Annotated in this window: 97 protein-coding genes, 2 tRNA genes and 10 pseudogenes (2 of these 109 cut by a window edge); 63 read left to right on the forward strand and 46 right to left on the reverse strand. The window is 68.9% G+C overall.

Annotated elements, in window-relative coordinates; translation table 11 throughout:
• From FE633_RS09895 to FE633_RS09905, 3 genes are all read right to left on the reverse strand, one after another.
• Positions 1–185: the 5' portion of a DUF397 domain-containing protein gene (locus FE633_RS09895; protein WP_119102032.1), read on the reverse strand. It extends 16 nt beyond the left edge of the window; only the first 185 of its 201 coding nucleotides appear in the window; it begins with the start codon at positions 183–185; the stop codon falls past the left edge of the window.
• A 201-nt stretch (positions 186–386) separates the two neighbouring features.
• Positions 387–1,244 carry a helix-turn-helix domain-containing protein gene (locus FE633_RS09900; RefSeq protein WP_138044744.1) on the reverse strand — a complete coding sequence of 286 codons (858 nt, stop codon included), beginning with the start codon at positions 1,242–1,244 and terminating at the stop codon, positions 387–389.
• A 395-nt stretch (positions 1,245–1,639) separates the two neighbouring features.
• The gene (locus FE633_RS09905; protein WP_138044745.1) at positions 1,640–2,395 is read right to left on the reverse strand and encodes a GOLPH3/VPS74 family protein; all 756 of its coding nucleotides are present in this window, start codon (positions 2,393–2,395) and stop codon (positions 1,640–1,642) included.
• Positions 2,396–2,619: 224 nt separating this feature from the next.
• Here FE633_RS09905 and FE633_RS09910 point away from each other — a divergent pair, with 224 nt between their 5' ends.
• Together FE633_RS09910 and FE633_RS09915 are read left to right on the forward strand one after the other, a co-directional pair.
• Positions 2,620–5,346 (forward strand): D-alanyl-D-alanine carboxypeptidase, encoded by a 2,727-nt coding sequence (locus FE633_RS09910; protein WP_138044746.1) that lies wholly within the window; start codon positions 2,620–2,622, stop codon positions 5,344–5,346.
• Between the two features lie 225 nt (positions 5,347–5,571).
• Positions 5,572–7,563 carry an MFS transporter gene (locus FE633_RS09915; protein WP_138044747.1) on the forward strand — a complete coding sequence of 664 codons (1,992 nt, stop codon included), beginning with the start codon at positions 5,572–5,574 and terminating at the stop codon, positions 7,561–7,563.
• Positions 7,564–7,616: 53 nt separating this feature from the next.
• On the opposite strand, the gene FE633_RS09920 is transcribed toward FE633_RS09915, so the two are convergent.
• A complete protein-coding gene (locus FE633_RS09920) occupies positions 7,617–8,123 on the reverse strand; it encodes a glutathione peroxidase (RefSeq protein WP_138044748.1) in 507 nt (168 codons plus the stop codon).
• 36 nt (positions 8,124–8,159) lie between these two features.
• Between FE633_RS09920 and FE633_RS09925 the strand changes: the two genes are divergently transcribed.
• Complete coding sequence (locus FE633_RS09925) at positions 8,160–9,071, forward strand: SMP-30/gluconolactonase/LRE family protein (RefSeq protein WP_246113531.1); 912 nt, start codon at positions 8,160–8,162, stop codon at positions 9,069–9,071.
• On the opposite strand, the gene FE633_RS09930 is transcribed toward FE633_RS09925, so the two are convergent.
• Complete coding sequence (locus tag FE633_RS09930) at positions 9,010–10,044, reverse strand: ArsR/SmtB family transcription factor (protein ID WP_138044750.1); 1,035 nt, start codon at positions 10,042–10,044, stop codon at positions 9,010–9,012. The genes FE633_RS09925 and FE633_RS09930 overlap by 62 nt on opposite strands.
• Positions 10,045–10,127: 83 nt before the next feature.
• Here FE633_RS09930 and FE633_RS09935 point away from each other — a divergent pair, with 83 nt between their 5' ends.
• Positions 10,128–11,357, forward strand: a complete 1,230-nt coding sequence (locus FE633_RS09935; RefSeq protein ID WP_138044751.1) for an MFS transporter — start codon at positions 10,128–10,130, stop codon at positions 11,355–11,357.
• Here FE633_RS09935 and FE633_RS48210 read toward each other — a convergent pair.
• Positions 11,334–11,438: pseudogene (locus FE633_RS48210) on the reverse strand (DUF397 domain-containing protein); the annotation flags it as partial. The gene FE633_RS09935 and the pseudogene FE633_RS48210 overlap by 24 nt on opposite strands.
• Positions 11,435–12,259, reverse strand: coding sequence for a helix-turn-helix domain-containing protein (locus FE633_RS09945; RefSeq protein WP_212747194.1), 825 nt, complete (start codon positions 12,257–12,259; stop codon positions 11,435–11,437). The gene FE633_RS09945 and the pseudogene FE633_RS48210, both read right to left, overlap by 4 nt.
• A 111-nt stretch (positions 12,260–12,370) precedes the next feature.
• Here FE633_RS09945 and FE633_RS09950 point away from each other — a divergent pair, with 111 nt between their 5' ends.
• The gene (locus FE633_RS09950; RefSeq protein ID WP_246113532.1) at positions 12,371–12,799 is read left to right on the forward strand and encodes an ATP-binding protein; all 429 of its coding nucleotides are present in this window, start codon (positions 12,371–12,373) and stop codon (positions 12,797–12,799) included.
• A 61-nt stretch (positions 12,800–12,860) separates the two neighbouring features.
• On the opposite strand, the gene FE633_RS09955 is transcribed toward FE633_RS09950, so the two are convergent.
• Positions 12,861–13,226, reverse strand: coding sequence for a PH domain-containing protein (locus FE633_RS09955; protein ID WP_119102043.1), 366 nt, complete (start codon positions 13,224–13,226; stop codon positions 12,861–12,863).
• 198 nt (positions 13,227–13,424) lie between these two features.
• Here FE633_RS09955 and FE633_RS09960 point away from each other — a divergent pair, with 198 nt between their 5' ends.
• The 3 genes from FE633_RS09960 (at position 13,425) to FE633_RS09970 (ending at position 15,241) form a co-directional block, all read left to right on the forward strand.
• A complete protein-coding gene (locus FE633_RS09960; protein WP_138044754.1) occupies positions 13,425–14,069 on the forward strand; it encodes a hypothetical protein in 645 nt (214 codons plus the stop codon).
• A gap of 111 nt (positions 14,070–14,180) precedes the next feature.
• Positions 14,181–14,879 (forward strand): hypothetical protein, encoded by a 699-nt coding sequence (locus FE633_RS09965; protein ID WP_138044755.1) that lies wholly within the window; start codon positions 14,181–14,183, stop codon positions 14,877–14,879.
• Positions 14,876–15,241 carry a NucA/NucB deoxyribonuclease domain-containing protein gene (locus FE633_RS09970; RefSeq protein ID WP_138044756.1) on the forward strand — a complete coding sequence of 122 codons (366 nt, stop codon included), beginning with the start codon at positions 14,876–14,878 and terminating at the stop codon, positions 15,239–15,241. Before FE633_RS09965 ends, FE633_RS09970 begins: the two co-directional genes overlap by 4 nt.
• A gap of 377 nt (positions 15,242–15,618) precedes the next feature.
• Here FE633_RS09970 and FE633_RS09975 read toward each other — a convergent pair whose 3' ends face one another.
• On the reverse strand, positions 15,619–15,999 hold the full coding sequence (locus FE633_RS09975) for a hypothetical protein (RefSeq protein WP_138044757.1): 381 nt from the start codon (positions 15,997–15,999) through the stop codon (positions 15,619–15,621).
• A 276-nt stretch (positions 16,000–16,275) separates the two neighbouring features.
• Between FE633_RS09975 and FE633_RS09980 the strand changes: the two genes are divergently transcribed.
• The 5 genes from FE633_RS09980 to FE633_RS09995 all read left to right on the forward strand — a co-directional run bounded on the left by FE633_RS09980 (position 16,276) and on the right by FE633_RS09995 (position 23,797).
• The gene (locus FE633_RS09980; protein ID WP_138044758.1) at positions 16,276–20,778 is read left to right on the forward strand and encodes a cation-translocating P-type ATPase; all 4,503 of its coding nucleotides are present in this window, start codon (positions 16,276–16,278) and stop codon (positions 20,776–20,778) included.
• A gap of 103 nt (positions 20,779–20,881) precedes the next feature.
• Entirely contained in the window at positions 20,882–21,013 is a 132-nt protein-coding gene (locus FE633_RS49185; protein ID WP_281291154.1) for a hypothetical protein, read from the forward strand.
• 100 nt (positions 21,014–21,113) lie between these two features.
• Entirely contained in the window at positions 21,114–21,740 is a 627-nt protein-coding gene (locus tag FE633_RS09985) for a TMEM165/GDT1 family protein (protein ID WP_138044759.1), read from the forward strand.
• Between the two features lie 87 nt (positions 21,741–21,827).
• Positions 21,828–22,205, forward strand: coding sequence for a luciferase domain-containing protein (locus FE633_RS09990; RefSeq protein WP_138044760.1), 378 nt, complete (start codon positions 21,828–21,830; stop codon positions 22,203–22,205).
• A 119-nt stretch (positions 22,206–22,324) separates the two neighbouring features.
• Positions 22,325–23,797, forward strand: a complete 1,473-nt coding sequence (locus FE633_RS09995) for a M1 family metallopeptidase (protein ID WP_138044761.1) — start codon at positions 22,325–22,327, stop codon at positions 23,795–23,797.
• A 148-nt stretch (positions 23,798–23,945) separates the two neighbouring features.
• On the opposite strand, the gene FE633_RS10000 is transcribed toward FE633_RS09995, so the two are convergent.
• Positions 23,946–24,617, reverse strand: coding sequence for a nucleotidyl transferase AbiEii/AbiGii toxin family protein (locus FE633_RS10000; RefSeq protein ID WP_138044762.1), 672 nt, complete (start codon positions 24,615–24,617; stop codon positions 23,946–23,948).
• Between the two features lie 240 nt (positions 24,618–24,857).
• Positions 24,858–25,544 (reverse strand): TetR/AcrR family transcriptional regulator, encoded by a 687-nt coding sequence (locus FE633_RS10005; protein WP_138044763.1) that lies wholly within the window; start codon positions 25,542–25,544, stop codon positions 24,858–24,860.
• Positions 25,545–25,732: 188 nt separating this feature from the next.
• On the opposite strand from FE633_RS10005, the gene FE633_RS10010 reads away from it, so the two are divergent.
• From FE633_RS10010 to FE633_RS10025, 4 genes are all read left to right on the forward strand, one after another.
• The gene (locus FE633_RS10010; protein WP_246113533.1) at positions 25,733–27,040 is read left to right on the forward strand and encodes an MFS transporter; all 1,308 of its coding nucleotides are present in this window, start codon (positions 25,733–25,735) and stop codon (positions 27,038–27,040) included.
• A gap of 104 nt (positions 27,041–27,144) precedes the next feature.
• Positions 27,145–28,944 (forward strand): glycoside hydrolase family 35 protein, encoded by a 1,800-nt coding sequence (locus tag FE633_RS10015; RefSeq protein ID WP_138044765.1) that lies wholly within the window; start codon positions 27,145–27,147, stop codon positions 28,942–28,944.
• An 11-nt stretch (positions 28,945–28,955) separates the two neighbouring features.
• On the forward strand, positions 28,956–31,526 hold the full coding sequence (locus FE633_RS10020; RefSeq protein WP_138044766.1) for a beta-galactosidase: 2,571 nt from the start codon (positions 28,956–28,958) through the stop codon (positions 31,524–31,526).
• Positions 31,527–31,574: 48 nt separating this feature from the next.
• Positions 31,575–32,690 carry a LacI family DNA-binding transcriptional regulator gene (locus FE633_RS10025; RefSeq protein ID WP_138044767.1) on the forward strand — a complete coding sequence of 372 codons (1,116 nt, stop codon included), beginning with the start codon at positions 31,575–31,577 and terminating at the stop codon, positions 32,688–32,690.
• 31 nt (positions 32,691–32,721) lie between these two features.
• On the opposite strand, the gene FE633_RS10030 is transcribed toward FE633_RS10025, so the two are convergent.
• Positions 32,722–33,696, reverse strand: a complete 975-nt coding sequence (locus FE633_RS10030) for an alpha/beta fold hydrolase (protein WP_138044768.1) — start codon at positions 33,694–33,696, stop codon at positions 32,722–32,724.
• A gap of 241 nt (positions 33,697–33,937) precedes the next feature.
• Between FE633_RS10030 and FE633_RS10035 the strand changes: the two genes are divergently transcribed.
• The 7 genes from FE633_RS10035 to FE633_RS10065 all read left to right on the forward strand — a co-directional run bounded on the left by FE633_RS10035 (position 33,938) and on the right by FE633_RS10065 (position 40,629).
• Entirely contained in the window at positions 33,938–34,246 is a 309-nt protein-coding gene (locus FE633_RS10035) for a hypothetical protein (protein WP_138044769.1), read from the forward strand.
• Between the two features lie 179 nt (positions 34,247–34,425).
• Complete coding sequence (locus FE633_RS10040; RefSeq protein ID WP_138044770.1) at positions 34,426–34,722, forward strand: hypothetical protein; 297 nt, start codon at positions 34,426–34,428, stop codon at positions 34,720–34,722.
• Positions 34,719–36,131, forward strand: coding sequence for a hypothetical protein (locus FE633_RS10045; RefSeq protein ID WP_138044771.1), 1,413 nt, complete (start codon positions 34,719–34,721; stop codon positions 36,129–36,131). Before FE633_RS10040 ends, FE633_RS10045 begins: the two co-directional genes overlap by 4 nt.
• Before the next feature lie 109 nt (positions 36,132–36,240).
• Positions 36,241–37,065 (forward strand): hypothetical protein, encoded by an 825-nt coding sequence (locus tag FE633_RS10050; protein ID WP_138044772.1) that lies wholly within the window; start codon positions 36,241–36,243, stop codon positions 37,063–37,065.
• Positions 37,066–37,073: 8 nt separating this feature from the next.
• Positions 37,074–37,712 (forward strand): hypothetical protein, encoded by a 639-nt coding sequence (locus FE633_RS10055; RefSeq protein ID WP_138044773.1) that lies wholly within the window; start codon positions 37,074–37,076, stop codon positions 37,710–37,712.
• On the forward strand, positions 37,712–38,311 hold the full coding sequence (locus FE633_RS10060; RefSeq protein ID WP_138044774.1) for a hypothetical protein: 600 nt from the start codon (positions 37,712–37,714) through the stop codon (positions 38,309–38,311). Before FE633_RS10055 ends, FE633_RS10060 begins: the two co-directional genes overlap by 1 nt.
• Positions 38,312–38,511: 200 nt before the next feature.
• Entirely contained in the window at positions 38,512–40,629 is a 2,118-nt protein-coding gene (locus FE633_RS10065; RefSeq protein WP_138044775.1) for an RICIN domain-containing protein, read from the forward strand.
• 139 nt (positions 40,630–40,768) lie between these two features.
• Here FE633_RS10065 and FE633_RS10070 read toward each other — a convergent pair whose 3' ends face one another.
• Complete coding sequence (locus FE633_RS10070) at positions 40,769–41,455, reverse strand: HAD family hydrolase (protein ID WP_138044776.1); 687 nt, start codon at positions 41,453–41,455, stop codon at positions 40,769–40,771.
• 133 nt (positions 41,456–41,588) lie between these two features.
• On the opposite strand from FE633_RS10070, the gene FE633_RS10075 reads away from it, so the two are divergent.
• Positions 41,589–42,125, forward strand: coding sequence for a hypothetical protein (locus FE633_RS10075; RefSeq protein ID WP_138044777.1), 537 nt, complete (start codon positions 41,589–41,591; stop codon positions 42,123–42,125).
• Positions 42,126–42,394: 269 nt separating this feature from the next.
• Here the strand turns inward: FE633_RS10075 and FE633_RS10080 are convergent, their stop codons facing one another.
• Positions 42,395–42,802 (reverse strand): hypothetical protein, encoded by a 408-nt coding sequence (locus FE633_RS10080; protein WP_138044778.1) that lies wholly within the window; start codon positions 42,800–42,802, stop codon positions 42,395–42,397.
• Between the two features lie 134 nt (positions 42,803–42,936).
• On the opposite strand from FE633_RS10080, the gene FE633_RS10085 reads away from it, so the two are divergent.
• Positions 42,937–43,233: a GYD domain-containing protein gene (locus FE633_RS10085; protein ID WP_138044779.1), complete on the forward strand. Its 297-nt coding sequence runs from the start codon at positions 42,937–42,939 to the stop codon at positions 43,231–43,233.
• Positions 43,234–43,254: 21 nt separating this feature from the next.
• On the opposite strand, the gene FE633_RS10090 is transcribed toward FE633_RS10085, so the two are convergent.
• Together FE633_RS10090 and FE633_RS10095 are read right to left on the reverse strand one after the other, a co-directional pair.
• Complete coding sequence (locus tag FE633_RS10090; RefSeq protein WP_246113534.1) at positions 43,255–44,175, reverse strand: RNA polymerase sigma-70 factor; 921 nt, start codon at positions 44,173–44,175, stop codon at positions 43,255–43,257.
• The gene (locus FE633_RS10095) at positions 44,172–45,383 is read right to left on the reverse strand and encodes an NAD(P)/FAD-dependent oxidoreductase (protein WP_138044781.1); all 1,212 of its coding nucleotides are present in this window, start codon (positions 45,381–45,383) and stop codon (positions 44,172–44,174) included. Before FE633_RS10095 ends, FE633_RS10090 begins: the two co-directional genes overlap by 4 nt.
• Before the next feature lie 380 nt (positions 45,384–45,763).
• On the opposite strand from FE633_RS10095, the gene FE633_RS10100 reads away from it, so the two are divergent.
• Entirely contained in the window at positions 45,764–46,009 is a 246-nt protein-coding gene (locus tag FE633_RS10100; protein ID WP_138044782.1) for a hypothetical protein, read from the forward strand.
• Between the two features lie 213 nt (positions 46,010–46,222).
• Here FE633_RS10100 and FE633_RS48215 read toward each other — a convergent pair.
• Positions 46,223–46,420, reverse strand: a pseudogene (locus FE633_RS48215) (chaplin); the annotation flags it as partial.
• Positions 46,400–47,539: pseudogene (locus FE633_RS49455) on the reverse strand (DUF7933 domain-containing protein); the annotation flags it as partial. The pseudogenes FE633_RS48215 and FE633_RS49455, both read right to left, overlap by 21 nt.
• Positions 47,540–47,775: 236 nt before the next feature.
• Between FE633_RS49455 and FE633_RS10110 the strand changes: the two are divergent.
• Both FE633_RS10110 and FE633_RS47100 read left to right on the forward strand, forming a co-directional pair.
• On the forward strand, positions 47,776–48,357 hold the full coding sequence (locus tag FE633_RS10110; protein WP_138044783.1) for an HD domain-containing protein: 582 nt from the start codon (positions 47,776–47,778) through the stop codon (positions 48,355–48,357).
• 286 nt (positions 48,358–48,643) lie between these two features.
• Positions 48,644–48,781, forward strand: coding sequence for a hypothetical protein (locus FE633_RS47100; protein WP_171059882.1), 138 nt, complete (start codon positions 48,644–48,646; stop codon positions 48,779–48,781).
• Here the strand turns inward: FE633_RS47100 and FE633_RS10115 are convergent.
• Entirely contained in the window at positions 48,768–49,865 is a 1,098-nt protein-coding gene (locus tag FE633_RS10115) for a hypothetical protein (RefSeq protein WP_138044871.1), read from the reverse strand. The genes FE633_RS47100 and FE633_RS10115 overlap by 14 nt on opposite strands.
• Before the next feature lie 387 nt (positions 49,866–50,252).
• Between FE633_RS10115 and FE633_RS10120 the strand changes: the two genes are divergently transcribed.
• The 3 genes from FE633_RS10120 (at position 50,253) to FE633_RS10130 (ending at position 52,985) form a co-directional block, all read left to right on the forward strand.
• On the forward strand, positions 50,253–51,233 hold the full coding sequence (locus tag FE633_RS10120; RefSeq protein ID WP_138044784.1) for a hypothetical protein: 981 nt from the start codon (positions 50,253–50,255) through the stop codon (positions 51,231–51,233).
• A 384-nt stretch (positions 51,234–51,617) separates the two neighbouring features.
• On the forward strand, positions 51,618–52,145 hold the full coding sequence (locus tag FE633_RS10125) for a lamin tail domain-containing protein (RefSeq protein WP_138044785.1): 528 nt from the start codon (positions 51,618–51,620) through the stop codon (positions 52,143–52,145).
• Positions 52,146–52,367: 222 nt separating this feature from the next.
• On the forward strand, positions 52,368–52,985 hold the full coding sequence (locus FE633_RS10130) for a TOPRIM nucleotidyl transferase/hydrolase domain-containing protein (protein WP_138044786.1): 618 nt from the start codon (positions 52,368–52,370) through the stop codon (positions 52,983–52,985).
• 46 nt (positions 52,986–53,031) lie between these two features.
• On the opposite strand, the gene FE633_RS10135 is transcribed toward FE633_RS10130, so the two are convergent.
• From FE633_RS10135 to FE633_RS10165, 7 genes are all read right to left on the reverse strand, one after another.
• Complete coding sequence (locus tag FE633_RS10135; protein ID WP_138044872.1) at positions 53,032–53,358, reverse strand: GYD domain-containing protein; 327 nt, start codon at positions 53,356–53,358, stop codon at positions 53,032–53,034.
• Between the two features lie 149 nt (positions 53,359–53,507).
• The gene (locus tag FE633_RS10140) at positions 53,508–54,014 is read right to left on the reverse strand and encodes a MarR family winged helix-turn-helix transcriptional regulator (RefSeq protein ID WP_138044787.1); all 507 of its coding nucleotides are present in this window, start codon (positions 54,012–54,014) and stop codon (positions 53,508–53,510) included.
• A gap of 54 nt (positions 54,015–54,068) precedes the next feature.
• Positions 54,069–55,088 (reverse strand): branched-chain amino acid ABC transporter permease, encoded by a 1,020-nt coding sequence (locus tag FE633_RS10145; RefSeq protein WP_138044788.1) that lies wholly within the window; start codon positions 55,086–55,088, stop codon positions 54,069–54,071.
• Entirely contained in the window at positions 55,085–55,585 is a 501-nt protein-coding gene (locus tag FE633_RS10150; protein WP_246113536.1) for a branched-chain amino acid ABC transporter permease, read from the reverse strand. Before FE633_RS10150 ends, FE633_RS10145 begins: the two co-directional genes overlap by 4 nt.
• A gap of 405 nt (positions 55,586–55,990) precedes the next feature.
• Positions 55,991–56,581, reverse strand: a complete 591-nt coding sequence (locus FE633_RS10155) for a PadR family transcriptional regulator (RefSeq protein WP_138044789.1) — start codon at positions 56,579–56,581, stop codon at positions 55,991–55,993.
• Between the two features lie 28 nt (positions 56,582–56,609).
• Positions 56,610–57,488 (reverse strand): hypothetical protein, encoded by an 879-nt coding sequence (locus FE633_RS10160; protein WP_138044790.1) that lies wholly within the window; start codon positions 57,486–57,488, stop codon positions 56,610–56,612.
• 234 nt (positions 57,489–57,722) lie between these two features.
• The gene (locus tag FE633_RS10165) at positions 57,723–58,370 is read right to left on the reverse strand and encodes a TetR-like C-terminal domain-containing protein (RefSeq protein ID WP_171059883.1); all 648 of its coding nucleotides are present in this window, start codon (positions 58,368–58,370) and stop codon (positions 57,723–57,725) included.
• A gap of 187 nt (positions 58,371–58,557) precedes the next feature.
• Between FE633_RS10165 and FE633_RS10170 the strand changes: the two genes are divergently transcribed.
• Complete coding sequence (locus FE633_RS10170) at positions 58,558–59,898, forward strand: MFS transporter (RefSeq protein ID WP_246113537.1); 1,341 nt, start codon at positions 58,558–58,560, stop codon at positions 59,896–59,898.
• Between the two features lie 397 nt (positions 59,899–60,295).
• On the opposite strand, the gene FE633_RS48225 is transcribed toward FE633_RS10170, so the two are convergent.
• Positions 60,296–62,128, reverse strand: coding sequence for an endo alpha-1,4 polygalactosaminidase (locus FE633_RS48225; protein ID WP_246113538.1), 1,833 nt, complete (start codon positions 62,126–62,128; stop codon positions 60,296–60,298).
• Between the two features lie 840 nt (positions 62,129–62,968).
• Here FE633_RS48225 and FE633_RS10190 point away from each other — a divergent pair.
• Entirely contained in the window at positions 62,969–63,502 is a 534-nt protein-coding gene (locus FE633_RS10190; RefSeq protein ID WP_138044793.1) for a DinB family protein, read from the forward strand.
• 275 nt (positions 63,503–63,777) lie between these two features.
• Here the strand turns inward: FE633_RS10190 and FE633_RS49460 are convergent.
• From FE633_RS49460 to FE633_RS10215, 3 genes and pseudogenes are all read right to left on the reverse strand, one after another.
• A pseudogene (locus FE633_RS49460) lies at positions 63,778–64,266 on the reverse strand (DUF4265 domain-containing protein).
• Between the two features lie 1,099 nt (positions 64,267–65,365).
• Positions 65,366–66,313 (reverse strand): CU044_5270 family protein, encoded by a 948-nt coding sequence (locus FE633_RS10210; protein WP_246113539.1) that lies wholly within the window; start codon positions 66,311–66,313, stop codon positions 65,366–65,368.
• Position 66,314: 1 nt separating this feature from the next.
• Positions 66,315–66,908 carry an RNA polymerase sigma factor gene (locus tag FE633_RS10215; protein WP_138044797.1) on the reverse strand — a complete coding sequence of 198 codons (594 nt, stop codon included), beginning with the start codon at positions 66,906–66,908 and terminating at the stop codon, positions 66,315–66,317.
• Between the two features lie 498 nt (positions 66,909–67,406).
• Between FE633_RS10215 and FE633_RS10220 the strand changes: the two genes are divergently transcribed.
• Positions 67,407–67,493: transfer RNA gene (locus FE633_RS10220), tRNA-Ser, on the forward strand.
• A gap of 165 nt (positions 67,494–67,658) precedes the next feature.
• Positions 67,659–68,147 (forward strand): hypothetical protein, encoded by a 489-nt coding sequence (locus tag FE633_RS10225; RefSeq protein WP_138044798.1) that lies wholly within the window; start codon positions 67,659–67,661, stop codon positions 68,145–68,147.
• An 85-nt stretch (positions 68,148–68,232) separates the two neighbouring features.
• Here the strand turns inward: FE633_RS10225 and FE633_RS10230 are convergent.
• A pseudogene (locus tag FE633_RS10230) lies at positions 68,233–68,535 on the reverse strand (hypothetical protein); the annotation flags it as partial.
• A gap of 43 nt (positions 68,536–68,578) precedes the next feature.
• On the opposite strand from FE633_RS10230, the pseudogene FE633_RS10235 reads away from it, so the two are divergent.
• Together FE633_RS10235 and FE633_RS49720 are read left to right on the forward strand one after the other, a co-directional pair.
• Positions 68,579–68,872 (forward strand): annotated as a pseudogene (locus FE633_RS10235) (tyrosine-type recombinase/integrase); the annotation flags it as partial.
• A 57-nt stretch (positions 68,873–68,929) separates the two neighbouring features.
• Positions 68,930–69,121 (forward strand): annotated as a pseudogene (locus FE633_RS49720) (hypothetical protein); the annotation flags it as partial.
• A gap of 91 nt (positions 69,122–69,212) precedes the next feature.
• Here the strand turns inward: FE633_RS49720 and FE633_RS10245 are convergent.
• Both FE633_RS10245 and FE633_RS10250 read right to left on the reverse strand, forming a co-directional pair.
• Positions 69,213–69,285 (reverse strand) — tRNA-Arg (locus FE633_RS10245).
• Positions 69,286–70,208: 923 nt separating this feature from the next.
• Positions 70,209–70,892 (reverse strand): GntR family transcriptional regulator, encoded by a 684-nt coding sequence (locus FE633_RS10250; protein WP_138044799.1) that lies wholly within the window; start codon positions 70,890–70,892, stop codon positions 70,209–70,211.
• Positions 70,893–71,001: 109 nt separating this feature from the next.
• Here FE633_RS10250 and FE633_RS10255 point away from each other — a divergent pair, with 109 nt between their 5' ends.
• From FE633_RS10255 to FE633_RS10315, 12 genes are all read left to right on the forward strand, one after another.
• Positions 71,002–72,168, forward strand: a complete 1,167-nt coding sequence (locus FE633_RS10255; protein ID WP_138044800.1) for a mandelate racemase/muconate lactonizing enzyme family protein — start codon at positions 71,002–71,004, stop codon at positions 72,166–72,168.
• Between the two features lie 166 nt (positions 72,169–72,334).
• Positions 72,335–73,675: a cation:dicarboxylate symporter family transporter gene (locus FE633_RS10260; protein WP_138044801.1), complete on the forward strand. Its 1,341-nt coding sequence runs from the start codon at positions 72,335–72,337 to the stop codon at positions 73,673–73,675.
• Positions 73,676–74,135: 460 nt separating this feature from the next.
• Positions 74,136–74,654 carry a (2Fe-2S)-binding protein gene (locus tag FE633_RS10265; protein WP_138044802.1) on the forward strand — a complete coding sequence of 173 codons (519 nt, stop codon included), beginning with the start codon at positions 74,136–74,138 and terminating at the stop codon, positions 74,652–74,654.
• A 3-nt stretch (positions 74,655–74,657) separates the two neighbouring features.
• On the forward strand, positions 74,658–75,659 hold the full coding sequence (locus FE633_RS10270) for an FAD binding domain-containing protein (protein ID WP_138044803.1): 1,002 nt from the start codon (positions 74,658–74,660) through the stop codon (positions 75,657–75,659).
• Positions 75,656–77,830, forward strand: a complete 2,175-nt coding sequence (locus tag FE633_RS10275) for a xanthine dehydrogenase family protein molybdopterin-binding subunit (RefSeq protein ID WP_138044804.1) — start codon at positions 75,656–75,658, stop codon at positions 77,828–77,830. Before FE633_RS10270 ends, FE633_RS10275 begins: the two co-directional genes overlap by 4 nt.
• A gap of 236 nt (positions 77,831–78,066) precedes the next feature.
• Complete coding sequence (locus tag FE633_RS10280) at positions 78,067–79,227, forward strand: XdhC family protein (RefSeq protein ID WP_138044805.1); 1,161 nt, start codon at positions 78,067–78,069, stop codon at positions 79,225–79,227.
• Positions 79,228–79,556: 329 nt separating this feature from the next.
• Positions 79,557–81,200, forward strand: coding sequence for an MFS transporter (locus FE633_RS10285; protein WP_171059885.1), 1,644 nt, complete (start codon positions 79,557–79,559; stop codon positions 81,198–81,200).
• A 201-nt stretch (positions 81,201–81,401) separates the two neighbouring features.
• The gene (locus FE633_RS10290) at positions 81,402–82,376 is read left to right on the forward strand and encodes an Lrp/AsnC family transcriptional regulator (protein WP_138044806.1); all 975 of its coding nucleotides are present in this window, start codon (positions 81,402–81,404) and stop codon (positions 82,374–82,376) included.
• A gap of 271 nt (positions 82,377–82,647) precedes the next feature.
• Positions 82,648–83,397: an SDR family oxidoreductase gene (locus FE633_RS10295; protein ID WP_138044807.1), complete on the forward strand. Its 750-nt coding sequence runs from the start codon at positions 82,648–82,650 to the stop codon at positions 83,395–83,397.
• Positions 83,398–83,752: 355 nt separating this feature from the next.
• Positions 83,753–84,592: a helix-turn-helix transcriptional regulator gene (locus tag FE633_RS10300; RefSeq protein WP_138044808.1), complete on the forward strand. Its 840-nt coding sequence runs from the start codon at positions 83,753–83,755 to the stop codon at positions 84,590–84,592.
• A gap of 494 nt (positions 84,593–85,086) precedes the next feature.
• The gene (locus tag FE633_RS48235; RefSeq protein ID WP_246113540.1) at positions 85,087–85,242 is read left to right on the forward strand and encodes a hypothetical protein; all 156 of its coding nucleotides are present in this window, start codon (positions 85,087–85,089) and stop codon (positions 85,240–85,242) included.
• A gap of 228 nt (positions 85,243–85,470) precedes the next feature.
• Positions 85,471–86,214, forward strand: a complete 744-nt coding sequence (locus FE633_RS10315; RefSeq protein ID WP_138044809.1) for an NADPH-dependent F420 reductase — start codon at positions 85,471–85,473, stop codon at positions 86,212–86,214.
• 121 nt (positions 86,215–86,335) lie between these two features.
• Here the strand turns inward: FE633_RS10315 and FE633_RS49725 are convergent.
• The 4 genes and pseudogenes from FE633_RS49725 to FE633_RS48240 all read right to left on the reverse strand — a co-directional run.
• Positions 86,336–86,512, reverse strand: a pseudogene (locus tag FE633_RS49725) (DUF4158 domain-containing protein); the annotation flags it as partial.
• Between the two features lie 242 nt (positions 86,513–86,754).
• The gene (locus FE633_RS10325; RefSeq protein ID WP_138044810.1) at positions 86,755–87,147 is read right to left on the reverse strand and encodes a nuclear transport factor 2 family protein; all 393 of its coding nucleotides are present in this window, start codon (positions 87,145–87,147) and stop codon (positions 86,755–86,757) included.
• Positions 87,148–87,365: 218 nt separating this feature from the next.
• Positions 87,366–87,491 (reverse strand): annotated as a pseudogene (locus tag FE633_RS10330) (IS5/IS1182 family transposase); the annotation flags it as partial.
• Between the two features lie 45 nt (positions 87,492–87,536).
• Positions 87,537–87,743, reverse strand: a pseudogene (locus FE633_RS48240) (DUF6233 domain-containing protein); the annotation flags it as partial.
• A 123-nt stretch (positions 87,744–87,866) separates the two neighbouring features.
• Here FE633_RS48240 and FE633_RS10340 point away from each other — a divergent pair.
• The 6 genes from FE633_RS10340 to FE633_RS10365 all read left to right on the forward strand — a co-directional run bounded on the left by FE633_RS10340 (position 87,867) and on the right by FE633_RS10365 (position 95,012).
• Entirely contained in the window at positions 87,867–88,616 is a 750-nt protein-coding gene (locus FE633_RS10340; RefSeq protein WP_138044811.1) for an SDR family oxidoreductase, read from the forward strand.
• Positions 88,617–89,141: 525 nt separating this feature from the next.
• Positions 89,142–89,978, forward strand: coding sequence for a helix-turn-helix transcriptional regulator (locus FE633_RS10345; RefSeq protein ID WP_138044812.1), 837 nt, complete (start codon positions 89,142–89,144; stop codon positions 89,976–89,978).
• A gap of 240 nt (positions 89,979–90,218) precedes the next feature.
• A complete protein-coding gene (locus FE633_RS10350; RefSeq protein WP_138044813.1) occupies positions 90,219–90,812 on the forward strand; it encodes a TetR/AcrR family transcriptional regulator in 594 nt (197 codons plus the stop codon).
• Positions 90,813–90,917: 105 nt separating this feature from the next.
• Entirely contained in the window at positions 90,918–91,658 is a 741-nt protein-coding gene (locus tag FE633_RS10355; RefSeq protein ID WP_138044814.1) for an NADPH-dependent F420 reductase, read from the forward strand.
• A 461-nt stretch (positions 91,659–92,119) separates the two neighbouring features.
• The gene (locus tag FE633_RS10360) at positions 92,120–92,998 is read left to right on the forward strand and encodes a nucleotidyltransferase domain-containing protein (RefSeq protein ID WP_246113541.1); all 879 of its coding nucleotides are present in this window, start codon (positions 92,120–92,122) and stop codon (positions 92,996–92,998) included.
• Between the two features lie 64 nt (positions 92,999–93,062).
• Complete coding sequence (locus tag FE633_RS10365) at positions 93,063–95,012, forward strand: hypothetical protein (protein WP_138044815.1); 1,950 nt, start codon at positions 93,063–93,065, stop codon at positions 95,010–95,012.
• Positions 95,013–95,129: 117 nt separating this feature from the next.
• Here the strand turns inward: FE633_RS10365 and FE633_RS10370 are convergent, their stop codons facing one another.
• The 5 genes from FE633_RS10370 to FE633_RS10385 all read right to left on the reverse strand — a co-directional run bounded on the left by FE633_RS10370 (position 95,130) and on the right by FE633_RS10385 (position 101,626).
• Complete coding sequence (locus tag FE633_RS10370; RefSeq protein ID WP_138044816.1) at positions 95,130–95,531, reverse strand: XRE family transcriptional regulator; 402 nt, start codon at positions 95,529–95,531, stop codon at positions 95,130–95,132.
• A 222-nt stretch (positions 95,532–95,753) separates the two neighbouring features.
• Positions 95,754–95,945, reverse strand: coding sequence for a hypothetical protein (locus tag FE633_RS47105; protein ID WP_171059886.1), 192 nt, complete (start codon positions 95,943–95,945; stop codon positions 95,754–95,756).
• 262 nt (positions 95,946–96,207) lie between these two features.
• A complete protein-coding gene (locus FE633_RS10375; RefSeq protein WP_138044817.1) occupies positions 96,208–96,894 on the reverse strand; it encodes an RES family NAD+ phosphorylase in 687 nt (228 codons plus the stop codon).
• A 219-nt stretch (positions 96,895–97,113) separates the two neighbouring features.
• Positions 97,114–99,471: a WD40 repeat domain-containing protein gene (locus tag FE633_RS10380; RefSeq protein ID WP_138044818.1), complete on the reverse strand. Its 2,358-nt coding sequence runs from the start codon at positions 99,469–99,471 to the stop codon at positions 97,114–97,116.
• Complete coding sequence (locus FE633_RS10385) at positions 99,458–101,626, reverse strand: hypothetical protein (RefSeq protein WP_138044819.1); 2,169 nt, start codon at positions 101,624–101,626, stop codon at positions 99,458–99,460. Before FE633_RS10385 ends, FE633_RS10380 begins: the two co-directional genes overlap by 14 nt.
• Positions 101,627–101,694: 68 nt before the next feature.
• On the opposite strand from FE633_RS10385, the gene FE633_RS10390 reads away from it, so the two are divergent.
• Positions 101,695–103,122: an esterase/lipase family protein gene (locus FE633_RS10390; RefSeq protein ID WP_246113542.1), complete on the forward strand. Its 1,428-nt coding sequence runs from the start codon at positions 101,695–101,697 to the stop codon at positions 103,120–103,122.
• Positions 103,123–104,242: 1,120 nt separating this feature from the next.
• Here FE633_RS10390 and FE633_RS10395 read toward each other — a convergent pair.
• Both FE633_RS10395 and FE633_RS10400 read right to left on the reverse strand, forming a co-directional pair.
• Entirely contained in the window at positions 104,243–106,138 is a 1,896-nt protein-coding gene (locus tag FE633_RS10395; protein WP_138044820.1) for a propionyl-CoA synthetase, read from the reverse strand.
• Positions 106,139–106,326: 188 nt separating this feature from the next.
• Positions 106,327–107,238 (reverse strand): alpha/beta hydrolase, encoded by a 912-nt coding sequence (locus tag FE633_RS10400; RefSeq protein ID WP_138044821.1) that lies wholly within the window; start codon positions 107,236–107,238, stop codon positions 106,327–106,329.
• A 162-nt stretch (positions 107,239–107,400) separates the two neighbouring features.
• On the opposite strand from FE633_RS10400, the gene FE633_RS10405 reads away from it, so the two are divergent.
• Complete coding sequence (locus FE633_RS10405) at positions 107,401–107,559, forward strand: iron-containing alcohol dehydrogenase (protein ID WP_138044822.1); 159 nt, start codon at positions 107,401–107,403, stop codon at positions 107,557–107,559.
• Between the two features lie 66 nt (positions 107,560–107,625).
• Positions 107,626–108,636: an enoyl-CoA hydratase/isomerase family protein gene (locus FE633_RS10410; protein ID WP_138044823.1), complete on the forward strand. Its 1,011-nt coding sequence runs from the start codon at positions 107,626–107,628 to the stop codon at positions 108,634–108,636.
• A gap of 233 nt (positions 108,637–108,869) precedes the next feature.
• On the opposite strand, the gene FE633_RS10415 is transcribed toward FE633_RS10410, so the two are convergent.
• A complete protein-coding gene (locus FE633_RS10415; RefSeq protein ID WP_138044824.1) occupies positions 108,870–109,883 on the reverse strand; it encodes an NADP-dependent oxidoreductase in 1,014 nt (337 codons plus the stop codon).
• Between the two features lie 197 nt (positions 109,884–110,080).
• Here FE633_RS10415 and FE633_RS10420 point away from each other — a divergent pair, with 197 nt between their 5' ends.
• A complete protein-coding gene (locus FE633_RS10420) occupies positions 110,081–110,554 on the forward strand; it encodes a winged helix-turn-helix transcriptional regulator (protein ID WP_138044825.1) in 474 nt (157 codons plus the stop codon).
• 230 nt (positions 110,555–110,784) lie between these two features.
• Here the strand turns inward: FE633_RS10420 and FE633_RS10425 are convergent, their stop codons facing one another.
• Complete coding sequence (locus FE633_RS10425; RefSeq protein ID WP_138044826.1) at positions 110,785–111,351, reverse strand: TetR/AcrR family transcriptional regulator; 567 nt, start codon at positions 111,349–111,351, stop codon at positions 110,785–110,787.
• A 472-nt stretch (positions 111,352–111,823) separates the two neighbouring features.
• Between FE633_RS10425 and FE633_RS10430 the strand changes: the two genes are divergently transcribed.
• The 3 genes from FE633_RS10430 to FE633_RS10440 all read left to right on the forward strand — a co-directional run.
• Entirely contained in the window at positions 111,824–112,615 is a 792-nt protein-coding gene (locus tag FE633_RS10430; RefSeq protein WP_138044827.1) for an SDR family NAD(P)-dependent oxidoreductase, read from the forward strand.
• 336 nt (positions 112,616–112,951) lie between these two features.
• Positions 112,952–114,013: an alkene reductase gene (locus FE633_RS10435; protein ID WP_138044828.1), complete on the forward strand. Its 1,062-nt coding sequence runs from the start codon at positions 112,952–112,954 to the stop codon at positions 114,011–114,013.
• A 64-nt stretch (positions 114,014–114,077) separates the two neighbouring features.
• A protein-coding gene (locus tag FE633_RS10440) for an alpha/beta hydrolase (protein WP_138044829.1) crosses the window boundary here: on the forward strand, positions 114,078–114,923 show its 5' portion. It continues 72 nt past the right edge of the window; only the first 846 of its 918 coding nucleotides appear in the window; the start codon lies at positions 114,078–114,080; the stop codon falls past the right edge of the window.

The raw sequence follows: 114,923 nt of genomic DNA on the forward strand, positions 1-114,923 counted from the left end.
CGCACCTCTGCCACGAAGGCGTTCCAGGCGTCCGCGGGGAATGCCAGGGTGGGACCCTCAGGATCCTTGGAGTCCCGGACAGCCAGTGCGGACAGAAGGGGGGACTTGACCTCGACACATGCGCCGTTTCCTTGGGAGTACGAGGACTTCGTCCACGCAGTCGTAGCGCCCTGCTTGATTGCCATGTTCGCTCCGGTAGCCAGTTGCTGTGCTGAGTTGCTGGTGCGGTTTCCGCCAAGGTTGTTGCTGCTTGGCGTGATCGACGCTACTCGCCAACATCGCTGAACGAAGCGACTATTCACTCGACCGGGTGGCATATACCGGAAGAGTCTTCCGCTGTGACGCGCTGAAGGTGTACCGTGCGCCACCTTCTCGCGCCGACTACTTCACCGCGCATAGTCCTTCGCGACGTTTGCGATGAATTCGCGGGATTGGTCGGCATTCAGTGCCTGCGCCCGGAGATGTTCGTACATGACGCTGTATTTCTGAACGTCGTTTGCCTTCTCCAGATACAGATCGCTGGTGACGCCTTCGATGTAGACCACGCTCGAATCGGCGGCATCCGGGAACTCGAGGATCGCGTACTGCCCGCTCACCCCCGGATGGGCCCCCATCGTGAAGGGGATCACCTGCACCGTCACATGCGGCACCTGGGACATCTCGGTGAGGTGCTCCAACTGCTCGATCATCACCTGCTCGTTGCCGACGGCCCGACGCAGCGCGGCCTCGTCCAGGACGGCCCACAGGCGCAGAGGAGTCTCCTGGTCGGAGATACGTTCCTGTCGGCGCAGTCGTACCTGGACGCGCTTGTCGATGTCGCCGGGGGCCGCCTCGGGCAGTGCGCCCGTGATCAGAGCCTCCGCGTACGAACGGGTCTGCAGCAGTCCCGGGACGACGAGCGGGTCGTACACGCGCAAGCTCGCCGCGTCCGTCTCCAGGCCGATGTAGACGCTGTACGGGATGTCGCCGAAGGAGTGCCACCAGCCCTGCTGGCGGGAGTCCTTCGCCATCTGCATCAGGGACTCGACGATGCGGTGGTCCTCGACCTCGTAGACGCCGCACAGATCGCGTACGTCGCGCTGGCTGATGCTGCGACGGCCGTTCTCGAGGCGGCTGATCTTCGACTGCGAGACCAGCAGGCGCTCGGCGACCTCTTCGGCCGTCATGCCCTTGAGCTCTCGGAGCCGGCGCAGCTCCTGGCCCAGCCGGCGTCGCCTGACGGTGGGATTGACATTGGACGCCACGAGACGTGCACCTCCGGCTGCGCGCTGCCTGTACTTTGCGTATCTGCTGTTGAGCAGATTGCCACCAAGATGCTTGCTACCGCTGGGAAACGGCGGATATGCGCGGGTGCACGCGCCGAGTTCGGGATGCAGAGGGTATACGCGGCCGCGCGGGGCGGCGGGCCGTGTCGTCGTCCGGACGTACGGCCCGCTGCCCCGCGCGGTCCAGCGGCTCCCGAACCGGGTCTTGGGGACTTACGGTGCGGCGCTGACGGATGTGCGTGGTGCGTGGTGGTGCTGGTACCTGGTGCCTGGTCGTGTGCCTGGTGCCGAGCGGTGGTGTTGCGAGTTTCGTTCTGCGTGTGGTCGTTCTGCGTGTGGTCGTGCCGTGCCCGTGTGGTCCGAGGATCAGCGGCTCAGTGGGCCACGGCACGCGCCATGGAACCGTGGCGCTGGTGCAGCGGAACACCCCGAGCGGGTTCCGGTGCGGGCCTGGCTCCGGGGGCGGCCTGGCGGCCGGCCGGTGCCGGGCTGCGGCGCGGCTGGGCAGCCACACCGTTCTGGACGTCCATCACGGCGTGCGCCACGAGGCCGCCCATGGGGTCGTGCCGGATCAGATCCCGGAGGCGGGAGCGCGAGGAGCGCCCCTCGTTCCCCGGGTAGAGGTGCTTGCCCAGGCCCACGGCGTGCGCCAGTGCGGCGAGAGCGGCCGTCCGCGGGTCCGGTGGCACACCGGTCCTGATCGCGGAGTCCAGCCGGGACCTGATTTCCCGGCTGATGGCCGTTTCCGTCGCCTGATAGCGAGTCGTCGGCAGCACCCCGCACATCTGGCCCGCGACGGCATGGACCATGCCGCAGCGCTCCAAATGCGAGAGATACGTCTGGCGCAGCCCCAATCGGGGCCCGCCGATCCAGTGAACAGCACGCACGGGAGCGCCACGCCTTCGCAGCAACTCCAACGCGCAGTCCAATGTCGGATCTCCAGTCGGCCGTGGTACAACCACGGCGATACGATCCCCGTCTGGGGCTATCCGTCCGGCCAGCGCCAGCTCCACTAGCTGTGCTCCGGCCAGACCGAGGTCGAGCGACTGCGGCTGTGCGGTGGTACCCGTGGTCGGGTCCAGCGCCAGCAGCAGAAGCTCCTCCGGAATTGTTCTGCGGCTCCTGCCCATCCATGCCTCCCCGCGTGGATGAATGACAGGGTGACCCCTCTCACAATGGTCTGTCGAGAGTGCGTGACCGGTTCGTAGTGGAACCAGTAGGTATGTCGTTCTCGTCTACGCCAGGGGTTAAGCCCGCACACAGGACACTGGTACATGGTTCGGACAGTGCGTCCCGGCGCTGCTGGCGGCTCTTCAAGGGTTCATGGTTCGGTTGGGCGCACGGTGAGTGGCGCATGGAGGAGGCATCGGTGGCGGGCGAGTCCCCCGACAGGTCGAAGCAGCACGAGTCGTCGGTAGAACCGACGTCGGGGAGCCCGGCTCCGGTTCCGGGTGCCGGTTCCCGTTCCGTGACGGGTGCCGATCCGCGCCTCGCGGTCGCCCAGGAGGCCGTGGCGGCGGTCGCGCGGGTGGACACGGCTACGGCGGTGTTCTCCACGCGAGGAGTCGCGGAGCGGGCCGGGGTCGCGGATGCGGATGCGGATGCGGATGCTTCGGATACGACCCCTTCGGCGGGCGAGGGCAAGGGTGCTCCGGAGTCCGGGGCGGCCGAGGCTCAGGCCGGTGATGCACGGCTGAGGGACGCTGTGGCGGCTTGGGTCGCGGTGGCGGACACCGAGGAGTCCGAGTCCGAGGACGCGGACTCGGACGCGGTGGCTGACGGCTCGTCGGGTGACGCCGGCTCGGGCGGTGACGACGACCTCGACGGTGACGGTGAGTCGCGGGACGAGGTCGATGCCGATGCCGAGGTCGATGCCGAGAGCGACGCTGACGCTGAGGGCGAGGAAGACGCGGAGACGTCCGACGTATCGTCGTCGGCCGACGACGACGCCGATGCCGACGATGAGGATGACGTTCCCGCCGACGGCTCGGCGGAGGACATCACGGCGGAGGACATCGCAGACGACGCCTCCGGTGACGCCGGTGTCGCTGACGAGGACGACCAGGCGCCGGCCGCTGTCGATGCCGAGCCCAGCGACGAATCCTCGGGTGAAAGTCCCGCGTCCGATGGTCGTGGCGCCGACACGGATGCGGACGAGTCGGATGCGGACGAGCCGAAGGCGGACGCCGACTCTGACGGCGAAGCCGAGCTCGACTCCGACGGCGGAGATGCCTCGGACACCGAAACCGAAACCGAACCCGAGTCTGAGCCCGAGTCCGAGACCGAACCCGAGTCCAAGACCGAACCCGAGTCCGAGTCCGGACCCGAGTCCGAGAGCGAGCCCGAGCAGGAGGACTCCGAGGAGGACGCTGAGGAGGACTCCAAGGACCCGGTGGATCAGCCCACCACCACCTTCCGGGCTCGTCCGCCCGCCGTGGACCAGCCGACGACCATGCTCAAGGTGGGCGGCGACGCCAAGCAGGACGCGAAGGCGGACGAGAAGGCCGACAAAAAGGCCGACGAGAAGGCGGGCGACAAGCCCGAGGACAAGCCCGAGGACAAGCCCGAGGACAAGCCCGAGAGCAAGCCCGAGGACAAGCCCGAGAAGCCGGCGTCCGAGCGGGACGCCGAGCGCACGAGCAAATTCGTAGCCCTCAAGCCGCTCGACGAACCGGCGTCGCCGAAGCCGAAGCCGGCCGCTCTGCCCCCCGAGCGGCCCGCCGACCCGCCGTCCGCCGAGAAGACCACCGCCATCCCCCAGATCGGCCCCGAGCGGACGGCCCAGCAGCCGTTGCCGCCCAAGCCGCCGCTGGACCTGCTGGCGGAGCTGACGAACACGCCGCCGCCTCCGGAGACCCCGGTGCGGACGATCGTGCGCCGGGTCAAGATCTGGACGCCGTTGGTGCTGCTGCTGGCCGTGGTGTTTGCAGTCGCACAGGCCGTCCGCCCGTTGCCGGCCCCCGCCCTCACCCTGACGGCCGACGAGACGTACGCCTTCGAGGGCGACAAGGTCTCCCTGCCGTGGCCCGGCGAGGGCCAGGGCTGGATGGACGTCAACGGCATCGGCACGGTCGACGACTTCGGCGAGCAGAAGCCCGTCGCCATCGGCTCGGTCGCCAAGGCCATGACCGCGTACGTGATCCTCAAGGAGCACCCGCTGAAGTCCGGCGATGAGGGCAAGGACATCCCCGTCGACGCGAAGGCCGAGACGGAGGGCGGTTACGACAAGGACGGCGAGTCCACGCTGAACACCCTCAAGGAGGGTGACAGCCTCACCGAGAAGCAGGCCCTGGCGGCCATCATGATTCCGTCCGCGAACAACGTCGCGCGACTGCTGGCCCGTTGGGACGCCGGTTCCGAGGAGGCGTTCGTCAAGAAGATGAACGACGCCGCCAAGGACCTCGGGATGAAGAACACGACGTACACCGATCCGTCCGGTCTGAAGGAGACGACCGTCTCCAGTGCCGAGGACCAGGTGAAGCTCGGCAACGAGCTCGTCCGGATGAAGGCGCTGGTGGACATCACCAAGATGCCCACCTGGAAGGACCCCTCGGGCAAGACCTGGCAGAACTACAACCGCCTCGTCCCGTACAACAACGCCATCGGCATCAAGACCGGCTCCACCACGAAGGCGGGCGGAAACCTGCTGTTCGCCGCCACCCAGGATGTCGACGGCGAGGTCGTCACCGTCGTCGGTGCGATCCTCGGCCAGCACCAGCCGCCGATCATCGACACCGTCAACGCGGTCAGCAAGACCGCGATGGTCGCCGCCCAGGAGGCGCTGACCTCGCGGAAGATCCTGAAGAAGGGCGATGTCGTCGGGTACGTGGACGACGGGCTCGGCGGCCACACCCCGGTCGTCGCCACGAAGGACGTCTCCGCGGTGGGCTGGGCCGGACAGTCGGTCAAGCTGAAGCTGAGCGAGGACGGTACGACCATCCCGCACGAGGCGAAGGCGGGTACGAAGGTCGGCTCGCTCAGTGTCGGTGACGGCACGGGCGGCGCCGTCGAGGTTCCCGTCGCGCTCAAGTCGGACCTCACGGAACCGGACTACGGCTCCAAGCTGACCCGGGTGACCTGACCCGGGTGACCTGATCCGGGTGACCGGACCCGGGTCAACGGACCCGGGTCAACCGACCTGATCCCGGGTGAACCGACCGGGACGAGCTGAGACCGCACCCGGCGAGGGGCAGCCTTATCCGGGCGACCCTCGGCCGGGTGCGTGCTAGCGTCGCGAGGATCGAGGCAGGTCGTCGGCAGCGACCCGGCCGAGCGTGGAACAACGGGACATCGGGAGTGCCTTCACGTGGCGACAGCGGAGCCGACGCACGCCGACGACGCCGAGCCGAGCCGAGGAGCCGGCTCGCGAATAGGGGCGCATGCGCGTCAACAGGTCGACGACCGCGAGACGTACGAGACTCGTGGTCGGAGCCGCGAAACGACCACGCCCGAGACTTCCGAGACCTCCGAGAACCGCGAGACCCCCGAGAGCTCCGAGACCTCGGGCACCCCCGCCACCCCAGGCACCCGTTTCGCCCGTTTGGCCCGCTTCCTCCGTCACCCCATCACCCTCGCCACCGCGTTCTCCGGTGCCCTGCACGTCATCTGGTTCTTCACGTTCGCCAGCAGTGGCGGAGACCTCGCGGCGCAGGACGCGTGGGCGGAGTTCGTCGGACGGCACCCGGACTCGGCGTACAACCTCGCCTGGTACGGCGGTATGCACCCGGTGTCGTACAGCGTCGTGTCCCCGTACCTGATGTCGGTGCTCGGCGTGCGGACGACGATGATGATCTCGGGGACGGTCTCCGCGGGCCTGCTCACGATGATCCTCCTCCGCAGCCGGGCCGTACGGAATGTCCGGTGGACCGTGCTCGCCGGGGTGTTCGCGCTGTTGTGCAACGCCGTCTCCGGCCGCGTGACCTTCGGACTGGGCACGGTCTTCGCGCTGGGCGCGACCGCGGTCGTGTTCTGCTGGCCCCATCGGTGGCGTTACAAGCGCTGGGCCAAGGCCCTGTGCGCCGCCCCGCTGGCCGGGCTCGCGACCGCCGCGTCCCCGGTCGCCGGGCTCTTCGTGGGCCTGATCGCCGTGGCGTTGTTCCTGCAGAAGCGCCGGCCGGGCGCGTATGCCCTGGGCCTCGCGCCCGCCGTCGTCGTGGGCCTCTGCGCGTGGCTGTTCCCGTTCTCCGGTACGCAGCCGATGATCTTCGGTTCGACCGTGCTGCCCCTGCTGTTCTCGGGCTTCATCTACTTCCTCGTGCCCAAGGAGTGGAAGACGGTCCGCATCACGGCCGTCGTGTACGGCACCTCCGTCCTCCTCGTCTGGCTGGTCAGCTCGCAGATCGGTTCCAACATCACCCGCCTGGCGATGCTCTTCGCGGGCGTCATGCTGATCGCCGCGCTGCCGTTCACGGAGCCGCGCTCGCGCAAGTGGTACGCGGCCGTCGTCGCGTTCACCGGATTCGTCGTGTGGATCGGCTACAAGGCGGTGGACGACGTCGTGCACGGCACCCCCGCGGCGTCCTGGGCGCGCGAGCTGGCTCCGCTGGTCAACCAGCTCCAGGTGCAGGGCGCCGAGAAGGGCCGTGTGGAGGTCGTACCGGCCCGCTCCCACCGCGAGGCGTCCGCGCTCGCGCCGTACGTGAACCTCGCCCGCGGCTGGAACCGGCAGGCGGACATGGAGCGCAACCCGCTCTTCTACGACGACACCCTGAACTCCGCGAACTACCACGAGTGGCTCCAGCGCTGGGCCGTCCACTACGTCGTCCTGCCCAAGGACGATCCCGACGGGGACGGTGGCGAGCGCGAACGCGAGCTCGTGCAGCGCGGCCAGCCCTACCTCAAGCAGGTGTGGGGCGACGCCAACTGGCAGCTCTTCCAGGTCACCGACCCCACTCCGCTCGCCGACCCGCCCGCCACCGTCAAAAGCGCCGAACAGGACGAACTGACGATCAAGGTGAAGCGGGCGGGCACGGTCCTGATCCGCATCCCGTACTCGCCGTGGCTCGGCCTCGTCGACGCCGAGGGCAAGAGCGTCACCCCGCCCCAGGAGACCGAGGAGTCCAAGCGGCGGGAGAACGACGACCTGCCGAAGACGTACGACAACCTCAACGGCTGTCTGATGCAGGCGGAGAAGGACGCCAAGGGCGACCAGTGGACGGAGCTGCTGGCCCCGAAGCCCGGCACCTACCGCCTGGCGGCGCGCTACCAGCTGCCCCGGGGCACCGGGTGCCCCGAGGACCTCCGCGAGGCACACCAGGCACCCGGCTCACCGCCGGGTGACGTACGCACCACCGAGTGACGCACGCACGCACGCACCACCGAGTGAGGGCGCCTCCTACGGCCGGTACGGATTCAGCCGATCGCCTTCTCCACCGCGGCGACGACCTCGGCGGACTCCGGATCGGTCTGCGGGGAGAAGCGGGCGGCGACCTTGCCGTCCTGGCCGATCAGGAACTTCTCGAAGTTCCAGCGGATGTCGCCGCTGTGCCCCTCGGCGTCCTCGGTCGGCACGAGCCGCTCGTACAGCGCGTGCCGCCCCTCCCCGTTCACCTCGATCTTCTCGGTCATCGGGAAGGTCACGCCGTACGTCGCCGAGCAGAACTCCGCGATCTCCTCGGAGGTGCCGGGCTCCTGGCCCAGGAACTGGTTGCACGGCACTCCGAGCACGCTGAAGCCCTGCGCGGCGTACCGCTCGTGCAGCCGCTCCAGGCCCGCGTACTGCGGCGTGAGCCCGCACTTGGAGGCCACGTTCACAATGAGCACGGGCTTGCCCTGGTACTGCCCGAGGTCGGCGGAGCCGCCCTGGAGGGCATCGATGTCGATGTCGAACACGGATACAGATGATTCGTCAGTGGTCATGCCCGGATGCTAACCGCGCTGGGTAAAGTCACCCGCGTGACCACGGTGAATGGGATCTACGAGACACTCGACGACCGGTTCCGCACCGGACGCTGCACCCTCGGGGACCGGCACCTGGAGCGCCTGTACGAGGGCTGCCGCTGGGCCGAGGGCCCGCTGTACGTCCCCGCCTGGCGCCAGGTGATCTGGAGCGACATCCCCAACGACCGCCTCCTGCGCTGGGACGAGGAGACGGGCACGGTGGGCGTCTTCCGCACACCGGCCGGCAACAGCAACGGCAACACCGTGGACCACCAGGGGCGCCTGATCTCCTGCGAGCAGGGCAACCGCCGGGTGACGCGCACGGAGCACGACGGGCGGGTGACGGTGCTGGCCGACCGTTACGACGGCAAGCGGCTCAACAGCCCGAACGACGCCGTCGTACGCTCCGACGGCACGATCTGGTTCTCCGACCCCGACTTCGGGATCGTCAGCGACTACGAGGGGCACCGGGCGGAGAGCGAGATCGGGGCCTGCAACGTGTACCGGCTGGACCCGGTGACGGGGGAGGTCCGCCTCGCCGCGGGCGGCTTCGAGGGCCCGAACGGTGTCGTCCTCTCGCCCGACGAACGGCGTTTGTACGTCTCCGACTCCCGCGCCGCCCGCGTCTCCGTCCACGAGGTGCGCGACGACGGCACCCTGTCGCCCGGAGAGGTCTTCGCCGAGGGCAGGGAGGGCGTCCACTTCGACAACATCCGCTTCGACGACGAGGGCCGTCTGTGGGTGGCCGCCCTCGACGACGGCGTGCACTGTTACGCGCCCGACGGCACCCTCATCGGGCGTCTGCTGATCCCGGAGACGGTGTCCAACATCGCGTTCGGCGGCCCGAAGAACAACCGGATGTTCATCACGGCCACGACGTCGTTGTACTCGTTGGTGATGTCGGTGACGGGGGCGCCGCGGATTTGACGAGGACTTCGCCGGCGGGCGTCCGGGAGTAGAGCACCGACCGTCCCGCCCGCCGCCGCTGGACGAGCCCGGCGTCGAGCAGGACCTTCAAGTGACGGCCGACGGAACCGAGCCCCTGCCCGGTCACGGCCACCAACTGGCTCGTGCTCAAGGGGGAGCCGAGCAGCGCGAGTACGCCCGCGCGAGCGGGCCCGAGCAGCCGGTTGAGGCTCTCGGGCGCGGCGGTCGGCTCCGCCCCGGCCAGCACGCCCGAGCACGGGTACACGACCGCGTACCGGTGCGGCTCCTCCCAGGTGACCCAGCCGTGCCGCTGGGGCGTGACCGGCACGAAGAAGAGTTCGGCGCCGGAGATCTCGCGCGGCGGGTACTCGTGCAGGTTGACCTGGAGCCGGTTCTCGCCGAGCCAGCGCATGCCCGGCCGCAGGGCGTCGAGCGCGGCGGCCCAGCCGCCCTGGCTCAACTGGACGATGCGGGCGACGACATCGGCCTGGAGTACGCGTCGCCGCCGGGCCCAGTAGGGGCGTACGGCTTCGGTCCAGATGTAGTCGAGCAGGTCGGCGGCGCGGGCGGGCAGGTCCTCGCGGCCCTGGAGGATCGTCGGGAGGGGGCCGCGCAGGGCGACGGTGAGGTGGGCGCGGGCGGCTTCCGGGGACGCCTCCCGTATACGGGCGACCTCCGTCGCGAACTGGGTGCCGCTGTCCTCGGGTCCGACCGTCCGGCCGGTCGGGGTCGGGGTGAGGAAGTCGGCGATCCACTCCTTCCCGAGTCCGGCCGCCACGAGGGCGGCGGTGACCGGCTCGGCGGCCAACCGCCGTCTGTAGTCACCCAGATGGGCATCGAGCCAGGCCCGCTCGCCGGGGTGCGCGGCCGTCCCCGCGTGCAGCAGCTTGAGAGCGGCGAAGGTCTCGGCCAGCGGGGACAGCACGAAGCGGCTCCCGGCCAGGGTGTCGGCGTTGACCTGCCACCAGCCCATGTCCGCCCCCGCCCGCCGTTCCGTGGTTTCGCCTCCGTGCGAAACATTAACGGCCGGGGTGCGGACACTTCGAGACTCCGCTCATGCGCTCCTACCGATCACTGTTCCGCACACCGGAGTTCACGCCGTTGTTCCTGGCCTCCCTGGTCCAGGTGGCGGCTCAGACGATGGGCGGTCTGGCCCTGGGCACCTTGGTGTACGCGGCCACCGAATCGCCCCTGCTCTCGGCACTGAGTATGTTCGGACCGTCCCTGGCCCAGGTCCTGGGCGCGACCACGCTCCTGTCGGCGGCCGACCGGCTGCCGCCCCGGGCGACGATCACGGGCATCGCCCTGGCGTTCGCGGCGGGTACGGCGATCCTGGCGACGCCCGTGCCTCTGTGGGCGACCTTCGCCCTGATCCTGCTGCTGGGCCTGGTGGCCTCGCTGGGCGGGGGAGTCCGCTGGGGTCTGCTGAACGAGATCCTGCCCAAGAACGGCTATCTGCTCGGCCGTTCGGTCTTCAACATGGCGAACGGGCTCACGCAGATCACCGGATACGCGACGGGCGGCGTCCTCGTGACGGTCCTGTCCCCGCGCGGCACGCTGCTCACGGCCGCCGCGCTGTACCTCGCGGCGGCGATCGCGGCCCGCCTCGGCCTGACCCGCCGCGCGCCCCGCGCGTCCGGTCGCCCCTCCGTGGCCGAGACCTGGCGTACGAACGCGCGCCTGTGGTCGTACGCGCCTCGCCGGAACGTCTACCTGCTCCTCTGGATCCCGAACGGACTGATCGTCGGCTGCGAGTCGCTGTACGTCTCGTACGCCCCCGACCACGCGGGTCTGCTCTTCGCCTGCGCGGCGCTGGGGATGTTCGTCGGGGACGTGACGGTCGGCCGCGTCCTCCCGCCCGGGGTGCGGCCCCGGTTCGGCATCCCGCTGCTGCTGCTCCTGGCCGCGCCGTACCTGGTGTTCGCTCTGCGGCCGGGGGTGCCTGTGGCGGCGGTCGCCGTCGCTGTGGCCTCCGTCGGCTTCGGCGCGAGCCTGGTCCAGCAGGAGCGGTTGATCTCACTGACCCCCGCTGAACTCAGCGGCCACGCCCTGGGGTTGCACTCCGCCGGGATGCTCACGATGCAGGGGGTGAGTGCCGGGCTGGCGGGGGCGGTGGCCCAACTGACGTCGCCGGGGGTGGCGATGGTGGTGGCCGCAGCCGCGTCGATCGCGGTGACGCTGTCGCTGTCAGTCGCGGGTCAGCGTGAGAAACGACGTCCAGGTGGCGGGGGCGACGGTGAAGGTCGGGCCGTCGGGGTTCTTGGAGTCGCGGATGTGGATGGCTGAGGGGCGGGTGGCGATTTCGATGCAGTCGCCACCCTGCTCGCTGCTGTAGCTGGACTTGATCCACTGAAGTGCGGCGTTCATTGCTCTCCTAGCAAACGGTCCAACATGCGCTTCGTCTCTTCGGGGTTGAGCGCCTGAGTCCGCAGCATTGCATATTTACGCTCCAGGATGGACACCTCGTCAGGGTCGGCGATCAGCCAACCTCGACGCTGGCCCTCGACGTAGGCGATGCGCTGGTGGTCGGGCGTCTCGATGAGGATGAACGGACCAGCGAGCCCGGCATGGAAGTTGCGTCCGAGCGGCATGATCTGAAGGGTGACGCCCGGCAAGCCCGCCCACTTGCGCAGGCCGCGCAACTGCTCGACGTACACCTCGTCACTGCCGAGCCGGTCCATGAGGATCGACTCGGAGAAGATAAAGCTGGCGGTCGGTGGCTCCTTGCTATGGAGGATCTCCTGGCGAGCGATGCGTGCTGCGACACGCTGTTCGATCTCGTCCTCCGTGAGGGTTGGAACTTCGTTCTGGAAAACCGCACGGGCGTACGCGTCGGTCTGGAGGAGACCCGGCAGAACCTGATCCTGGTATGAGGACAGTGCAAGGGCTTCGCGCTCCAGATCGATGAACTCCTCAGCCCACCGAGGAAACAGATCCACCTCAGGCATGTGATCCAGTGCGGCAGACAACACCCCCTTGCTGTCGAGGACTTGATCCAGCAGCTCCGCGAAGTCCTCCTTCAGCGGGCGTCGACCCTGCTCGATGGAAGCGATGGTCTCCTCATCCACCAGCGCACGCTCGGCCAGCGTGCGCTGGGTGAAACCAGCTGCCCGTCTCAGCACACCCAACTGCGCACCGACCATCTTCATCGCTGACGCGTTCTTGCGCGAACGCTTCCTGGAGTTCATGTGCTCCAACCCCCACCACGGCACGTGTGTTCACACCGGCGAACCCGTACAAGGAATCCGTACGGGTCCACTCACTGCACCATCATGACCACAGAGCGTGACACTCGTCCTGTGAACAACGAAACCTCACCCGCTCCCCGCGAACGTTTCTACCGGCGGGAGCGCCAGTCGATCCCGGCGGCAAGGGAGTTCACGAGGGCGGCGCTGGAGGACTGGGGCGTACAGAAGGAAACGTACGACGACGTCCTGCTGTGCGTCAGCGAACTCACCACGAACGCCCTTCTTCACGGCGTACCCCCGGGCCGGGGCTTTCACCTCCGCCTGCTCCCGAACGGCGACGGAGTGCTCCGCGTGGAGGTCCACGACAGCGGCGACGGGGAGCCGCGCGTCGAATGGTCCGGGGGAGAGTCGGGGCGCGGACTGCTGCTCGTGTCGTCGGTGGCGGACAAGTGGGGCGTGGCCGAACGGGACCCGGGGAAGATCGTCTGGTGCGAGTTCGCCAGGACGCCGACCCCACGCAGGCACTCCGCGAAAGCGTGAACACTTACCCCCAAAGTGTTCACGCTTTTCGCGACTGGTGCCCCGCCAGGGGGGTGGCCTCCTACCGCGCCACGAACTGCGTGAGGATGGCCTGCACTTCGTAGATGTCGACGCCCTTGGTGAAGGTCTTCTCGATCGGCGTGGGTGTCCCCGAGATCCAGATCTTGAGCTCGGCGTCGAGATCGAAGTGGCCCGCCGTCTCGACCGAGAAGTGCGTGATGCTCCGGTACGGGACGGAGTGGTACTCCACCTTCTTGCCGGTGATCCCCTGCTTGTCGACCATGATGAGGCGACGGTCGGTGAACAGGATGGTGTCGCGTATCAGCAGGTACGCGGCATACACCTGCTCTCCCTGCCCCATCAACCGCGCGTAGTCCCGCTGCGCGTTCGCCGGGTCGACAGTGTGCGCGTTTCCGAACAGCGCCATGAGAGTCCCCTGATCCTTTGCTCCGGTATTGCGGAACCCGCCTCGGACACTCAGACGCCATGTGACCGCCCGACGTTGAACGCCAAGCTTAGAGGGTCTATGAGGGAGATCACAGGGGCGGCTTCATGGCCGGCGCAACCTGCTGTTGGGCCGGTGGGTCACTTAAGCGCCCAAGTTCAGCTCCTATGAAAGGGATCCATGAAGTTACGTCGTGCTCTGTCGGCCGCCGCTTCCGTCGCTGCCTTCGGCTCCCTGGTACTGCTCGCTTCTCCTGTCGCGCACGCGTGGGGAGAAACGCCCGCGGACAGCGGTGCTCCCTCCGTGTCGGCCACCACCGAGCCGTCCGCCACGCCGTCTCCCACATACACCCGCCCGGACTTCTGTTCCGGCATTCCCGATGAGGAACGGGGGAAGACGGGGCTGGTCGGCCTTCCGAGCGAGATCGTCGCCGGGTCCGGGTGGCACGAGTTCACCTATCGCGTGACCAACGTCTCCACGGTCACGGTGATGGAGACCGACCTCGATCTCTCCCTCGGCACCGCCGACCCGGAGATCGACGACGTCTCCGAACTCGCCGTCACGGTCGAGTGGTTCAACCCGCGGACCGGCGCATGGAAGCCCATCGAGGGCGAGGGCGCGGAGTGGGACGACAACTACGACTTCGCCACCTTGGGCACCCTCAAGCCGGGCGAGCACGCGGACGCCGCGATGCGCATCAAGATCGCCAAGAGTGCCAAGGCGGGCACGGGCTACTTCTTCACCATGGGGCACTCCTACGGTGAGGACGGCCAGTGCGGCTTCGACGAGATCAGCCAGTTCGACTTCACGGTCCTGCCGGGATAGTGCGGAGTTGCCGACCGCGGCCGCCATCGATGGCGGCCGCGGTCGGCGCGGCCACCGTTTTCCCATTTCGCCAATCCTGCGGTGACCGCCTCGAAAGGAATCGTGCGGCGCGTGGGAAGAACCGGATGGGGAACAGCAGCTGTTGCAGGTTTGCTCCTGCCGCTCACAGCTCCCTCACCGGCAACAGCCGACGACCTGAACGACCGGAAGACGGTTGATTCCGCCGGCTCTTCGGTGGCAGCACCTGATCCGGGTCCAGTGCCGGAAGAGCCTGAATACGAGTTCACGCGCCAGTGCGCGATGGACCCGGCGGCGCAGGACGAGGGGGGCAGGGTCTACAACCGCGGGGTGTGGTGTCAGAACTACGACCTCGAGGTGGAAACCAGCCGCGGGACAGGCACGATGAACATCACCGCGGTCGCCTATGCGGACTCCGCCGAGCGCCGCGTCCGGGTCTTCCTCCACGTGAACAAGTGGGAATCCGACCCGCTGGTCACCGGGCTGGACACGCTGCAGGTGGGGATCAACTGCAAGAACCAGTGCACGGTCCGTGGCGACGCGGACGGTGAGTACTCCGGGCCGGTGTTCACCTGGGTCGACGGAGGCTGGGTTTCCTGGGACCTGCTGTCGCCCAACTCAGGGGTTGGTGTGGAGAAGATGCTGCAGCATCAATGGCAGTTCACCGGAAGGCTCGCCGACGGCGACTTCGCGCTGGCCGAGCACCGTATCCGAACGCGGGCACTCCGAAGCAGATCCCCGGAAAGTACACCGGTTCCTCCAGTAGCCCCGGACTCCACAGGATCCCGGTGAGCACCGCCCGCGAGAGCGATTACATGAAGAACTTTCGCGAAAAGGAGCGCATTCGTCTGCGCCAGGAGATCTGGAAAGGCCCGGACGACCTGCCGCCGCCACCGGCTGATCCGCCGGTAGAAGGCGGGACGTGGCAAGCGGACGAGTTCCCCTTCGCCTCGACTCGGGAAGGAATGGCCGCCGCCCGGAGGAACTTGGATGCCGGCGGGACATTCAATGGCTCGGTTCAGTGGGTCAACCAAAACCAGAACAGGGACGCCGGAAACATGCTGAAGGAGTTCTACAAGAGGGACCGCATACTCTACCGTCCTGCTCGTCAGCGAAGCCGAATCGGTACTCCACTGTCCTGCCATCCGTCTTGAAGCATGGGACGGGGCAGCGCCGCCCCCACCTCCGAACGAGTGGGCTGACGTGGCACACACGCGGGTGTGGTTCGGTACAGGCGAATTGGGGGTCTTTCCCCTGACGGGCGGTCCACAACTCGGTGCCCCCCTGACCCTGGGCGGTCCAGGCGCGTACATGCTCCGCGCTCACAGGACCGGGGGTGCCGCCCTTGACCCACTTCCTGACAACTACCCGGATGAGATACCGCACGGCGTCGAGCGTTTCCTCATCCAGTTCTGGCCGGATCCCCGCCCGCCAGGCCCGTAGGCCCTGGTCAGGGGGCGTTGAATTCCGCAACCCCCACCATCAATAGCCCCCGACTCCCTGACGAGCGGGGGCGGTTGGATCTGCCTGGTTACTCCGCCTTGGATTCCTCCTGGGCGGTCGGACCGGGCGTGGCCGTCTGCTGCGCACCCGCCCTGGTGTCCCTCCGCTTCCTGCCGCGCAGGACGAAGGTGGCTCCGCCGATGGCGAGCGCGACCGGCCACTCGAGCGCACCGGCAACAGTCAGCGCCCCGAGACCGCCGTAGAAGATCACGTCCCTGCCCGGGAACGCGGGCACTCGTGAGGTCACCGCCTGGGCGCTGGCCTTGAGGTCTCCCGGAGTCATGTACGGCAGCGTCGGGTGTGCGCGGTGCATGCGCAGGACCTGGCCGCCCTGTTCCGTGGCCTGAGCCTCCTGGGGCTGGGCCTCAGTGGTCTGAGGTTCAGTGGTTTGAGGTGCTCTGGTCGTCATACGAATCACTCAAATCACATGAGTGGGTTCAAATACCTCTATGTCCATTGTTGCGGGTATCCGGTGCGAGCGGTACCGCGAACCCGCGGTAGCCCTTGATCCCTCAGGACAGTGCTGGTGGGGTGTGCACATACTTGTGGGGAGGACGTCGTCTTCTGAGGCGGCGCACGCTGCGCGGGCCGGCGATGATGGAGGCGCGGGATGATCTCCTCAGTCCTTTCCGGGACGGCCCGGACCGCAGCCGGGGCGAGGAACGCCGCTCCCGAGGTGCTTTCGATGCTGGGGCGCCTGGTGAAGCCGCGGACGCGCCGTGTCTGGCAGGTTGTCGACGGGGTGCAGATCGAGGCCCGGCACCTGGGAAGGCCCGGCACCACCGAGGCCGCACGGGCTCTGGAGAACCGGCTGGGCGACGTTCCCGGAGTGGTCCGTGCGGAGGTGAACGGGACGCTCGGCTGCGTGTTCGTCGCCTGTGCCCCTTCCCGAACCGACCTGGCCCCCGTCCTCCGCCTCATCGCGGAGGCCGAGGCGGAGACCGAGGCGGAGACCGGTGCCGCCGCCGGGCAGACGGCCCGCGAGAAGAGCCCGGGCAGGGCACGCGGCGGCGCCACCGCGGATCGTGTCCCCCGCGCCGTCGGCTACCGCGGCGGTCCCGAGGCGCAGGTCGTCGCGGCGCTGCAGGCGGCGGGGAGCGTCGCGGCCTTCGGGGTGGCCGTGGCGGGACGGATCGCCCGCGTCCGCCCTCTGTCACCGCTCGTACCGGCCCTGGTCCAGCTCACGGAGGCGACGCCGCGGCTGCGCGAGGCCGCCGCCCGTGCAGTCGGCCCCGCGGTCGCCGAGGTGGGCTGGGCGACGGCGAATCTGATCGTCTCCACGCTGACCTTCCGCCCGATCAGTCCGATCGTCTCCGGCGCCCTGGGCGCCGCCCGGTACGGGGAGGCCAAGGCGCGGCGCCAGGCCTGGCAGGACTGGTCGCGGCGGCTGGCCGGGAGCGAGGGGGCGTACCGTCATGACGCCACACCGGTGCGTGCGCGGCCGGTGCCGCTGCGACCGGGTCCGGCCGACCGGTACGCGAACGTGGCCGTCCCGGCGGCAGTGGCGGGCTACGGACTCGCCGGTGCGGTCACGCGCAGCCATGACCGGGCAGTGGCCCTGTTGATCGCGGGCATACCCCGGGGCCCGTGGGCCGGCCGCGAGGCCTTCGCCGCCACGGTGGGGAAGGCCGCTTCCCGCTGGGGAGGCCTGGTGCTGAGGCCGGAGGCGCTGCGCCGGCTCGACCGTATCGACACCGTCGTCCTCGACGGCCGCCTGCTGGCCACGGGTACGTGGACGGTCGGCACCCTGGTGCCCGTGGCACCGCCCGAGGAGCCCCCTGGAGGTCCGGCGGACGAGCGTACGCCCGAAACGACCTCCGCGGCCGGTCAGGACGTCGACCTCGACGAAATCCACGCGGTCGTCCACGAGTTGACCGACCTCATCGGCCGCGGCGACCCGTCGCTCCCCCGTGAACAGGGGGAATGGGAGCTGCGCCCGCTCGCCGACGGCCGTGACGCACAGGCGGAACTGCCCGGTCGGACCGCCGCCGTGGCCACGGAATGGGCCGAGCAGGGTGCGCGGGTCCTGCTCGTCGTCCGGCGCGGGCGGCCCGTCGCCGTAGCCGGCCTGGTCCCCCAACTGCGGCCGCTCGCCGAGCACTTGGTGCAGGCGGCCGACGCCTGCGGGAGAGTGGTGCTGGTCGGCGGCCCGCCCGGGCTGCACCGGCGCTTCGGACTGGACGAGGCAGAGCCCACCGGCGGGACCCGCACGGTGGCAGTGGTCCGCTCCCTGCAACGGGAGGGGCGCGGTGTGGCCGTCGTCGCGGCCGGTGCCCGCCGTGCCCTCGCCCAGGCCGACCTGGGCATCGGGGTGACCCACGGCGCCCGCCGGGTGCGGTGGGACGCCGATGTCACCGGCGCCCCCGACGTGGCGCATCTGCTGCTGACCGCTCTTCCCGAAGCCCGCGCGCTGGGCAGGCGGTGCGTTCGTATGGAGGCGGGCTGTGCTCTCCTGGGGGCGACGGTGGCACTGGCAGTTCGCCGACGTGGCGCCTGGGCACGCGCTCGCCTGGTGACCGACGGGGTGACCATCGCCGCGATCGGAGCGGGCCTTTGGGCGGGGCGGGCGCTGTATCAGCGTCCGCCGCCGGCCGCCGCCGACCGGACGCCCTGGCATGCCATGACGGTGCGTCAGGTCATGGCCCGGCTCAGCACGTCGCGCCGGGGACTCGACGAGACCGAGGCCGTCCGGCGCCGCCGGCTCGCGGGACACGACCGAGCGCCCGTCGCCGTCACCCTGATCGGCAGGGTCGCGGAAGAGCTGGCCAATCCGCTCACCCCCATCCTCGCCGTCGGCGGCGGCATCTCGGCGCTGCTCGGCTCCGTCCTGGACGCGGTGCTCATCGGCGGCGTGCTCGGCGTCAACGCGCTCGTCGGCGGAGCCCAGCGCGTGGGCGCCGACCGCGCCGCCGAGAACCTGGTCGAAGCGGCCTCGGCCCGCATCCGGCTGCGCAGGGCGGGCCGGCCCGGCACCGCCGAGACACCCGCCGAACGCCTGGTGACCGGAGACGTGATCGAACTGCGCGCCGGTGACACGGTCCCGGCCGACTGCCGCGTGATCGAGGCGACGGGCCTGGAAGCCGACGAAGCGAACCTCACCGGCGAGTCCCAGCTCGTGTCCAAGACCCCCGCCCCCACGGCGGCGGCAGCGGTGGCGGACCGCCACTCCATGCTCTACGAGGGCACGGCCGTGGCGGCGGGCAGCGCTCTCGCCGTGGTCGTCGCCACCGGCACCGCCACGGAGGCCGGCCGCGCCGCACAGGCGGCCCCCGCGGAAGCGGCCCCGGAGAGCGGCGTGGAGCACCGGCTCAACGCCCTGGGCCGCTGGTTCCTGCCCCTGTCCATCGCCTCGGGCGTCGTGCTGTTCCTCACCGAGGTCACCCGGCGGCGACCGCTCGGCGCGGCCCTGGGCTCCGCCGTCAGCCTGTGCGTGGCCGCCGTACCCGAAGGCCTGCCCTTCGTCGCCACCGTCGCCGAACTGGCCGCCGCCCGCAGGCTGTCCACCCGCAACACGCTCGTGCGCAGCGCCCCCACCATCGAGGCGCTCGGCCGCACCGATGTGCTGTGCTTCGACAAGACCGGCACCCTCACCGAGGGCAGGATCAGCCTCCAGCAGGTGTCCGACGGCATCGAGCGGCGCCCGCTCGACGCGCTCACCTCGCGGCTGCGCCGGGTCGTGGCCACGGCGGCCTTGGCGGGTCCGCCCGGCCCCGTGTCTACGCTCACCCACCCCACGGACCGGGCCATCGCCCTCGGGGCCGAGCAGGCCGGCGTGGTGCCGGAGGCGACGGACGGCTGGGAGCGGCTGGCGGAGCTGCCGTTCGAGCCGGGCCGCGGCTACCACGCGGTCCTCGGCCGGGCCGACGGACGCCGACGACTGGTCGTCAAGGGTGCGCCGGAGGTCGTCCTGGCCCGCTGCGTACGGGTCCGGCAGAACGACACCACCGCGCCGTTCACCGAAGGATTGCGGGAGGCGATCGACCGCGACATCGACTGGCACGCCCGGCGCGGCCTGCGTGTGCTGGCGATCGCCGAGCGCGACCGGAAGGACCGCGACGCGGGTCCCCCGTCCCTCGACGACGCCGATGTCGAGGGACTGTGCCTGCTGGGACTGATCGGCCTGGCGGACCCGATCCGGCCCACCGCCGCCGAGAGCGTCGCCCGGCTGGCCGCGGCAGGCGTACGGATCGTCATGCTCACCGGCGATCACCCGAGCACCGCCGCCGCCATCGCCGGTGAACTGCGGCCGGACCAGGAGCCGCGGCTGATGACCGGGCCGGAGCTGGACGCACTCGACGACGCCGAACTGGCCCGAAGGCTGCCGGAGATCTCGGTCTTCGCCCGGGTCACCCCCGCTCACAAGGTGCGCATCGTCACCGTGCTGCGCGCGGCCGGCCGGGTCGTCGCCGTCACCGGCGACGGCGCCAACGACGCGCCCGCCATCCGGATCGCCGACGTCGGCATCGCCATCGGCTCCAGGGCGACCCCCGCGGCCCGCACCGCAGCCGACGTGGTGGTCACCGACGACCGCATCGAGACCATCGTCGACGCCATCGTGGAAGGCCGCGCCATGTGGGCCTCGGTCCGCAAGGCGCTGGGCATCCTGCTCGGCGGCAACCTGGGGGAGATCGCCTTCGTCCTGGCGACCACGCTGCTCACCGGACGCAGCGCGCTCAATGCACGCCAGCTGCTGCTCGTCAATCTCCTCACGGACATGCTGCCTGCCATGGCCATCGCCGCCCGCCCCCCGGCCGGCCGTGCCGGGAAACTGCTCGCGGAGGGTCCGGAGGCGTCCCTCGGCACGGCCCTGACGCGGCACATGCGCCTGCGCGCCACCATCACCGCCCTCGCGGCGAGCGGCGCGTGGATCGCCGCCCGGGTCACCGGCACCCGTGCGCACGCCGACACCGTCGCCCTGGTCGCCCTTGTCGCCTCCCAGCTGCTGCAGACCCTCATGGACGCGGGCCGCGACCCGGTCGTCCTCGTCGCCGCGCTGGGTTCCCTCGCGGCCCTCGCCCTGGTCGTCGCCGTACCGTTCCTCAGCGTCTTCTTCGGCAGCCGGCCCCTCGGCCCGGCCGGGTGGGCGATCGGCCTGACAGCGGCGGCGGCATCCGTCCTGCTCTCGGCCGTATGGCAGAGCCTGACGGCTCACAGCGGCCCCGCGCAGCCGGGGCGGGCCCCGGAATGACACCCAACGTTCGACCGGGCTTCACCCGCACTCCGTCCGCGCGCGGCCGGAGCCCCCCAGAAAGGAGCGGTACGTCAGGCAAGCACAAGAAAGGCGGCTCACCGTGCCGCACCTGCTCTCCTCCCTCCTCGCCAAGATCGCCGTCGCCCTGCTCGAGGCGCTCGTCATGCGGCTGCTCGTCCAGCTCTGGAATTCCTTCCTCCGCAGCGGCCGCCCGGTCGCAGCCGCGGCCTGAGGCACCGGCCCCGCCGTCTCGCCGACGGAACGCGAGGACGCGCCGGCCCGTGATCATCGGTCTCCGGGAGGGACAGCCGACCCCTCGAGGAGCGCGGCCCGTGCTCGACTTCACCGTCCTGGCGATCACACTCGGTGTTGTCCTGCCCGCCGAGCTCCCTGACAAGACCGCCCTCGCGGTCCTGGTGCTCGGCGCCCGCTACCGCCCCTCGTACGTCTTCGCCGGGGCTGCCGCCGCCTTCGCTGTCCATGTCGCTCTCGCCCTCGTGGCGGGCGGCGTGCTGACCCTCCTGCCGCACCGGATCCTCCAAGCAGTGAGCGGCGTGCTGTTCCTCGCGGGGGCGCTTCTGCTGTTCTTCAACAGGGACAAGGGGGACGACGAGCGTGACGACGAGAGAGACGACGGGAAAGCGGACGACAAGGCAGGGGCCAAGGCCTCGGTGGGCAGGTCGTTCTGGCGGATCTCAGGGCTCGGCTTCACGCTCGTCCTGGTCGCCGAGTTCGGCGACCTCACCCAGATCCTGATCATCAACCTGGCGGCCCACTACGACAGTCCGCTCTCGGTGGGCCTCGGCTCGCTGCTCGGCCTGTGGACCGTGGCCGCGCTCGGCGTCCTGGGCGGCCACACCCTGATGAAGCACGTCCCGTTCGGCCTGCTCACGAGGATCGCCACCGCGGCGATGCTCGCGCTGGCCGCCACCAGCTGGTACGCCGCCATCGCGGGATGAGCCGCACCGGCAGCCGGAGGCGCGGCGGCCCGGTTACGGATTCCTCACCTTCTGGTGTCCGCGCGGTGAGCTGGTCATGATGAGCGCATGACGTTGGCCGCGCGTGCCCTCACTCAACTGGAGACCTGGCCCGACCTCACCGAGGTGGAGCCGAGCTGCGGCATGGGGCGGGCCCTTCGCTCGGCCCACGGCGAGATCGCCCACTTCCATTCCGACCGGAACGTCGACCTGCACCTCACAGCGCGGGCCATCCGGCGGTTCGAAGAGCACCTCACGGGAGCCGCCGCCGTCCGGCTGGTGCCGGGCTCGCATTGGGTGACGCTTCGCCTCGAAGGCAACGCGGACGTCGACCTCCTCATGACCCTGGTCAGCCTCGCCCTCCAGGCGCACCAGGCCTGGGCGGTTCCTGGCGACGGACCTCGACCGGGATGCAATGATCATCGACGTGAACCTCACAGCCCATGAGAGGGCGCTTCCCTCACGGGAAGCGCCCTCTTGCTTTTTCAGAGGCTGTGCACCCCGGGAGAGAAGGCCCAGGTCGAGGCGGGGCCAAATGTCAGGCCTGTGTGGCATGATCCGCTGCCATGTCGTCGTTACCCGCACACGCGTGGTGGTCAAAAGCCGGTCGCCGTCTGCTCGTTGTCCCGCTCGCGTTGCTCGTGGCCGCGGGCGCCGCCACCGGGGCCGATGCCGTCACGGCCCGGACATCGGCATCGATACCGGCATCGGCACCGGCATCGATACAGGCGTCGGTATCGGCATCGGCACTCAAGGCCAAGGCCAGTACGCCCGAGGCCGCGACGCCCGATCGGCTTCGCTACGACGTGTCCCTGCGCGGCGACGCCGACGGCTCCCACTGGACGGGTCGGCAGCGGGTGTCGTTCCGCAACGCCTCCGATCAACCTCTGCGTGAGGTGTACGTACGCCTGTGGGGCAACGGCGACGACAAGTGCGGCACGCCGGGCAAGCCGTCCCCCGTCAAGATGTCCAAGGTGCGCGGTGGCACTCCGGGCCACCTCACCGTGAACTGCACCGCGCTGCCCATCACCCTGCCGAAGCCGCTCGCGCGCGGCGAGCGGACGGCCGTCTCCTTCGACGTGTCCATCACCGTGCCCGAGCGCAACGACCGCTTCGGCCGCGAGGGCGCGTTCCGCTTCCTGGGCAACGCTCTGCCGGTGCTCGCCGTGCACGACGCGAAGGGATGGCACCTCGACCCGTATGTGTCGACCGGCGAGAGCTTCTACGCCCTGGCGAGCGACTTCCGGGTCCGCATCGACCACCCGTCGACCCTCAAGGTCCCGGCGACCGGCCGCACTTGGACCCGCGACGGCAAGTCCGGGCGCACGGTCACGCACAGCGTCGCGCGCCGGGTGCGGGACTTCGCGTGGGCGGCGGGCCCGTTCCGTACGGCGACCGAGACCTCGCCCGGCGGTGTGCGCGTGAAGTCGTACTGGGCGCCGAACACGCCCGCGGCGGGTGTGCGCCTCAACCGCGAGGACGGCGTCGCCGCCGTCGACCGGTTCGGCAAGGAGTTCGGCCGCTATCCGTACGGCGAGATCGACTTCGTGATGACCAAGGAGTTCGGCGGCGGTATGGAGTACCCCGGCCTGGTCGTCCTCGGCACCACCGAGGAGGGCAGCGCCGTCGTCCACGAGGTGGCCCACCAGTGGTGGTACGGCATCGTGGGCAACGACGAGTACGGCGCGCCCTGGCTGGACGAGAGCTTCGCCCAATACGCCAACGCGCGCTTCTACGGCTGGGACACACGCGACTGCTGGTCGGACGTCTACTGGCCGAGCGACCGCACCGCGCTCACCAACTCGATGGCCTACTGGGCCGAGCACCGGGACGAGTACCACCTCGTCTACACGGCCGGCTCCTGCGCCCTGGCACGCCTGGAGCGCACCATCGGGGCCGACACCATGGCGCGACTCCTCAAGCGGTACGCCCGCAACCACTGGTACGGCGTCTCCACCACCGCCGACTTCAAGAAGGCCGCACAGTCCGTGACGGACAAGGACCTGGACCCCTTCTGGAAGCAGCACCGCATCCGGTGAAACCGCCAACGGCCTCGGCCTTCCGCCCGCTCGCGGAAGGTCAGTCGGGTACCCCTCCGGCCACCCTCGCCTCCCCGATGCGAGGGTGATCCAACCACCTCACCGATCATTCCGACAGGAGCTCTCGGAGACGGGGGCGACGCTCACGTCAGGCGTCGTCCGGGACGTCCGTCTCCATCAGCCGTTCCGCGATGTCGTCCGCCCATTCCAGGGCCCACCGGCGCAGGTTCGAGACGGCCCGCTCGTCGAGGCCGTAGGCGGCGAAAGCGGCGTCGTCGATCCACTCCGCGCCGGTGAGGCGGGTCTGGAGGTCGGTGAGGTCGAAGGTCTCGGGGGCGTGGCGGCGGCCGAGCTCTTCGAGTTCCGGCGGGCTCCAGCGGTCCGCGGCGGCGCGGACGTCGACGAGGTCCCGGGCGAGGCCGCGGTCGGCCAGGGCGCGGACCTTGGTGCCGACGACGTCTTCGAGGGAGAGGACCGGCCCGTACTCGGTCAGCACGAGCGGACGCCAGAGGGCCTCCTTGTACAGGTCGACCTCGCACGCTTCGCCGCTCTCCGGGTCCGTCACGATCAGTTGGGCGGCGAGCGGTTCTGTTTCCGGCACGCGTACCCGCCAGCCCCGTTCCACCAGGCCGGCGCTCACGGTGGCGGCGATCTTCTCCATCGCCTCGGGGCTCTCGGTGGCGAACTCGAGGTCCTGGCTGAGGCGGTCGACCAGGCCGTGTGCCTGGACGGCATAGCCGCCGGTGAGCGCGAGGGGGAAGGGGGCACCCACGGCGAGTACGTCGGCGAGCAGGCGGCGGTGCAGCTCCGTCAGGTTCACGCGACGGCCTGGTGGCTCACGCCGGGCATGTGCCGGGGCGACCTGGCTCGGCGGAGCTCGGAAACGGAGGACGGTGAGGCCATGCGGCGATTATCGCCCGAGGGCTTCGGCCGGGCTCGTCGTGGCGAGTGAGCGGCGTGCCGAGCCGGTGTCCGGGCCGACGAGCTGACGGGCGGCCGGGGCGGCGGGAGTCAGGAGTCAGGGACCAGCGGTCAGGGACCGGCGGTCAGGGACCAGCAGTCAGGGATGCGAACGGTGCTTGAGTTGCTGCTCCAGGCCGTCCAGGACCGCCTGAAGGCCGAACTCGAAGCTCTTCTCGGGTGCCGCTCCGTAGTCGGTGTCGGCGTAGGCGTCGATGCGGGCCCGCAACCGCGGGAACTGCCCCGCGATCTCCATCGCCTGGGTCATGGCGTCCTGGATCAGGTTCTGCGCGTTCTTGCCCCCATGGCTGAGGCGTCTGTCCACGGAAGCCGAGGCCGCCATGCCCAGGGCGTTGCCGAGTACGAACATGAAGACCGTGGCCGTCGCCTGGTCGATCTCCGCGCCGACGAAGCCGGCCTTCTCGTAGACCGCGAGGCTGTGGTCGTCGTGGCGGGACTTGTTCACCCCGTAGAGAGGCTGGGACGCGAAGGCCATCACGACCCACGGGTGCCTGGTGATCATCGCGTAGAGGTCGTTGGCCATCGCCGTGGCCGCCGTACGCCAGTCGACGGTGTCGAGGTCGGGCAGCCGGACCTCGTTCCACACCTCGTCACTGGCCAGGATGACGAGATTGTCCTTGTTCTTGACGTGCCAGTAGACGGCAGTGGCGGCGGAGTCGAGCCGCTTGCCCAGACTGCGCATGTTCAGGCCCTCTAGACCCTCGGCGTCCAGCAGCTCGATCGCGGCCTGAACGATGTGTTCGCGGGTCAACGTCTCACGCGGCATGCGACCCAGGCTAGATCAGATTCTCGGATTGCACAAAGTTCAAGCGGGTCGGTCATGTCGACGGGACAGCGGGTGTGAAGTAGCCACTTCCTGCGGCTCGTTCGGTATCTCGGATCGCGCGCGGCGGTGTCCGGACGGAAGCCGCAGGGCTCTTGACGGTGTGAATGTTACCGGTAACATCGGACCACGTGACCGAACCTTCCACCGGACAACGGGTCGCGGACGCAGACGCGGACGCCCGGTCGGCCGGCTCCCCGGACGCCGCCCCCGTCTTCAGCGCGGCGGCGGTGGTCGCGTCCTGCGTGGGGTTCGTTCTCATCGGTGCGCTCCAGGCCCTGTACGGGCCCGCGATCCCGGCGTTCCGGGAGGAGTTCGCCCTGTCACCGTCGGCCGCCGGGCTGGGGCTGAGCGCCCACTTCATCGGCGGCGTCGCGGGCGTGCTGCTCTTCGACCGGCTCTACGGGCGGATCGGCAACCGCCGGATCCTCGGCGGCTCGTACCTGCTGATGGCGTTGGGCGCGGCGGGTTTCGCGCTCGCGCCGAACTGGCCCGTCGGCCTGGCCATGGCCCTGCTCGCCGGTCTCGGCTTCGGCGGCATCGACTACGGCCTCAACCAGCTGTTCGCCGTGGGCTTCGGCCGCCGCTCGACCGCGATGCTGAACATCCTCAACGCACACTTCGGAGTGGGCGCCATCCTCGGCCCCGCGCTGATCGCGGCGGTGGGTTCCGAGCACTACCCCGCCGTCTTCCTCGGCTTCGCGCTCGCCAACCTGCCGCTGCTGCTGTGCCTCAAGGGCGTACGAGACCGGGCACCGCAGCCGGCCGACGCACCCCAACCGGGCCACGCACCCCAACCGGGCCACGCACCCCAACCGGCCGACGCGGCGCGGTCGGCCGACGCATTGCGACCGGAGGCCGGCGGCGGGTCGGTGCTCGGCCGCAGCCTGGGCTCCGTGCTCGCCGTGTTCGTCGCGCTCTACGTCCTGCATGTGGGCGTCGAGGCGGGCGTCGGCGGCTGGGAGCCCACGCACCTGGAGACGGTCGGCTACGGCGCGGGTGTCGCCGCCACCGCCACCTCCGTCTACTGGCTGATGATGACCGTCGGCCGCTTCCTGGTCGCGCCGATCGCGCTGCGTTTCCCGGCCCAGGCCATCATCACGGTCTCTTGCGCCGGCATGACGGCCTGTCTGCTGCTGGCCGCGGTGCCGGGGCTCGCCCCGTACGCGTACGCCGGTGTCGGTCTGTTCATCGCGCCGATCTTCCCGACCGGGCTGCCCTGGCTCCACAGCGCCGCCCCCGGGGCCCGCAGGGCGGGCGCGACGGTCATCGCCGCGTCCATGGCCGGGGGCGTCGCGGCGGGACCGGCGCTGGGCAAGGCGATCGAGTGGTCCGGGATCCGTGCCGTCCCGCTCCTGCTCTGCGCCGTCTCCGCGCTGTGCCTGGCCGCCACCCTCTGGCTCCGCCGCGCCACGCGTCCCACCGCACCGCCCCGCTGACCCAGGTCGAACACGCCACTACACGCCACTACACGCAAGTGCACGCCCGTACAGGCAGTACACGCCCGCACACGCCAGTAACCGTACGAAGGGAAATCCTCCGCATGCCCGCTCTGACGACGACGTCCGACGGTTTCCTGCTCGACGGCGAGCCGTTCCGGATCATCTCCGGCGCGATGCACTACTTCCGTGTCCACCCCGACCAGTGGGCCGACAGGCTGCGCAAGGCACGCCTCATGGGCCTGAACACCGTTGAGACGTACGTGCCGTGGAACCTCCACCAGCCCGACCCCGACAGCGCCCTCGTCCTCGACGGCATCCTCGACCTGCCCCGCTATCTGAGCCTGGCCCACGCCGAGGGACTGCACGTCCTGCTGCGCCCCGGACCGTACATCTGCGCCGAGTGGGACGGCGGCGGACTGCCCTCGTGGCTCACCGCGGACTCCGGCATCCGGCTGCGCAGCAGCGACCCCCGGTTCACCGACGCCTTCGACCGCTACCTCGACCTGCTGCTGCCTCCGCTCCTGCCGCACATGGCCGCCTCGGGCGGACCCGTGATCGCCGTACAGGTGGAGAACGAGTACGGCGCCTACGGCGACGACACCGCGTACCTGAAGCACGTGGAGCAGGGTCTGCGCTCGCGCGGCGTCGAGGAACTGCTGTTCACATGCGACCAGGCCAACCCCGAGCACCTGGCCGCCGGAAGCCTGCCCGGCACGCTCGCCACCGGCACCTTCGGCAGCAAGGTCGCCCAGTCGCTGGAACGGCTGCGCGCCCACCAGTCCGAAGGGCCCCTGATGTGCATGGAGTTCTGGATCGGCTGGTTCGACCACTGGGGAGAGCCGCACCACGTGCGGGACGCGGCCGACGCCGCCGCCGACCTCGACCGGCTGCTCTCGGCCGGGGCGTCCGTCAACATCTACATGTTCCACGGCGGCACCAACTTCGCCTTCACCAACGGCGCCAACCACGACCATGCCTACTCGCCCACGGTCACGTCGTACGACTACGACGCGGCGCTCACCGAGTCCGGCGATCCCGGTCCCAAGTACCACGCCTTCCGCGAAGTCATCGCCCGCCACGCGCCGGTCCCCGAGGAGCCGGTCCCGGCGCCGGCCGCCAAACTTCCGCCCACCGCCGTCGTCCTGGACCGCAGGGCCCCGCTGCTGCCGCACGCGCACGCCCTGTCCGGTCCCGCACGAGGGACCGCACGACAGCCCGTACAACGGACCGAGGATCCGGCGACCATGGACGAACTCGGTCTGCGGTCCGGATACATGCTCTACCGCACCACCGTGCCCCGGGGCGGCGACGGCCTGCTGCACTTCACCGGAGGGGTGGGCGACCGCGCCCAGGTCTTCGTGGACGGCGCCCCCGTCGGCGTACTCGAACGCGAACGCCACGACGAGAGCCTGCCGGTCAGGGTGCCCGGCCCCGGCGCCACCCTAGAGGTGCTCGTGGAGAACATGGGCGGCGTCAACTACGGGCCGCGCATCGGCGCCCCCAAGGGCCTGCTCGGCCCGGTCACCTTCAACGGCACGGCCCTGCACGGCTGGTACTGCCACCCCCTGCCCCTCGACGGCCCGGACAGCCTGAACGCGGTCCCCTTCGCGTCGTCCGACGCCACCACCGACTCCGTGCCCGCCTTCCACCACGGCACCTTCGACGTCCGCACCCCCGCCGACACCTTCCTGTCGCTGCCCGGCTGGACCAAGGGCCAGGCCTGGGTCAACGGCTTCCACCTCGGCCGCTACTGGAACCGCGGCCCGCAACGCACCCTGTACGTCCCCGCACCCGTCCTGCGCCCCGGCACCAACGAGCTCGTCCTTCTGGAGCTGCACGCCACCACCGGCACCCGCGCGCTGCTCACCGACGTCCCCGACCTCGGACCGGTGCAGCCCTGATGACGTCCCCGATGACTCCTCGGACGACACCCTCGACTACACCTCGGACGACACCCCCGCGCGTTTCCCTGTCCGGCGCGCCGGTCGCCGACGCGCTCCCGCACCTCCTGCGCGTTCCGGCCCCCGCCGCACCCCCGCTGACCGGCCATCTGCCGTTCGCCGACGCGCCGGGCGTGCCCGACCCGATCGAGGTGACCAGCCGCTACCTCACGCGCGGCGGCCGCCCCTGGTTCCCGGTCTCCGGGGAGTTCCACTACACCCGCTACCCCGCCGGGCAGTGGGAGGAGGAGCTGCTGAAGATGAAGGCGGGCGGCGTGACCGCCGTCGCCAGCTACGTCATCTGGATCCACCACGAGGAGGTGGAGGGCCGCATCCGCTTCGACGGCGACCGCGACCTGCGGCGCTTCGCCGAACTCTGCGCCCACCACGACCTGGACTTCATCCCCCGCATCGGCCCCTGGTCCCACGCGGAGGTCCGTGGCGGCGGACTGCCCGACTGGCTGCTGGCCCGCCCCTGCACACCCCGCACCGACGATCCCGCGTACCTGGACCCCGTACGGACCTGGTACGCGGCCATCGCCGGGCAGCTGCGCGGCCTGGACCGCGCCCACGGCGGCCCCGTCGTCGCCATCCAGATCGAGAACGAGCTCTACGACCAGCCCGGCCATCTGCTCACCCTCAAGCGGATGGCCCAGGAGGCCGGGCTGAGCGCGCCGCTGTGGACGTCGACAGCCTGGGGCGGGGTCCAGCTCCCACCCGATGAACTCCTTCCGCTGTACGGCGGCTACCCGGAGGCGTTCTGGACCGAGGCGGACGGCGGCTGGCCCGACACCTGCCGCAAGCACTACTTCTTCACCCACCAGCGGGACGACGAGGGCATCGGCGCCGATCTGCGCCCGACGACCGTGCGCGGCGGCGACCCGATGCTTCTCGCCGAGCGATTCCCCTGGGCCACCTGCGAGTTGGGCGGTGGCATGGCCGTGGCCTACCACCGCCGGCCGCGCGTCGAGCCCGCCGACATCGGGGCGCTCGGCCTCACCAAGATCGGCTGCGGCTCGGTGTGGCAGGGCTACTACATGTTCCACGGCGGCACGAACCCGGCCGGGGAGCTGACGACGTTGCAGGAGTCCCACGCCACCGACTACCCCAACGACCTCCCGGTTCTGACGTACGACTTCCAGGCGCCGCTCGGTGAGTACGGCCAGTACCGGCCCTCGTACCACGAACTGCGCCTCCAGCACCTGCTGCTCGCCGACTTCGGCCACCTGATCGCGCCCATGCGGTCCGTGCTTCCGGAGCGGCAGCCCTCGGGGCAGGGCGACCGCGACACCCTGCGGTGGGCGGTGCGCAGCGACGGCACCTCGGGCTTCCTCTTCGTCAACAACCACCAACCGCACGAGCAGTTGCCGGACCACCCGCACACGTCCTTCAAGGTGGAACTGCCTCAACTGCCTCAACTGCCTCAACTGCCTCAACTGCCCGAGCCGCCTGAACTGCCCGATGCCACGGCCGCGTTGACGCTGCCGAGCACCCCCGTGACGGTCCCCGAGGGCGCGTACTTCTGCTGGCCGCTGCGCCTCGACGTCGACGGCCTGCGGCTCGACTGGGCCACCGCGCAGCCGGTGTGCCGCATCGACGACGGGGGAGGACGTACGGTCCTGGTGCTGGCTGCCACCGACGGCATCACCCCCGAACTCGCCCTGAGCGCACGAACCGTGGCGTCCGTCAGCGCTCCCTCCGGGGACATCACGCGCGTCGACGACCCGGATCCCAGGATCCTGATCACCGGGCTGCGCCCCGGCACCGACGCCCTGGTCGAAGTGGACACGGCGGACGGGGGACGGGTCGGCCTGCTGGTCCTGGACGCGGTGACGGCGCGTACCGCCTACCGGGGTGTCGCATGGGGTGCCGAGCGGCTCGTGCTCTGCCGTGACGGCGTGGTCTTCGACCACGACGAGGTACGCGTGCACAGCTCCGCGGCGGAGCCCTCGTTCGCGGTCCTGCCGGCGCCGGACCGGGCGCCGGTGGTGGCTGGGGCGTCCGTGCGGGAGGCGGCGGACGGGGTACTCACCCGCTACTCGGTTCTGCCCGACGCCGCCCCGCTCGGCAGTGAGTCCGGTGACCGGGGTTCCAGCGGCACGCCGACGGTCACCCCGGTCCGGCCCGCGGGCCCCGCACCCGAGACCGTGACGGGCCCGCTCGGCCGGGCGAGCGTCCCCGCGGACCGGCACTTCGACGCCACCGCGGCCGAGTACCGCGTGGACGTACCGGACGCACTCCTGCGCCGGCGCGAGGGAACCCTCCTGCGCGTTCACTGGACCGGCGACGTGGCGCGCGCGTACGTGGGAGACACCCTCGTCGCCGATCAGTTCTTCTCGGGGCGGGTCTGGGACATCGGCCTCGACCGGCTCCCCGCCGAAGCCCTGCGCGCCCATGGTCTGCGGCTGAGGGTGCTGCCCCTGCACGCCGACGCGCCGGTGTACGTGCCGCGAGAGGCGGGCGGCGGAACGGCCGCGGGAACGGCTACTGTCGGGCACGCCGAGTGGGTGACCAGCCGCTGCTGGGTGACCCGACCTGGATGATCAGGCCACCGAGACGATGCCGCGACGATGCCGAAGAAAGCGCGACCCATGAATGCAAGCGCCCCTGACGGCCCCGCTCCCAAGGGACGCGGCCGCAGCCGACGCAACTTCGCGGGAGCGCGCCCGGTGATGGATGACGTGGCACGCCTGGCCGGTGTCTCCAAACAGACCGTTTCACGCGTACTCAACGACAATCCTGCCGTCCGTCCCGAGACGCGTGAGACGGTGCTGGACGCCATGCGCTCGCTCGGTTACCGCCCGAGCCGCAGCGCGCGCTCCCTGGCCAGCGGCCGGACCAGGATGCTCGGCGTGATCTCGTTCGACGCGGCGCGCTACGGGCCCGCCTCCATCCTGACCGCGATCAACACCGCGGCCCAGAGGGCCGGTTACCTGGTGAGCTCCATCGCCCTCGACACGGCGGAGCGGGACACGGTGGTACGCGCCGTGAACCGTCTGTCGGCCGAGGGCGCGGACGGAGTGATCGCCATCGCTCCGCAGCACTGGGTGAGAAAAGCCCTGGCGGAAGTCCGTCTCGACACGCCCCTGGTGGTCCTGGAGAACGACCTCGGCGACGGCACGCCACTGGTCACCGCGGACTCCTGGACCGGAGCCCGCAAGGCCACCGAACATCTGCTGCGCCTCGGCCACCCCACCGTCCGGCACATCGCGGGCCCGACCGGCTGGACATCCGCCGACCTACGGGCGGAGAGCTGGCGGGCGACCCTGCGGGCGGCCGGCGCGGAGGTGCCCGAGCCCCTCATCGGTGACTGGAGCGCCGACTCCGGATACGAGCTGGGCCGCCGCCTGGCGGAGCGCCCGGACGTCACGGCGGTGTTCGCCTCCAACGACCAGATGGCGCTCGGCGTGCTGCGCGCCTGCCACGAAGCCGGACGCCATGTCCCCGGCGACGTGAGCGTCGTCGGCTACGACGACATCCCCGAGGCCGCCCATCTGCTTCCCCCGCTGACCACCGTACGCACCGACTTCGCCGAGATCGGTAGGCGCTCCCTCCAGCTTCTCCTGACCCAGATCGACGGCCCGCCCGGCCCACCGTCCGGGTCGCCGTCAGGGCCGCAGTCCGGGCCGCAGTCAGGCCCGCGGTCCGGTCCCGTCGTGCCTGTCGAACTCATCATCCGCCGCAGCACCGGCCCGGCACCGGGCTGACGGAGCCGACGGGCTCCGCCACGTTCCCCGGCTACGACGCGAGCCAGTCGGTCACGAGCCGGTTGACCTCCTCGGGGCGTTCCTGCTGAATCCAGTGGCCGCAACCGTCGAGGATGTGCGAAGAGTCCAGACCGGGCAGGGTGCGGGGGAATTCCTTGATCGCGTCGGCCAGCCAGCTGGTGGAGGCGTCCAGGGAACCGCCCACGAACAACGAGGGCTGGGTTATGGAGGCGCCGTCGTAGTCGGCCAGGTCCTCCCAGTCCCGGTCCATGTTCCGGTAGCGGGCCAGGGCTCCGCTCAGTCCGGTGCGCTCGAACTCCTCGGCGTACACGTCGAGGTCACGCTCGCCGAGCCAGGACGGCAGCCGGCCCGCGGGGAAACGGTCGCGCATCCTCGCGCCGCGACTGACGAAGTGCGGGGCGGGCGCGCCCGGCGCGGGCATGGTGTCGGCGGACAGGGCGGCGTAGAAGCCCGAGAGCCAGCCGCGTACGTCGGGCTCGATCTCCGCCTCGGCGCGGCCCGGTTGCTGGAAGTAGGAGACGTAGAACTCGTCCTCTCCAGCCATCTGCGCGAAGATCTCGCTCGGCCTGGGGCCGCCGCGCGGGGTGTAGGGCACGCTGAGCAGCCCGACCGCACGGAAGACATCGGGCCGGAGCAGCGCGGAGTTGGCGGCGATCGCCGCGCCCCAGTCGTGCCCTATGACCACCGCGTCCCGCTCGCCCAGAGCGTGGACCACGGCGACGTTGTCCTCCACCAGGTCCAGCATCCGGTACGCGTGCACCGCGTCGGGCTTGGAGGAGCGCCCGTAGCCGCGGACGTCGACGGCCACCGCGCGGTAACCGGCCGCCGCCAGCGCGGGCAGTTGATGGCGCCACGAGTACCAGGACTCCGGGAACCCGTGCACCAGCAGGACGAGCGGCCCGCTTCCCTGCTCCACCAAGTGGATGCGGCCGGCCGGTGAGGGCACCAGACGGTGGGTGAGATCGGCGGCTGACGTCTTCGGCATGGGTCCTCCCGGGCGTGTGCGGATCACCACCAGTGATCGTGCAGCAGGCGACACGGCGCCTGCGAGCCCCATTGCCGATGCGGCAAAAGTCCGGGCGCACACCGGAGTTGAGCCGACCTCCGCCAGGTGGCGCACGTCTGAGGCGTCCAAGTGGGAGGGTGGATGCCTCGATGAGGCGCGCGGCGTCGCCGGGAGTGACCGGCGCGGTGTGGACTCCGCCGGCGCCGGGAGGGGGGCGAGCATGGGCAACTGGGTCGTGATCGCGCAGTACGACTACGGTGACTCCTACGTGACCAATATCATCCGTGATGGGCTGGATACGAGGGACCAGGCGCTGGAGGAGCTCCGAGCCGCCGTCCACACCTATCTGCCGAGGAAGGGGATCGTCGAGAGCTGGCGCCGGGTGTACCGCTTCGACGACCGCGCGTCGTACCTCGTACTGATCAAGGGGATGACGTCGCGTTGGTATTGCACCCTGCGCGTCGCGGAGTTGGTGTCGGACTCGACCGACCCGGCTGACGAGCCACAGGACCGGGTGCCGCCCGGCTGACGCCCTCTCACGCAGGAGACGGCTCCCTTTGCTTGTCTTTGCTTGCCTTTGCTTCACGTTGGTTGGGCACCGAAAATTTGTGCAGGACAGTGGGCGTGGTCGCTCCGAGGCAGCTGAGCAGCTGTGGCGGCCGGATGGCAGGCGCGCACACGGGGGTCGGAGTGGCGGATCATGTCGCGGTGTCCACGACTGAACTGCGGGAGATCAGCCGGTCGGTGGCGAAGCTGAAGTCGCACTTCGAGCATGCCAAGGACCTGGTCGACTCCTACGACGCGGACATCGGATCAGGCGATGTGGCGGACGCGCTCGACGACTTCGCGGACGACTGGAAGAAGAAGCGCAAACAGCTCTGCGACGGCCTGGAGTTCCTCGGCAAGACTGCCGGCACGGCGGCCAAGGCCTACGACGGCATTGACCAGCATCTCGCCGAGACCTTGCAGAAGTCCCAGCCGAAGAAGAGCGGCGAGGGCAAGTGAGCGACGACTTTTCGGGCGTCGACTGGCAGACCGCCCGTTACGACGACAAGGAATTCACCCCGGGCGACCCCTACGAGGTGGCCCGGCTCGGCAAGCGCATCGCCGACACGGCCACCCTGATACAGGAGCAGGCCACCCGGCTGCACAACCTCGTCGACGGCAACGGCTGGGACTCCGACGCCGGCCGGGAGTTCCAGAAGAAGACCGAGGACACGGTCGGACTGCTCACCAAGTCGCACCAGCGGTACGCGGCCGCCGCCGACGCCCTCGGCTCCACAGTGGGACCCGCACCCGTCGACGACCATGTGAAGGCGGACTGGGCCACCGCCCTCGAACACGCACAGAATCTGGTCCGCGCCGCCCTGAAGAAGGCCAAGGCCGCCGACGCGGACAGCAGTCGCTACCAGAACCAGATCGACCACCATCCCGGCCACGACGACCACCCCGACAAGCAGAGGCTGCAGAAACAGAAGGAGTCCGCCGACGGGGATCTGGAGGACGCCAAGTCCGACCTCCGGCAGGCGCTGTCGTACCGGGACACCCAGGCCGCTCACGTGAAGTCGGCCATTCACGACTCGGTCGACCACGACGGGCTGAAGGACCCCGAGCACCACTGGTGGGACAGCGTGGAGGACTGGATCGCCAAGATCGGCCATTGGGCGGGCGTGGCCGCGGCCATCCTCGGTGTGCTGGCCCTCGTACTGAGCTGGGTGCCGGTCCTCGGTGAGGTTCTCGCCGCGCTGGCCCTGGTGGCCTCGGTGGTCGCGCTGGTGTGTGACACGATTTCGGCTCTGGACGGCAAGGGCACCTGGCTGGACGTCGCCATCGACGCGATCGGTGTGCTGTCCTTCGGTGCCGGCCGGGTCCTCGGCACCGCGGCCAAGGAAGCGTCCGTCGCCGCACGCGGGGCCTCCGCCGTCAAGGACGTACAGCTGGCGCGGGAGGTCGGGCTGAACCCGGAGGCGGCCCGCGGACTCGCCGAAGCTCTTTCCGGCATCAAACCCGGGCAGATCGGCAAGGCGCTGGCCGAGGGGCCGAGTGAACTCCTGCCGCAGATGCGGTCGGTGGTCAAGGAATCCCTGAACGCCAAGGCGTTCCTGGACGACATCAGGATCGCCGCGGGCACCCTGCCCGGCGAGGAAAGCCTTGTCACCGCGGGCGCCCCCAAGATGGCGCAGATCGCCGACTCCTCGTTCAAGAGCATGGCGGGTTACGGCAAGGCCCTCTTCATCGGCAGTCAGACCCTTCCGCTGGCGGCCGGCTGGTCCAACCTGGCACCGGTCGCCGACGGCGAGTCGTGGCTCACCGGGCCGGACGCCTGGGGCGGGGTCAAGGAGATTCCGGGGCTCGGGGCCGGCGGAATCCCCTTCTACAACTGGCGTTGGAGCACTCCCGGGGACGGCGGCTGACCCGGTAGGCCGTCGGACAGCGCAGATCGACAGCTCAGGGCGACACCACACAGCGACACCCCAGCCCGAGGAAAAGCACAAGGAAAAGCACAAGGAAAGCCAGGACCACGTGGCGAGCGAGGACGAGCAGTCCGTCGACGATATGTTCGCGGAGTTGCCGGAGGACGGGCGGCGGACGCTGGAACAGATCGGCATGGGGCTGCCGGAACTGCGCCGCATGGCCGCCGGTGAGGGCGGCATGCGGCAGGTACGCGGCATCCTGTCCGAGTTCACCGCCAAGGCCGATCCGCGACAGCCCGGCGGCGACGAGGGGCCGGCACAGCGAACCGCCGTGTGGCCGTGGCTGCGACTGCTCCTGGCGGCCGTCGCCGGATTCGTCGTGTGCGAGCTGTCCACCCTCGTGCTGGGCGGCGTGCTCTCCCTGTTGGTGGGGGTCCTCTGCGGAGTGGGCGTCATCTTCGCGGCGCTCGGAACCCGGGAGTCGCGCGGGGGTCTGGTCCTGCGGTGGCTCATGGTGGCGGCGTACTACGTCCTGATCTTCGTCGCTTCCTACACCACCCAGGAGTGGTACATGCAGCTGCGCGGAGTGGAGCAGACGGTCACCATCACCGCGCCGAGCCACCAGTGGGCCCACGGGACCCGCCAGACGTACTGCAGGGTCCGGTTGCCGGACGGTTCCGTCCACCAGGTCTTCCGCAACAGGGAGGACTGCGCCGACCGGGTCGGCGCCAAAAGTACTGCCGTCGTCGACTCGTCCGGCCGCTTCCGTCCCTTCCTCGGCTCGAAGTCCGACATCGGCGACACCGCCGAGACCGCCGTGTCCCTGGGCGCGGCCGCCGTACTGGTCCTGGCCCCGGCGGGCGCCGTGGCCATGGGCCGGGTGCCTCCGGTGCGGCGGAGCCGAAACGACCGAGCGAGCGGAACGGCGGCATGACGAGCGGCATGACGAACCCCTCCCACGCGGACACGGTCACCGACGGCCCCGCGAGACGGCCGGCACGGACCGCACCGCCCTCCGACTACCGGATAGCGGTACCGGACGGCTGGGAGCGCCTGGTCCTCGACCCCGACCGCTGGGGACCCCGGATCGACAAGCTGGTCAATCGAGGGCTGCGCAGGACCGGGGCGACCCCGCAGCTGAAGGTCGCGCTCGCGGACCGGATCCGGGAGCAAGCCGAGGCCGCGCACGCGGGCGGCGGGGTGGAAATGTACCTCGTCAACCAGGTCATCGGCCAGGTGCCGGTGTCCGCCGGGCTGGTCGTCACCGTCCTGCGGCCCCCGCCGGGCACCGCGGCCGGCGGACTGTCCGACATAGGTCTGTCCCTGGGGGCACGCGGCGCCGACGTCACGATGGTCGACCTGCCCGCAGGCCCGGCCGTACGCCATCTCTACCGTCAGCAGCCCGCCCCCGACGATCCGGACGGCAACAAGCTGCCGCTCACGCACCTGGACCTCTACCTCGCGGTGCCGCACAGCGAACAGCGGCTGCTGCTCTCGTTCTCCACTCCGATGGAGCCGCTGGCACAGGCGCTGGTCACTCTCTTCGATTCGATCGCCCGCACTCTGCAATGGATGGCCTGATGCCCGAGTTCTCCGCCTCCACGGTCAGCATGCGGGCGCCGGACGACGCCGTCTCCCTGCCGGTGCGTGAACTGGTCGACCTGGACGCGTGGGCCACGGACGCGGCCCGGCTGCGCGTGGGCCCCGAGGGGGACGAGCGGCTGATCGAGGCGCTCGCCACCGAACTGCGCGAGGCCGCCGAGGACTCGCGCCGCCGCGGACCGGTCACCGCGCTCTCGTACGTCCCCGAACCGCGGTTGGGGGAGCTGGCCCGCATCGAACTGTCGGCGCTGGCCGCCGACGACACGTATCCCACGATGACCGTCGAACTGCTGCACCGCTATCTGGCCGCCCCGACGGACATCTCGTTCCGGCCGCCCGAGGCCGAGCTACGGACGCTGCCCATCGGCCCGGCGGTCCGGGTACGGCATGCGTACGTCCAGGACGCCGACCGGCAGGGGACGGGCACCGTCATGGAGACCTGCGCCTACGGGATCTGCCCGGACGACAAGTGGGGCCTGGTGCTGCTCACCTCGTGGCGCGCCCTCGCGCACACCGACGCCCTGTGCGCGCTGACGGATGACCTCGCCCGCACGGTCACGGTGACTTCGCAGAGCTGAGGCCACATCGGTAGCGGACCCTCAACTCGCTTGTGGTGGTGAACGGGCGCGGGTCACAAAGGCGGTCGGACCCATTGACTTCCGCTTCTGGGCGGCCCTAATTTCAGCGCCTGCAAGTTCGGTAGGTCGATTAACGTCCGATATTTCGACAAGAGTTCGCGGTCAGGGCCGACTCTGGTGTTCCCTCGGAGGAAAAACACATGCCACTCCAGTCACTCGCAACCGGCCTGAGACGCCGGTGCAGGGACGCCGCGGTCCGCGCGCTCGTGGTAGCGACGGTGGCCGCGGCCGGGCTCGTGGGCATCCAGCGGGAAGCCCCGGTCGACGCCCCGGCCGACCTCGGCCGAGTGCAGCCCGTGGCGGTGACGTCGAATCAGATCGCGGTGCCTTCCGCGCCGATGGGCTGGGCGTCCTGGAACACGTTCGCCGCCAAGATCGACTACAACGTGATCAAGGCGCAGGTCGACGCGTTCGTCGCGGCCGGACTGCCGGCGGCGGGGTACAAGTACATCAACCTCGACGAGGGCTGGTGGCAGGGAACCCGCGACGGCCAGGGCAACATCACCATCGACGAGTCCGAGTGGCCCGGCGGCATGAGCGCGATCGCCGACTACATCCACAGCAAGGGACTCAAGGCCGGTATCTACACCGACGCCGGCAAGGACGGCTGCGGCTACTACTTCCCGACGGGCCGCCCGGCGGCGCCCGGCAGCGGCAGCGAGGGCCACTACGAGCAGGACATGCTCCAGTTCTCGAAGTGGGGCTTCGACTACGTCAAGGTCGACTGGTGCGGCGGTGACGTCGAAGGACTCGACGCGAAGACCACGTACCAGGCCATCAGCGACGCGGCCGCGAAGGCCTCGGCCACCACGGGCCGCCCGCTGACCCTCTCGGTCTGCAACTGGGGCAAGCAGAACCCCTGGAACTGGGGCGCCGGCATGGCCGCCCTGTGGCGCACCAACACCGACATCATCTTCCACGGCAACTCGCCCTCGTGGGACAGCATGCTCGCCAACTACGACGCGAACGTGCACCCCACGGGCCAGCACACCGGCTACTACAACGACCCCGACATGCTGATGGTCGGCCTGAGCGGCTTCACCGCCTCCCAGAACCGCACGCACATGAACCTCTGGGCGGTCTCGGGTGCGCCGCTGCTCGCGGGCAACGACCTGTCGCAGATGAGCGCGGAGACCGCCGCGATCCTCAAGAACCCCGAGGTCATCGCCGTCGACCAGGACCCGCGCGGCCTCCAGGGCGTCGAGGTCGCCGAGGACACCTCCGGCCTGCAGGTGTACAGCAAGGTCCTCGCCGGCACCGGCAAGCGGGCCGTCGTCCTGCTCAACCGCACCGGCAGCGCGCAGAACATCACCGTCCGCTGGTCGGACCTGGGTCTGACCGACGCCTCGGCGACCGTCCGCAACCTGTGGACACGGGCCAACGTCGGTAACTTCAGCGGCAGTTACACCACCAGCGTCCCCGCGAAGGACTCGGTGATGCTCACGGTCACCGGCGGCACCGAGGCGTCGAGCAGCACGTACGAGGCCGAGTCCGCCGACAACACCAAGGCCGGCTCGGCGGCCGACGCCGCCTGCTCAGGCTGCTCCGGCTCCACCAAGGTGGGCAGCGTCGGCAACGGCGCCGCCAACACCCTCCGGTTCAACGGCGTCGTGGCGGGCGCCACCGGCACCAAGGTCGTCGACATCGCCTACACCAACGGCAGCGGCGCGACCCGTACCGCCGTACTCAAGGTCAACGGACAGACGCCCACCACGGTCGCCTTCCCGCCGACCGGATCGTGGTCCACGCCCGGCACCGTCTCGGTCGAGGTGTCCCTGGCCAAGGGCTCCACGAACACCCTGACGTTCTCCAACGCCTCCGCCTGGACACCCGACTTCGACGCGATCCAGGTGCGCCCGCTGCCCGGCACGAACGGCACCCAGATCGTCGGCCAGCAGTCCAACCGCTGCCTCGACATCGACAACAACACCCTCGTCAACGGCACCCAGGCACAGCTGTGGGACTGCGCCGGCGGCTCCAACCAGTCCTGGACGTCCACCACGCGCAAGGAACTCGTGGTCTACGGGAACAAATGCCTGGACGCCTACCAGGCGGGGACGACCAACGGTACGAAGGTCGTCATCTGGGACTGCAACGGCGGCAACAACCAGAAGTGGAACGTGAACGCCGACGGCACCATCACCAACGTGAACGCCAACCTCTGCCTGGACGCCTACAATGCGGCAACAGCCAACGGCACCAAGATGGTTCTGTGGGCCTGCAACGGCGCGTCCAACCAGAAGTGGACACGGCAGTAGCCCGCAAGCCGCCGCACAGGTAGAGCACCCCCGGACCTGCAAGGGCCCGGGGGTGCGAGAACTGCTCGGTGGGTTGCCGCGGTTCAGGCGCCGTGACCACAGCGACACGACAGACCGCCGGAGACCGCGCCGGACCGCCTCAGAAGAGGGCCGGCAATTCCGACACAGACGCGATGGAAGGCATGTCCGAGGGGGCAGAGTCCGAGTCCCGACAGACCGCGCGCCCCTGATATCCGAGTGCGATCGCGGCGGCGACCAGGCTCGGGACGTCATCGACGAACAGGCATTGCGCGGGAGCCAGCCCCAGCGCGCTGCTGGCGTGGTGGTACATGCGCGGGTCCGGTTTGTCGCAGCCGAGTTCGGCGGAGATCGCGTATGCCTCGAAGAAGTGGCCGATGCCGAGTGCGGCATGGAGGTCAGGCAGGTCGGGCCAGGCATCCGAGACCACCGCCATGCGCACGCCCCGCCGATTCAGCTCTTCCAGGGTCTCCACGACCTCCGGGTACGTCTCCAGGATCGTGGCCGGCGGGACTTCGCGACGCAGGTCGGCGAGGAGTCGCGAGGTGGGGGCCACACCGAGGGCGCGAAGCATCACCCGGTGGTACTCGTCGTAGTCGGGCGTCGACGACGAGGTGTCGAAGAAGCGGTCGCCTTCGACGATGGCCGCCGCGAACTGTTCCGGCGTGATCGAGGGGGCGTGGGCGAGGACGGTCTGCTCGAAGTCCGCTCGTGGGTTCCACCGGCCGCCGATCGGCCGCATCAGCACGCCGCCCGAGTCGAAGAGAACAGCACGGAGACCTTCGGGGGAGCGTGGGTGTGTCGTCACCCGCTCATTCTGGTGAGCGGTTGCTGGAAAGTCTTTGCCTTGTGCTGGGATCAGGGCTGTTGACCCTGCGTTTCCCACGGCGTTGGATCTTCCCTGCCCGTGCGGATGTCCGGGCAGGGAAGGGGCTGGGACGATGGCTGAGGACTCCGGACCCGGGCTGATCAGGGTGGTGTATTTCGAGCGGATCTCCGCGCTGATGATGGTTGCGGGCGTGGTGCTGTCCGAAGGGGCACTGCTGCTCTTGACCGGTACGGCTCCCCTGCGGGAGACGCTGATGGTGGTCACGGCCGCGATCACTCTCGTGTCCCTGTTGCTGCTCCCGCTGTGGTTCCGTCTGCCGGCCCGGGTCCGCCGCGAGTACGAGGATGCCGTGCAGATCGCCCACATCGTCGAACCGTACGAGGGTGAGGATGCGGCGCGGCGGCTGTCGCTACGGCGCGCGGCCGTACTCGTCGGTGTGCCGGCCTGCTGGATGGTGCTCATCGGCCTGACGTTCCATGAGCTGATGCCGCCCGTCATGCTGGTCCCGGTGGCCGTGGCCCAGTGGGCGCGGTCCCGGGCGACCGCCGGCTGGGAGCGGGCGAACGGGGCAGCCCTGTGGCTGGGCGTTCCCAGACCACTGCGCCGCCGAGGCCCGGTGCTCCGCTCACCGGCAGCCGGCGGGATGTGAAGGCCCAACCCATCCGAACCTGCCCACGCGCCCTACCGGCGACTGGGGATGGTGGGCTGTCGCAAGGACCTGAAGCTGGGCCTGCTCTTGGACCGCTTCCCGACCGTGGCCGGTCCAGTGGTGCGGGCCGCGTCCGGTGCTCTGCTCGACGACCGTCTCCGCGAGGCTGTGGGGATGCCGGCTCCGCCGCCTGCCATCCGGCTCGTGGTCACAACTGCCCTACGAGTACGGGCGGCACGCGCGCGGAAGCGCCGGCGTGGCCGTGGAGCTCAGTAGCTCAGGTAGAGCAGAAACACCGTCACGTTGATCACCTCGAGCGCGAGCAGCCACCAGAGCGAGGCCCACGCTTCAGAACGGGTGTCGAGCTCTCGTCGGCTGCGGACCGTTCGCCACGGTGAGGCGGGGTCGTACACAAGGAGAGCTTCGTTCCCGGGCGTGCCCCACGTACGGCCGCTGAGCGGGGAGATATAGATGATCCTGTCCCCGGTATGCGTGGAGAATTCAAAGCTTGTCGAGTATCTCCCTTCGGAAGTCGAGACGTTCCGACAGAGCCCCATGACTTCTCTGCCCGACCGCCTCAATCGCCGATCGACCCACAGCGGAATCACGCCGAACCAGAGAAGAAAGGGAACGGGAAAAGCCACCAGACCGGCACAGACCCACCCCAGACCATCCATGCGGCCATGATGACACGCCGCAAACGCGACCCTCACTCGGTGTATTACTCATTCGGATGCACACCTTGTGCACGTTTCGGCCATTGCGTCCAGAATTGGCCTCGCGATGTATTCCCTCACGAAGGTGAAAGACCATGTCGACGTACGTCACGTTGCTGAACTGGACCGATCAAGGGATCCGTAACTACAAGGACACCGCCAAGCGTGCCGAGGCCTTCGCCGCAGCGGTGCAGAAGCTCGGGGCGAAGCTCGAGAACATCTACTGGACCGTCGGCTCGTACGACCTTGTGGCCGTTGTTGAGGCCCCCGACGACGAAACCGCCACCGCGGCACTCCTGCAGCTCGGCGGAGTGGGCAACGTCCGTACCACGACCCTGCGGGCGTTCGACCGGGAGGAAATGGGCCGCATCATCGCCAAGGCCGCCGGCTGAGGACAAGTGGGGGTCCGGCCATCACCGCGTACCGACATCGCGAGCGGTTCCGTCGGCGATGGCCTGGAGCTTGTCCGGGTTGGCCACGTTGTGGATGGCGGTGATGCGGCCGTCGGTGTCGAAGTCGAAGGTGACGGTGGCGATCACACGGCCCGGTCCGCTGAACAGCACGCCCGGCCCGCCGTTGATCTCGACGAGCTCGGCGTTCATGTCGGCGGGCTCGACACCCTGGTACGTGACGGTGCCGATGGCCGCGAACCAGGAGCTCACTGTCTGTGCGCCCACGACCGGCAGCAGGGCCTGGCGGACCTTGCCGCCGCCGTCGGTCCACAAGGTGACGTCCGGGGACAGCAGTTCCATCAGGGTGTTGACGTCACCGCCGGTCGCGGCGGCGAAGAACCGCTCGGTGACCTCACGTTGCCGGGACCGGTCGGCGGTGAAACGGGGCCGCCGGGCCCGTACGTGCTCACGCGCCCGGTGCGCGGCCTGTCGTACCGCCGCCTCGGAGCGTTCCACCGCCTCCGCGATCTCGGCGTGGCTGAAGTCGAAGACCTCCTTCAGCACGAACACCGCGCGCTCAAGGGGGCTCAGCGTCTCCAGCACCACCAGCATCGCCATCGACACCGACTCGGCCTCGGTGACGGCGTCGGCGGTGTCGCCGCTGGTGAGGATGGGCTCCGGAAGCCACGGGCCCACGTAGGTCTCCCGCTTGTGCCGTGTGGAGCGCAGTCGTGCCAGCGCCAGGTTGGAAACGATCCGGGTCAGATACGCCTTGGGGTCCGCGACTTGGGAGCGGTCGGCGGCCGACCACTTGATCCAGGCGTCCTGGACGGCGTCCTCGGCGTCGGTGGCGGTGCCGAGGAGGCGGTAGGCCACGGAGAACAGCAGGTTGCGGTGCTGGTGGAACACCTGCTGGTCGGGGTTCGTGGACAGGTCGGTCACCGTGCCTCCTGGTTCCGGGTGAAGCGGCCGCCGCGGGGCCAGAACGCGCCCGAGGCGGGCATCTTCTTCATACGGCCGTAGGTCGGCCATGGCGAGGCGGTCACCGTCTCCTTGTACCGGACCGCCATGCGGCCCGTCAGGCAGATTCGCCGCGGGCTGTCGTCGGGGCGGGTGAACTGCACGACGGCGTCGTTCCGGCCCAGGCTCACCGGCGTGTGGTAGTAGCCGAAGCGGAACGGCTTGGGCTGCTTGCCCTTGAGTACCCGGTCGATCGACAGCGCGGCGTGCACACCGGTCGGCATGCCGCCCTGGCAGGTGCCGTGCATGACGCCGTAGCCCTGGCGGATCGCGGCCGCGTCGCCGACCGCGTACACCTCCGGGTGGGACACCGACCTCAGCGCGGCGTCGGTGACGATGCGGCCGCGTTCGTCGACGGTCAGCCCGGCGGCAGCCGCCAGCGGCGACACCCGCGTGCCGCTTGTCCACAGGACCGCGTCAGCGGCGACACTCTCCCCGCCCGCCAACTCGACCGCACCGGGGCGCACCTTCACCACCTCGACCCCGCCGCGCACCCGCACGCCCAGACGATCCAGCGCGGCGTGCAGATATGCCCCGGCCTTCCGGTTCAGGGCCGCACCGGGCTCCTGCCGGCCCAGCAGGACGACGTCGAGGTCCGGGTACCGCTCGGCGATCTCCGCGGCCGACTCGACACCGGTCAGCCCGCTGCCGCAGACCGCCACCGTGCCGGTGCCGCCGTCGAGCCGGGCCAGCCGGTCGCCGAGCAACTCGGCGTCCTGGACGCCGTTCAGGGTGTACGCGTGGTCCTCGACGCCCGCCACCGTCGCCGTGTCGGCCACGCCGCCCAACCCGTACACCAGGGTGTCGTAGTGCAGCACTTGGTCGTCATCGATCCGTACGGTCCTCGTGCCGGCGTCGATCGCCGTCACCCAGCCGCGCACGAACCGCGCGCCCGTGCCCTCCAACAGCTCGGGGATGCTCAGCTCGGCGAGCTGCTGCCCGGTCGCCGTCATGTGCAGCCGCATCCGCTCGGTGAACCGCTCCTGCGCGTTCACCAGGGTCACCTGCACGTCCTCGCGCCTCCTGCCCCGGGCCGCGAGCTGGATGGCCGCGGACATACCCGCGTACCCCGCTCCCAGGATCAGCACGCGGTGGGTGATCGCCGTACCGACTTCGTTCTGTGCGTTCATGGCTGCGTCGTCCTCTTCCTCGTCTCGCCGTTGACGACCACCAGATGCAAGCTGCCCCTGCGTCCGTGACATGAGGCTGACGTGACGTAGGTCACACGGTCAGTCAGGATGTTTCGCGCCACCTTCGTCGTATATCGCTGTTCTCTTACGGGCCGGTCCATATGGCCTGAAGAACAAGGCAGGCGCCTTGCGGTGCCCCAGGAGAACTTCGCCTCGTCCGGCGCTCAGGGACCAGGGTGAAGCGAGGGCAGGGCGGCGATGATGAGTCAGGCCGAAAAGGGTCGATCGGGCGCGGCCTGCACATGAGAACCCTTGTCCCGCTTTCACTGTGGTTGGACTCTCTACATCCATCTCTCGCCCTATTTTCCCAAGGAGGGGACGTGGAAAGGGACATAGAAGAACTGGACGGCAAAGTCCATGACATCGTGCGGCTCATCAAGGACATCCGGGACGAGGACATCTGGCGGACGCTTAGGGAATCCTGGCGGCGGCCAGGCTGGACGACCCCCGCGGAGTCGATCCTCGTGGCAGGGCATCTCGATTCACTCAAGGACCAACTGCAGCAGATTCGGCAACAGCAGGAGAGGCTTGTCGAAGGGTGCCGTGCCGTCGGGGAGAAGAGCTGACCAACTGGTGCTGGAGAAGGGCCTGGTGGTGGAGGGCTACGGCCGCGTCCGGGCTTCCCTCGCCCAACTCCGCCCTGCCGAGCCGGGTCAGGCTCCGCACACAGCTGAGGACCCTGCCGAGCAGCCGGGGACGTCCTCCAGGTCGGAGAAGCCGAAATGCCCCGGACCATGATCGGTCCGGGGCATTTCGACCGGTGCTCCCGGCAGGAGTCAGCCGTTGACGCAGGTGTTACCAGCCGCCGGGTTGAGCAGTCCGACGACGTTCACGCTGTTGCCGCAGGCGTTGACCGGGATACTTACCGGTGCCTGCACGACATTGCCGGACAGCAGACCGCCCGAGTTGGTCGCGGTGCCCACGGCGGCAGCACCCTTTCGCTTGACGGTCAGGGTCGCGGAGGCTGGGGGATTCAGGCCGACCGTGGCGACCCCTTCGGAGCTGTTGACGTAGGTCCCCGCCTTGGCAGCGGTGACATTCACGGTGACCGTGCAGGACTTCTCACCGGCGGCCAGGTCTCCGCCGGCCAGAGCCAGGGACGAGCCCCCCGCCGTCGCGGAGACCGTGCCGTCGCCGCAGGTCGTCGACGCGTTCGCGTCCGAGGCCACGCTCACTCCCGCGGGCAGGCTGTCGGTGAAGCCGAAATCGCTCTTCGCCGCCAGTTCGCTGGTGTTGGTCACCGTCATGGTGAGCGTCGAGGTGCCGCGCTTCTCGATGGTGGCAGGACTGAACGCCTTGTCCATCTGCGGAGTCGCGTCCAGGATCCGAATATTGTCGAAGGCGTGGTCGTTGCCGTACCAGTCGCTCTGCCCATTGAGCATCTTGATGCCCAACTGGCTGCCGGTGAACAGTACGGCTCTGTTGCCGGCGAACGACCCGGCCATGAGCCCGTTTCCTCCGGGGTAGGGCTGGGCTTTGGGGTCGGTGCAGGGATTGATGGGGTCGGTGAAGGCCGGGATGTCCGGACCATTGCCGGTCAGATAGAACTTCAGCAGCGGATCCTCGACCGCGCAATTGTCCGCGGCCACGTCCACCGCGAAGGTGATGTAGCGGTTCGGCGTCGCGATCGGGATGGGCTGCTCGGTCCGGAACTCCACCAGGTCGGCACCCGTGTCCACCGAGAGGGTGTACGCGGCAACCGCGTGATTGGTCGGCGGATTCGTCCCGCCGACCTGCCCCAACGTATGGGCCATGTTCTTCAGGCGGTCCATCGGCACCCCTTGACAGTCAGGCTGACCCGCACCGGACTGGTTGAGGATGATGCCGTTGCACTGCGCAGGATCCAGCCACGGTGGGTCGGCCGTGTACGTCTCGTTCAGCGCTGGGGCCCCGACGTAGTCCTCGAGGAGAATCGGGGTGTCGCCTGCGTTTTCGAAGTCCTCGGCGAACACGGTGATCGGGTCCTGCGGGACACCCGGAGTGCCGGGTCCACGAAGGGCGTTCACACCCGCCGGCGCAACCTGGGCCCGGTCCTGGGCCTGGTCCTGGTCCTGGGCTTGAGCGGCCAGCGGAGCACTCGCGATCGCGAGTGCCATCAGGGACACTGGTGCAATGCGTGTGCGTCGGGAAATCTTCGCTGCGGAAATTGCGACCACCTCTTTCAGGTAGACCGAATTCCAGCACACGCTCCGGAAAGCACTCGACCAACGAGCTCGACGATTGCGCTTTTCACCGTGATGGTCGACCCGGAAACAAATCCTATGAATGCATGTCGGAATTCAAAGAATCCGGTAGGCGATCCGTCTCTCCGAGGCGTGAGAGGAGTCCGACGGTGGCTGAAGACTTTTCCGCGGTGGCGAGGTTCCTGTACGAGGCAGGGACGCTGAAGCAGGCGAAGCGCACCGGCTGGTGGATGGCCGGGGTACGCGACCCCGAGTCGGTCGCCGAGCACTCCTGGCGCACCGCGGTCATCGCGACGATCATCGCGAAACTCGAAGGCGCCGACCCTGCGCAGGCCGCCTTCCTCGCGGTGTGGCACGACTCCCAGGAGACGCGGACCGGTGACGTGAACTATCTCGGGAAGAAGTACGCCACCGAGGCTGACCCGCAGGCGGTCACCGCCGACCAGGTCGCCGGCATGCCCGGGATCCTGGCCTCGGCCGTGCGCGAACTGGTCGCCGAGTACGAGGCGAAGGAGTCCGCCGAGGCGATCTGCGCCCGAGACGCCGACAAACTGGAATGCATGATCCAGGGCGTCGAGTACAAGGCCCAGGGTTACGAGAATGCCCAGCGGTGGATCGACAACAGCCGCGGCCGCCTCACCACCAAGACCGCGAACGAGCTCGCCGACGCGATCCTGGAGACCGGGTCCCTGGACTGGCTGCGTGCAGCGCTCGGCGAGAAGCGGAGTTGACTGCGGCCACGGCGGGAGCAGTGCCGGCCGAGCCGTGCCGTGCCCGGGCCCTAACGGTGAACACTGTGCCAACTACCTGTGTGCACCTGTAACTTGACCGTGACTTGACCCTCGGTCGCGAGGTAATCTCCAGGTAAAGCGGCGTTCGCGGTAGCCAAATGGACGCCGCGCGCCCCTTCGCCCCGCGTCGGGCGCTGGACGGCATACCCCGACATTCCTCTGTCGACCCATGGCAGAGCAAAGATCAAAGGAGGCAACGGTGTTCGATCTCCGGACAGAGGCTGAAATGAGGCTGCACTCGGACAAGGTCGCCAGGGAACTCGCCCTGAAAAAGCAGCGTGAAGAGAGCGGCGAGAACAACACCACCTCCGAAGCGGAGCCACGCTCGTCGACGTCCGCGAGTGCCCCACTCACGACCGAGTAGCGGTCCCGCACCCCGCTTCGCCGGCCTCCCGCAGGCGCGCGTCCATCGACTCGCTCCGGTCGTACGGGTCGACCTCGGGACCGTCTCCCGAACCCGTGGCCGTCCGCTCGGCGTTGAACTCGGGAGTGAGGTAGCCGGTGAAGGTGTCGCAGCCGCCGTTGGTGGTGTCCACCTTGTAGGAGACGAGGGAGAACGTCCCCCGCTCGATGACCACCTTCGCCGGGTCGTCCCAGCTCATCACGACCTCGCGGCGCACGATGGTGCGCGCGACCTCGTCGCTTCCCGCTGCGGCGCGTACGACCGGATAGACGTACGTGACATCGGTGGTCACTTCGACCGCGCCGCGCTCACCCTCCCGGTACGTGATCCGTCCTCGTGTCTTGACCACGTCCCCGACAAGCCGCACCTTCGCTTTCTCGAATCGGCTGAACAGCAGCAGAGGGTCGTTCTCCCGACTGGGCGCGCGGAACGCGGTCGCCAGATAGTCCTGGACGTCCTGCTGACGCGGATTGATCAACGCGATCGCCTTCGTCGGCCGCTCCCCGCGCAGTACACCGGAATCCAGACTGGACGCGGCAAGGAAGTCCCGGGTTCGATCGAGTGCCTGCGCGACCTGTTCCTTGCTCATCCAGCCGGTTGCCCGTGCCGCGGGCAGCTGGATCCCTGCCGTCCCGTCGCCCCACCGCGTCGCAGGCGACCCCCTGAACGGCTGCTCCACCGTGGGCAGTTGGGATGCCGCCTCCGTCGCCGGCGGCTTGTCCGGACGTTCCGACTCCGCGGCGAGCGGCGCGCTCTCGCCGTCTCCGCCCCCGAACCATCCGGCCACCCGCCCCGGAGCCAGTGCCACGACCAGCAATCCGACCGCGACCAGCAGACCGACCACGTACCAGCCCTTGCCCCGTCGCCGTCGGGCCGGTTGGTGAGTCCGCCACCCCTCCGGAGGGGCGGGCTCCTCGCGCAGCCGCCGCGCCACCATGCGGGCCCGCGCCGACGGCTCCTCGGGCGCGTCCTGAGTCCCGGCCTCGGCCTCCCGTAGGAAGCGCTCCCACTCCTCGTCCGGTATGGACGCCCCACCCTTGCCCACGATGCGCTCCAGTCCCATCCCACAGACCCGGCCACTCCCCAGGGCCGGTCGTCGTCGGTGCATCATCACATGGCTCAGCCGCACCATCACGCGCGTGCCGGGAGGTGTTAAGTTCGCGCCGACCGCGACCAGTTGGCCGGCCCGGGCCGCGATCTGCCGCGAAGGCGAGGAAGTGCTCGGCCTTGCCGACTCTCCCCATCCCTCTCCCATGTGAGCGCGCTCCTCACAACTGCCGCCACTTTGTTCATGAGCTGGTACCGTCCCGGTCCATGGCGCGTGGTCAGTGCCACGACATCGACACTGACGCCGACGCCGGCGCCGTGCTCGGTGAGGGGGGCCTCAGATCGCGCTCGGCGTTCTTTAGGTGCTGTGCGCGAGGGGTGGACGGTGTTCAGAAGCCCTGAATGGCCGTTGGCGGTCCTGGCCCGTGTCGCCATGCGCCGTCGCTCTCTTCGGCGAAGGCGGCGCCCCGCCGCACGTCCGAGGCTCGACCTGCTGGAGCCGTGGGAGCAGGCGGTCGACGAGCAGACCGCGCGCGCCCACACACTCCCCGGTGTCCACGGGTTCCCGTTCCGCCCGCGCGGCGCCGAGGACGTACCCGACGGCGCGCTCGGGGCACTTCGCCGGGCTGTGGGGGCCGGGGATGCCGAAGACCTGCTCGTCCTTCCCGCCCACACTCGGCCCGGCCGTCTCGGAGACAGCCGCCTTCAGATTCTGACGCCTTCCAGCGTGCTCGGATTCGGACCCGGCGGAGTGGCGTTGTGGGTCGGTGCTCCCGCCCTCCCCGGAGTGCGGGTGGTCCTCCATCCGCAGCAGGTGGCCGCGATCGAGACCGCTCACGTCCTGCTGTACGCCCGACTGACGATCTTCGCACCCGACGCGCGCCTGAACGTCCACTACAACGAGGTTGCCGGGCATGAACTGCACCCCCTGGTGCAGTCCCTGCGTCGCCGTGTCGCCCGCACCGAGCTGGACATGCCCGACGCTCCCGCACCGAACGCCGGGCTGCCGTACAAATGGCGACGACTGCTCACCTCGGACGCGGCGCGCCTGGACGACGGCGATCCGGTCGCCGCCGTCGCCGGGGCGCTGCCCGTGCCCCGGCGCTCGGAAGCCGCGTACGCGGCCGTCGTACTCACGCCCCGCGAACTCGTCGTCCTCGCCGACCCGGTGCACGCCGATACGACCGGCGGCCGCCACGGCCTGGACACACACGCCATTCCGCGCGCGAGCATCGAGCAGGTACGGGCGGACGGGCCGCTCCTGCGGGTCCGTGTGTGCGGAGCGGACCTGCAACTGCCGCTGGGCCAGGAGCTGTCCGCCCGGGTCGTCCATGAGTTCGCACGGCATCTGCCCGTCGCCTCGTAGCAGTTCGCAGCGGGCCGGACCCGGATGCTGTCACGTGATCACGGCGGCTGGCATTCGCCGACAGCGTTACGCACTTTCGAGTGACGGGGCTGGTCAGGAGCCGGGTGGCGAGTGCTGGCAGACGGTTGCCTCAGGCCGGTGTTCATGGGGCAGACGGCGCCTACGGGTATCCAGCAGGTTGTTTTGGCCTCATGAATGGATGACGCAGGCGACCGTCACGAAAATATGGGCGATTGGTAACACGCTTCGTGTATCGCTCATATCGGTGGTGTGCGGGCGCAATGTGAGGGCCCTCGGCCACCGGGCCGGGGCTCGCACAAGCAGATCAGCGGCACCTGTCGGTGCCGGGTTCGGGTCTGCCAGCACGGAAATGAGGGGCCTTCCATGTCTGCTTCCCTGTCTGCCACTGCCCGCCGTCTCACCGCGGCCGTCCTCGCGGCCGGCGCTCTGGTGGGTGCGACGGCCACGTCGGCCTCCGCCGGCCACGACCGGCTTCCGTACCTGCCGGTCGTGGAGATCAGCGCGGTGCAGTACGACTCGCCGGGCTACGACAACGGCAGCAACCGGTCCCTGAACCGGGAGTGGGTGGAGCTCACCAACACCTCGCGCCGTGAGGTGAACCTGGACGGCTGGACGCTGTCGGCCGAAGACGGCCACACCTACACCTTCCGCGGTTTCTGGCTGGAGGGACGGGCCACCGTCCGCGTCCACACCGGCATCGGCCGCGACATCGACAGCGACGTCTACCAGGACCTCCGCAACTACGTATGGGACAACCGCTCCGACACCGCCACCCTGAGCAACCACCGCGGCCGCGTCATCGACACCGAGACCTGGGGTCAGGACGTCCGCGACCGCCGCGACGGAGGCCACCACCGCCACGGAGGCCACCACCGCCACCACAACCACTGAGACAACCGGTCTTGTAGTGCCGCATGAGACCGCGAAGAGCCGGTACCGCGACGCGGTACCGGCTCTTCGCGCAACAAGACCGAGTCCGAACGGCCAGGGAACTACACTCGCCCCGCATCTCCCCGACCTGAGCCTCCTGCATCATCGCCCATCGGCACCGCCGATCAACGCGCCGGCGGTAATTCCCTACCGTGGTGGTCGCAAAGTGCGGAGACTCGTCTCATGGCTGACATGGGGGCGTTCCGGGAGGCGGTCACCGCGTGGGCGGCCGGTGGCCCAGGCGGCCCCGCCCGCGAGCTGGCCGCGCGGCTGCCCGTACGGACAGCCGTCCTGCTCGAAGGGCCGAGCGACGTCGCGGCGGTCAGCGCGCTCGCCGCGGGCCGCGGCCGGGACCTGGCGGCCGAAGGAGTCTGCGTCCTGGCGATGGGCGGTGCGATGAGCGTCGGGCGCTTCGCCCACCTCCTCGGGCCACCCGGCCTGGGCCTCCGCCTCACGGGACTGTGCGACGAGAGGGAGCGCAGCTACTACGCTCGCGGCTTGGAGCGGGCCAGTGCGGCACAGCAAGGGTTCTTCGTCTGCGCGGCGGATCTGGAGGACGAGCTCATCCGCGCGCTGGGCGTGACACGGGTGGAGGAGCTCGTCCGGGCGGAGGGCGACCTGCGCGCCCTGCAGACCTTCCTGCGCCAGCCCGCACAGCGGGGCCGCCCCTCACAGCAGCAGCTGCGGCGCTTCCTCGGCACGAAGAAAGGGCGCAAGATCCACTACGGCCGCGTCCTCGTCGAGGCCCTCGACCCCGACCGCACACCCGCCCCACTCGACAGCCTGCTCACCAGCCTCTGACCGCTGGGCGACGTTCGCCGGTGGAAGACTCAAGTGGTCTGGACGGCTACGCGCCGGGGGCCCGGTACTGGACTCGCTCGGCTTTGCGCAAGGCATCCATTGTCTCATCGACGGTCAGCAGGACAGTCGTCTCAAACGAGCTGAGCGCGCCGCCTCCACTGATCGCCAGCGAAACCGAGGCCATGGACACGTTGTCGGGGGCCTCCCACAGGTTATAGCCGTCGTGCGTGCCGAAGGCATACCAGAAGCCATGGAGCTTCCCGCCGACGGACTCGATGTACGACCGAGCGGCCTGTGCACGGTCCTCGGGTTGGCCGATCAGCCTCGCCCAAGTCTCCGGCGTGTAGCTGAACCGCGATAGATAGAGCGGCATCATGTCTCCCTTTCCGTCCATCATGTGATGCCACCGCAGGGAGAGAAATGTTCCGGAAGAGGCCCGCGTGTCCCTCGAACGGCCGCGGACGATGACGGGCCTGCCCCTGACCCGGGGCACGGGCCCGGTCCACCGCCGGCCGGTCGCCGTCAGCCGTGGTGCCGCCCCGTCAAGGAGGCGAGCCCGTCCTCCAGCCCCTGACGGAACGCGGACCGCCGTTTCTCCGGTATGTCGCGCAGCAACCGGTCCTCCAGCTCCTGCACCGCCGGCGCACACGCCGCCAGCAGTTCCTGCCCCTCCTGTGTCAGCCGGGCCTCCATGATCCGCCGGTTCCCCGGGGCATGGGCGCGCTCGATCAGCCCGCGCTCCTCCAGGGCGCGCACGATCTCGTGCATCGTCTGGGGCCTGACGAAGGAGCGGCGGGCCAACTGGGCGGAGGAGAGCCCGCGGCGGTGCTGAAGCACGGTCAGGGCCGTGTACTGGAACGTCGTGAGCCCGTACGGCCGGAGGGCCTCGTCCATGAAGGAGCGGATGGCCAGTTCGAGTTGCTTGACGAGATAGATCGTCAGCGGGCCCGTGGGGCTCTCGGGGTCCGCTTCGGGATCCGCACCCGGAGCCGATCCCGGAGCCGGATCCCGATCGGCTGCCTCCGCCATCGTGCGCACCTCTTGGTCGGTCGTCTGGGAGGTCGGGCGAGGCCGTCGGGGAGGTCAGACGACCGGCGTCCTCACCCGATAGCCGACCGGTAGGAGTTCCAGGTCACGTCGGCGTGCCACGGTACCCCACAGGCCGTGGGGCATCCACAGCGTCATCCCGATGGCCAGGGCGCCGAGCCCGATCAGGTACCAGGTGCCGCCGTTGTCGCCGAACCAGTCCTGCACCAGGAAGAACACGATCGCTCCGATGATCGGTCCCTCGAAGGTGCCGAGGCCGCCGATGACCACCATGAAGATCATGTACGCGGACCAGTGGACCCCGAAAATGGAGTCCGGCTGCGCCCGCAGCGTGTTCGCGAGGGTGAGTCCGCCGGCCGCCGCGCAGCCCACCGCCGCGAGGACGAAGACCAGTCGTTTCGCCGAGGTGACCCGCACCCCGACGGACGCCGCTCCCACCGGGTCGTCGCGGATCGCCTCCAGCGAAGACCCCAGCCTGCTGCGCAGCAGCACGAACACGGCCAGCAGCAGCACACTCATCAGCGCCAAGGCGAGCCAGTACACCTGGGCTTGCCGCACCGCCGGATCGGTGGCCGACAGATCGGTGAGCGAGCGGCCGGAACCACCGCCCAGCGAAGGCGTGTTCACGACGACCAGCCGGAAGAACTCCGCGATCGCCCACATGCCGATGGCGAACTGCCCACCGGTGAGCCGGAACGCGAGCAGCGAGGTGGGTACGGCGACGGCACCCGCGAGCAGGGCCGCCAGGACGACCGCGAGAAAGGGGCTGACGCCTCGGTCGACGAAGAGGAAGACTCCGTACGCGCCGAGGCCGATGAAGCCCTGCTGGCCGACGGAGACCAGACCGGCGTAGCCCGCCAGCGCGTTCCACATGGCCGCGACGATGACGAGGACGAACAGGGTCGTCAGCTTCGCGGTCGCCTCGGGCGTGAAGACGAAGGGCGCGAACGCCAGGGCGAGCAGCAGGGCGGCCAGGGCACCGGACGCCGTACGGGAGACGGGGGTCCATCGGTGGATGGTGGCGGTAGCGGGGGCCACCGGTGATGCGGTGGTCATGTGCGGCTCCTTCTCATGCCGAGCAGTCCCTGCGGACGGAAGGCCAGGACCGCGAGGAACACCGCGTGTCCGGCCACGATGGAGAAGCGCGGATCCACCTGCGCGCCGACCGTCTGGGCGACGCCGAGGACCATGCCCCCGGCGAGCGTCCCCCACAGCGAACCGAGCCCTCCGATCACGACGACCTCGAAGGCGAACAGCAGCTGGGTCGGCCCCATGGACGGGCTGAACGACGACCGCATCGCGAAGAACGCTCCCGCCAGACCGGCGGTGGCGACGGCGATGGCGGCGGCCCAGGCGTACACCCGGCGGCTGTCGATCCCGACCAGCTCGGCGGTGTCCGCGTCGGCGGCGGTGGCGCGGATCGCCCGGCCGATGCCCGTACGGGCGAGCAGCAGTTGCAGCCCGCCGAGCAGCGCGACCGCAACCGCCACGGTGAGCAGGCCGAGATACGGGATGCTCACCGACGACCCGAGCTGGTGAATGCCTCCGGGCACGTCGAGGGAGCGGATCTGAGGGTGGTGAACTGCTGGGGGAGCCGGAATGGGCGGCGGAAGCCGCTGGGGGGAGCCAGAGCCGCAAGCAGAAAGCGGTGGCGGGTTCCTTCGCGTCCCGGTAGGGCCGGGCAACGTGCCCGATATCAGGAACCCTGATGATGAGCATGATGATGCACACGGCGACGCCGGATGACAAGGGTGTGGCGGAGATGTATCGGGCGCACTCCTCGGGGGGGGGGGGGGGGACCCTCCGGCCCCTCGGGGAGAGAAGTTGCTGTGAGGGCCTTGACGCGGCCCGCTCGGCAGGCGTACCTCTTTCTCAGGTTTCCTGACAATCGACCAGCGTGGCCCGCGCTCGACGCACGCCTCGGCCCTTGCCGGTCGTGGTGACCCGGGGGTGTGACGTCATTCTGATCGGTTGGCGTGCAACCTTCGCCAGAACGCCCCGAACTCGGGACCACCCTCTGTGACCAGGTGCCGGAATCGCTGGAGGAACTGCAGCTCCGCCTCGGTCTGACCGAGGCGGTACTCGTGCTCGATGAGCCACAGCGGGTCGATGTCCGCCTTCGCTAGGCGGCCTCGCAGCTCCACGACCTGCTTCTCCAGGGCCCCCTGACGCTGGTCGAGCAGGGCGGTGACCTCGTCCGGCGGCAGCACCGCGATGAGCGCGAGCGCCGCCTCGAAGCGGGGGTACTCCTTTGCGGGGACGGCCACCAACTCCCGCATGCGCTCTTGGAGTTCGGTGGCACCCACATCAGTGAGGCGGTAGACGGTGCGCTCTGGACGCTGCCCCTCGCGCGCCGTCTCCTGTGCCTCGATGTACCCGTCGCGGCTGAGTTGGTCGACGACCATGTAGAGCGAGGCGTGCCGGTACTTGATGCTCTCCTGCGCGTTGCGCTGCTTGAGGACCTTGCCCAGTTCGTAGGGGTGCATGGGGCGTTCCAAGAGGTACGCGAGCACGGCGAGGGCCAGCGGGTTACTGACGTGCCTGCCCATGCGTTGCCTCCTCGAACCGCCCCTCAGGCTACGCCCGGGCCGCGGACGCTTGCCTGGTGGGGCGGGCGGCCTGCCTTCGGCCGCGTCGCGTCTTGCCGCCGGGCTTGTAGAGGGAGAGCAGCAGCGCGGCGACCAGGCTGAAGAGCGCGGTGGTGAACCCCCACAGCACGACGTCCGCGTTTGCGCCGATCTGCGCGACGGTGCCGCCGGTACGCATGAGCTGCTCCGACTGCTCGACGGCGGTCACCACGGCGTCGTGCAGGAAGCTGAACGCCGCGACGAGGATGCCGATGGAGATCCCCAGCTTGATGGCCACCCAGCGGTACCTGATCAGGCCCCACTTGGTGGTCATGCCGAGCGCGATGCCGGTGAGGGTGGTGGCGACGTTGGCCCACGGCAGCAGAGTCTGGTCGAACTTCTCCATGAGCTCGTACGTGACGTGCACGGTGTGGAGATCCGTCGCGGTGAGGGCGACGGCGGAGAGCGCGACGAAGACGACGCCGATCCCCACCCAGGCGGCCGAGCTGACGACGTGCGCGGCGACGAGCGCCTTGCGCGGGTTCTTGCGCAACTGCCCGGCAAGCAGGGCGAGCGCGGAGACCGCGAGCCAGGAGGCGAGGAGGAGCGCGGCGATGTCGCCGACAAGGAAGCCGTTGACGAGCGCCAGCAGCACCTGCAGCCAGCCGAGCCCGAGCAGGACGGCCCGCGGGGTGCGGGGACGCACGGTGACGAGCGCGGTGAGGATGCCGGTGACGAGGGCGATGGCGTACCAGAGAGGAGCGCGCCACGCGGGCAGGACGGGCGGAAAGAGGGGCGGCACCTGCGTCATGAGCAGGGCGAGCGCGGTGTGGACGCACAGGAGGGTGCGGGCGCTGGTGGGTATGGGGGGCGGAGGGTTGGCCGGCATGGGCGAATCCTTGATCGATGGTGGATAGTCGGAATCGACTAGTCGGTATCGACCGTACAGAGGTGTGTGATCGACCACGAGGTACACGCAGGGAACTGGGGGATAGGGCGGGGTAACCCCTAGGGGCCTGTTCCCGCCGCCCACGTGATCAGGTCACCGCCCATGGTGCGGAGTGCTACCGCGTCTCGATCCAGCATGCGCAGAGGGAAGCGTCGCGACCCGGTACGACCCTGGTCACCCGCCGTGGCGCTGCCGGTAGTGCTCGCGCCAGTGCGGTGTTGCCGCGCCGTCGAGGACGGTCATCACCACGTTGTGCGCCAGTCGGTCGTCGACCGGCAGATGGCCGAACAGCACTCGGTGATAGGTGGTGGCGGCCAGCAGGTCGAGCAGCAGGTTCAGGTCGGCGTCCGCACGGATGTCGCCGCGCTCGATGCCGCGGTGCAGCGCCGCCTTGGTGGTGGCCCGCCTGGGGTGGAAGATCGTGTCGGCGAAGACCCGGTCCAGTTCGGGATCGTCGGCCAGGTCCGCGATCAGCGCGGGCAGCGTCCGGCGGCCGAAGGTGCCCCCGAAGGCCTGGCCGATGGTCTCGATGCCCAGGATCAGGTCGCAGTGGGTGCAGCCCGTGTCGGGGGTGGGGGCGGTGCCCATGATCTCGCCCAGTGCCGTGATGACCAGTAGCTGCCGCGACGCCCAGCGGCGCCGGATGGCCGGCTTGGTGGTGCCGGCCCGGACGGCCACCGCCTCCAGGGTGAGGCCGGGGTAGCCGACCTCGGCGAGCAGCTCCCGGGTGGCGGTCAGGATCGCGGTGTCGAGCCGCGCGTCCCGCGGCCGCCCGGCCGCCCTGGCGACGGTGCGGGCGGAGGTGCTCCCAGGGTTTGCCATGGCGCTCAGTATAGGTAGCATTCATTTTCATTCCGTTCCGTAACGTAACGAAAATGCGGAGGTCCTCATGCCACGGCGGGAACTGGCCGACGAAGGAGCCGCCGACCCCTCGGCGCGGCGCGATCCAACGCCAGAGCCACCGGGCCAGGCCGCGGTGCAGAGCGTGTTCCAGGTCCCATACACGGCCATGACCTGGGGAATCGTCCTGTCGGTCGGCCTGGTGGCCTTCGAGTCGATGGGCGTGGCCACGGTGCTCCCGGAGATCGCCGGCAGGTTGGGCGGCCTCAACGCCTACGGCTGGGGATTCTCCGCCCTGATGCTCGCCAACCTGATCGGCACCGTCGCGGCCGGCCGCTCCGCCGACCGCCATGGCCCGGCCAGGCCGCTCGGCATCGGCCTGGCCGTCTTCGCGGCCGGCTGCGCCCTGGCCGGCGCCGCGCCGAACTGGCCCATCTTCCTCGCCGGGCGCTTCGTGCAGGGCCTCGGCGTCGGCGCCGTGATGGCCCTGGCCTACACCGTCATCGGCCTGAACTATCCGGAACACCTCAGGTCCCGGATGTTCGCGCTGGTCTCCGGCGCCTGGACCGTCCCCTCGCTCGTCGGGCCGGCCCTCGCCGGACTGGTCGCCGAGCACATCCACTGGCGCGGCGTGTTCGTACTGCTGCTGCCGCTGATCGGGCTCGCCTGGGCGATGGCGGTGCCCCCGCTGCTGCGCCGAGGACACCCGAACCCACCCGCCGCCGACGAACCGCGCGGCACCTGGTGGCGCGGCCCGGTGGCCCGCGGAATCCTGGTCAGCATCGGCACCGCGGTGCTGCTCGGCGGGCTGCAGCTCACCGACCTCGCCCTGCTGGTGCCCTTCGCGCTGCTCGGCATCGTGGCCGCGGTACTGGGCCTGCGCACCGTGCTGCCGCCCGGCACGTTGCGCGGCCGGCGCGGGGTGCCGACCGGAGTGCTGATCCGGTTCCTGCTGTGCGGCGCCTACTTCGGCAGCGAGGCCTTCCTGCCGCTCGGCCTCACCCAGTTGCGCGGACTGAGCACCACCGAGGCCGGCCTCGGCTTGTCCGCCGGGGCGATCACCTGGGTGCTCGGCGCGGCCTGGCAGGGCCGGGCGGACGATCGCTGGCGCGGGAGCTCCCGAGCGCTGCCGATCGGGGCCGGCTGCGCGGTGCTGGCCGCGGGCGTCGCGATCATCGCCGTCGGCATCCTGATCGACTCGGTGCCCGCCCTCGTCGCCGTGCTCGGCTGGGCCGTCGGCGGCGCCGGCATGGGCATCGCGTTCAACGCCGCGACGACCGACGCCATGGAGCAGGCGCCCGCCGACCGGCAGGGCGAGGTCAGCGGCGCGATGCAGCTCGCCCAGACCCTGGCCGTCGCCGTACTCAGCGGCCTCGGTGGGGCGGCGATCGCCCTGGCACACGAACACGGCGCGGCCACCGCCACCGCGCTGACGGCCACCTTCGGCCTCACCGCCGCGCTGGCCGTCACCGGCGTCGCGACCGCCCACCGCATCAGGCGAACCGCCTGACCGCATCCCGCCGGGCGGCGCATCCGCCGAGCGCCGCCCGGCCCCGCGCCGGCCGTGACCGGGGTCGTGGCCCTGCCGTGCACCGAGAGCCCGCTCCAGCGCGTGCTGCTGACCGAGGCGGATCTGGCGATCGCCGAGGCTGCCGCCCGGCACGTCACCCATTGGGTGTCTGGCCTGGGAAAACACCCCTCCGTAGTTCTCGCGTGTGCACGGGGTTTCCCGGCCGCATATGTGCTGAATCCGTTCCGCGGAGGCGCCTGCCTGGTCAACTGGGCTGGAGCTCGCGGCCGGCAAAGGCGAGGGAGGAGCCGTCGGTGGGCGGGGCTGCCGTCGCACAAATCTGTCCCGCCGTTCAGCAGGCTTGGCGTCAGCAGGCTTGGCGTCAGCAGGCTTGGCGTCAGCAGGTTTCGCGGAGGTAGCCGCTCGTGCCCTCGGGCACGACGTATTGGTCGCGGCGGACAACGCTCAGTGTGCTGCTCCAGCCGGAGCACGCGTTCGACAGGCCCTTCGCCGTGTATTCGACAACGAGCACGTTGTTGTCGAACGCTTCGGCGAACTTGCCGCACTCGTTCCACTCGCCGCACTCCTCCGCCACGGCGAAGTCCAGGCCTACGGACGCACGCTCGGACACGAGCTCCAGGGTGTTCTTCTGGGCGACGGCCAGGCCCTTCGCGTGGGCGTGCACCGCCAGCAGCTTCATGAACGCCTTGGCCTGATGGGCCGTGAGGTAGTCCGGGAAGCGGGTGAACGTGTCGTAGTTGTCGGGCTCGACGGCTTTGTACCCCTTGGTTGCGCACTCGTCGATCCAGGTGTTCACCACGGAAGCGATGCGCTGCCGCTTGGCGTCCGTGCGGATGTCCAGGACCGCCTCGCCCCAGTCCTCGTCGTAGACGACATCCCCGTTGGCATCGCGCAGCAGCAGGTCGGAGTCCCAGTCCTTCTCCGCGTTCTCCTGCGCCTGGAAGGCGTTGAAATTGCAGATGTTGTACGCACCCGGCGCGGGCGTGTCTTCGTGGCTGCGACTGACCACCTGCACATCGGCCGGCAGGGCGTACGCACCGCCGATCTGGTAGTCCCACCGCACGTGCTTCGGCGGTGGCGTCACCGTTGCGGTGGAGGTGGAGGTGGAGGTGGATGCGGGCGCGGGCGCGGAGGCCGGCGCGGTCGGCGGCTGGGAACTTCTCTTCTGATGTGACCCGGTTTTCACCGCCGTTTTTACTGCAGTGATGCTCAGCACGGTAACGACCAGGGTTGCGGCGAGACTGATGAGGATGCGCCGTCTTCGACGTCCATGACCGGCGCGAGTCCTGTCCGTACCCTCCTCACCCCCGGTGGTGGCCGGGCCTTGTGCAACAGGGTGTGTATCGGAAACCTGGTGGCTGGGTTCCGCTGAGTCGGCCACTCCCGGCGCGACCGGGGCGGTGGAATCCGGGAGCGTCAGGAGCATGCGGTGCAGCTCGGCAAGTTCGGGGCGGGCGGCCGGATCCTTGGCCAGACAGAGTTCGGCGATGCTCCGGAGCGGTTCGGTGACTCCGTTCAGGACCGGAGCCTCGTACATCACCTGATAGCCCGTCAGATACGGGCTGCTCCCGTCGAACGGACGGGTACCGGTGGCCGCATACACCAGCAACGACCCGAGCGAAAACACGTCCGAAGCGGCGGTGACGTCCCGTGGCGCGGCGAACTGCTCCGGCGACATGAAGGGCGGCGTGCCGATCAACCGCCCGGTCACGGTCAGGGCTTCGTTGTCGACGGCGTGCGAGACGCCGAAGTCGATGACGCGGGGTCCGTCCTCGGCCATCAGAACGTTGCTCGGCTTCAGATCGCGGTGCACCACACCAGCCTGGTGGATGTCCCGCAGCGCCTCGACAAGGCCCAGCGCGAGCGTGCGCAACTCACGTCCGCTCAGCGGGCCGTCCTTGGCCACGACGTCCGACAGGGTGCGGCCCGGCACATACTGCGTAGCCATCCACGGCTGTACGGCGTCCGGATCGGCGTCCACCACCGGGGCCGTGAACGCCCCGCTCACCCGGCGGACCGCCACTATCTCCTGCCTGAAGCGCGTCCGGAACTCCTCGTCCTGCGCGTACGGCGCGTGCACAACCTTGACCGCGACCTGCCGTCCCGAGGCCGAGCGGCCCAGGTAGACGATGCCCATGCCGCCGCTACCGAGCCGGTCGATCAGCGTATAGCCGCCTATGGACTCCACATCGCCGGGTCTCAGCGGCATCCCCCGTCACCTTTTCCATGTGTCGTGTACTCGAAAGGCTGTTCAGGGGGATCAGATTAGTCCGAGGTTTTCTCAGTGAGACAGCCTTCGCGAGTCGCTCTGATCTTCCCTTTACCAGAGGCAGCTCTCGAGAACCTCGCTCCCGTACCTGTCCTCCCAGTGCCCACGCTCATGGCCATCGCCTGCACAACCCGGCCTACCTGAAAGCCGGTGTCCGGCCTGTCGCCCCGCTCGTCCCTCCTCGAGCGGTCCGCTTCCGGGAACAGTTGCCCCACGAGCACAAGGCACGGCAAGGCGATGTTCCGCGATCGCCGACGCCACGCCGGGCTGCCCGAGTCCGTGGCGTCCCCGGCCGGGAGAACTTCCTCGCGGTCATGGAAGGTGCGACACACTCGCCCTGGAAGTCGGGGGCATCCACGCGGCAGTCGTAGTGGCACGCGTGTGGCATGACCCTGAACACGACGAAGGGCTGGCCCGGGAGGAAACCCCTCTGAGCTGGCCCTTCTCTCTGTGCCCCCGGCAGGATTCGAACCTGCGACACCCGCTTTAGGAGTTCGATCCGCGCTCGCTCCGGCTGCGGCCGTCGACTGGTGCGATGGCCGGACAGAGATGCTGGTGTACGCCCCCGTCCGGCGTCGTTGATGTCAGCCGTGGATGTCAGAAGCCTTCTGATCCGTAGCTCTACAGAGATCGGGCAACGGAGGTCATACAGGCAGTCGTTCGGCTCCTGAGGGTTGCTGTGGTTCATGGTCGGTTGCTGTGGTTGCTGTACTTCTCTGCTGTACAGCAGGATTGTCCCTATCAGGATCGGGCGTTGACCTCGCCTGCGACAATGCACCCATGAATGACGCCTCTGGGCCGCAGACCTTCGCTTCGCCGCTCAAACCCGTCGACCTGCGCACCATCGCGCCTGAACGTGAGGCCTTGGCCGGGTGGCTCGACTACCATCGCGCCGAGTTGCTGAGGAAGCTCGATGGGTTGACCGAGGAACAGGCTGCCCGGCGTGTCGTTCCGTCCCTCACCACCTTGCACGGATTGGTGCGACACCTCACTAAGGTCGAGTTTGTCTGGTTTGTTAACGTCATCAAGCAGAGCGAGGAACCCGCGCCCTTCGGTTGGCCGAAGCGCAGGGACGGTGACTTCCTGTTGGACGACGGCGCGACACTGGCTGAGGACGTCGCGTGCTCCCTGGCCGCCTGCGAGCGCAGCCGCGAGATCTTCGCCGGGGTTTCACTGGATGATGTTTGCACGCACCACCGATTTGGGGATCTCGACGTGCGTTGCATCATGATGCACATGATCAGGGAATACGCCCAACACAACGGCCACGCGGACGTCATCCGCGAGCTCATCCACGGCAGTACGCAGAGCTGAGTCCCCTCACACCTCCGGGCGCGGCCTATAGCGCCGTCCAGACCGCTCTTCACTGATCCGTCCCGAGCGTGGCCACGCGGTCGGTGGAGTCTCAATGGGCGTGGCAAGACCTGTCTTCTGCCCTGGGTCTTGCCGGGGATCTCGGCGACCTGTGTTTTCCCTGCTCAGGAGCGGTGGGCTCGTGCGCCTGGTGGTCGTCGTTGGTCGTCCTTGGGCACTATCGAGCGACCTCGGACGGCCCAGAGACGGCCCAGCCATGGGTCACATGAACGGCGTCAGCCAGGGAAGGCGGCGCGCCATTGCGCAGTGATGCACCCCTCTTCCATGTCCCACCACTCCCTGGCTACGCCATGATTGAGCAGCTTTTGCACCTTGGCGAGATCGGCGGTTGGCGGGACGTCCAGGGCGACCATGCCGAACCGCTCTATGCCCTCGCCGCAGACTCCCTGTTCGTGAAGACGCGTTGATCACGCTCTGCCGTGCAGCTCCTGAACCGCCGTCACGGAACACGATGAGTCGGATGGTGCAGTTCTCCGAATGTCGAACCACCTCGCCGGCCCAACGCACGCCTTCCTCGTCGCGCTCGGTGGTCACGATGTCCCCGCAGGCTATGCCCCGAACGAATCAGGGGATGTTGTCGAGCCGCGCGGTGCCGTCGCCTTGGTCGACGGCCCACAGGCTCTCCACCGACGCTGGGGGCCAGTCGTCCTCGATCTCTCAAGCCGGAAGTGCACCTTCACGTACGGGCCTTCGGGGTTCGTCATGGTGCCCAGGATGCACAGTCCTGCCGCGCCAGCCGCGGGCGGGTGAACGATGAGGTCTGCTTCAGAGTTGGATACGTGTTCGTCACGGCCTCGGCCGACGACAGGCAGCCCCGACGGCGAGGACGCCGACCGATCGCGCGCGTATGCCTCGCTGCACCCCCACCGGCCTCCGCCAGGCCGGCGGTGCCGTCGACCAGAGCAGGCCGCGACGGCCGTCCCGCAACGACGGTGCCTGAGCTCTCAGCTTGGGAAGCTTGGGTGCTACAGAGGTGGTTCCCGGTCTGACCAGTGACGAAGCGACCCCAGTACTTGGCTGGCCGGTCCACGAGACCCAGTTGTTCCCCGCCGTTCCCCGCTCGATCTGGTGCGCTTGTGGTGCAGACTGCGCGCACGGTCGTGGTCACGCTCAACGCGCTCGCCATGGTTCCACGTGATGACACCGTTCCCGCCGGGTATAGCTGCCTGGAACGTCCACGCTGACGGAGTTCCAGAAGGGTTCGGACTCTCGGAAGTGCCCGCCTCCCGTATGCCATGGCACCTTCGGGTAGGCGCGGCGCAATGACGCGAGGGCGGCTGAAGCGAGGCCGTAGCGCTTGTAGCCCTCATAGGAGTGAGGCGCCGGATCGCCGGCCCCTTGTCTGCCATGGACTCTCCTTCCGAGCATCTGGAAGCGTCGTAAGTCTCGGTCAGCGGCGAGGCTGTTGTTCACCATTGCGTGTGACAGCCTTTCGAAGCCCCACACGCTTTCCAACTGTCCGTACGGCCGTATGGAGTGGTTCGTGGACGTCCACACGACAGGTCAGGAGGGGTGCGCGGACGACCATGCACAACAGCGTTCGGCGGCGCACTGGACAAAGACCAGAACAACGAGCAGGTGTCGGGCTGCCGCCAGGGCCTCAGCCCGGATTAGCGAGCTCGCCGTGGCGGAGCGGGCCGGGCTTGGTGCCCCTCCGCCTCTGCGCAGCGGCTGGCCGCTCAGCGCCGCCGGGTCGGCACGCCGAAAGACTCACGAGCACTGGGCCACTTCCGCCAGGCGGCGGTACGGCCTTGGGCTCGGACGGCGGGCGGGGCGGCCCGTGGGCCGCCCCGCCCGGCCGGTTTAGGGCTTCTCGCCGTCCCGGTCGACGAGGGACTGGGTCGTCTTCATCTCGCAGAATGTGACCTCGCCCTTCTTGTGCGAGCGCCCAGCCGACGAGCCGTCCTCGTACTTCTCCTCGTAGTCGCGCACCGCGACCGACTGGTTCCCCTGGTACTGGAAGGTGTCGGGGTCGAGGAGGTACTCCCGGCGCTGAACGGCCTTGCTGCCCAGGTCCGGGTATATGGCGATGGCGTCATGCCCCAGGGGGTCCTTCACCAGGTGCGGGACCACCTCGATCCCGGGGTCCGCGGCCAGGGCCCGGTACAGCTTGGCCATCCCCTGCGGAGGCACGGGATAGGCCTCGTCGAGGGTCGCCAGGAGCGCGAAGGTCTCGAGCTGCTCACCCGTCAAGCCGGTGTCCTTGCCCATGGGGAACATGTCCGCCGCCTGCTTCCGGATCTCGGCGGGGTCGTCCGGCAGCGAGGCGAGCAGGCGATACAGCCGCCGCTGCGAGGGCTCGTTGTCGCCGTCCTTGTCGTCCTCCCTCACGGGGCTGTCGTACTGGACCCACTCCTCGCTCACCTTGGGCTTGGCATCGGGCGCCGCGTCCGACGCTCCGTATCGGCACTGCGCGGTCTTCAGGTAGACCCACTGGCCGTCGCGCGGATGCAGATCCGGCTGCTGCGACACCACTTCCGCCGCCTGCTCCAGGAGTGCCGTCGCGGACGTCAGGTCGGGGCTGGCAGGCTGCACGCCGCGCTCGGGTCCATCGCCACCGATGAGCATGGTCACCAGCACCGCGATGGTGATCACCGTCGCGGCGACCCCCGCAGCCGTCACGCGCCAGTCCAGCCGCATCCTGCGGGCAGAGCCCTGCTGCGCTGCTCCCAGCAGCTTCTGGCGGCCGGGAACCAGCCGCACCCGGTCCGGCGTCGGCGCATCGGCGCGCAGCTCGTGCATCTTGGTCATGTCATCCATGAGTTACCGCCCCGTTGTGGTCGCTTACGAGGGTGGGGTCGGCGCCGAGCGCCGTACGCATCTTGCGCCGCGCCCGGCTCAGCCGGGAGCGGACCGTGCCGACCGGCACCCCGAGGGCGTCGGCACACTCCTGGTAAGTGAAGTCCGCCCAGGCGACCAGCAGCAGCACATGCCGGTCCTTCCCGGGCAAGGCCGCGATCGCCCCGGCCAGCGCCTGCTGCGAGGCCTCGGCCGTCACCCGCTCGTCGGCCCGTTCCGACCAGGACTCGGCCACCGGGTCGACGCCGGTACGGGCCAGCGCCCGCAGCGCCCGCACTTCGGAGCGGCGGTGGCTGCCGATGAGGTTGCCGGCGATGCCGTAGAGCCACGGCCGGGCACTGGCGCGCGCGACGTCGTAGCGGGCGCGGTTGCGGAAGGCGATGAGGAAGGTCTGCGCCGTGATGTCGTCGGCGTGATTGTCGCCCAGCCGGCGCATCACATACCGGTGGATCTCGGCGGCGTGTCTGTCGTAAAGCCTGGCGAATACCTCCGGCCGCTCCAGGGATTCCTGGATGACCAGCGCGTCGTCGGTGGGTGGATCCCCCACGAGGCCCTCGCTTCTTCGTGTAATAGGAGTGGAGCGCATTCCACCCCCTGTTGTCCGAAGCGGCCAGGAGGGTTCACGCGCAGGTATTGAACCTGCCCATACCGGCGATCACCAGCGCGATGTCCAGCAGCTTTGCGGCGTTCGCACTCGCGCTGAGGAACAGCATCCCGCTGGCGGCGATGGACGGCGATCCAGCCAAGCCAGGGCCGAGCCCCTCCGTACGACGTTGCCCGATCCTACGGATCAAAAGGTTGCCGGCTCCGTGTGCTCCACCGCGGACGCCGGGGGTGGGTATGGGCACGGGAGCCAGTGGAGCCCCCTCTCCTCTGGGGGATGCTGAGATAGCCCTGGACTTCCAGGCGCGCAGGCCGGTGCTGGCTGGAGTAGTGCTCTTGGGCAGCGGAGCAGCGCCAGTGGACCCCGTGTGGACCATGACGCCCGCGCAACGCGTGAGGCCGGCAGGCTGTAGCCGCTCCGTCCCAGGTAGGACGTGGCCAAGGTGGGTTGCCCGAGCGGCCTAAGGGAACGGTCTTGAAAACCGTCGTGGCAGCGATGTCACCGTGGGTTCAAATCCCACACCCACCGCAGGTGAGCGGCCCCTGACCAGGTGAATTGGTCGGGGGCCGTTCTCATGCGTGCTGCCCGTCAGACACCGTGGTTCCCCGCCAGTTCCCTGTACATCGGGCACGTCAGGGGCACGCTCCCTGCCTACTGACTTGAGACTAGGAAGAGGGATCGCATACTGGCAGCATGCTCTCGCCACAGCGGTTCAGAGATGCCCGGCACACGAAGTACCACTTCATTGATCATGTGCTCGTGCGCTGTCCGAAGTGCGCTGGGATTGCGCACGTTGCCCCGGTGGCGCCTGCGGTTGAGGGCGAAGTTCTCTCGGTTTTTACGCGCCGTCGTCTCATCTGTAGGGCATGCGGGCTATCGCGAGAGGCTGCCGGGCGAGGGTTCCGCCTCTTCCGGGGCCGAGGGGAAGCGATAGATCCTTACTTCGGTCTGCCGTTGTGGTTGCAGACAGAGATGCGGCACGGCTGGCTATGGGCCTACAACCCGGAACACCTGGAGCTGATCCGGAAGTTCGTACAGGCACCGTTGCGTGAGCGAGCCCCATGGGATGCGCAAGTCAAGAAGATGACGCTCGTCGCGCGGCTACCAACCTGGATCAAGAGTGCGAAGAACAGAGATGAGGTTCTGCGCGCCATCGACCGGATCCGGTCGTCCCTCACCTGACCAGCTCAACCACACATCTACCCCGGCTCCCATCCCGTCCGCCGTCGACCCACACACCGTGGAGCGGGCGTGGTTCAGAGCGTCAAAAGAGCACGGGCCTGGCTGTCCAGATGACGCGTGTGCTGGCGTTGGTGACCGACACAGTGCAGGGCTCTGAGCGGAGTAGAGCTCTTCTCGTCTTGATGCGGCCGTCGTATAGCCAGTCCCATGCCTCTTCGGATGCTGCTGGGTCCAGCGCTGAGGTGATGGTGCGGAGTGCTATCGCGATCCAGCGGTCTGCTTGGGCGGCGGAGTACGCATCGAACGACGCGAGAAAGGCCGGCCGTTGTGCCTTGGTGAGGTCCGTGGTCCAGCATTCGCACCAGTAGCCGGGGGTGAGTTCCTTCATGGCGCCACTCCGGGCGGGTAGGTCGCGAGCACATAGCGCGTGCAACTCCCGGGATGACTGGGTCAAGGCCAGGAAGGCGGCGGGAGTGACGTCAGAACTGCACTTTCACGATCTTCGGCACACAGGCAACACGCTGGCCTCGACCGCAGGGGCCAGCACTCGCGAGCTGATGACGAGGATGGGCCACAGCAGCTCGCGGGCCGCGCTGATCTATCAGCACATGACCAGCGACCGTGACCGGGCCATCGCGGACCGGCTCGGCGCGATGATCCGCAAGGGTGGGGGAGACCCGCCAGGCTCGGGGGATGTGGACTCGATGCGGACTTACAACGGCTAACACAATGAGGTGGATCGGTCCTGGTTGCCGTGTCCGGGGCGGGAGTTGAGTGTTCGGTCCGGTGTGGGGATGTCGCCGTGGATCGTGTCGGATGAGCTGTGGGATCGCCTGGAGCCGCTGCGTTTTGCGTGGCTGCACGGCTTCCGACGGCTGCGCATGCGATGGGAACGGCGAGCCGACATCCACGAAGCGTTCCTCAAACTCGCCTGCTGTCTCATCACCCACCGAAGACTCGGCTCATTGTGTTAGCCGTTGTTAGTGGCACGCGAGTGGCACGGAGTCGAACCAAAGGAAGGGCCAGCCTGGGAGGAGACCCCTCCTGAGCTGGCCCTTTGTCCTGTGCCCCCGGCAGGATTCGAACCTGCGACACCCGCTTTAGGAGAGCGGTGCTCTATCCCCTGAGCTACGAAGGCGGGGGGCTTGTGGAAAACCTTGCTGAAAATCCAGGCCGCGGATCTTCAACCAGGAGCACAAGCCCGCTGGTCAGACATGGTGCGACGTCCTCCGCAGTGTCACCTGAGCGGACAACGCGACGCACCAACGACCGACCAGGGACAGCCTAGCGGATGCGCGCCAGCGACTGTCCTCTGTATGGAGGCAGGAGAGCGGGGCGGCGAACCGGAGCGTCTCTGAGCTGCAGCTTCTGTGGCCTGTAGCGAATGATTGATGGGCGTTCTGGGGGCAGAGGTCAAGGGCGATTGGACCGTTCTGCTCCATGCGTCAGCTTGTGGGGCCACTGAGCGCTGCCTCGCCGGCGTATGGCACGGCACGTCGTCCCTTGTTCCTGGAGGCCGGGCTTCTTGCGATGCGCGCAGGCCGGAGCTCACTTGCCGCTGGTGCGGTAGCTGGGACGTGTTGCGAAGGTAGATCTTGGGCGGGCGATGATCACCGATCGTGGGGCGTGATGTGGCCAACGGGCGGTGGGGTCGGCTGGAGCGGTTGTTGCTGAGTGGCAAGAAGCGGGAATGCCAGGAGACCTGGTCCCGGCGACAGTTGATCGACGGAATGCCTTGGCGGAAGGGAGCGGTGCACTATGGCGCGGCGTGCCCGCTCGGTATGGACCGTGGGACCGGGGCTACGACCTTGTTCCGGCGTCGGCAGTGCAATGACGCGTGGAAGCGGATCCCCACTCGTTTGTCACCACACATGGTGCCCGTCAACATGGCTGCAGGCAGACCGCCAAACACTATGTCAGGGCCCAGGTGTGACTGCGAGACGTGCAGGGCGAGGCACGCTTGAAGCTGCCGGAGTCGACGACTGCCAGGAAATACTCCAGCTCACGCCCTCCCATCAGCCCTCTCCCCTCATGCACCACGACGGCGCAGGTCGCCGCGCGTCACGTCACGCGAAGGCCCTCGCGGTCTTCGAGGGCGCTGATGGCGGTGGCGGTGAGGCTGTGGGTGATGTGGCCTCGCATCAGCTGGGCGGCTTCGGCGGCGCGGCCGTCCACGATGAGGGAGACGAGCTGGTGGTGTTCCTGTAGGTCCCGGGTGCGGGGTTCGTCACCGGGCGGGAGTTCGAGGCCGAGGCGACGGTAGCGGTCGGACTTGTCCCACAGGTCGTCCAGGAGACGGATGAGGACGTCGTTGTGCGAGGCCCGGTACAGCGCCTGGTGGAAGGCGCGGTGGGCGGTGAGTGCCTCTTCCCCCCATTGGCGGGTGACGGGGAGGAGCTTGTCGACGGCGGCCTGCATGGTGGCGATGTCGTCGTCGGTCCGTCGCTGGGCGGCGAGTTCTGCGGCGGTCGGGTCCAGGGACAGGCGGACTTCGAAAAGCTGGCGGGCCTCGGTCGAGTTCATGACGGAGACCCGGACGTCGCGGTGGGTCTCGACGGTGACGAGTCCCTCGCTGCTGAGGCGGCGGATGGCCTCGCGCAGGGGCGTGATGCTCATGTTGAGGGACTCGGCGAGGTCGTACTGGGCGAGCCGTGACCCGGCAGGAAGAGTGCCGAAGAGGATGCGATCGCGGAGTTCCGCGTAGGCGAGGTCGCTCTTGCTGAAGAACAGGTTCTGCCCTGCCATAGCCCCCTGACCGTTCCTTTCCGGAGCTTCCCCACCCCTTGACATCCCGCGGCGGACCAGCTCACTCTAACAGGCCTCGCATCTTATAAGATATTAGAAAGGCTCCGCAGTGAAGATCACCAACGTCTACGAGGGCTTCGTTCCGATCAGCTCCTCGATCCGCAACGCCTGGATCGACTTCAGCTCCATGGACTGTTCGATCGTGGCGATCGAGAGCGACGTCATCCGGGACGGCAAGCCCGTGGTGGGCTACGGCTTCAACTCCAACGGCCGCTACAGCGCCGGCGAGATCCTGCGCCGCCGGGTCCTGCCCCGCCTCCTCGAGGCCGAGCCCGGCAGCCTGCTCGACGAGCAGGGCGGCCTGGACCACGCCAAGGCATGGGACGTGATGATGACCAACGAGAAGCCCGGCGGGCACGGCGAGCGCTCGGTCGCGGTCGGTGTGGTGGACATGGCCCTGTTCGACCTGGCCTCCAAGATCGAGGGCAAGCCGCTGTACCGGTATCTGTCCGAGCGCTACGGCGACGGGCGGCCCGACGACTCCGTCTTCGTCTACGCCGCCGGCGGCTACTACGCACCGGGCAAGACCCTCACCGACCTTCAGGACGAGATGCGCGGCTTCCTCGACCTGGGCTACGACGTCGTCAAGATGAAGATCGGCGGCGCCGACCTGGCGGAGGACCTGCGCCGTATCGAGGCCGTCATCGACGTCCTGGACGGCGACGGCTCCCGGCTGGCCGTCGACGTCAACGGCCGCTTCGACCTCAACACGGCCCTGGAGTACGGGCGGGCCATCGAGCCCTATGGGCTTTTCTGGTACGAGGAGATCGGCGACCCGCTCGACTACCACCTCAACGCCACCGTCGCCGAGCACTACACCGGCTCCATCGCCACGGGCGAGAACCTCCTCTCCCTGCAGGACGCCCGCAACCTGATCCGCTACGGCGGCCTGCGCCCGGACCGCGACACCATCCAGGTCGACCCCGCGCTCTCCTACGGTCTGGTGGAGTACCTGCGCATCCAGGACATGCTCCGTCAGCACGGCTGGTCATCGCGCCGCTGCATCCCGCACGGCGGGCACCAGTTCTCCCTGCACATCGCAGCCGCCCTCAAGCTCGGCGGCAACGAGTCCTACCCGGGCGAGTTCCAGCCCACCGGCGGCTTCGCCGACGACGCCGTCGTCGAGAAGAGCCGCGTCGGCCTGACCGACACCCCCGGCATCGGTTTCGAGAGCAAGGCCGCCTTCTACAAGGTGCTGCGTGCCCTGCACAGCTGACCGCCACTCACCGAAGACGCGCCCGCCACCGGGCGGGCGCCGTCGGCCGGCGCCCGCCGGATACGGGCGCCACACACGAGATCGGGGGCGCGCGAGCCACGGCGCGTCCCCCGCACCCCCCACGGGACAGGGCTACACACGATCGTCGTGCAAAGGAGCACCAACGATGACAAGCACCACCACCGCCGACCGCCCGCAGCGGTCACGATTGAGCCGTCTCATAGCGGAGCTGTGGTTCCAGGTCGTACTGGCCGCCGTCCTCGGCATCGCCGTCGGCATCCTCGCGCCCGGGCTGGGTGAGGACCTGAAGCCGCTCAACGACTGGTTCATCGCGCTGGTCAAGATGATCGTGATCCCGGTGGTCTTCTGCGTGGTCACCACCGGCTTCGCCTCCATGGACAACCTGCGCAAGGCCGGCCGGATCGGTGTGAAGGCGATCGGCTACTTCCTGGTGCTGTCCCTGGCGTCCATGCTGATCGGGCTGGTCGTCGCCAACATCTTCCAGCCCGGCTCCAGCCTGCACGTCGACCCCTCGTCACTGAACGCCGACGACGTGCCCAAGACCGCCACAGAGCACGCCACCTTCACCGGCTTCATCTCCTCCCTCATCCCCGCCTCCCTGCTGGGCGCGATCACCGGGGACGCGATCCTGGCCGCGCTGATGGTCTCGATCGTCTTCGGTGCGGCCCTGAACATGGCCGGCGAAGAAGGGGCACCGCTGACCCGCGGCATCAAGGCGCTGTCGGACGTCGTCTTCCGCATCGTGGGCTGGGTGATGCGGCTCGCGCCCCTGGGCACCTTCGGCGCCCTGGCCACCGTGGTCGCCACCTACGGCGCCGAGAGCCTCCAACAACTCGGCTACCTCATCATCCTGTTCACCGCGACCTGCGTCATCTACGTCCTGGTCGTCCTCGGCGCCATCATGCGGGCCTGCCGCCTGAGCCTGTTCGGCCTCATCCGCTTCCTCAAAGCCGAACTGCTCGTCGCCCTCAGCACCTGTTCCAGCGAGGCCGTCCTGCCCCAGCTGGTACGCAAACTGGAGATCCTCGGCATCGGCCGGCCCGTGGTCGGCATCGTCATCCCCTCCGGGTTCTCCTTCAACCTGGACGGCTCCGCGGTCTACCTCACGATGGCCTCCCTCTTCCTGGCCCAGGCCATGGGCATCGACCTGCCCTGGCAGCAGCAGCTGATCATGGTCGGCGTCATGATGCTCACCAGCAAGGGCACCGCCGGGATCGCGGGCGGCGCGTTCATCGTCCTCGCCAGCACCGTCACCGCGGTCGGCCACATCCCGCTCGCCGCCCTCTCCCTGATCGTCGGCATCGACCGCATCCTCAACGAGGGCCGCGTCTTCATCAACGTCCTCGGCAACGCCGTCGCCACCATCGTGATCGGCAAGTGGGAGAACGACTTCGACACCGAACAGGCCCGCAAGGTCCTGCACTCCCGCACCACCACACCGCCGCAGGACGAGCTGGACACCGCCAAGGTCGGCGCCGACAAGTAGCCGTGCCCGTTGAGTGCGCTCACCCTTCGACGGCATAGACGTCACCCACCGGCGGCATCCTCCGGGCCGCCGTGCCCGGGACAGATGAGGACCCTTCCCGTGAGCACGCCCAGCGTCTCCTACTCGATGACCGTTCGGCTCGAAGTCCCGCGCCAGGCAGCGCGGTCCACACATTCCCCGAAGGCACCCGCTGGTCAGACGTGGTGCGAAACCTTCCGCGATCACTTGATCAGACAACGCGACGTACCGACGACCGACCAGGAACGGCCTGGCGGATGTGCGCCTGTGCGTGTCGTCTGAGGGGCTTGGGCTGGGGTGGCTGGACCGTTCAGGGACCTCTCCACCAGGCAGAGACCGCCGATCCATGGATAAACCTTCCTCTCCCGCCCCTGCGCGGGCGCTTCTACGGTCGAGGCCGCAGGCGCTCACCCGCCCGCCGCAACGAAGGAGCGAGCCCCCTATGGAGAAGACATCGACGACCACGAGGCCGCCGACCGGCCTTGTCGAGACGGCCTTCACCGTCAACGGCGAGGAGGTGTGCCTCGCTTTGGACCCTCGCGAGTCTCTGCTGGACGTGCTGCGCGAGCGTCTCGTGCTGACCGGAACCAAGAAGGGGTGCGATCAGGGGCAGTGCGGCGCCTGCACGGTGCACATCGACGGCCGTCGCGTCGTGTCCTGTCTGACTCCGGCGGTCCAGGTCGCGGGACAGGACGTGACGACCATCGAGGGCGTCGCGGCTCCCGACGGCACGCTGCACCCGTTGCAGCAGGCGTTTGTCGACTGCGACGCCCTGCAGTGCGGCTACTGCACACCTGGGCAGGTGATGTCCGGCCTGGCCTGCCTGGCCGAAGGCCACACCGAGACCGACGGCGACATCCGTGAGTACATGAGCGGCAACCTGTGTCGATGCGGCGCGTATGCCGGCATCACCGCCGCCATACGCCGGGTGGCCGACCAGACCAAGCAGAGCGAGGTGTAGACGGTGCGCTCATTCGCCTATGTAGTGCCCGACACCGTCGCCGGGGCCGTTGATGCCCTGGCCGTCGCCGAGCCGGGCACCAGGATCCTGGCCGGTGGCACGACTCTGTACGACCTGATGAAGCTCGGCATCGAGGCGCCGCCGGCCGTCATCGACATTCATCGTCTCGCCGAGCTGACCGAGATCAGTACGGGTGAGGGCGAGCTGTCGTTCGGTGCGGGAGCGAGAATGGCCGAGGTCGCCGACCATCCGGTCGTACGGCGCGACTATCCGGCGCTGTCGGAATCCTTGTGGCGGGCGGCGTCCCAGCAACTGCGCAACATGGCGACGGTCGGTGGGAACCTGCTGCAACGCACGCGATGCGGCTACTTCCGCGGCGGAGCGGAGTTCCCCTGCAACAAGAGGAATCCCGGCAGCGGCTGTGCGGCTCTCGAGGGACTCGACCGCACCCACGCGCTGCTGGGCACCAGCGACACCTGCATCGCCACCTACCCGGGCGACTGGGCCGTAGCCCTGATCGCGTTCGACGCCGAACTCGACGTGGTCGGCCCGGCAGGCGAGCGGACGCTGCCGCTCGGCGAACTGCACGTCGAACCGGGAGACAACCCCTTGCTCGAACACACCCTGGCTCCCGATGAGTTGATCCTGCGGATCCGCATTCCGGCGACACCCGCCGGTCGCGGCTCCACCTATCACAAGATCCGTGACCGGGAGTCCTACGCCTTCGCCCTCACCTCGGCCGCCACCGCCGTGACGCTGGACGCCCAAGGTCTGGTCACGGACTGCCGGATCGGTCTGGGAGGGGTCGCCACGCGCCCCTGGCGGGCGACGGCAGCGGAACGCTCACTGACTGGTGAACAACTCACCGTGGAAACCGCCCGCCGCGCGGGGGAAGTCGCCTTCGCCGACGCCCGCCCTCCTCGCACCGGCGCGTTCCGAGTGGAGCTGGGCATCCGCACCGTTACTGACGCACTGCTCACCGCCGGGAAGCGAGCCGCCCGATGAAGACCCCAGACCTGCGCCGCGTCGACGCCCACGAAAAGGTCACCGGCACCGCACGCTACGGCGCCGACCGCGTCCCGGCCGACCTGGCGTATGCCATGTTCGCCGTGGCCACGATCGGCAAGGGCCGCACCGTGGCCATCGACACCGCCGCGGCCGAGGCGGTCCCCGGTGTCCGTCTGGTCCTGACCCGGTTCACCGAGGACGAACTGCGCGGCCCCGGGTTCCTGATGGGCGGAGGCTTCGCCTTCCAGAGCCTGCAGCCGCTGCTCAGCGATGTCGTCGCCTACCGAGGACAGCCGATCGCGTTGGTCGTCGCCGACACCCTGGTCGCCGCCACCGAGGCGGCGGAACTCGTCCGGGCACGCTACGAGACCGAGCCGTTCGCCGTCGGAATCGACGACGAAGGCGCCACCTCCGTCCTCCAGGAAGAAGCCCTGTCCTGGTTTCCCGACGTCAAGGTGGGCGACGCCGAGAGCGCGTACGCGGCGAGCCCGGTGCAGATCGACGAGACCTACCTGCACCCGGCCCAGCACCAGGTCCCGATGGAACTGATCAGCTCAGTCGTGGAATGGCGGGGTGACAGGCTCGTGGTGCATGAGAGCACCCAGAACGCCGGCGCACTCCGCCACGGAGTGGCCACGCAACTGAACCTCGATCCGGCCGATGTCGAAGTGATCTCGCCCTACATCGGAGGCGGCTTCGGATCCCGCAACGCACTGCAGCCGCACATCGGGCCACTGGCGCTCGCCGCACGCCGGCTGATGCGTCCGGTCAAGCTGGTCATTCCGCGCCCGCAGACGTTCCACACCGGCAGCTTCCGGCCGGTCAGTCGTCATCGCATCCGGCTCGGCGCCGACTCGTCGGGACGGCTCCTGGCCGCCCTCCACGACGCGGAGCACCAGACGTCCCGCCACGACCTGTACCCCGCCATGTTCACGGAGATGACGTCGAGGCTGTACGCCGTACCCAACTTCGGGGGACGCCAGCGCCTGGTTCAAACCGATGTCCAGACGCCGGGATTCATGAGAGCTCCGATGGAGGGCCCGGCCAGCTTCGCGTTCGAGTCGGCCATCGACGCACTGGCGTACGCCACCGGCCAGGACCCCGTCGAGCTGCGGTTGGCCAACGACACCGCCACGGACCCGGTCACCGGGCTGCCCTTCTCCTCCCGCCACCTGGCGCAGTGTCTGACGCGAGGTGCAGAACGGTTCGGATGGGGCAAACGCGATCCGCGGCCGGGGTCGATGCGTGCCGCTGACGGATCGTTCGTGGGCCTGGGCGTCGCTGTCGGCGCCCACCCGGTCCTGGTCGCTCCGGCCGTGGCCCGTATGTCCGCTGCGGCCGATGGCCGGGTGACCGTCGGCGTCGACGGCCACGAGATGGGGCAGGGCATCCGCTCGGCCATCGCTCTCCTGGTCGCGGAGGACCTCGGTGTTCCCGTGCGGGACGTCGTCGTACAAGTCGGTGACACGCGCTTCGCACCGCAGCATCTCACCGCCGGGGCGTGGGGCACCGCGACCGCGTTGCCCGCGGTGCACAAGGCACTGCGCGAGCTGCGCAAGCACCTCGGCACGGGCGACACCGGGACAGTGGATGTGGCAGCCGCAGTTCGAGCCACCGGAGGCGGGTCGCCGGAGGTGGAGGTGACCTCCGTGGGACCGGGCCAGCCCCCCGAGATGCTCGACCGTTCGCGGGCCGGCCTGTTCTCCGCCGCGGGTCCGGTCTTCCCGGACTTCACGGCCTTCAGCTGGGTCGCTCACTTCGTCGAGGTCCGCATCGAGGCCACGACACGGCGCATCAGTGTGCCCAGGGCGCTCTGTGTGGTCGACTGCGGCAGGGTCGCCAGCCCGGTCACCGCGGTCAGTCAGGTCCGCGGGGGCGTGGTCTGGGGCATCAGCCAGGCGCTCCGGGAGTCGAGCGAGGTCGACGGGCGCTTCGGCGGATTCCTCAACACCACGCTGGAGGAGTACCCCGTCGCGGTCAACGCCGACATACAGGAGATCGACTTCGACTTCATCGACGAGCCCGACCTGCTCCTCAACGACGTCGGGGTGAAGGGCCTCGGCGAGGTCACGATGATCGGCGCGGCAGCCGCTGTCGCGAACGCGGTCTTCCACGCCACCGGACAGCGACAGAACCAGCTGCCCATCCGGATCGAGCACGTGATGTAGGCCGTCAACCCGTCAGGATCACTCCGGGCAGGAGTGCCTGGGGCCTGACCGGGTGTTGTTCTGCACAGCGCAGGCCGCGTTCGCCCACGCGGCTTTCAATGCCACCGGCCTTTCCGGCCGTCGGTCCCCGTCCGACCGCCGGACCTACCAGGGTCGCCCCGCGTATGCGCTCAGCGTCCGCGCGTGGCGGCAACCTGCACCCCCTCCCTCCCCACGGCGAACCCGGAGGACGCCCCATGCTGAACATCGCGGACACGCTGCACCGCTGGTGCCGCGAGGCACGCCCCTTCGCCCTGGCCACAGTCGTCGACGTCACCGGCAGCGCGCCCCTGCCCGTCGGTACGTCGGTCGCGGTGGACGAGGACGGCAACGCCGTCGGAAGCATCTCCGGCGGCTGTGTCGAAGGCGCCGTCTACGAACTGTGCCGACAGGTGCTACAGGACCGGGGCGCCCCACAGCGCGCGTGGTTCGGCTACTCCGACGACGACGCCTTCGCCGTCGGCCTGACCTGCGGCGGCGAACTCGACGTTCTCGTCCAGCGCATCGACCCTGCGACCCGGCCGCATCTCGGCGCGGCCCTCGCCGAGGTTGCCGGGGACCGACCCGCCGCCGTGGCCCAGGTCGTCGACGGCCCCGACGCACTCATCGGCGCCACCCTGAGCGTTCTCGGCGACAGCTGGACCGCCGACGCGACGCTGGCCGCAGGGCCGACAGGCCAGGCGGTGGCGGACCGGGCCACAGCCCAGCTCCGGGCGGGACGCACCGCGGCCGTCTCGTTCGGCGGGGACGCGGACACCTGCCCCGACCGGCTGTCCGTCCTCGTCCATGTGGCCGCGACCCGCCCCCGCATGCTGATCTTCGGCGCGGTCGACTTCGCCACCGCGCTCAGCCAGGCCGGCCGCTTCCTCGGCTACCGGGTCACCGTGTGCGACGCCCGCCCCGTCTTCGCCACCGCGGCCCGCCTCCCGCACGCGGACGAGGTCGTGGTCGACTGGCCGCACCGCTATCTGGAACGCACCGAGGTCGACGGCCGTACCGCCGTCTGCGTCCTCACCCACGACGCCAGGTTCGACATCCCCCTGCTGCAGTTGGCACTCGATCTGCCCGTCGGTTACGTGGGCGCGATGGGATCCCGCCGGACGCACGACGAACGCCTGCGTCTCCTGCGCGAGGCGGGCGTCGCGCAGGACCGACTGGCTCGGCTGCGTTCCCCGATCGGTCTCGACGTCGGTGCACGCACGCCTGAGGAGACGGCGGTCTCCATCACCGCGGAGATCATCGCCCATGCCAACCAGGGCACGGGCCTGTCCCTGACCCTGGGCACGGGCCCGATACACCGGCCGGGTCCCCAGGCAATCGACGAACATCGTGCCCTCAACCGGCTGGTGACGCCGTGACCTGGCACGCCCTCCGGGACGGCCCCTCCCACACAAGGACTGATCATGACGACCTTCGCCCTCGCCGAGGGCGGCGCCTGCGCCGTCCCCGGGCCCGCATCACTGGGCGGCCGGAACGGCTGTATCCGCGGCTCTGCCAGATCTTCGGGCACGCCGACAGCTGCCGGCCGTTGTTCTCTGCCGGGTCGGACTTCCTCCGGACCGAAGGCCCCGATGTCGGATTTCCGGGATCCGGCGCTCGTGGCTGGCCTCGGCTCCCCGGCAAGCCGGAACGTTGCGGCGGAAGCCAGCCGACCACAGCGCCTGGTACCTAAGGGAGAGAGTCTTTCGTGAACGTCACGACCACGGCGAACCCGCCGCAGGAGCGGCGGGTGCCCACACTCGTCATGGCCTGCGTCGGCGTGTTCGTCGCCTATCTGCCGGTGACTACCGTCTCGGCGAGCCTGCCCGCCATTCAGCGGGCGCTGGACACGTCGACCTCGCAGCTGTCCTGGGTGAGCGTCGCGTTCGTGCTGCCCATGGCCGCGCTCATCCTCACCGCGGGCGTCTTCGGTGACGTGCACGGCCGTAAGAAGGTCTTCCAGGCGGGCCTGGCCTTCAGCGGTCTGGGTGCCCTGATCGCACTGTGCGCCCAGTCGATCGAGGTCGTCTGGGCCGGACAGGCCTTCGCCGGTCTGGGCGCGGCCGCGTTGCTGCCCTCGACTCTGGCCCTGATCAGCCACACCGTTCCCGATCCGCGAGAGCGCGGGAACTTCATCGGCGTGTGGGCGACCTCCCTGGTGGCCGCCCTCGCACTCGGCCCCGTCATCGCGGGCGTGATCCTCGAGCACTTCGCGTGGCGCTGGCTCTACCTGCTGCCCGTCCCCGCCTCGCTGCTCGCGCTGGTCGTCTCGACGAAGCTGCTCACCGACTCCCGTGCCCCAGGCACACGCCGACTGGACTGGCCCGGCCAGATCACCGCCGCGCTGGCCATCACCGCTCTGGTCTACGGGATCATCGAGGGCGGCGCCAACTCCTTCACCGACACCAAGGTTTTGCTCGCCCTGTTCACTGCCGTTGTCGCATCGGTCGCTTTCGTGCTGGTGGAGCGGCACAGCTCCAGCCCGATGCTGGACCTGACACTGTTCCGCAGCCCCTCCTTCACCGCCACCGCACTGATCGCCATGATCAGCTTTCTCGGGCTCATCGGGTTCTTCTTCGCCCTCAGCCTCTACTTCGGCATGGTCCAGCAGCTCAGCACCCTTGAATCGGCCTGGCGGCTGCTGGTGGTGTGCATGGTGCCGCTGGTCCTCGGCGTCCCCATGGGGCGCCTGGTGCACCGGGTGTCTCCTCGGGTGCTGATTCCCGGCGGCCTGCTGGTCGCGGCGGGCGCGCTGCTGTCGCTGACCACCATCGACGCCAACATCTCGTTCGGTTCACTGGCCTGGCGGCTGGCCCTGCTCGGCCTGGGCGTGTCTTTCGTCCTGACACCGATGACCGCCACCGCCGTCAGTTCGGTGCCGTTCCACCAGGCCGGTATGGCCGCTGCCGCCAACAACGCCTTCCGCCAGCTCGGCGCCGCCCTCGGCCCCGCTGTCCTGGGCGCGCTGCTGTCCTCTCGGGCCGTGGACACTCTGCCCGGACATCTCACCGACGCGGGGCTGGACGGGGCGACGGTCCGGCGCGTCACCGAGACCGCGGACGCCGGCGGGCTGAGTGCGGTCGGCAGGCTTCGCCTGGGCGCGGACACCCCGCATGTCCTCCGCGCCCTGTCGCAGGCGTTCATCGACGGTCTTCAGCTCTGCCTGATCGCCGCGGCCGTCCTGACCCTGCTGGCAGCCGCGGTGGGATTCGTCCTGCTGCGCCGGCCGCGGCAGTCGGCCCCACCGGCCGCAGGCCCGGCTGCCTCCGTCCAAGGGCCTCGCACCCCCGACCTGCCCACCGCCGACACCCGGACGGCAACCGGGCCGCAGTCACCCGCCGCCCCGCGGTGAGCGCCGGCCCCGCACCGAGGTGACACCCGACGTACCGGCACGGCTCAAGAGCGGACAGTCACCGCGCCGGTACCGGTGCCGTCCGTGGGGACGGGCACGGCGCCGCTCAGTGGCCTGGGACCGGACCCTTCCGGTCCCAGGCCACACGGCGCTGTCGTACGACATGACGTGAACATCACCCGCTCGAAGCAGGAGCCATCGATGCAGTCCCCTTCGCCCGACGCGCTTGATCTGAAGCTGCTGCACGCGCTTCAGGTGGACGGGCGGGCGCCGTTCAGCCGTATCGCCGAAATCCTCGGAGTGTCCGATCAGACCGTCGCCCGCCGCTTCCGCAAACTGCGCACCACCGCCGGACTCAGGATCGTCGGCATGACCGACGAGAGCCTGCTGGGCCGCCAGAGCTGGATCGTCCGGCTGCGCTGCACTCCCGACGTGGCCGAACAACTCGCCACCGCGCTGGCCCGGCGCCCCGACACCTCACACGTCGATCTCATCTCCGGCGGCACCGAAGTGCTGTGTGCCATGGGAGCCCGCAGCCGACAGGACCGCGACGAACTGCTCTTCGACCGCCTGCAACGCACGCCTCAGGTCATTTCGGTCAGCGCCCACTGCCTGCTGCACACCTTCTACGGCGGTCCCCTCGGCTGGCTCGACAAGACTCAAGCGCTCGAACCCGACCAGGAGGCGGCATTGCGTCTCCCGTACAGCGAGCCGGTAGCCGCCCCCATCGCTCTCGAAGGAGCGGACGAGGCGCTGCTCGCCGTGCTGCGGCGCGACGGCCGGGCAACCTTCAGTGAACTGCAGACCAGCACCGGCCAGTCGGAGTCCGCTGTCAAGCGGCGCCTGGAGCGTCTGCGCTCCACGGGCATCCTCTACTTCAAAGTGCAGCATGACCGCGAATCCCTCGGACACGGCATCAGCGCGATGCTCTGGCTCACCGTCGGCCCCTCCGCACTCGACGCCGCCGGACGGAAGCTGGCAGAACACCACGAGGTCCGCTTCGCCGGCGCCACCACTGGCCAGGCCAACCTCCTCGCCACCGTCGCCACCTCGAGCACGAGCGAGCTCTACACATACCTCAGCGAGAAGATCGGCGGTTTCGACGGCGTGCAGGCTGTGGAAACCGCCCTGACCCTGCGGCATGTCAAGCAACTCACCCACGAGCCCAGCCGCTGACCGCCGATCGGCTACCAGGCGACTGAGATCGCACATGGACCCTTGCGTACGGAGCGACGGAGCGACCCGTGGTTGGGTGCTGCAGGGGTTCTCCTACCGGTGGCTCGCTACGCCCGGTCTGGAGGCGCTGACCGGCATGGGCGTCTTCTACGGCTCTGCCAGGGACGGCCGATCCATGGATAAACCGTCCTCTCCCGCCCCTGCGCGGGCGCCTCTACGGTCGAGGCTGCGGGCGCTCACCGGCCCGCCGTACCGAAGGAGCAAGACCCCCATGAAGATGACCGGCAACACGATCCTGATCACCGGCGGAACCTCGGGCATCGGCCTCGGCCTGGCCCTGCGTCTGCACGAGGCCGGCAACAAGGTGATCGTCGCCGGCCGGCGCAAGGAACTCCTCGACGAGATCACGGCCGAGCACCCGGGCATCGACGCGCTCGTCCTCGATGTCGCGGACCCCGACTCGATCGCCCGGGCCCGTGAGACCGTGGCGGCGAGCCACCCGGGGCTGAACCTCCTGGTCAACAACGCCGGCATCATGCTGCGGGAGAACCTCCTCGACCCGGCCGAAGTTCCGATCGCCGAGGATCACGTCACCACCAATCTGCTCGGCACGATCCGGATGACGTACGCCTTCCTGCCGCTGCTGGTGGGCAAGGACGACGCGGTCGTCATGAACGTCACCTCCGCGCTGGCGTTCGTCCCATATCAGAGCACCCCGACCTACAGCGCGACCAAGGCCGCGCTGCACTCCTTCTCCGAGAGCCTGCGCATCCAGCTCGCCGGTGCCGACGCCGGCGTCCAGGTGATCGAGGTGATCCCGCCGGGGGTGCGCACGACCCTGCTCGGCCAGCAGGACAGCGAACACTCCATGCCGCTGGACGACTTCCTCACCGAGGCCCTCGGCCTGCTGCGGGAGAAGCCCGACGCGAAGGAGATTGTCGTCGAGCGCGCAAGGTTCATCCGCGACGCGGTGGCCACCGGCTCCTACGACGACGTCCTCGCCATGATCGCCGGCAGCTGACCGACCTGTTGTTTCCGACGGGAAACAACAGCACGTGAGCGCCGTCACACGACGAACCTCGTCGTATCGGCCAGGCAGGGCGACGAGGCCCGGGGCCCGTCCAAAGCGTCAGGCGTTCTCGACGGAGACCGTCGCCGCGGGCCTTCTTCCATGCCGACGGCCTGCGGCGTCCGCCGACAGCCGGCGAATTGCCCAGCGGGTCACGCAGGGGCAGGTGATCATCGGGTCGTCTCGCTGCGCGCGCCCTCGCGTCGGCCGTACGAGCGGCTTCGCGCGGGTGGGAGGGGAAGTGCGGGCTCAGCCATGGATCGGCAGTCTCTGGATAGCCAGGCGGGATGCGGCGAGGATGCACGGCATGGACAAGAAGGAACTGGCGGAATTCCTGCGCCACCGGCGTGAGGCACTGCGGCCCCGCGACGTCGGGCTGGTCGAGGGGGCGCGCAGGCGTACCCAGGGGCTGCGCCGCGAGGAGGTCGCCCAGCTCGCCGGCATGTCCACCGACTACTACGCCCGACTGGAACAGCAGCGCGCCCCGCAGCCCTCCATTCAGATCACCACCGCCCTCGCCCGGGCACTACGGCTGACCCTGGACGAACGCGACCATCTCTTCGCCCTCATCGGCCACAACGCCCCGGCCCGCTTCCACCGCTCCGAACACGTCAGCCCGACCCTGATGCGGGTCCTGGACCGCCTGGACGACTCCCCGGCCCTGGTGCAGACCGACCTGCTCGACACCCTCGCGATGAACCCCTTGGCCATCGCGCTGCTCGGCGACCAGACCCGCCACACCGGTCTGGCCCGCAGTGGCTACTACCGCTGGTTCATGGACCCGGCCGAACGTCTGGTGTATCCCGAGGAGGTCCACGAACACCACGGCCGCGCCCATGCAGCGCGCCTGCGGGCCGCGCTGACAGCCGGCAGCGACACCCCCCGAGCTGCCCGGATCCTCGCCGAACTCCAGGAACACAGCCCCGAGTTCGTCCGCATGTGGGAACTGCAGGAAGTCGCACAAAGCTACGACGACTGCAAGACCCTCCTCCATCCCGAACTCGGCCGCATCGATGTCGACGCCCAGCTCCTGTTCACCGAGAACCGCGCCCAGACCCTGGTGGTGCTAACCACCCGCCCCGGCACGGAGAGCCACAGCAAACTCGAACTGCTCTCCGTCATCGGACACCAACAGCTCACCCCCTGACGTCCTGGACCGGGGACCGGCCGGGCTCGGCGCGGGAGGGGCCGAAAAAGCTGGAGACCTGTGTGCCGAATGCGGTCAGGGGCGCTCGTGATGCATGCGGTTCACGGTCCAGGACGCCGGAAGTCGTCGGGACCGGCGGCGCGGCACCCCGCGCACCCACTTCCGCACGGCTCTTGTCCTGCCCGCTGCGGCCAGACAGGTGGGCCCCCTGGGCTGTCCGGACTCCGCGGTCGGGCCACCGGTTTGACCGGATGCCGCCTCCGCTTTACTCTCGCAGATATACGGAGGCAGCATCCGTTTTGCTGCGGCCGCAGGATCCCACGGCAGGCAGGAGGGTGCATGAGCGCCGGTGAACAGCGGGGACGCAAGCCCCGCGCGGAGGTCCAGCGCAACCGCGCTGCCCTCCTGAGCGCACCCGGGGCGTTCCGGCGGGAACGCCCGGCCGCCTCGCCATCCCCGTCACCGGCGACTTTGAGGAGGCGCGGCGTGCGGCCATGCGGCTCGTGGACGACACCGGCTACGACGCCGGCAAGCTGGCCGACTCCTGGCGCCAGCAGCCGAACAGCCCCGCCTACTGCACCGAACTGACCCTCGGTGTCAATCCCACCGTCGACGACGTCGTCGAGACGAACCGCGCCACCCACCGCTGAGAGACCCGACGCGACTCTCGCGCACGCGACGGCACGAGGGCGGCAACGCCGGCACACCACGAACCCACACGACGAACACGAAGAGCGGCGCTCACTTCGGCAAGGTCGTCATCACCCACTTACACCACCGCGTCCGCGGTCGGCCGCAGCCCCGGTCGCGCCGCAGGGACCAAGCCCGGGAACCCGGTCACCGAAACCGGGGTTCCGTTCCGGACAAGGAGTTTCACCATGAAGATCGGCATTCTCGGCACCGGGAACATCGGCAAGACGTTGACCAGGCGGTTGAGCGCGGCCGGGCACGAGGTAAAGGCGGCCAATTCGCGCGGCCCGGAGACGATCGAGGCGGACGTGCTGGCCTCGGGTGGACGAGCGGTCACAGCGGCGGAAGTCGTAGTGGACGTCGACGCCGTGATCCTTTCCATTCCCTTCGCCCGCATTCCGCAGGTCGCACCACTGATCGCCAAGGTGCCGGCTGACACGGTTGTCATCGACACGTCGAACTACTTCCCGCATCGGGACAACGGAATCGCGGCGATCGAGGCCGGCCAGGCTGAGAGCGTGTGGGTTGCAAAGCTGCTGGGCTGGCCCATCGTCAAGGCGTGGAACTCGATCGGAGCCGAGTCGTTCGCGCACAGGAACAAGCCGGCGGGAAGTGCGGACCGCATCTCGCTCCCCGTCGCGGCCGACAGTGCGCGAGAGCGTGACCTGGCCATGGCACTCGTTGAGGACACCGGGTTCGACGCCTTTGATGCGGGGCCGCTCGCGGAATCGTGGCGGCAGCAGCCCGGCACACCCGCCTACTGCACGGATCTCACCCGTCAGGAGCTGCCGGACGCACTGGCGGCGGCCGACGCGGCGCGATCACCGAAGCGGCGCGACCTCGGGCTCGCCGTGGTCCAGGAACGCTTCGGGGCCGGCGTGCAACCAGACGCGGAATACCTTGTTCGCCTGAACCGCGTGATTTCCATGTGAGGAGGGATGGGGGCTGACGCGGTGGCCCGTGAGAGGCCCTCGTGTCCCGCCCCCGTTTCCAGCTGCTCCGCGACGAACGCCGACACCCCCGGCGGCATGTGGGCCAGCGCCGACAAAAAGGTGCCCAGCGTCTGAGCGTGCCCCACTGCACCGCCCAGCCCTGCCGGTGATGAGACCGGCGCTTGGCCCGGGCCTGTTCCAAGGCCACCGCGTCCAGCCAGAAATACCCCTCCAGCTCCTGAACGGACGGCTCGCCGGCGAAGCGGGCGTACCGGCCTTCTGCTCTCCTGAAAGACAGTCAAGTGCCACAGGTGGTGACGCTAGGGAACAGGCACCTCACCAGTCCCAGCAGTGATCGAACCGAGATCCGAGATCAATGCTTAGCGTTCAATCCTGGAGTACCGGTGAGACCCCTGACATGGGACGCATCCCACTCCAGCAGGGTGTTGCCCTGCACGACGCTCCGGGTGTCCTCGAGGCCCGGCCACCCCGCCGACGGCCTCAAGCCCAGCCCCGGAAACGGCGATATTCCGCGGCCTCCTAGCGGCGAAGTGGCCACGTGAGATGGATGACCCGCCGGGAAATGCGCCAGCCGTCATCGGTACGTCGCAGGTCGTCGGCGTAGACGACGCTGGCGACACCGCCGCCCTCCAGCAGGCTCAGCCCTTTGGATCGGGCCCGCACCTCGTCGCCCGGGCCTTCCGACACGACGATGTTCGTCGTGTGGTGGGCTTTCGCGTGTCCGGGCGCGTTCATGAAGGTCGCGATCGCGTCCAGCCCGACGACCGGGTCGCCGCCGAAGACGCTGCCGTCCCACACCGCGTCTTCGGTGAGGCATTCGCCGAGACGGTCCAGTTCGTGGTCGTCCATGATGTGCGCCCACAGCGCCACGGCCCTGCTGATTTCGACGGTGTCTTCATTCGTGGGTTTCACGTTCGGCTCTCCATTTTGTGCGTTGCTGGATCAGATCTTGGCGCCGCTCAGCATGGCCAGCACCTGGTCGTAGGCGCCGTTGGCCTCGGCGATGCTCTCCTTCGCCGCAGGGGCGGGCGCCCGGCAGTCTCGACTATGGGGGTGTATCGGCGGGGGCGGGAGAGGATCACATATCCATGGACCGACGATCCTCCCCAGCCGGCCACCATCGAGTCGCCGGACTTGAGACGGGCGAAGGCGCGTTCGCCTCGAGCGCGGAGACAGGCGTGGTCGCGGTTGTACTGCTGGTAGTGCTCCGGAAGTTCATGGTGGCCGTAGTAAGGGGTGCGGACGGTGGCGCCGGCGCTTTAGTAAGGCGCGATCGGGCGTAGATGAGCCACGAGATGTGCTCAACCAGCTTGTACGGGAGGTCGAGCACGGGTGCACAGGGAGCAACGCCGGGTACCGGGATGCTTCGCGGCGTCCAGTGCCTGGTCCAGGGGCAGCAGCGGCGCCCCGGCGGGTGCTTCCTCGCAGTCGACGGCGTGGACGACGCCTCGGCCGGGACCGCGGCCGCCCTCCAGCTTCTGCAGGACCCAGCCCGACGGCCGACGTTCGCTTCACGAGGCAGAGACCGCCGATCCATGGATAAACCGTCCTCTCCCACCGCTGCGCGGGCGTCTCTACGGTCGAGGCCGCGGGCGCTCACCGGCCCGCCGTACCGAAGGAGCAAGACCCCCATGAAGATGACCGGCAACACGATCCTGATCACCGGCGGCACCTCGGGCATCGGCCTCGGCCTGGCCCTGCGTCTGCACGAGGCCGGCAACAAGGTGATCGTCGCCGGCCGGCGCAAGGAACTCCTCGACGAGATCACGGCCGAGCACCCGGGCATCGACGCGCTCGTCCTCGACGTCGCCGACCCCGACTCGATCGCCCGGGCCCGTGAGACCGTGGCGGCGAGCCACCCGGGGCTGAACGTCCTGGTCAACAACGCCGGCATTCAGCTGCTGGAGAGCGTCCTCGACCCGGCCGGACTCCAGGTCGCCGAGGATCACATCGCGACCAATCTGCTCGGCACGATTCGGATGACGTACGCCTTCCTGCCGCTGCTGGTGGGCAAGGACGACGCGGTCGTCATGAACGTCACCTCCGCGCTGGCGTTCGTCCCATATCAGAGCACCCCGACCTACAGCGCGACCAAGGCCGCGCTGCACTCCTTCTCCGAGAGCCTGCGCATCCAGCTCGCCGGTGCCGACGCCGGCGTCCAGGTGATCGAGGTGATCCCGCCGGCTGTGCGCACGACCCTGCTCGGCCAGCAGGACAACGAGCAATCCATGCCGCTGGACGACTTCCTCACCGAGACCCTCGACCTGCTGCGCGAGCAGCCCGACGCGAAGGAGATTGTCGTCGAGCGCGCAAGGTTCATCCGCGACGCGCAGGCCAACGGCTCCTACCACGACATCCTCGCCATGATCAGCGGCAGCTGACCGACCTGTGACAGACGCGGAACAACAGCACGCGGGCGGGTCCTGTTGGGCCACATCATGGACGAACGCGAGCTGGACCCGCCTCGGGGAGGTCCTCACCGAAGACGCGGAACGGTAAGGAAGCGCCTTCGGCTTCGCCCCGTCGTCGCACTGGAGGCGACCGGTTCCGTCCTGAGCGCCGAGGGGCACGCGAGCGCCCGGCTGACACGGCGAACATCGTCGTGTCGGCTGGCCCCGGGCGATGAGGCCCGGGGCCGGTCAAAGCGTTGGGTCCAAAGCGTTGGGTGTCCTCGACGGGGGGCCCGTCGCGGCGGGCGGTCTTCCATGCCGACGACCTGCGGCGTACCGCCGACAGCCGGCGTATTTCCCAGCGGGTCACGCAGGGGCAGGTGATCGTCGGGTCGTCTCGCTGCGAGCGCCCTCGGCGCGGCCGTAGGGGCGCCTGCGCAGGAGTGGGAGGGGAGGGCTCATCCATGGATCGGCGGTCTCTGGATAGCCGGGCGGGATGCGGCGAGGATGGGGGGCATGGACAAGAAGGAACTGGCGGAATTCCTGCGCCACCGGCGTGAGATGTTGCGGCCTCGTGATGTCGGGCTGGTCGAGGGGCCGCGCAGGCGTACGCAGGGGCTGCGCCGCGAGGAGGTCGCGCAGCTCGCCGGCATGTCCACCGACTACTACGCCCGGCTGGAACAGCAGCGCGCTCCGCAGCCCTCCGTCCAGATCACCGCGGCTCTCGCCCGGGCGCTGAGGCTGTCCCTGGACGAATGCGACCATCTCTTCGCCCTCATCGGCCACAACGCCCCGGCCCGCTTCCACCGCTCCGAACACGTCAGCCCGACCCTGATGCGGGTCCTGGACCGCCTGGACGACTCCCCGGCCCTGGTAACGACCGACCTGTCCGACACCCTCGCGATGAACGCGTTGGCCATCGCGCTGCTCGGCGACCAGACCCGCCACACCGGTCTGGCCAGTAGCGGCTACTACCGCTGGTTCATGGACCCGGCCGAGCGTTTTGTGTACCCCGAGGAGACCCACGAAAGCCACGGCCGCGCCCAGGCGGCACGCCTGCGGGCCGCGCTGACAGCCGGCAGCGACACCCCCCGAGCCGCCCGGATCCTCGCCGAACTCCAGGAACACAGCCCCGAGTTCGTCCGCATGTGGGAACTGCAGGAAGTCGCCCGCTACGGCGACTGCAAGACCCTCCTCCATCCCGAACTCGGCCGCATCGATGTCGACGCCCAGCTCCTGTTCACCGAGAACCGCGCCCAGACCCTGGTGGTGCTAACCACCCGCCCCGGCACGGAGAGCCACAGCAAACTCGAACTGCTCTCCGTCATCGGACACCAACAGCTCACCCCCTGACGTCCTGGACCGAGGACCGGGCTCCGCGCTGGAGAGGCCGGACAAGGGCCCCCTGGAATGGTGCAGCCCGCACGGCTCCCGCGTTCTACGGCTGCTAAATGTGTCGGCCCCCTGCGGTGTCCGGGCTCCGCGCTCAGGCCGCCCATTTGACCGGACGCTGCCTCCGTTTTACTCTCGACTAAGTGCGGAGGCAGCATCCGTTTTGATGCGGCCGCAGGATCACGGCAGACAGGAGGGCGCATGAGCGCCGGTGCACAGCGGGAACGCAAGCCCCGCGCGGACGTCCAGCGCAACCGCGCTGCCCTCCTGGAGACCGCGCAGCGTCACTTCCTGCAGCACGGGGTCGGCACCTCCCTCGAGGCGGTGGCCAAGGAGGCGGGCGTCGGGCCCGGCACCCTGTACCGGCACTTCCCCACCCGGGAGGCACTGCTGGCGGCCGTGCTGCAGACCCGCTCCGAGGAACTCGTGGCCCGCCAGGCGGACATCGAGCAACTCGACGACGCCGCCCAGGCGCTGGAGCAGTGGCTGCGCGCGATGGAGGAGTACTTCAGCGCCTTCAGCGGGCTGCCCGACCCGCTCATGGCCGCGGCCCGGGCGCAGGAGCCGGACAACCCGCTCACGATTCCCTGCGACATCCTCATCTCCGCCACCGATCAATACGTGCGAGCCGCGCAGCTCGCGGGGCGCGTGCGCGCGTCGGTGCGGGGGCACGACCTGTTCCTCGCGGCCTGTTCCGTTGCCTGGATCAAGGGCACCGGTACCGAGGAGGAGTCGCTCGACCGACTCCGCACGCTCATCGCGAGCGGCTACCGCCAGCAGGACACCCAGGCGTAAATCGCCAGGCACCCCGCTCCGCCCCCGCAACGCCAGGCGGCACCACCACCCATCCATCACATCGTGCTGCCCCCAGGGACGGCACAACCTCCTAAGGAACAAGTCATGAAAATTACTGTCATAGGCGCTGGCGCCATCGGCGGGAACCTCGCTGCCAAGCTCAGCACGGCCGGTCACGACGTCCAGGTGGCCGACGCCCGCGGCCCCGAGGCCGTCCGGGCGGAGGTGCTGGAGTCCGGGGCCCGCGCGGCGGACCTCTCCGACGCCGCCGTCCAGGGCCGGGACGTCATCGTCCTGTCGATCCCGTTCGGGGTGGCGGGCAAGCTGGCGGACCTGTTCGCGTCGGTGCCCGACGAGACGGTGGTCATCGACACCTCGAACTACTACCCCGGCATGCTCAGCGAGCCGATCGAGGCGGTGGACAACGGCCAGGTGGAGAGCGTGTACACGGCCGAGCTGCTCGGCCGCCCCGTGGTCAAGGCGTGGAACGCCGCGCTGGCCGAAACCCAGCGGGCCAAGGGCGTCCCGGCCGGAACGCCCGGCCGCCTCGCCATCCCCGTCGCCGGCGACTCCGAGGAGGCGCGGAAGGTGGCCATGAGCCTGGTGGACGACACCGGCTTCGACCCCTACGACACCGGCACGCTGGCCGACTCCTGGCGCCAGCAGCCGAACAGCCCCGCCTACTGCACCGAGCTGACCCTCGACGAGCTGCCGGCGGCCCTGGCCGCGGCCGACCGCGTCAAGGATGCCCGCATCCGCGACAGCCTCCCGGAACGCTTCGCCGCCCTCCCGGCCAACCCCACCGTCGACGACGTCGTCGAGATGAACCGCGCCGCCCACCGCTGAGTCACCCGACGCGGCGCGCGTGCACGCAACGGCACGAGAGCGGCAGCGCCGGCACGCCGCGAACGAAGACGAACACGAAGAGCGCACAGTCCACCGCGCTGCAGACTGCAGCTTCGGCACGCCGCTGCCTGCGGGCATCCGCAAGCCTGCCGGCACCCGCAGGGTGCGTCCGCAGCCGCGGCGGCCTCCGCGCAGCGCAGCATGGCCGATGACTGCGCGCATTTCTTTCGGAGTGCTTTTCTCATGTGTTGAGCGTCCGTCAGAACCGGTGCCCGCACCTCTGCTGAGTTGCATGCGAATGATGCCAACAACGATCAGGCGAATCGCTGAATTAAGACACCGAAACTGACAGCGAGAGCGACTGCAAGCAAGCCCTGAACAACTGGGACGGACTGTGCTGAACTGCCCCCTCGCGTGGGGCATCGAGCTTACGATCGCACGGAGACAAAGGGGTCAGGGGGATGGGGGGCGAGGTGAACCGCGAGCGGGCCACCGCACTGGTGACGGAGCTGCTTCAGCGTCTGGACGAGGATGCAGGGTGGCCGCTGGAGTTGGTCGACGCCGTGTACCTGTTCGGCTCGTACGCGCGCGGCGCCCTGGACCCGCACGACGTGGACATTGCGGTGGACTTCCACCGCGATGAGCAGATGAACGCGCGTCTCCTGGCCTACCTGGTTTCCTCCGCACGGGATCCCCGGATCGATCTGCGCCAGGCTCTGATCGGGCGTCGCCGTGGCATCCAGTTCCAGTGGGAGGCTTCCGAACGGAAGGAGCTGGAACGCGAGGGCGTTGCCATGCTTCCCCTCTGGTGCCGGGGGGACACGCTGAAGCAGGCACTCGCCGTACTTCACGGCATTAAAGAGGACTCCAACGCCGGGCGGGCGCCGCGTGACGACATGATCGAAGAGTTCGAAGGCCTTGACCGGCACATTCCTCGGCCAGTCCGCCACGACCTGGTGCAATGGCGCCGGACAGATCACGATCTCCCGTCTCACCCTCCCCGACACCGACGCCATGCCCCCAGGACGACAGACGGTCATGGCCATCGACGAGCGCTGGAACTTCGACAGCCCCTGCACCGAGCTGCGCTTTCCGCCCTCGAGTACGTGCGGAGTCTGGGGGCGCCGCTTGAGGACATCGAACTCGCCGGCGAACTGCTGCCGACCTCCACACGGCGTGCAGGACAGCCCAACGAGCCACGATGGTGGATCAACTGGCAGTGGCGCCGCTACAGGGCCATCCCACGCTGTCTTGCCGAGGGCGACGGCTGGCTCGAGATCCCTCACCCCACGCGAACCCGCCCGCTGGATGCCCTTCTCATCGTTCCGGGGCCGCAGTGAGCCTCGTGTAGGACCTTTCAGCATGCCGAGCAAGTGCACCAACGATCCCGATGGAGAACCTCTCGTGACCGGCCAGGACCTCGACGCTGTGCTGCCCTCCGAATTCCTTCTCACGGCGATGGCCGACTGCGGCCCGGAGGACCCCGTGGTACGGCTGGCGGCGCAGCAGGTCCGGTCGGATCAGCCCCGATACGACCGCTCCGCCCTCGCCGAGGCTCTGCTGTTGGGTCCCCATGCCGAGGAGGCGCCCGCATGGCTTCTGGACGCAGCCGTGGCGGCGGATCTGGAGACCGAGAAGGAATCGCCCCACTTCGATCGTCGACCGACCCTGGTTGCGCTCGCCCTTGGGCACCCATCGTGTCCGGCGTCCCTGCGGGACCAGACACTGAAGCGGTGCACTGCTGGACAGTTGGCTCAGCTCGGGAGCCCACGCGCCGCTGAGCGGCTGGTCAGTGCGGTTGCCGAGGAAGTGCGTGCCCGGGGCGGTACACCGCCGCCGATGACTCCCCGACTGCTGGAGGACCCAACCCAGGCCCAGATCGTGTTGCGGCAAGGCCCGCTGCACGACCTGGTGTTCGTCGCAGCTCGCGACACGCTTCCCACGGCCCCTGACCCCGGAAAGCCGGGCGAGGGAGAGGACGCCGACGACTGGTTGGAGCGTCACGCACGGGCGTACGAGGCATGGGCGAGCATGTGGCGCCTGATACTTGAACGAAACCCGGACCGTCACCGGGAGTTCGTGGAGTGGTCCAAGCACACTGACGCCGAGCGGACGGTCCGCGACGAGTTGCTGGGCAGTCTTCCCTGGTCGGTCGAGCCTGAGCTACTGACCGAGCTTGCCGCGGCCGACCTTGGGCGTTTCCCTTACGAACTGCTGCTGGCCCAGGCCTCCCGCATGCGCCGCGATGGGTCGGACAAGCAGCAGGTACTGGATTGCTTCGCTGCGGAACTGTCCGCCCTGCCGGACGAGGAGCAGGTCCGGCTCCGCCACTTCCTGAGACGCGAGAGCACCACGCTGCTCGACATAGGGTGCGAGGCCCCCGTCACCTGGGCGCGGCACGCCGCATCTGGAACCTGGCGTCACCTGCTCAACCCGACCCAGGCCAAGGACGGCTACCGGCCGGTGCACTGGCGGGCCCCCGCCACTACGCTCGCCGACCTCGCGGCAAGGTTCGCCGAGACGGCAGCCCGTGCCCTTCCCTTTTGGGAGGCCGAGGACCGTTACTCGGCCATCGACCCGGACGAGGTGGCCTGGGTACGCGACATGATGCTGCACCTTCCGACGGTCACCGAGAAGGTCAAGGCCGGGGTCCGCCCGATCGTCCGGCATGGGCGGAAACGGTTGAGCCCTCACCAGCGCGGCCTTCAGCCGCGTTACGACCAGCGTCGCGAGCTCGAGGAGATCCTCGACACGATCGAGCGCGTCCTTGCCGATCCGCCGCCTGCCGTCGGCGCGGATCGCCGCCGGAGCGCACTCGGCGCCCCGGGCGAGGTGAGAGTGCGCGAACTGGCCGCTGTCCCGGCACAGGCCCTGAGCGAGTACCTGGACCGGCATCCCGGCGACGACTCCCTCGTGGAGAAGGCTCTCCTCGCGTGTGCCGCGAGCGGGCGCCGGTCCGACGATGACTTCGAGGACGTACTGCGCCGGCACGGCTCCCCGGACACGGTGCTGCTCCGTCTCACCGAGGGCCTGCGTGGGAACCTCGGTGGCGGACCGCCGTGGCGCGAGGCATGGACCCGTCTGGTCCTGGCCAGGCGGGACATCACGTCGGAACTGGTACGTGCCCTGCCGACCTGGTCGGTGCTGCGTGCCCGGGGTGATCGTTACGGAAGCGCACATCCGGTTGTGGTTTCCGTGGTACGTGAGGCCCTGAGCGTTGATCAGGATGCGTGGGACCGGTTTGCGGCCTGCCCGGCCACTTACTCCGGGCCGACCGCCTGGCTGCGCCTCGGTGATCTGCTGGATGCGGCTGCCGCAGGAGCATCTTGGCCGAAGCCGCCGGGGAGCCGATGAGCGGCCAGGTACCGAGGATCTGCGCCTTCCCCGTGGCACGTGGCTGTGCCGCCCCGCGGCCTTGTCTGCGAGGCGGCCCAGAAGTTTGCGCTGCCCTGTGTGTCCAACTGCAGTGAGTCAGCCACCGTCGACGTAAGCACGTGCGGCGACCATGACGTCCTTGAAGCGCCCCTCAGCGATCACCGTAAGAGGGGCTTCGTCCTCGAGTTGGGGGTTCATCCCGATCATCCAGGCACGTGCTGTGTAGAGGCTCTCAGCGTCCTGGATGAGTTGGAACACCTGCAGGGCCGCGCGGAGACGGTCCTCGGCGTCCTGGCGTGGTGCTGAATCGCCCGAAGCCCACTTGCCGACCTGCCGGGGATCGTTGATGTTGGTGATGCGAGCGGTCAGGCGCTGGCCGAGGTTGTCCTGCAGGAATCGGGCAATGTCCGCGATGGACATGCGTACCGTGGTGACGTGGGCTCGCTCGGCGCTTGCCGCACTCTTGGCGGCTGCAGGATTGTTGGCTGTGGTGGCCATTGCATTTCCTCCCTCGTGTTCTGACTGCACGCCTGGCCGGTGGCCGACTGGTCGCGTGTCAGACAACGGGTGCAGGACTTAATTGCGGACAACTCGGCCTGCCGCACGTCCGATGGAGTGCAGATGCGGGCTCGGCGCCGCTGACTGATGTGACGCTTCTGGAAGGTGGATCCGCGGGGAAGCGTGACCTCTGCGGATCATGACGGCGCTAGACGCCTGTGGTCAGCATCGCTGCATGCCGGTCTCGGAGACAGATCCGGTGCTGGGCTGACTGAGGGGGTGCAGGCTGTGCAGGAGCTTGTTGCGACGCCAGTTGCTCGGCTGGCTGGCCTGCGGAGCGCCGTCAGGAGGTATCAGCGCGATCGCAGGTGCGGCGATGCCGGCTGCTGGTAACTGGTGGCTGACTGTGTTCATAGTCCCTCCCCAATAGTTCATGAGTTAAGGCTACCCAGAATCCACCTCTAACTCCACCGTTTTTGCGCTTACTTCTGCCGCCTGAAGGCCCGTCAAGATCAGTTCACTGAAGCGAGGTTGGGGCGCTGACGTGCAGCTTCGCTCCATCCCGTCGCCTGATGGCGTCAGGTGGTCACTGACGTTTTCCTTCGTTCGGGCTACGCGGCTGATGGAGGTTTCAAGATGGATGCGAGCGGGGGATGGCGAGTGTGGTGTCGCGGCGTCAGCGGATGATGAGTCCGTACTCGTCGGCGACTCTCCCCAGCCCCTCGGTCTCCGGCCAGATCGGCTGCCTCTCCACCTCTTCCAGATCGACATCGCTGAAGATGGCCCAGCACTGGCGCATCCCGAAGCGGGAGCGGTAGGCGATCCCGTGGATCAGCCGGCCCTGTTGCGGGTCGCGCTGCGCGATCGCCCAGGCGGCGATCTGGCGCGTCACCCTGCGGTTCGTGCCTTGGACGTGTTCGGCGGTCAGGTCGGTGATGCCGAACTGCGCCAACTCTTCCTTGAGCTCTCTCGACAACGTGCGCTGCGTCTGCTCGTTGTCGACGTCTAAGAAGCGCGCCTCCTTAGCCGGCTGTAACCGCACCAGCGTGTGTCGGGTGCGCCAGTCCTGGGGAAGGTGGCCGGGCCTCATGAAGTAGGGCTCGTTCCAGTCATCACCGATGAATTCACGCAGTTCGGGATCCACACGGAAAGGAGCCAGCGCCTCGGCGAAGCACCCGTCAAGATCGGAGGCGCAGTACAAGGTGCCGTAGCTCACCAGGCTCCACCGGTTGCCCCCCGAGCGGCTGTCGTCTTCCCGGCTGATCTTGTTGTACTTGCGTGGGTTCTCCGCCTTCCCCAGGCGCCACACCCCGCGTTCCGGTGCCGGTATGAGACTTGCCTCTAACGGTGTGCCCTCGCTCATGGGCCGCTCCTCACTCAGGTACGAACTTGCACGTGTCGGTTCTCGGGTTTGGTTCGTTGCTCGCCGTGTGCGCGGCAAAGACGGGCGTCGGCACGCACTGCCGGATGTCCGGGCGTCTGAACGCAGCCGAACGATCATTTTCTGCTGCTGGACAGACAAGGGCGACTGGTCCTGCCGATCCCATGAGGGGCGCACGAAGGATTTGAGGGGGCGCACGGCCTATTTCGTAGGCGACGGGTCCTCCAGGTCCAACTCGAGAACGGCGACTCCGGCCGCTCCCGCCATGGCGAGGACGACCTTGTTGACGGATTCGCCTGAGGGGCGCACGGACAGCGTGTGCACAGGGTTTCCCGTGGCCAGCCGCAGGATGCAGCAAGACGTTGTCGCATCCCAGACCCGGATCGTGCCGTCCCGAGAGGAGCTGGCGACGTAGGAGCGAGCGACATCAGCGGACGTTGTCCAGGTAGCGATGGCCTCGACGGCGGCTGTGTGGCCTCGAAGGGGCTCGCCGATGGGTTCGAGGGTGCGCAAGTCCCATATGCGCACCGTGCGGTCATCTCCACCGCTGGCGAGGAAAGGCGGCAACGGGGAGGTGCCCGTGTTGATGGCCACGGCATTGATGATCCCCTGTCGACAGTAGAGGACTTTTTTGGGCGCATGGTCTGTGGCCGCCCACAGGCGCACCGTCCCGTCAGCACTGCCAGAAGCGAACCAGTCCGCGCTGACTCCGTCGGACGCCGCCGCTACGGTTCGGACCGTGTAGGGATGCCGCCACTGCTGTAGCGGTCGTTCTCTGTCCAGGTCCCAGAGCCGGACTGTGAAATCGTCGCCGCTGATAGCCAACCGCCGTCCATCGCAGGCTGCAGTCGAGGCGAGGGCGTGTATGGGCCGGGAGTGCCCCTTGAGAAGGACGCCGGCAGCAGCACCGCGTACGGGGTCCCAGGACCGGATGCTGTGGTCGGATGCCGCCCAGAGGAGTAAGCGCCGGCCTTCGTGCTCCGGTGCCCAGTTGAGGGCAGACGAGGCATGCTTCGAGTCCCTGCCGAACGAGCCGGTGACCGCCCCGGTGAGGGTGTCCCAGACCTGGGTTTGCGCGGTGCTGTAATTGACGGCCAGGAGCGGTGTGGCAACGGACTCCGGAGTGATTGCCGCAGCTAGGGCTGCGGGGGCTGTGGCGGTGCCCCGAATCGCGTGGCGGATGGAATGCGTGTCCCAGAGCCGGACGGTGTTGTCCCGAGCGGTGGAGGCGAGTCGGTCGCAGTCGTCGGCCGAGATCGTGCGCAGGGCTGTCATGGCGTCCGTGTGTCCGGTGAGCTGACCGGTCCTATGCCTGGTGTCCATGTCCCACAGGTCGATCGTTGATCCGGAGCCGGCCGCGGCGAGTAGGTCCGAGCCGTCGATGCGCAGTGCCGCCAGGGCGGTGACCGGCTCTCCCTCCCCTCGGAAGATGGCTTGGAGGCCTGAGGCCGTGTCCCACAGGGTGATGGAGCCGTCGCTGTGGCCAGTTGCGACCCAGCCCGGCACGGTTGTTTCAGTCAGGCACCTGACCGGAGCGCCCACAGGGTACTCATGCAGTAATCGATGATCCGCGGTGTCCCACACTTTCAGCGTGCGGCCGGCACCGAGCAGCAGTTGCCGTCCGCCGGGGCCGATGGCGAGGCCCAGTGCGAATGCGGCCTGTTCCAACGGATGAGCGCTCATGTCGGCCAGGTGGAGTTCCTCCGAGTGCTCGCGCCAGAGTTTTACCGCGCCGCCACCGTTGACAGCTGCCACAGTCAACGTCCCTGCGCCGTCGCGGTATCCGGCGACAGCAGCGGTCCAGGTACGCCCCCCGAACGTCATATGGTCAAGCAGGGTCCCCCGGACCGTGTCCCAGACGCGTACCGTGCCGTCGGTGCTGCCAGAGACAAGCGCTCCATCGCCGGTGGAGTGCGCCACGAAGAACAGGCATCGCACGTCGCCGTCGTGCGCGGGAATCCGGTCCCCGACAGGTGTACCGGTAGCCGTGTCGATGAGCTCGATGCCGCCCGACTCACTGCCTACAACCAGCAGTTGCGCACCATCGGGACCTTCGGCCGTGGCCAGCGACAGACTGCGACGGCTGAGTGTCGCGAGCACGTTGGAGGGCGGCGCCCATTGTGACCAGAGGACACACAGGCGGGAGCCCGCGAATTCTGCGGCCTCCTGAGGCAGGTCGTGCCGGGGAACACCGGGAAACCGCAAGGCTGTGTAGGCCAGATGCAGACTGGAGCAGCGGGAGGGGAGATCCGCGTCCTGGACGTAGGGCTCGATGGCAGCCCATGCCGTGAGCCATTCCCGGTTCGCACGGCGTGCGTGTGGGAGGCCGAGAAGTCCCCGGACCGCGTCGCCGGAGACCCACGGCAGCAGGCCAGGCGGCACGTGGCTGTCATCCAGAGCCTCGCCGAGCGCGGCATGGTGAGCCAGGTGCCGGGTCAGATAGGGGTGCGGCACGGTCACTGCATCAGGCTTGACCAAACGCGCCAGTGCGGCTGCGATGCGTGCATGGGCCTGCTGCTCACCGGTGTCGGCGCTCCTCTGCCGCTCATCCGGGTTCATCCAAGGCCCTCCTCATCTCGTGCGGCGGCTGAGGCCACTGGCGCAGCATCACCCCGAGTTGCTCGTGGGCGGGTCGGTACACAACGTGGTCATCCTCGATGTCATGCGTGAGGTATCCGGCAAGTCGGCCTTCGAGGAGCCGTCGGATCTTCTCGTCGGCGTGATCGATACGGGCCTGCAGCAGCGCTGAAGCCACGGCCGGCCACACCTGGGCCCACGGCATCCCGCGCCCCAGCCCGAACGCGGTGGCGCGCAGCAGGGCTAGCGCCTCCTCCCGGTTCAGGCCGTCATCGCCGACCTGGTTGAGATCTTGCTCGAACAGCCCCACGGTGCCCCGGTCGAGCCGTGAGAGCCACAGCTGGTTGCGGAGCAGTGTGATTCCGTCGCTGCGACGCAACTGTTCGGCGGCCAAGCGGGCGTCCAGGAAAGACCGACCTGCATGACGTGCCACTCGCTCTGCTGCCGAGGCGATCACCTTCGGGTCGGTGCTCCACGGCGCCCCGGCCAACAGAGCAGTCACGTAGGCGGCGATATCCGCCTGCACCCCCTCTCCGTCCGTGCGCACCACCTGCGCTGCCGGGAAGACAAGCCGGAGTTCCTGCACTAGCCCAGGAACCCCGGTGGCGTCGGCCGCCACCCGGGTGCCTGGGCTGGTGCTGCGGACCCCGATGAGGAGACGCAGGCCACTGTGGCCAGAGGGAGGTTCGGTTAACGTGGAGTCGGCAGCCTGGGCGGGGATGGAGATTCTGTCCGCCATACCGGGCCCGCCGGCATAGCCGGCGAGAGGCACGAGAACATCTCGGATGCAGGCACCAGCCTCCGGGGATTCGTCGAGGCCGTCGACGACCACCGTAACCGTGCCCTTCTGACGGGATGTGAAGAAGGTGCGCAGCCCTTCCTGCCATTGCCGCAGAGCATCTGCCGCAGGTTGTGCGCGGTCCCGCTCACCGCCCAGTCGGGTACCGATGGCTTTGATCAGGCTCAGCGGCCCGCGGTTGCGGGCCGAAACCGCCACGTGGATCGATCCCTCGTCCGGGACGGTGTCAGCGGGCGCCTTACTCACCGCCTCTGCGTAGCGGGGTGACGCTCGGAAGGCGGAATCGCTGAGCGTCACTGCCCGGGCCAGTACCGCGGATTTCCCACTGGCGGCGGTGCCGGTCACGATGAGGACGCCCGCGGGACCTTTGACGAAGGCGGTCAGTCGGCGGTTGAGTCCCTGGCGGCCGGAGAAGTACCAGCCGGGATCGTCGCGGCTGGCGCGGCCGCTGGCGCGGTCCAGCCAGTACTCCAGTTCCTCGGGCGTGGCTGCGACTTCCTCTCTGGCTTCTGTGACCACCTGCGGTTTGGGCCGGTAGCCAGGGTTGGGCAGGGTGGGGATCGGGGTGCCGAGCTTGCCCTGGAGGACCGTTCGGGGACCCGCGAGTGAGAGATCCCGTTCTTCGTTGAGTCGGTCGGTGGCCTGCTCGAGGGCCTGCATGAATTCGGAGATCGACAGGTACGGACGGGCGATTCCGGCCGCGTCCTGAAACCACTCGAAGGCCATGCGCAGGACGACGGCGAACTCGCGGCCCAGCACTGGGGAACGGGCCCCCGTTGTCGCCACGACGTTCAGCGCCCTCCCCGGGGACCCTGGCCGGACAAGGTCGCGGGCCAGGTCCCTGAGCTCTACATCGATGCCTTCCGCCTCACAGGCGTTGACGATCACGAGTACATGGCGGGCCTGCGAGTCGAGAGCCGCGATGACAACCTCGTTCGTCGGCATGCCCGTCGCCAGCAGCCGATCAGTGTCCGTGCTTGGCAGGAGCAGGAAGTGTCTGGTGGATGTGCCGACAGCGCCGTGTGACGTGACGTAGAGGACCAGCGCCTCGTCTTCTGCCGCGTCCCGGATGCTGGAGCTGTGCAAGAAACGTTCCACATCGTGACGTTCCTCCGGCGCACGCAGAATGGTCTGTACAAACCCTTCGCCCGGTTCCGGTCCTGCCTTCCACCACGCAGTCACGACCGACAGCTGTTCCTCGATCGCCTTGGCGAACTCAGGGTCCCCGTCCTCCACCGTCACGATGACCAGTGAGCCCGCGGCCGGCCCTGCGCCCTCTTCACTCTTTGACGGATTGGCCTGCCCGACTAAGCCAATCTCCCCGTGCTCCCCCTGCATGTTCTCTATTGTTCACAGCCATGAATCGCCACGGGCCAGAACCTGCGAACTCCTCCGCCACATCGGCTGTGACCGCCGACATCACCCAGGACGCCGTTGTCATCGTCCCGGGCATCATGGGCAGTGAGCTCTACGACACCGTCACTCAGAAGACCGTCTGGGGCTTATCCGGCGTGTCGTGGCTCTTGAAGGCATGGACACGACCCAAGGGCCTCGAGCCGCTGCGCCTGACTCCGGAGGAACTGGAAGGCAAGACCACCCGGATCAAGCCCACACAACTGATGCGCCACTCATCCTGGACTCCCTACCTCCAGGGGTTCGAGCCCTACACCAACCTGATCAATGCGGTCCAAGGCTGCGTCGCCGATTCGGCCGCTGTCCTGGAGTTCGCCTACGACTGGCGCCTGCCCGTCGCCGTCAACGGCCACCTGTTGGCCGAGGCCGCCCGCCGCCACCTAACCGCCTGGCGACTGCATCCTGCCCACGACGCCGCTCGGCGCAACCGTGTGGACGAACGTCCGGCACGCCTCGTCTTCGTCGCTCATTCCATGGGAGGCCTCGTCACCCGGGCCGCCCTCGATGCCCCGCACGACGGTGCTCTGGCCGACGACACGCGCGCCGTACTCACCCTTGGTACGCCCTTCTACGGTGCGGTGAAGGCAGCCGCGATCCTCAACACCGGGCGCGGTGCCCCAGTCCCGCTCCCGCACCGGCAACTGCAATCCATCTCAGCCACCATGCCAGGCCTTCATGACCTTCTTCCGCAGTACGCCTGCCTCATCGACGGGAACGATGTCCGTCGCCTCACCCCCAGCGATGTGACAGACATCGGAGGTAATGCCGAACTCGCCCAGGCAGCAGTCGAGTTCCAAGAAAAGCAGGCCAACGTCAGGTTGCCCGGGCACTGGGCAGTGGCCGGCACCAATCAGGCCACCATGCAAAGTCTCACGATCCGCGACGGAGTGGTTCACCCGCATCACCACGGAGCTCGCCAGCACACCAGCGGTGACTTCATCCGCGACTCGCGCGGCGGCCTGAGGTTCTATGACGTCAAAGGTGACGGCACCGTCTACAAGGATTCCGCAGCCGTCGGACCCGCTGTCACACCACTTCCGCTACAGCATGGAGCCGTCGCCTCCGATCGCGTCGCGCTCAAGGCCGTAGCGGAAATACTGCGGGACGACGAACACTTGGGCCCGCCTCAGGGCGCCCCCGGCTGCGGACTGGAAGTTCCCGATCTGGTAGAAGTCGGAACCGCTTGGAATATCATGCTCAGCGGCGTGGATTCCTTGGCTGGTCTCCGGTGCGAAATAGCCGACGCTGCGGGTCAGAACCCGCAGGTCATCAAAGCAGGCTGGGGTGACGGGCAGATCAAGGCCAGGACCACCGTGAACGTTCCAGGCTTGTACCGTGTCACCGTTCGTACCATTGACGGCCACACCATCACCCAACTTGTACTGGCCAGTGAAGCCGGAGCTATGCGGGAAGTGGACTAGGAGCCAGCCTCGGGAATCAACGTTCCAGTAACGACATTTACTGTCGCCGGCGAGTGGTCCAATGTGCAGGACGTCCGCCTTGGGTCCCTGGTGTCTTCACAGAAGTGCCCTGGCCAGGAATGAGAACGAGTTGTGTTCTGATCGAATTCTCCGCCGCCCGCGCAAGTAGCGAGATACCGGTGCCGTTCTCGGCCCGTAAGGGTGTGCCGGTCTCGGCTGCGAGGGCCTTGACGCTGGCGCAATGTGTCTTGGTTGGGCGTCGCACACACGCGCCACCAAGCGTAGGCAGCCGACTTCGAGCGATCCCGTTTTCACGGGAAAGAGCCGGGGCTTGACTGCCAGTCTGGGCCCACGAACGACACCATCGTTCACCGCCATCCGGGTGAAGCATTGCGTGTGCCAGGAAGCCTTCGAGCCGACAAGAACGTGCCCGGCTTCACGGCTCTACGGGTCACTTCCAGAAGACCGACTGGCATGATCCGAGAACGCGCCCTGACCTGCAGCGATCAGCTGAGCGTTTCCGAATCGATGGGTGTGCGTTCCGGAGCGATCTCCTGGCCACCCGCTGACCTGCGGCGACGGAGTTTTCTACAAGCCCTACGAAGGCGGGGGGCTTGTGGAAAACCTTGCTGAAAATCCAGGCCGCGGATCTTCAACCAGGAGCACAAGCCCGCTGGTCAGACGTGGTGCGACGTCCTCCGCAGTGTCACCTGAGCGGACAACGCGACGCACCAACGACCGACCAGGGACAGCGTAGCGGATGCGCGCCAGCGAGGGTCCTCTGTATAGGGGAAGGAGAGCGGAGCGGCGAGCTAGTGTGTCTCTGACCTGGCATTTCTGTGGCTTGCAGCGAATGATTGGTGGACGTTGAGGGTGCGGGGACCGAGGTCGGTGGGACCGTTCTGCTCCCTGCGTCAGCTTGTGGGGCTACTTGACGCTGTCTCGCCGGGCCTGGCATGACAGGCCGCCCCCTGTTCCCTGGCGGTAGGTGGCCCCAATGCCACAGGGGACAGTCGGCACACCGCGTCAGGGACCGATTGGGGGAGATGCTCGGTGTGACAGAACCCGGCATATGCACAGCCGGATGCTGGCGGACAGCGAGAAGGGGCGCCTCGGGCGGTCACGTCCACGGGGTGTCGGTACGGCGGCGGAGAACCGGGCGCAGGACCTCGATGACGCCGGGGTCGTCCACCGTGGACGGGATGGGTTCGTCGTGGCCGTCGGCGATACCGCGCATCGTCTTGCGCAGGATCTTTCCCGAGCGGGTCTTGGGCAGGGCGGCCACGACCGTGACGTCCTTGAGAGAGGCGACGGCGCCGATGCGCTCGCGTACGAGCCGGACGAGTTCGGCCTCGACCTCGATCGGTTCGCGGTTGCTGCCGGCTTTCAGGACGACGAAGCCGCGCGGGATCTGTCCCTTGAGTTCGTCGGCGACGCCGATGACGGCGCATTCGGCGACATCGGGGTGGGCGGCCAGGGCCTCTTCCATGCTGCCGGTGGACAGCCGGTGTCCGGCGACGTTGATGACGTCGTCGGTGCGGCCCATGACGAAGACGTAGCCGTCGTCGTCGATGTGGCCGCTGTCGCCGGTGAGGTAGTAGCCGTCGTAGGCGGAGAGGTAGGAGGCGACGTAGCGGTCGTCGTCCTTCCAGAGAGTGGGGAGCGCGCCGGGCGGCAGGGGAAGCCTCACGACGATCGCGCCGTCGACGCCCGCGGGCACCGGCTCGCCCGAAGCGTCGAGGACGCGGACGTCCCAGCCCGGCAGCGGGCGGGTCGGGGAGCCGGGCTTGAGGGGAGCGGCCTCGATGCCCACAGGGTTGGCGACGATGGGCCAGCCGGTCTCGGTCTGCCACCAGTGGTCGATCACCGGCACGCCCAGCAGGGCGCTCGCCCAGTGATACGTCTCGGGGTCGAGGCGCTCGCCGGCGAGGAAGAGGTAGCGCAGGTGGGTGAGGTCGTAGCCGGCGGTGAGCGTCCCCTTCGGGTCCTCCTTGCGGATGGCCCGGAAGGCGGTGGGTGCCGTGAACATGGTCTTGACCCGGTACTCGGCGGCCACCCGCCAGAACTGGCCCGCGTCCGGGGTGCCGACCGGCTTGCCCTCGTACAGGACCGTGGTGGCGCCGGCCAGCAGGGGTGCGTAGACGATGTAGGAGTGCCCGACGACCCAGCCGACGTCGGAGCCGGTGAACATCGTCTCGCCCGGGCCCACGTCGTAGACGGCGCCCATCGACCAGTGCAGGGCGACCGCGTAGCCGCCGCAGTCACGCACGACTCCCTTGGGTTTTCCGGTCGTTCCGGACGTGTAGAGGATGTACAGGGGATCGGTGGCGGGGACGGGGACGCAGTCGGCCGGCGGCGCGGCGGCGACCAGGTCGGCCCAGTCGAGATCGTCCGCCCCCAGCGCGGCCGGCGCCTGCGGGCGTTGCAGGATCACACTCTTCTGCGGCTTGTGGACGGCGAGTTCGATGGCCCGGTCGAGCAGCGGCTTGTATGCGATGACCCGCTTGCCCTCGATGCCGCAGGAGGCGGAGACGACCACCTTGGGAGCGGCGTCGTCGATGCGGAGGGCGAGTTCGTGCGGGGCGAACCCGCCGAAGACGACCGAGTGGACCGCGCCGATCCGTGCGCAGGCCAGCATCGCGACGGCGGCCTCCGGGACCATCGGCATATAGATGACCACGCGGTCGCCGTGTCCCACGCCGAGTTGCACGAGCGCTCCGGCGAAGGCCGCCACCTCGTTCCTCAGCTGCGCGTAGCTATAGGTGCGTTGGGCGCCGGTCACGGGGGAGTCGTAGATGAGCGCGGGTTGTTCGCCGTGTCCGGCTTCGACGTGCCGGTCGAGCGCGTTGAAGCAGACGTTGAGCCGCCCGTCGGGAAACCAGCGGTAGAACGGTGCGCCCGAGGAGTCCAGGGCGCGTTGCGGAGCGACGTCCCAGTCGATGCCCTCTGCCGCCTTCAGCCAGAAGCTCTCCGGGTCCTCGGTACTGGCGCGGAAGACATCCTCGTACGTTCCCATCGCGCACTCCTTTGCGGCATCGAGGGACGGTGGTGGGGCTGCGTGTGGAACGGCGTCGGACACAAGTACCGCATGCCGGCCGGCATGGTCGAGCAGGATGCCGGAGACCGGCGGACCGGTCACCGGCATCGCGGTGGTGCGGCCGCCTGGCCGTCAGGCCCCGCCCCGCTGTCAGGTGCAGCTGCTGCTCACGCGCCGAGGTGCTTACGGAGCCACTGGCCCATCTGCTGGATCGCCTGGTCCACCTCGGGTACGCGCCCGGCGCCCAGGACGAACGAGTGCTGGCCCTCGGGCATCGGGTGGACCTCGGAGGTGACCTTGAAGTCCGCGAGTCGGCGGCCGAGCTGGGCGCCGTCGTCGGCGAGGGTCTCGTATTCGCCGTAGTGGACGGTCGTGGGCGGCAGGCCGGTCAGATCGGCGTTCGCGAGGCTGATCTGCGGGTCGGCGAAGTCCACTCCGGGGTCCTGCAGCCAGGCTCCCCGGAAGAGCTCGAGGGTGTTCCTGCTGAGCATCTTGTCGTTGTCTTCGTTCGCGTCCACCGACGCATTCTGGATGGTGAGGTCGGTCCACGGCGAGACGCTGACGATCGCGCCCGGGGTCGCCTCGCCCTTCGCGAGCAGACGCAGCGGGAGCATCACCGCGAGCGTGCCGCCGATCGAGTGGCCCGTGCTGCCGATGTTCCGCGGCTCGTAGCCCTGCGAGAGCAGCCACCGGTAGGCCGTCTCGGCATCGTCGAGCTGCGCCGGGTAGGGGTGTTCGGGCGCGAGGCGGAAGTCCACGACGAGCGAGCGGGCTCCGGCCGCCTTCGCGATGTGGCCGGCGGCCTTGCGGTCGGAGTGCATCGAAGCGGTGACGGATCCGCCGAAGTGGAAGTGGAGCAGTGCCCGGTCGGGGTCGGCGCCCTCGGGGATGGCCCACAGGGCGGGGACGCCACCCGCGTCCACCTCGGCGTAGGTGACGCCTTCCGGCTCGGCCGACGCCTTGTGGTTCGAGTCGACGATGTCGCGGATGACGGCCAGGTCGAGGCCGGGTGTCGACGACTTCGCGCTCACACTCGCGAGGAACTCCGCGAACCCGTGTGCCTCTGGACTGATTCCCATGGTGGTGCTCCTTCTCAGACGGGTGCCGTGCCGGGTTCCTCTGCGGCAGCCGGGTCGATGTGCTCGGCATGACGCTACTGGCTGAGTATAGGAAAGTAAACTCAGGTGGGGTTGGAATCACCCATCGTGGAGGCGCTCCGAGCCCTGTGCCAGGATCTTGAGGTGCCCACCCCTCAAGCCCACGGCATCGACACGGACGAGTGGTCCCGCCTGTTGCCCCTCATGGCCGAGCAGGCGCTCGCGTCCGGATCCCCCGCCAACAACCCCGTCGTACCCACCGTGGACGAGATCCAGGATCTCTACGCGCAGATCTACGCCTGACACCCGGCGAGTGAGGAACGTGATGGCCACGACAGCCAGGTCCGCGCGGAGACGAGATGACGACCGATGACTGATACCGCTGCGGTCGAGATTCTCGCCGACGTCCACCGGGGCGTCGGCCGGATCCTTTTGAACCGGCCCAAGGCGCTCAACGCCCTGACGACAGGCATGGTCGCCGCCATCGACCGCGTGCTCGCCGGGTGGGAGCACACACCGCTGTCCGCTGTGGTGCTTGCCAGCACCAGCACGAAGGCGTTCTGCGCCGGCGGAGACATCCGCACGATCCGCGAGCACAGCCTCGCCGGGGATGCCGAGGCCAGTGAGCGGTTCTTCGCCTCCGAGTACCGGCTCAACGCCCGGATCGCCGAGTATCCCGTGCCGGTCGTGTCGCTCATCGACGGCCTGTGCATGGGCGGCGGTCTCGGTCTGTCCGTCCACGGCAGCTTCCGCGTCGTCACCGAGCGCGCGGTGCTGGCGATGCCCGAGACCGGGATCGGGTTCTTCCCGGACGTCGGGGCCAGCTACTTTCTGCCGCGGTTGCCCGGCGCGATCGGCATGTACCTGGGGCTGACCGGGCATCGGCTCGACGCGGCCGACGCCCTGTACACGGGGCTGGCCACGCACTTCGTCCCCGCGGACGGGCTCGAGGCGGTCGGGGATGCGCTGGCCGACAACCCCGGCGACCCGGTGGACGTGGTCCTGAACCGCCTCGCCGGCCGCTCCCCGGTGGCGGGCAGCAGGCTGGCGGAGGTACGCGGGGGCGTGGACTGGGCGTTCGGCGCGCCGGCCCTCGGCGAGATCGAGAAACGCCTGCGCCACCTCGACACCCCCTGGGCGGCAGCCGCGCTGGTCGCCCTGGAGTCCGCCTCACCGCAGAGCCTGGAGATCACCCACACCCTGCTGGCCCGGGGCAGGCAGCGCACGTTGCGCGAGTGCCTCGGCACCGAACTCGCCCTCACGCGCACGACCATCCGCACTCCGGACTTCCTGGAGGGCGTCCGTGCGGCTCTGGTCGACAAGGACCGCAGTCCCACCTGGCAACGTGCGTCGCTCGGCGGACGGACGCTGCCGGCCTGAACATGTCCGCCGTGATCACGCTCCCGACACGCTACGGGTGCGAGGGCTTGACCACGGCTCGGGTCGGCGTAGAGCCGTGTGGCGCGCTGTGCCGCGAGCCGTATGGCGTGCGGAAGGGCACCGAGACGCCTGCAACGGCGGCTCTCCGCGACCGTAGTCGCCATTGGATCGCCGACGGCGTCGTCGCCCCTCCGGTGACCGTGCCGGACGGAGGGGCTGTGGCCGGCAAGGTCTCAGTCGTTGTCGGGCACCATCGAGACCACGACCTTGCCGGCCTTGGTGCGGCCCTGCTCAACGTGCGCCATCGCCTCGAGCGTCTGGTCGAACGGGAAGGTGCTGTCGATGACCGGGCGGAGCTTCCCGCTGTCGTAGAGGGCGCCGAGTTTGCGGAGCTGGGAGCCGTTGGCCTGCATGAAGAAGGATTGGTAACCAACGCCCAGCGCCTTCGCCTGCTTGCGGATCTTTCGGCTGAGAACGTTCATGACCAGGCCCAGGAAGGAGGGGGCGCCGAGCTGCTTGGCGAAGCCGGCGTCCGGCGGGCCGACGACACTGATGGCCAGGCCGCCGGGCTTCAGCACGGTCAGCGACTTCTCGAGGTTCGCTCCGCCCAGGGAGTCCAGCACCAGGTCGTAGCCGGACAGCACCTTCGAGAAGTCTTCCTTGGTGTAGTCGACGACGACGTCGGCACCGAGGCTCCTGACCAACTTCTCGGTCTTGGTGTTCGTGGTCGTCGCCACTGTGGCGCCGAGGTGTTTGGCGAGCTGGATGACCGTCGAGCCGAGGCCACCGGCACCGGCGTGGATGAGCACCTTCTGCCCCGGCTTCACGTGGGCACGGTCAACGAGGACCTGCCAGGCGCTCAGGGCCACCAGCGGCACTGCGGCTGCCTCTTGGAGGGTGAGTGAAGCCGGCTTGGGTGCGACGTCGTCCTGGTCGATCGCGATGAACTCCGCGAAGCCTCCGATCCGCAGGTCGCGCGGACGGGCGTAGACCTCGTCGCCGACTTTGAGGCTGTGTACGGCGGAGCCGACCCGCGTCACGACGCCGGCCACGTCGTGGCCGAGCACGAAGGGAAGCTTGTACTTCAGGAGCTGCTTGAACTCCCCGTTGCGGACCATTTTGTCCAGCGGGTTGATACTGGCGGCGCTCACTCTGACCAGGACGTCGCGGTCTCCGACCGTGGGCTCGGGTACCTCTGCGGCGCGTGCGCCGTCCTTGCCGTACTTCTCGACGACGAATGCCTTCATGCCGGCCGCCTTTCCATGTGGGTGTTCCAGTGGTCGATGTGATTCGTCGCGCAGGTCCCCCTGCGCGCCCGTTTCCCGCGTGCGGCCGGGTTGATGTGCTGGTCATGACGCTACCGGCTGAGTATGGAAAAATAAACTCAGCTGGGGTTAGTATCGCTCCCATGGATGCGAGGACCGAAGCACTTCAGGGCGCTGGCATGGACCATCGACTCGACCGGGACACGTCGAACTGCTCGATCGCGCGGACTCTTGAGGTTGTGGGTGAGAAGTGGACGATCCTGATCCTGCGCGAGGTCTGGTACGGCTCGTCCCGCTTCGGCGACTTCGAACGTGTCCTGGGCTGTCCTCGCAACCTTCTCGCGGCGCGGCTCCGGATGCTGGTGGAAGAAGGGATCCTGGCCACCGAGACCTACAAGGAAGCGGGCTCGCGGAGCCGGCCGAAGTATGTGATCACGCCCAAGGGCGTGGATCTGGTCCCGGCCGTGATGGGGCTCCTGCAGTGGGGTGACCGCTACCGCGCCGACCCGGAGGGCCCTGCCGTACTGGCGCGACACCGCGGATGCGGCGCGCACGTCGACACCCAGATCCGCTGCGAACGGGGCCACGCCGTGCAGGCGGAAGACATCGAGAGCGTCCCCGGCCCTGCATTTCGTCTGAGGCCCGCCGGGTGAGCTGAGCGCGGGTTGCGTCAGGTCGAGAGGTCGCAAACGTCCTGCGCGTCCGCAACGCTCACAGCTTCGACAGATGGGCCAATGGGCCGCCGACGGACTCCTCCGCAAGATCGGTTACGGGAAGTACGTCCTTGTCGGCGCATGGAAACTCGTCCCCTTGACGGGCCCAACAACCGCTTGACCACGTGGTGTTGGGCCCCAGCCGCATAGCCCGTGTCCAGGATTCCGGGTCAAGGCCCGTGTGGTGCGGTCAGGGCCTTGTGGGTCGACTCCAGGATCTTCTCCGACAGGTCTGTGCCCGCCGTGGCCCGGGCAAGCAGGATCGCGCCGACCAGGGTGGCCACCACGGGAAGGCCGTCGTTGGCGTCGGTAGACATCCACGCCGCGAATTCCTCGACCCCGGCTGCGTACGTTTCGCGCACCTCCCCGGCTGTGGACTCGCGAGCCATGTCCCCTGCGAATCCCGCGGTGGGGCAACCGGTGCCGGGCTGGTCACGGTGCTCGGCCGACAGGTAGAAGTCGACGAGGGCGTCGCGCGCGGTGTCGTGATCGCCGTGGGCCGTATCGAACGAAGCCAGGAGTAGGTCAAGGTCCCCGAAAGCGGCTTGAGCCGCCTCGGCCACCAGGGCCTCCTTGGAGGGGAACTGCTTATAGAAGCCGCCCGTGGTCAGCCCGATGGACTTCATCAGATCGGCGACGCTGATGCCGTTCACGCCGCGCTCTCGGAAGAGCTGGGAGGCCGCGGCGACCGCCCGCCTGCGGTTCTCGAGCGCTTGTGCTTGCGAAACGCGACTCATCAGTCACCTGCCCACGTTAGATAGCAAATCGCATCTATCATATGCGAAGTGCCGGCGGCCGGTCGCAGCGCCCTCGTTCCGTACGCACCCTCTTTCCGTACGCACCCTCTTTCCGTACGGCTCTTTCTCGCTGTCGCAAGGCGAGGAGCTCGTGGGCCCGCGGTCCGAACCGGAAGCGGCTTCCGACCGTGCGATGCATCCGTGCCGGGGTGCGGTTGAGAGGAGACGCCGGAGACCGAGCTGCTCGCGCCCAGCGGCCGGGGGTGATCCGGCGCCGGTTGGAGGCGGCTCGCGTTGTGCTCGGCGCGTGTGCACCGTGCAGGCCTCCGCAGGGGCGTCGTTCCGTGCTCGCGTGCTCGTCGTGAGGGCAGTAAACCGTTGGCTGGACGGCTTTAGATATCTATCGTAATCTAAATCGAGGCCGACGCTTTGGCCTCTACTCATTCGCCAGACCAGAAATGAGATCCACCACATGACCTCGCAGAACATGAGCGCCGTCGTCACTGGTGCGTCCGCCGGCCTGGGGGCCGCCTACGCGCAGCGGCTTGCCGACCGGGGCTACGACCTGATCCTGGTGGCCCGGAACACTGCGCGGCTGGAAACGCTGGCGTCGGACATCCGCAGCCGCACGGGCCGTGCAGTGGACGTCGTCACCGCCGACCTCACCGATGCGGCGCAGATCTCCGTGGTCGAGGAGCGTCTGCGGACCGACGAGAGCATCGAGGTACTGATCAACAACGCCGGCGGGGGGATGTTCACGCCGCTGGCAACCTCCGACGCGGCGGCCTCCGAGGCACTGATCAACCTCAACGTGACAGCGCTGACCAGGCTGACCACCGCGGTCCTGCCGGGCCTGACGGCCCGCGGGCACGGCACCGTGGTGAACATCTCCTCTGCCCTGGCCCTCAACATCATGCCCGGCAGCGCCGTTTACAGCGGCACCAAGAGCTACGTGCTGATGTTCACCCAGGTCCTGCAGCAGGAACTCGCCGAGAGCCCCGTCACGGTGCAGGCCGTGCTGCCGGGTGCTGTCCGCACGGAGCTCTGGGACCGCTCCGGCGTCGACCTCGCGGTATTTCCCGACGAGACGATCATGAGCGCGGACGACGCCGTCGACGCGGCGCTCGCCGGGCTCGACGCCGGGGAGCCCGTCACCATCCCGTCACTGCCTCAGATCAGCGACTGGGAGTCGTTCGAGAAGGCGCGTCAGACGCTCGTCCCGAACCTGTCGCAGCGGGTCCCGGCCGATCGCTACCGCGGCTGACCGCAGCTCCGATTCCCGTGCGGCAGTCCCCTTGTGACAACGGCACGGCCGCTGCCGCACACGACCGATGCGTCCTGTGGCGTGGGGGAAGACCGACGCACTCGGCCTCCTCCCCCTGCCCGTACAAACAGCCGGGGCCCAGCACCGCATGCATGGGCGGCGGTCATGTGCCCGGCTGTAAGCCCGTCCGCACCGTCGACTGCCCCTCCACGCAGTCGGCCTTCCACGGTGGAAGGTCACCGGGCCCATCCCGCCGGTCACCACCAACGCGCTCCCCGCGGGGCAGGCAGCCCGCCACCCCACAGCTCTCTCCCACTCTTATTTGAGGAAACATCCATGCTGAATGCCCTGTGGAACCCGATTGTCGCCGGGGAGATCTCCCTGCCGCACCGGCTGGCGATGGCCCCCATGACACGGGACCGGTCCACCCCGGAAGGCATACCCACCGAGCTGAACGCCGAGTACTACGCCCAGCGCGCCTCGCACGCCCTCATCATCACCGAGGGCACCCAGCCCAACGCCGACGGCCAGGGCTACCTGCTCACCCCCGGCATCTACTCCGAGGAGCACATCGCCGGCTGGCGCAAGGTCACCGACGCCGTGCACGGCGTCGACGGTCGCATCGTCATTCAGCTCATGCACGTCGGACGGATGTCCCACCCCGACAACACCCCCCACCACCGGCAGCCGGTCGCCCCCTCCCCGGTCCAGCCGGCGGGCACCATGTTCACCCCGTCCGGCCCTCAGGAGATGCCTGTACCGCGCGAGCTGTCCACCGAGGAGGTCGCCGCGACGGTCGACGATTTCCGCCGCGCCGCCGCGGCCGCCGTCGCGGCCGGCGCCGACGGCGTCGAGATCCACGGCGCCAACGGCTACCTCGTGCACCAGTTCCTCGCCACCAACACCAACCAGCGCACCGACCGCTACGGCGGCTCCCTCGACAACCGCATCCGCTTCGCCGTCGAGGTCGCCACCGCCGTGGCGGACGAGATCGGCGCCGGCCGCACCGGCTTCCGGATCTCTCCCGGCAACCCGTTCAACGACATCGCGGAGAGCGACACCCACGAGCTGCACCCGACACTCGTGCGCGCCCTCGCCCCGCTCGACCTCGCCTACCTGCACATCGGCCACGGCGGCGACGACGAACTCCTGCACACCCTCCGCAAGCTGTGGCCGAACACCTTGGTTCTCAACCGGGCCGGCACCGACATCGCCACCCGCGCCAAGGACATCGAAGACGGCCTGGCCGACATCGTCACCGTCGGCGTGATGGCCCTCGCCAACCCCGACCTCGTCGAGCGCGTACGCACCGGCGCGCCGCTGAACACCCCCGACCCCGCCACCTTCTACGGCGGCGGCGACGCCGGCTACACCGACTACCCCACCCACACCGCCTGACAAAACCCCGGCGATACCGATCCTGGCGGCCCGGTATGCCCAAATGGCCCCATGGAGGTGCCACATGTCTGATCACGCTGCAGTTGAACTGAGCCCGGAAGCAATCGAATTCGCGGACTTCATGGCCGGACTGGCGATTCCCGAGTCCGAGTTGGATGCGATGCGCATCGTGTCGGAGGGCGTCCATCTCAAGGCCCGGGAGCCGGAAGGCGTCACCTATCGGGAGGTGGACGCGGGTGGCGTTCTGGGAATCTGGTGCGAACCCGTCGACGCCAACACCGACTACGTCCTCCTGCACGGTCACGCCGGGGGCTCCGTTCTGTCGTCGGCGTTCGTCGACCGAAAGCTCGCCGGCCATATCGCCAAGGCTGCAGGGGCACCTGTACTGGTCCTGGACTTCCGGCGAGCACCGGAACACAAGTACCCGGCTCAGGTGGACGACGCGGAGGCGGCCTTCAACTGGCTGCTCTCCGAAGGGTATGAGCCGGGAAACATCATCACGATCGGCCACTCGATCGGCGGGTTCATCGCTGTCGCCCTGGCGCTTCGCCTCCGCGACAAGAAGCAGCCGCTGCCCGGCGCCATCGTGTCGATTTCCCCCTGGTGCGACCTCGAGATCGCCAACGAGACCATGGCGACCAAGGCCGAGACGGACAAGATACTCAGCAAGGAACTGCTGCAGTTCTTCCGGGATGCCTGGATCGGCGGCACGGGCATCGAGTTCACGGACGCCCGGATCAATCTGAACCGGGCGGACCTGAGCGGCCTGCCCCCGACCCTCGTCTCCTGGGGAACGTACGAGGTCCTGGCCGGCGAGGACGAGGAGTTCGCCGCTCGCGTCAAGGACGCCGGAATCGACACGGCGACCGTTGTGGTCCCGGGAGGCCAGCACTCGTACGTCTACGGTGCC

Source organism: Streptomyces montanus (genome assembly GCF_005786655.1).
Lineage (GTDB): Bacteria > Actinomycetota > Actinomycetes > Streptomycetales > Streptomycetaceae > Streptomyces > Streptomyces sporangiiformans.

Coding starts and splice junctions, on each gene's coding strand:
- FE633_RS09905 (WP_138044745.1), bottom strand. CDS start 2,395: ATGGGCAGGAGCCGCAGAACAATTCCGGAGGAGCTTCTGCTGCTGGCG.
- FE633_RS09910 (WP_138044746.1), top strand. CDS start 2,620: ATGGAGGAGGCATCGGTGGCGGGCGAGTCCCCCGACAGGTCGAAGCAG.
- FE633_RS09920 (WP_138044748.1), bottom strand. CDS start 8,123: ATGACCACTGACGAATCATCTGTATCCGTGTTCGACATCGACATCGAT.
- FE633_RS09930 (WP_138044750.1), bottom strand. CDS start 10,044: ATGGGCTGGTGGCAGGTCAACGCCGACACCCTGGCCGGGAGCCGCTTC.
- FE633_RS09935 (WP_138044751.1), top strand. CDS start 10,128: ATGCGCTCCTACCGATCACTGTTCCGCACACCGGAGTTCACGCCGTTG.
- FE633_RS09945 (WP_212747194.1), bottom strand. CDS start 12,259: ATGAACTCCAGGAAGCGTTCGCGCAAGAACGCGTCAGCGATGAAGATG.
- FE633_RS09955 (WP_119102043.1), bottom strand. CDS start 13,226: ATGGCGCTGTTCGGAAACGCGCACACTGTCGACCCGGCGAACGCGCAG.
- FE633_RS09960 (WP_138044754.1), top strand. CDS start 13,425: ATGAAGTTACGTCGTGCTCTGTCGGCCGCCGCTTCCGTCGCTGCCTTC.
- FE633_RS09975 (WP_138044757.1), bottom strand. CDS start 15,999: ATGACGACCAGAGCACCTCAAACCACTGAACCTCAGACCACTGAGGCC.
- FE633_RS09980 (WP_138044758.1), top strand. CDS start 16,276: ATGCTGGGGCGCCTGGTGAAGCCGCGGACGCGCCGTGTCTGGCAGGTT.
- FE633_RS09990 (WP_138044760.1), top strand. CDS start 21,828: ATGACGTTGGCCGCGCGTGCCCTCACTCAACTGGAGACCTGGCCCGAC.
- FE633_RS09995 (WP_138044761.1), top strand. CDS start 22,325: ATGTCGTCGTTACCCGCACACGCGTGGTGGTCAAAAGCCGGTCGCCGT.
- FE633_RS10005 (WP_138044763.1), bottom strand. CDS start 25,544: ATGCCGCGTGAGACGTTGACCCGCGAACACATCGTTCAGGCCGCGATC.
- FE633_RS10015 (WP_138044765.1), top strand. CDS start 27,145: ATGCCCGCTCTGACGACGACGTCCGACGGTTTCCTGCTCGACGGCGAG.
- FE633_RS10020 (WP_138044766.1), top strand. CDS start 28,956: ATGACTCCTCGGACGACACCCTCGACTACACCTCGGACGACACCCCCG.
- FE633_RS10025 (WP_138044767.1), top strand. CDS start 31,575: ATGAATGCAAGCGCCCCTGACGGCCCCGCTCCCAAGGGACGCGGCCGC.
- FE633_RS10030 (WP_138044768.1), bottom strand. CDS start 33,696: ATGCCGAAGACGTCAGCCGCCGATCTCACCCACCGTCTGGTGCCCTCA.
- FE633_RS10035 (WP_138044769.1), top strand. CDS start 33,938: ATGGGCAACTGGGTCGTGATCGCGCAGTACGACTACGGTGACTCCTAC.
- FE633_RS10055 (WP_138044773.1), top strand. CDS start 37,074: ATGACGAACCCCTCCCACGCGGACACGGTCACCGACGGCCCCGCGAGA.
- FE633_RS10060 (WP_138044774.1), top strand. CDS start 37,712: ATGCCCGAGTTCTCCGCCTCCACGGTCAGCATGCGGGCGCCGGACGAC.
- FE633_RS10065 (WP_138044775.1), top strand. CDS start 38,512: ATGCCACTCCAGTCACTCGCAACCGGCCTGAGACGCCGGTGCAGGGAC.
- FE633_RS10075 (WP_138044777.1), top strand. CDS start 41,589: ATGGCTGAGGACTCCGGACCCGGGCTGATCAGGGTGGTGTATTTCGAG.
- FE633_RS10080 (WP_138044778.1), bottom strand. CDS start 42,802: ATGGATGGTCTGGGGTGGGTCTGTGCCGGTCTGGTGGCTTTTCCCGTT.
- FE633_RS10085 (WP_138044779.1), top strand. CDS start 42,937: ATGTCGACGTACGTCACGTTGCTGAACTGGACCGATCAAGGGATCCGT.
- FE633_RS10095 (WP_138044781.1), bottom strand. CDS start 45,383: ATGAACGCACAGAACGAAGTCGGTACGGCGATCACCCACCGCGTGCTG.
- FE633_RS47100 (WP_171059882.1), top strand. CDS start 48,644: ATGAGGCTGCACTCGGACAAGGTCGCCAGGGAACTCGCCCTGAAAAAG.
- FE633_RS10125 (WP_138044785.1), top strand. CDS start 51,618: ATGTCTGCTTCCCTGTCTGCCACTGCCCGCCGTCTCACCGCGGCCGTC.
- FE633_RS10130 (WP_138044786.1), top strand. CDS start 52,368: ATGGCTGACATGGGGGCGTTCCGGGAGGCGGTCACCGCGTGGGCGGCC.
- FE633_RS10135 (WP_138044872.1), bottom strand. CDS start 53,358: ATGCCGCTCTATCTATCGCGGTTCAGCTACACGCCGGAGACTTGGGCG.
- FE633_RS10140 (WP_138044787.1), bottom strand. CDS start 54,014: ATGGCGGAGGCAGCCGATCGGGATCCGGCTCCGGGATCGGCTCCGGGT.
- FE633_RS10145 (WP_138044788.1), bottom strand. CDS start 55,088: ATGACCACCGCATCACCGGTGGCCCCCGCTACCGCCACCATCCACCGA.
- FE633_RS10155 (WP_138044789.1), bottom strand. CDS start 56,581: ATGGGCAGGCACGTCAGTAACCCGCTGGCCCTCGCCGTGCTCGCGTAC.
- FE633_RS10160 (WP_138044790.1), bottom strand. CDS start 57,488: ATGCCGGCCAACCCTCCGCCCCCCATACCCACCAGCGCCCGCACCCTC.
- FE633_RS10165 (WP_171059883.1), bottom strand. CDS start 58,370: ATGGCAAACCCTGGGAGCACCTCCGCCCGCACCGTCGCCAGGGCGGCC.
- FE633_RS10170 (WP_246113537.1), top strand. CDS start 58,558: ATGACCTGGGGAATCGTCCTGTCGGTCGGCCTGGTGGCCTTCGAGTCG.
- FE633_RS48225 (WP_246113538.1), bottom strand. CDS start 62,128: ATGCCGCTGAGACCCGGCGATGTGGAGTCCATAGGCGGCTATACGCTG.
- FE633_RS10190 (WP_138044793.1), top strand. CDS start 62,969: ATGAATGACGCCTCTGGGCCGCAGACCTTCGCTTCGCCGCTCAAACCC.
- FE633_RS10210 (WP_246113539.1), bottom strand. CDS start 66,313: ATGACCAAGATGCACGAGCTGCGCGCCGATGCGCCGACGCCGGACCGG.
- FE633_RS10225 (WP_138044798.1), top strand. CDS start 67,659: ATGCTCTCGCCACAGCGGTTCAGAGATGCCCGGCACACGAAGTACCAC.
- FE633_RS10250 (WP_138044799.1), bottom strand. CDS start 70,892: ATGGCAGGGCAGAACCTGTTCTTCAGCAAGAGCGACCTCGCCTACGCG.
- FE633_RS10260 (WP_138044801.1), top strand. CDS start 72,335: ATGACAAGCACCACCACCGCCGACCGCCCGCAGCGGTCACGATTGAGC.
- FE633_RS10265 (WP_138044802.1), top strand. CDS start 74,136: ATGGAGAAGACATCGACGACCACGAGGCCGCCGACCGGCCTTGTCGAG.
- FE633_RS10275 (WP_138044804.1), top strand. CDS start 75,656: ATGAAGACCCCAGACCTGCGCCGCGTCGACGCCCACGAAAAGGTCACC.
- FE633_RS10280 (WP_138044805.1), top strand. CDS start 78,067: ATGCTGAACATCGCGGACACGCTGCACCGCTGGTGCCGCGAGGCACGC.
- FE633_RS10290 (WP_138044806.1), top strand. CDS start 81,402: ATGCAGTCCCCTTCGCCCGACGCGCTTGATCTGAAGCTGCTGCACGCG.
- FE633_RS10295 (WP_138044807.1), top strand. CDS start 82,648: ATGAAGATGACCGGCAACACGATCCTGATCACCGGCGGAACCTCGGGC.
- FE633_RS10300 (WP_138044808.1), top strand. CDS start 83,753: ATGGACAAGAAGGAACTGGCGGAATTCCTGCGCCACCGGCGTGAGGCA.
- FE633_RS48235 (WP_246113540.1), top strand. CDS start 85,087: ATGCGGCTCGTGGACGACACCGGCTACGACGCCGGCAAGCTGGCCGAC.
- FE633_RS10315 (WP_138044809.1), top strand. CDS start 85,471: ATGAAGATCGGCATTCTCGGCACCGGGAACATCGGCAAGACGTTGACC.
- FE633_RS10340 (WP_138044811.1), top strand. CDS start 87,867: ATGAAGATGACCGGCAACACGATCCTGATCACCGGCGGCACCTCGGGC.
- FE633_RS10345 (WP_138044812.1), top strand. CDS start 89,142: ATGGACAAGAAGGAACTGGCGGAATTCCTGCGCCACCGGCGTGAGATG.
- FE633_RS10350 (WP_138044813.1), top strand. CDS start 90,219: ATGAGCGCCGGTGCACAGCGGGAACGCAAGCCCCGCGCGGACGTCCAG.
- FE633_RS10355 (WP_138044814.1), top strand. CDS start 90,918: ATGAAAATTACTGTCATAGGCGCTGGCGCCATCGGCGGGAACCTCGCT.
- FE633_RS10360 (WP_246113541.1), top strand. CDS start 92,120: ATGGGGGGCGAGGTGAACCGCGAGCGGGCCACCGCACTGGTGACGGAG.
- FE633_RS10370 (WP_138044816.1), bottom strand. CDS start 95,531: ATGGCCACCACAGCCAACAATCCTGCAGCCGCCAAGAGTGCGGCAAGC.
- FE633_RS47105 (WP_171059886.1), bottom strand. CDS start 95,945: ATGAACACAGTCAGCCACCAGTTACCAGCAGCCGGCATCGCCGCACCT.
- FE633_RS10375 (WP_138044817.1), bottom strand. CDS start 96,894: ATGAGCGAGGGCACACCGTTAGAGGCAAGTCTCATACCGGCACCGGAA.
- FE633_RS10380 (WP_138044818.1), bottom strand. CDS start 99,471: ATGAACCCGGATGAGCGGCAGAGGAGCGCCGACACCGGTGAGCAGCAG.
- FE633_RS10385 (WP_138044819.1), bottom strand. CDS start 101,626: ATGCAGGGGGAGCACGGGGAGATTGGCTTAGTCGGGCAGGCCAATCCG.
- FE633_RS10395 (WP_138044820.1), bottom strand. CDS start 106,138: ATGGGAACGTACGAGGATGTCTTCCGCGCCAGTACCGAGGACCCGGAG.
- FE633_RS10400 (WP_138044821.1), bottom strand. CDS start 107,238: ATGGGAATCAGTCCAGAGGCACACGGGTTCGCGGAGTTCCTCGCGAGT.
- FE633_RS10410 (WP_138044823.1), top strand. CDS start 107,626: ATGACTGATACCGCTGCGGTCGAGATTCTCGCCGACGTCCACCGGGGC.
- FE633_RS10415 (WP_138044824.1), bottom strand. CDS start 109,883: ATGAAGGCATTCGTCGTCGAGAAGTACGGCAAGGACGGCGCACGCGCC.
- FE633_RS10420 (WP_138044825.1), top strand. CDS start 110,081: ATGGACCATCGACTCGACCGGGACACGTCGAACTGCTCGATCGCGCGG.
- FE633_RS10425 (WP_138044826.1), bottom strand. CDS start 111,351: ATGAGTCGCGTTTCGCAAGCACAAGCGCTCGAGAACCGCAGGCGGGCG.
- FE633_RS10430 (WP_138044827.1), top strand. CDS start 111,824: ATGACCTCGCAGAACATGAGCGCCGTCGTCACTGGTGCGTCCGCCGGC.
- FE633_RS10435 (WP_138044828.1), top strand. CDS start 112,952: ATGCTGAATGCCCTGTGGAACCCGATTGTCGCCGGGGAGATCTCCCTG.